The following is a 115343-nucleotide window of genomic DNA, read 5'->3' as shown; positions in this document are numbered from 1 at the left end:
GGCGGACGCCGCCACGTACCGCTTCAACCCGTTCGACCTCACCAAGGTGTGGCCGCACGCGGACTACCCGCCGGTCGAGATCGGCAGGCTGGAGCTGAACCGCAACCCGGAGAACGTCTTCGCCGAGGTCGAGCAGTCGGTCTTCAGCCCCGCGCACTTCGTGCCCGGCATCGGCCCGTCCCCGGACAAGATGCTCCAGGGCCGCCTGTTCGCGTACGGCGACGCGCACCGCTACCGGGTCGGCGTCAACGCCGACCACCTGCCGGTCAACCGCCCGCACGCCACCGAGGCGCGGACGCACAGCAGGGACGGCGCCCTCTACGACGGCCGCCACCAGGGTGCCAAGAACTACGAGCCGAACAGCTTCGGCGGCCCGGCCGAGACCGGCCGCCCGCTGTGGGAGCCCGTCGAGGTGTCCGGCGCGACCCGGTACTCCGCCGCGCCCGCGCACGCCGAGGACGACGACTTCGGGCAGGCGGGCACCCTGTACCGGCTCATGTCCGAGGACGAGAAGACCCGGCTGATCGACAACCTGGCGGGCTTCATCGCCAAGGTCTCCCGCGAGGACGTCGTCGAGCGCGCCGTCGACAACTTCCGCCGCGCGGACCCCGACTACGGCAAGCGACTGGAGGCAGCGGTCCAGGCCCTCCGCACCTGACCCGTCGCTCGCCGTTGGCCGAAGAGGCCGGACGCCACAGGGCTCCGGCCTCTTCTGCGCGTCCGCGTGCGGAACCGAAGGCGCGTGTGTGCCGTTCCGAAGCCGGGCGTGCCGGCCGTTCCGAAAAGCGGTTACGCGCTGGTCAGGGCGGTCGCGGTCGGTGTCGTGGCCGGTGACGCGGACGGTGTCGTGGCCGGTGTCGCGGGCCGCTGCGCGGACCAGCAGCGGATGATGTCGCGGACGGAGACCACGCCGATCGGATCGCGGCCCTCAAGGACGACCAGGTGACGGAAACCGCCGTGCAGCATGGCGGCGGCGGCCTCGTCGAGGGTCCACTGCGGGGCGGCGAAGACGACATCGGTCGTGGTGTGGGCGTGGGCGAGTTCGCGGTCGGGGCTGAGGCCGTCCCCGATCGCGTCGAGGACGTCGCGCTCGGTGAGGATGCCGAGACCGCAGGTGTCGGTGTCGAGGACTATGGCCGCGCCGACTCGGCGGGCGGACATCAACTGGGCGGCCTGGCGGAGGGTGTGGGCGGGGCCGATGGTGAGTACCACCGTGCTCATCGCGTCGCGGACCAGCATGGGACGGGCACCTCCTTGTGTGAAGCCCTCACACGGGACCGCCGTCCGGCGAGCCGGGAGACGCTCGCGTGAACGGTTTCACAAGTTCACAAGCGGGGGCACCTTCATAGTCACACGCCCCCGGAGGACCGGCAAGGGGGCGCGCGAAGCTCCCGCCGCGAGGTGACCCGCCGCCGCGCGCGGCTCGCGCCGCGCCGCTCCGACCTGCTAGGCGACGCCGTCCGAACCGCCCACGTACCCCAGCAGCTCCTCGTGCAGCAGGCCGTTGGAGGCCGCCGCGTTCCCGCCGAAGGGGCCCGGCTCGCCGTCGAGCGAGGTGAAGCGGCCACCGGCCTCGCGCACGATCACGTCGTTGGCCGCCATGTCCCACGTGCTCAGCTCGGGCTCCGCGCAGATGTCCACCGAACCCTCGGCGACCATCATGTACGGCCAGAAGTCGCCGTAGCCGCGGGTGCGCCAGACGTCGCGCGACAGGCGCAGGAAGCCGTCGAGCCGCCCCCGCTCCTCCCAGCCGCTCAGCGAGGAGTACGCGAAGGACGCGTCCTCCAGCCGGCTCACGCCCGAGACGTGCAGCCGGGTCGCCGACGACAGGCTGCGGCCGGTGTACGCGCCGTCGCCCTTCGCCGCCCACCAGCGGCGGCCGAGCGCGGGCGCGGAGACCACGCCGACCACGCTCTCGTCGCCCTGCTCGCCGCGGACCATCAGCGCGATCAGGGTCGCCCACACCGGAACGCCGCGCACATAGTTCTTGGTGCCGTCGATCGGGTCGATCACCCAGCGGCGCGGCCCCGCGCCCTGGCTGCCGTACTCCTCGCCGAGCACCGCGTCCCGCGGGCGCGCCCGTGCCAACTGGCCCCGGATCAGCTCCTCGGCCGCCTTGTCCGCCTCGCTCACCGGCGTCAGGTCGGGCTTGGTCTCGACCTTGAGGTCGAGCGCCTTGAAGCGGGCCATGGTCGCGGCGTCGGCGGCATCGGCCAGCACGTGGGCCAGGCGCAGATCGTCGTTGAATTCGGGCATAAGCCGAACAGTAGCGATCTCGCCTGGTCCCGGTCATCTCCGCCCTGCTCGCAACCTTGACAGACCAGGACAGCGCGTCAATTCTTTCCGCACGGCCGCTGTCCGCGCCATCGCGCGGACACCTCGTGGCGCCTTGGAGGCAATGATGCCTACAGCGCGGGAATCGCTCCTGGACGCGGCGTTCGCCGCGCTCGGCGACCGGCCCTGGGAAGCCGTACGGATGGTCGAGGTCGCGGCGGCGGCCGGGGTGTCGCGGCAGACCCTCTACAACGAGTTCAGCAGCAAGGAAGGGCTCGCGCGCGCCCTCGCCCGGCGCGAGACCGAGGGCTATCTGGGCGGTGTCGACCGCGAGTTGGCCGCCGCGGGCCGGGTCGGCGCCGACGCGGGGGAGTGCTTCGCGGGCGCCGCGGGCTGGACCCTGCGGTCCGCCCGGCGCAGTCCGGTGGTCGCCGCCGCCCTCACCGGCGCCGACGGCGGCCTGGTCGAATCCCTCAAGGCCCGTACGGTCGACGCGCTCGTCCGCGGCTACCCGCGGCTGCGGCCCCAGGACATCGGATGGGCCTGCGAGGCGGCGATCCGGCTCACCCTGTCGTACGTGATCGCGCCCGCCGCCAGTGACGAGGAGGCGTGTCTGCGGGTGGCGCAGCTCGTCCGCAGCCTGCTGTCGTGGCCCGCGACGGGGGAGGAGCCGTAGCGGCGCACGGTCCGCGCGGGCGCCGCCCGTGAACCGTCAGTGCGCCGAGCCGGAGATCTGGAGGCCGATGACGCCCGCGATCACCAACGAGATGGACACGATCTTCAGCGTGGAGACGACGTCGCCGAGGAAGATCATGCCGTAGATCGCGGTGCCCGCCGCGCCGATGCCGGTCCAGACGGCGTACGCCGGGCCGACGTCCAGCTTCTTCAGCGACAGCGTCAGCAGACCGAAGGAGCCCAGCGCGAACAGGGCGAAGGCGATGGTCGGCCAGATACGGGTGAAGCCGTGCGACAGCTTGAGGCAGACCGCGAACCCCGTCTCAAGGATGCCTGCGACCACCACGAGCAGCCAGGCCATCGGGTGCCTCCCGTTCCCACTCCGTCTCCGAAACCTGTGTGCGCTGTCGATCATCACACAGCCTGCCCGGAAACCGCCCCTCCGGTCGCCGAAAGCGCGTCAGTCTCCCTCGCGCCGCTCGCGGGTGGCCAGCAGCCGCCGCAGCGAGTCCAGCCGGGCGGGCTCGGCGTGCCCCGCCGCGACCCACGCGTCCAGCGCGCACTCCGGCTCGTCGTGCGAGCAGCCGCGCGGGCACTCCTCGGTGCCCGGCTCCAGGTCGGGGAAGGCGTGGATGACCCGCGACGGATCGATGTGGTGCAGGCCGAACGACCGTACGCCCGGAGTGTCGATCACCCATCCCGTGTCGCCCGGCAGCGGCAGCGCGAGCGCCGAGGTGGTGGTGTGCCGGCCGCGCCCGGTCACCGCGTTCACCGAGCCGGTGGTGCGCTGACGCTCCACCAGCGCGTTGACCAGCGTGGTCTTTCCGACGCCGCTGTGGCCGACGAAGGCCGTCACATGCCCGGCCAGCCGCTCGCGGATCTGGTCGACCCCGCCGGTCAGGAAGTCGTCCCTGTTGGTCACCACATACGCCAGGTCCAGCGCGCCGTACGTCTCCAACAGCGGCGCGGCCGGGGCCAGATCGGACTTGGTGAGCACCAGCAGCGGCTTCAGGCCCGCGTCGAAGGCCGCGACCAGGCAGCGGTCGATCATCCGGGGGCGCGGCTCGGGGTCGGCCAGCGCCGTGACGATCGCGAGCTGGTCGGCGTTGGCGACCACCACCCGCTCGAACGGGTCGTCGTCGTCGGCCGTCCGCCGCAGCACCGACTTGCGCGGCTCGATCCGTACGATCCGGGCCAGGGTGTCCTTCGCGCCCGACAGGTCGCCGACGACCGCGACCCGGTCGCCGACCACCATCGACTTGCGGCCCAGTTCGCGGGCCTTCATCGCGACCACCTCGCGGTCGTCGACCAGCACGGTCAGCCGCCCGCGGTCCACGGTCAGCACCATGCCCTCGGCGGCGTCCTCGTGCTTGGGCCTGATCGTGCTGCGCGGCCGGTTGCCCTTGGCGTTGGGGCGGACTCTGACGTCGTCCTCGTCGGGGTTCTTTCCGTAGCGGCGCACGGCGGTCCTCAGCCCCGGCCCGGTGCGGTGGTGTCCGCTGTGTCTGCCGTGTCCGTCGCGTCCGCCGTATCCGTCGGGTCCGCCGTGCCGGTTGTCTCCGCTGTCTCCGCTGTCTCCGGTGCGGCGGCGCCCGGGGTGACGGCGCCCGGCGTGGAGATCCCCGGCGCGGGCGCGCGGCCCGCGAGCATCGCCGTCCACAGCTCGGGGAATTCGGGCAGGGTCTTCGCGGTCGTCGCCACGTTCTCCACCTGGACGCCGTCCACGGTCAGGCCCAGGACGGCCGCGGCGGTCGCCAGCCGGTGGTCCTCGTAGGTGTGGAAGACCCCGCCGTGCAGGGTGGTCGGCCGGATGCGCAGGCCGTCCTCGGTCTCGGTGACGTCACCGCCCAGCTCGTTGATCTCCTTGGCCAGCGCGGCCAGCCGGTCGGTCTCGTGCAGCCGCAGATGCGCGATGCCGGTCAGCACGCTCTCGCCCTCGGCCAGCGCCGCGACCGCCGCGATCACCGGGGTCAGCTCGCCGACCTCGTGCAGATCGGCGGTGATGCCGAGCACCCGGCCGGTGCCGCTGAGCGTCAGCCCCTGCTCGGTCAGCTCGTACGAGCCGCCCATCGCGGTGAACAGCGTGCGCAGCGCGTCACCCGGCTGGGTGGTGCGGCGCGGCCAGTCCGGGATGGTCACCCGGCCGCCGGTGATCAGCGCGGCGGCCAGGAACGGCGCCGCGTTGGACAGGTCGGGCTCCACCGTCAGGTCCCGGCCGAGCAGCGCGCTCGGCGCCACTCGCCACACATTGCGCGCGCCGCCGTCCTGCGGGGCGTCCACCTTGGCGCCGGCCTTCCGCAGCATGTCCACGGTCATCCGGATGTGCGGCTGGGACGGCAGGGTGCGGCCGGTGTGCCGCAGTTCGAGGCCCCGGTTGAAGCGCGGCGCGGACAGCAGCAGCGCGCTGACGAACTGCGAGGACGACGACGCGTCCACGGACACGCTCCCGCCGGACAGCGAGCCCGCGCCGTTCACGGTCAGCGGCAGGGAGCCGCGGCCCTCGTCGTCGATCCTGGCCCCCAGCGCGCGCAGCGCGTCGATCACGCCGTGCAGCGGACGCTCGTACGCCCGCGCGTCGCCCTCGAAGCGGACCGGGCCGTCGGCGAGCGCGGCGACCGGCGGCAGGAAGCGCATCACGGTGCCCGCGTTGCCGACGTCGATCCGGGCGGGGCCGTGCAGCCCGGCCGGGATGATCCGCCACGCCTCGCCGCCGGACGGGTTGACCGTCTCGTCGATCTGCACGCCCATGGCGCGCAGCGCGTCGGCCATCAGGACCGTGTCGCGGCTGCGCAGCGGACGGCGCACCCATCCGGGTTCCGTGGAGTGCGCGGCGAGCACCAGAGCGCGGTTGGTCACCGACTTCGAGCCGGGCACCGTGACGGTCGCGTCCACGGCGCGGGGCGCGGTCGGGGCCGGCCAGAGGGCGGTCTGCGCGGTGCTGTCGCTCATGAGGCCCAAGCGTAGTGGCTCAGGCACAGGGAGATAGGACGGCGAATGCGGCGAAATCTGCCGGAAACAGGTGCTGTCACTGTCGGCCACATGCGCCGGGGTCGTGCGCCGGGCTCATGCGCGGGGCCAGTGCCGTGGGTCTGTGCGCCGGTCTGCCCCCGTTGCCCCGGCCGTTCTCTCCGCCGGGGCCGTCACGGCCGTCACGGTGGGTGTTCCCCGTCACTCCCGTCACCGCGGTCACCGCGTTATTGGAGGAGCAGCCACCGGGCGCCGCCCACCAGCGAGCAGATCGCGACCGCGTAGAACAGGAGCAGCCACAGGGCCGCCGGAGTGTGCGTGAGCCGGGCGAGCTGGTCCGCGTCCGAGGTGCCGGAGCGCTCACGGCGCCGCGTACGTTGCAGCTCGGCGACCGGCCGCGCGCCGCCGACCAGCAGGAACCACACCACCAGATACGCGAACGCCGCCTGTACCTGCGCCTTGGTCAGCCAGGACACCAACAGGAAGATCGCCCCGGTGACCACCACGGTCAGCGCCCCGTACGCGTTGCGGATCATCACGAGCATGACCAGCAGCAGCGCCGTCGCGCCCCACAGCAGCGCGGTGATGTGGCCGGATGCCAGCAGCCCCGCGCCCGCAAGGCCCAGCAGCGGCGGCGCGGTGTACCCGGCGGCGGCCGTCAGCACCATGCCCACGCCGTGCGGCTTGCCGCGCGAGACGGTCAGGCCCGAGGTGTCCGAGTGCAGGCGTATGCCCTCCAGGCGCCGCCCGGTCAGCAGCGCGAGCAGCCCGTGACCGCCCTCGTGCGCGATCGTCACCGCGTTGCGCGTGACGTGCCACACCCGCCGCAGCAGTACGGCCGCCAGCGCGAGCAGCGCCGTCGCGCCGATCAGCCAGCGCGAGGGATCGGGCTGTGTCCCCGTCAGCCGGTCCCACATCTCGGTGACGCTCGCGACGTTCATGACGTGGCCAGTCCTTGCTACTAGGGGGCTGCGGAGGGGAGTGCCGGGGGCTTGCGAAAGGGCGGACTGTGGGCCGTTCGGGTCCACGGTCGTGGCAGTCTGGCACCTATGTGCGGTCGATATGCGGCGAGCCGGAAACCAGAGGATCTCGCAGGACTCTTCGAAGTCCGTAAGTGGGACCCCACCGAGACCATCGCCCCCGATTGGAACGTCGCGCCGACGAAGGACGTCTACGCGGTGCTTGACCGTCCTGTGCGCGACTCCGGTTCCCCGGAACCGGTCAGACAGTTGCGCGTGCTGCGCTGGGGCCTGGTCCCGTCGTGGGCCAAGTCGCCGGAAGGAGCGGCCAAGCTGATCAACGCGCGGGCCGAGACGGTGCACGAGAAGCCGTCCTTCCGCCGCGCGCTCACCGCCCGGCGCTGCCTGATACCCGCCGACGGCTATTACGAGTGGGTGACGGCGCCCGAGGAGCGCGCGCTGGAGGAGCAGGGCAGGAAGAAGCGGTCCCGCAAACAGCCGTATTTCGTGACGCCCGCCGACGGCTCGGTGATGGCGATGGCCGGGCTGTACGAGTTCTGGCGCGACCGGACGCTGCCCGACGACCACCCGATGGCCTGGTGGGCCACCTGCACGGTGATCACCACGGCGGCCGAGACCGACACCCTGGCCGGATACGCGGGCGAGGGTCCGCGCTCGCTCACCGACATCCACCCCCGGATGCCGCTGATGATGACCCCCGACCGCTGGAACGCCTGGCTCGACCCGGCCACCACCGACCCCGACGCGCTTGGCGCCCTGCTCGCCCCGCCGCCCGGCGGCCTGATGCGCGCCTATCCGGTCGGCACCGGTGTGAGCAGTGTGAAGAACAACGGACCGGAGCTGCTGACGGAGCTGGAGGCACCCGAGGAGGAGACGCTGTTCTGATGACAGCACGCGCAGCACACACAGCGTCCCCGTCCCCCGAGCGGTCGGTGGAAACGGTCGGCACCCCCGCGGGCGAGGCCCGCGTCACCTGGCACCGCGCCCGCGCCGCCCGCGCGGTCCTCGCGCTCGGCCACGGCGCGGGCGGCGGCATCGAGGCCCGCGACCTGGCCGCGCTCGCGGCGGCGCTGCCCGCGCACGGCGTGACCGTGGCACTGGTCGAGCAGCCCTGGCGGGTGGCGGGCAAGAAGCTGGCGCCCGCGCCCAAGACGCTGGACACCGGGTGGACGGCGGTGTGGCCCGCGCTGGCGGAGCCGGGGCTGCCGGTGGTCGCGGGCGGACGCAGCGCCGGCGCCCGGGTGGCCTGCCGTACGGCGAAGGAGCTGGGCGCCGCGGCCGTCCTCGCGCTGTCCTTCCCGCTGCACCCGCCGGGGAAGCCGGAGAAGTCCCGCGCGGCCGAGCTGGACCTGGGCGCCGCGGCCGGGCCGCTGCTGATCGTGCAGGGCGGCAACGACACCTTCGGGCGGCCCGCGGAGTTCCCCGCCGGGTACGAACCGGTCGAGGTGCCGTACGGCGATCACTCGTTCGCCGTACCCAAGCGCGCGGAGTTGACGCAGGACGCGGCGCTGGCCGTGCTGACCGGGGCCGTCAGCGACTGGCTGGCCGGGCTCGGACATGCATCCGCTCGCCCTGGCGGCCGAAAAGGCTGAGCACCTCGACGGTCTCGTCCCCCGCGGGCCCGAACCAGTGCGGCAGCCGGGTGTCGAACTCGGCTGCCTCGCCCGCCCGCAGCTCCAGATCCTTGTCGGCGAGCAGCAGCCGCAGCCGCCCGGAGAGCACGTAGATCCACTCGTAGCCCTCGTGGGTGCGCTGCTCACAGGGCTTGTTCGGCTCGATGATCATCTTGTACGCCTGGAGCGCGCCCGGGTGCCGGGTCAGCGGCAGCACCGTCATGTGGTCCATCTTGCGCGGCACCGTGCGCACCCGCGGGTCGCCGACCTCGGGCGCGCCCACCAGTTCGTCCAGCGGCATCTGGTGCGCGCGGGCCAACGGCAGCAGCAGTTCGAGGGTGGCGCGCCGCTGCCCCGACTCCAGCCGCGACAAGGTGCTCACCGAGATCCCGGTCGCCTCCGCCAGCGCGGCCAGCGTCACCCCGCGCTCCAGCCGCGCCGCCCGCAACCGCGGCCCGACCTCGGCCAGAGTGCGCTCGACGCCGTCGTCCGTGCCTTTGGGTGCTTTCTCCGCCATGCGCCGATTTTGCCATACCGGCAAGCACGTTTGCCGTACGACCCCGGCGCGCACTCCGGACCACCGCCGTGCGACTTCCGCGCGATCCGCCCGCGCGCCCCCTGTGCCACCGGGAATGAGCCGCGCGATACCGGTGTTGTGCGAATCGGCAGAACGATTCGATCCCGCATTGACGAAGCAATCCGTGAGATCTGTGAGAGAGGCAGCCGCATGGTTTCAGCCGCTTGCCGGTCCCGCGCAGAGGCCGCACAGGCCACCGCGCGACCGGACGCAGCCGCGCCCTACCTGAACTGGGCCGAATGGCCGGTCAAGGACGACGGCAAGGGCGCATCCGGCACGTCGATCTCCAGCGGGATATCCTCCGGAACAGGCGTGGCCGCTTTTGGGCGCGCTGACGTTTCTGAGGAGGTGGGTGCGGTCACCGGCACCGACGACAGCACGGCGGAAAACGCGAGTGCGTCCGGTGAGGCAGCACAGGAGAGCAGCGCGGAGCGCACCGAGCGCTTCGAGCGGGACGCCCTTGGCTTCCTCGACCAGATGTACTCGGCCGCGCTGCGGATGACCCGCAATCCGGCCGACGCGGAAGACCTCGTCCAGGAGACGTACGCGAAGGCGTACGCCTCCTTCCACCAGTTCCGTGAGGGCACCAACCTCAAGGCGTGGCTCTACCGCATTCTCACCAACAGCTTCATCAACTCCTACCGCAAGAAGCAGCGCGAACCGCTGCGCAGCGGTTCGGAGGAGATCGAGGACTGGCAGCTCGCACGAGCCGAATCCCATATGTCGACCGGCCTGCGCTCCGCGGAGTCCCAGGCGCTCGACCACCTGCCCGACTCCGACGTGAAGGCGGCGTTGCAGACGATCCCCGAGGAGTTCCGCATCGCGGTCTACCTCGCGGACGTCGAGGGCTTTGCCTACAAGGAGATCGCGGACATCATGGGAACACCCATCGGCACAGTGATGTCCCGGCTGCACCGCGGGCGTCGCCAGTTGCGTGAGCTGCTGGAGGACTATGCGCGGGACCGCGGTCTTGTACCCGCGGGCGCGGCGGATGAGAAGGGCGCGGATTCATGAGTTGCGGCGACGCACATGAGACGGACTGCTCGGAGGTGCTCGGCCACCTCTACGAGTACCTCGACAACGAGATGCCCGACGAGAGCTGCGCCAAGTTCAAGGAGCACTTCGACGAGTGCCACCCGTGCCTGGAGAAGTACGGCCTCGAACAGGCCGTCAAGAAGCTCGTCAAGCGGTGCTGCGGCTCCGACGACGTGCCGACCGACCTCCGTTCGAAGGTCATGATGCGGATCGAGCTGATCCGCTCCGGTGAGGTCGCCCCGGTCCCGGACCAGGCGCCCGACATCCTCGCCACCCCGACCGAGGCCGAGGCCCGCTAGCTCCTCCCCACCGCCGGGCGCGCCAGGGCTTCCCCGCCGCCGTCGGCCACCGCCGGGACATCCCCCGGCACCCCTTCGTCCCGGCTCGTACCCCGTTGCGCTTGTGGACGGGGTTCGGGCGTTCGGACGAGGGCGCATACGCCTCACGTCACCCGTGCGGGTGAGCGTCGGGTCCCACGGACGGCCCAACCCCGGCAAACGCCTCTTCCACGACGGGCGCGGCCCTATCCTCCTGACTCTCAACGGGCCGGGAGCCGATCGGGCCGCGCCCGCCGCGCGTTCGCGCACGTTCGCGTACGGAGGAGGCCGCCTCTCGTGTCCGCCATGCCGACACCCGCACGGGTCACCGTGGCCGCCGTGTGCGCCGCCGGGACGCTGTGCGCCGCGCCCGCCCTGCGGCCCGCCACCGCGTGGGGGACCGTCGCCGTACTCGCCGCCCTGTACGCGCTGTGCGAGCCCGGCGTGCTCCCCGACCGCGCCGCGGGCCGCCACCCGCCCGCCGCCGTCGGCCCGTTCCTGCCCGTCCTGCTGGCCGCCGCCCTGCTGCTGCCCCCGGCCGCCGCCGCGCTGGTGGCCGTCCCCGGCTCGCTCGCGGGCCGCGTGGAGCAGGAGCCGCGCCGCGTACGGCGGCTGTGGCGCGCCGCCCACCTGGCCGTCGCCGTCTGGGCCGCCGCGCTCGCCGCCCGGCTGCTCGACGGCCCCCGCGCGCTGGCCGCCGCCGACCTGCCGTACGCGCTGCTGCCCGCGACCGTCGCCGCGCTCGTCCTCTGCGTCACCGCCACCGCGCTCACCGGCGCCGTCCTGGTCACCGCCGAGGGCCGCACACCGCGCGCGGCCTGGGGCGCCCCGCTGCTCGGCGCCCTCGCCCCGCACCTGACCTACGGCCTCGTCGCCCTCATGACCGCCGTCCTGTGGCAGGCCCGCTACGGCGCCTTCGCCGCGGTGCTCGTACCGCTGCCGATGTACGCGGCCTGCTGGGGATTCGCCCGCGCCCGCCGGGAACGCGACGCCCACCGGGCGACCGTGCGCGCGCTCGTCCAGGCCGTCGAGATCAAGGACCACTACACGCGCGGGCACAGTGAACGCGTGGGCCGCGCCTCGGTGTTCATCGCCCGCGAACTGGGCATGCCCGAACCCCGCGTCGACGCCCTGCGGTTCGCCGGAATCCTGCACGACATCGGCAAACTCGGCGTCCCCACCCGCCTGTTGCGCAAGAACGGGCCGCTGACCCCGGCCGAGCGGCGGGTGGTCGAGCTGCACCCGGAGTACGGGCACGAGATGGTCCGCGGCATCGCCTTCCTCGGCGAGGCGCGGGACGCGATCCTGCACCACCACGAACGCCTCGACGGCAGCGGCTACCCGCACGGGCTCGCGGGCGACCAGATCCCGGAATTCGCCCGCGTGGTCGCCGTCGCGGACGCCTTCGACGCCATGACGTCCACCCGCTCCTACCGGCGCGCCCGGCCGGTTCGCGCCGCGCTCGACGAACTCCACGCCTGCGCCGGTACGCACTTCGACCCGGCGATGGTCGCCGCCCTGACGCGTGCGCTGGCGCACCACTCCTGGCCGGTGGCCGCCTCGGGGCCGGTCGGCGCCACCACCGCCGGGCGGGGCCCGCTGCTTCTTCCGGCCGCCGTCTCCGCGCCGGTGCCGCGATGAGGGCCCGGCTCGTCCGGGGCGTGTACGGCGCCGCCCTCACCCTGACGGCCGCCGCCGTCGCCCGTACCGCCCTCACCGGCCTCTCCGCGCCCGGCACCGCCCTCGCCTTCGCCGCCGTCATTGCCGTGGGCGTCACCTTCCGCCTTCCCGCCCCCCTCGCCCCTCTCGCCTTCGGCGTCGACCGCGACACCGCGCCTCTCGCCACGGCGACGGCTCTCGCCTACGCCCTCCTGGCGCCGGGCCGCCACGGCCTCGCCCAAACCGTGGCCGTCTCCGCCCTCGCGGCCGCCGTCCCGCTGACCCTGAGCCGCCCCCGCCACGCAGCCGCCCCCGCCCCGCCCCCCTCACCCAGGTGGGCACCCCCCAGGACCGCGGCGAACGCGGGTCCCTTGCGCAGGTGGCTGCCCCCCAGGGCCGCGGCGGGTGAGGGCCCCTTGCGCAGGTGGGTGCCCCGTAGGGGCGTGGGGCTGCATCTGATGTGCGGCTGCCGCCGCGTGGGCGCGGCCGGCCGCGATGGGGCTGTGCCCTCCAGGGGTGCGGCGGGCGCGGGTCCTTTGCGCAGGTGGGTGCCCCGAAGGGGCGCGGGGAACTGCGCGCTCAGCCACGACGCTCCCGCAGGTCACCACCCGCCCCGGCGGGGCAATTCGGTGGTCTCCGGACCACCGGCCGGTGGGGGCGGGCCGCGCAGTTCCCCGCGCCCCTTCGGGGCGCACCCTCCTGGGGAGGCGGACCCTCCTGGGGAGGGGCGCCCGGGTTCGGGGCGGCATGGGGGGTCGGGGGCCAAGGGGGACGGTGAGGTGCGGCGGGTCGCGGCAGCGACCTTCGCCGGGGTGTGCGCCCAACCCTTCGCGGGAGGCGAAGGCCCCGCGTACGCCGCCGCACTCCTGGCGGTCCTCGGCCTGACGGCGCTGTGCGACGCGGCGCTGGCGGCGGCCCTGGGCGCGGCCAGGACCGGCCACCCGTACGCCCCGGCGCTGCGCGACGAGGTGCGGGCACTGGCGGGGATGGCCAGCGCGGTGTGCGCGGGCGGTGTGGTGATGGCGCTGGCGGTCGCGACCGCCGGGCTGTGGGCGTTGCCCATGGCCGCGGCGCCGCTGCTGCTGGCGCAGATGTCGCTGCGGGGCCAGGCGGCGGTGCGGGCCACGTACCGGCAGACGATCGGGTCGCTGGCGCGGGCCACCGAGGTGGCCGGGTACACACCGGAGGGGCACGCGCGGCGGGTGAGCGAGCTGGCGACCGCGGTCGGCAGGGAGCTGGGCCTGCCCGCCCGCCACCTGATGCTGCTGGAGTACGCGGCGCTGATGCACGACATCGGCCAGCTCTCGCTGGTCGACCCGGTGCCGCGCGGGGCGACGGAGCCGCTGGACGGCGAGCGGCAGCGCGCCATCGCCGCGCTCGGCGGCGAGGTGGTGCGGCAGACCGGCGCCCCGGCCGAGGTGGCGCTGATCGTGGAGCGGCAGGCGCACCCGTACCGGGAACAGCCGTTGGCGGGCCGGATCGTCCGGGCCGTCAACGCCTACGAGGACCTGACGGGGGAGCCGGGCGCGGCCCTCGGCCACCGGCTCGCGGCGGTCGAGCGGCTGCGGTTGGCGACCGCACGTGAGTACGATCCGCAGGTGGTGGCGGCACTCACCAGGGTGCTCGCACGGCGCCCCACCTGGGCATGGTTGGATGCCCACGGGAGTGGCAAGGGTGTCGAGTGAGGAAGCGCGCTCACCGGGGAGCCGCGGACCGCACGGACCGGGTCGCCGGCCCCGGGGGACGGGGGCGACGGCCGGGCTGAGACAACGGCCAAAATGTGCAAGGTTGGAGTCGTACGGGGGGACGCGATCGTAGTGGTGCGGGAAGGCGACGTCCTGGCAGTGATCGGCTGAGCGGGCAGGCGGGTAACGACGTTGAACATCTTCGGAAGAGTGCGGCACCGGCCGTCGCCCACGTGGCGGCAGGCCACTGACCGGGCGTTCTCGCTGATCGGCGACGGCCGTTACGAGGACGCCGGAGCGCTGCTGACCCGAGCCGCCGATCTGGAGCCGTGGCTGTCGGAGTCCTGGTACAACCTCGCGCTGCTGCACAAGTTCCGGCACGACTGGGCGCAGGCCCGGATCGCCGGGCTGCGCGCGGTGGCGCTGCTCGACCGCCCGGTCGGCTCCCCCGACTGGTGGAACCTGGGCATCGCCGCCACCGCCGTGCAGGACTGGCCGCTGGCCCGCCGCGCCTGGCAGGCGTACGGCCTGCGGATGCCCGCGGGCACCGCGAGTCACAACGGCGAGGAGTCGGTACGGCTGCCGCTGGGCAGCGCCGCCGTACGGCTGTCGCCCGAGGGCGAGGCCGAGGTCGTGTGGGGCCGCAGGCTCGACCCGGCGCGGGTCGAGGTGCTCTCCATCCCGCTGCCGTCGTCCGGGCGCCGCTGGGGCGAGGTCGTGCTGCACGACGGCGTCCCGCACGGCGAGCGCGCCACCGCCGACACCGCGGGCGGCGCGGTCTACCCCGTCTTCGACGAGATCGAGCTGTGGGCGCCGTCCCCGGTGCCGACCTGGCTGGTGCTCCTCGAAGCGGACACGGCCGCCGACCGCGACGCGCTGGAGCGGCTGGCGGCGGAGGCCGGATACGCGGCCGAGGACTGGTCGTCGTCCGTCCGGCTGCTGTGCCGCACCTGTTCGGAGAGCCGGATGCCCACCGACGACGGCTCGATGGCCACGCGCGACCCGCACGACCACGGTGAGCCCGGTCACCCCGGCCACCTCAGCCACCACAGCGCGGGTGTGCGCTGGTCGCCGGAGCGCGAGTGCGGGATCGCCGCCCCCGCGTCCCTGGTCCGCGGCCTGCTCGACGGCTGGGTCGCCGACAGCCCGGACACCCGGGACTGGCGGGACCTCGAAGAGGTCTGCTGAACCGCACGCCCTGAACCCCGTGCCCCGAACGGCGAGGTGCGACGAACCACGAGGTGTGGGGAACACCGTCGTGCGCGGGCCCGTACCCTAGGGGGGTTCGTTTACGGGTTCGCGGAAGGCGTACGGCGCAGATGTCCCAGCAGCACACCGAGCACGGCCACGGTCACCAGCACCACCACGGGCATGACCACGACCACGCGCACAGCCACGACGCGGCCACCGAAGGCTTCCTCGACGACGTGACCGACGCGCAGGCGCGCGAACTGGCGTACCGCGAGCGCGGCACCGTCCGCCCGATCACCGTGGTCGGCAACCCGGTGCTGCACCGGGAGTGCAAGGACGTCACGTCCTTCGACGACGACCTGGACGCGCTGATCGCCGACATGTTCGCCAGCCAGCGCGCCGCCGAGGGCGTGGGCCTGGCCGCCAACCAGATCGGCGTCGACCTCAAGGTCTTCGTCTACGACTGCCCGGACGACGACGACAACCGGCACGTCGGCGTCGTCTGCAACCCCGCACTGGACGAACTGCCCGCCGACCGGCGCCGCCTGGACGACTCCAACGAGGGCTGCCTGTCCGTCCCCGGCGCCTACATGGAACTGGCCCGCCCCGACTACGCGGTGGTGCGCGGCCAGAACGCCAAGGGCGAGCCGATCGTCGTCCACGGCAGCGGCTACTTCGCCCGCTGCCTCCAGCACGAGACCGATCACCTCTACGGCCGCCTCTACATCGACCGTCTCTCCAAGCGCGACCGCAAAGACGTCATGAAGCAAATGGCCGAGGCCACCCCGAAGTTCGAGACGGTCCCCAACGACTGACCCGCCCCGCGCGCCCGCCCGACGGGAAAGGGGCGGCGGAAGGCTCATCGCCTTCCGCCGCCCCTTTCGCCGTTGACCGTTCCAACCCGGGGTCTAGAAGTCCTCGTCCAGGGCGAAGCTGCCCTCGACCGCGACCTGGTAGGCGGACGGGCGGCGCTCGAAGAAGTTCGTCAGCTCCTGGACGCCCTGCAACTCCATGAAGGAGAAGGGGTTCTCCGAGCCGTAGACCGGGGGGAAGCCGAGGCGGGCGAGGCGCTGGTCGGCGACGCACTCCAGGTAGGCGCGCATGGACTCGGTGTTCATGCCGGGCAGGCCGTCGCCGCACAGGTCGCGGCCGAACTGGAGCTCGGCCTCGACGGCTTCGCGCAGCATGTCGGTGACCTGCTGCCGCAACTGCTCGTCGAAGAGGTCCGGCTCCTCCTTGCGGACGGTGTCGACCACGTCGAAGGCGAAGCTCATGTGCATGGTCTCGTCGCGGAACACCCAGTTGGTGCCGGTCGCGAGCCCGTGCAGCAGGCCGCGCGAGCGGAACCAGTAGACGTACGCGAAGGCGCCGTAGAAGAACAGGCCCTCGATGCACGCGGCGAAGCAGATCAGGTTGAGCAGGAAGCGGCGGCGGTCGGCCTTGGACTCCAGGCGGTCGATCTTCTCGACCGAGTCCATCCAGCGGAAGCAGAACTGCGCCTTCTCGCGGATCGAGGGGATCTCCTCGACCGCGTCGAAGGCCGCCGCGCGGTCCTCGGGATCGGGCAGGTAGGTGTCGAGCAGCGTCAGATAGAACTGGACGTGCACGGCCTCCTCGAAGAGCTGGCGGGACAGGTACAGCCGCGCCTCGGGGGAGTTGATGTGCTTGTAGAGCGTGAGCACCAGGTTGTTGGAGACGATCGAGTCACCGGTCGCGAAGAACGCGACCAGGCGGCCGATCATGTGCTGCTCGGCGGGGCTGAGCTTGGCGAGGTCGGACACGTCGGAGTGGAGGTCGACCTCCTCCACGGTCCAGGTGTTCTTGATCGCGTCGCGGTAGCGCTCGTAGAAGTCCGGGTAGCGCATCGGACGCAGGGTCAGCTCGAAGCCCGGGTCGAGCAGATTCTTGTCGGTGGACGTCATTACTGGCAGGCCTCGCAGGACTCGGGGTTCTCAAGGGAGCAGGCGATCGCGTCGGCGTCGGCGATCACCGGTACGGGGACGGGGGTGGCGGCCGTCTGCTGCTGGGCGCGGGCCGCGCGGGCGATCCGGGTCGCGGGCCGGGACCGCAGGTAGTACGTCGTCTTCAGGCCCTGCTTCCAGGCGTACGCGTACATCGAGCTGAGCTTGCCGATGGTGGGCGTCTCCAGGAACAGGTTCAGCGACTGGCTCTGGTCGAGGAACGGCGTACGCGCCGCCGCCATGTCGATCAGGCCGCGCTGCGGGATCTCCCACGCCGTGCGGTACAGCTCACGGATCTCGGCCGGAATCCAACTGAAGCCGTTCACCGAGCCGTTGGCCTCGCGCAGCGCCTCGCGGGACTGCGCGTCCCACACGCCGAGCCGCTTGAGGTCGGCGACCAGGTACGAGTTGACCTGGAGGAACTCACCCGACAGCGTCTCGCGCTTGAAGAGGTTGGAGACCTGCGGCTCGATGCACTCGTAGACACCGGCGATGGACGCGATGGTCGCGGTCGGCGCGATGGCCAGCAGCAGCGAATTGCGCATGCCGGTGGCCGCGATCCGGGCGCGCAGCGCCGTCCAGCGCTCCGGCCAGTTCAGCTCGGTCGCGTAGTGGTCGGGGTGCAGCACACCGCGGGCGGTACGGGTCTTGTCCCAGGCGGGCAGCGGGCCCTGCCGCTCGGCGAGGTCGCAGGACGCCTCGTACGCGGCGAGCATGATCCGCTCGGCGATCCGGGTGGACAGCTCGCGCGCCGCGGCCGAGTCGAAGGGCAGCCGCAGCTTGAAGAAGACGTCCTGAAGACCCATCACGCCCAGGCCCACCGGGCGCCACTTGGCGTTGGAGCGGCCCGCCTGCTCGGTCGGGTAGAAGTTGATGTCCACGACCCGGTCGAGGAAGGTCACCGCGGTCCTGACGGTCTCGTCGAGCCGCTCCCAGTCCATCTCGCCGCCCGCGCCGCCCCCCGGGGTGGCGAAGGCGCCCAGGTTCACCGAACCCAGGTTGCAGACCGCGGTCTCGCCGTCGTCGGTGACCTCAAGGATCTCGGTGCACAGATTCGAGGAGTGCACGGTACGGCCGGGCTCCGCCGTCTGGTTGGCCGTACGGTTCGAGGCGTCCTTGAAGGTGATCCAGCCGTTGCCGGTCTGCGCGAGGGTCCGCATCATCCGGCCGTACAGCTCGCGCGCCGGGATCGTGCGCTGCGCCAGGCCCTTGGCCTCGGCCCTGCGGTACGCGGCGTCGAAGTCGTCGCCCCACAGGTCGACCAGCTCCGGCACGTCGGACGGCGAGAACAGCGACCAGTCGGCGTCGGTCTCCACGCGGCGCATGAACTCGTCCGGGATCCAGTGCGCCAGGTTCAGATTGTGGGTGCGGCGCGCGTCCTCACCGGTGTTGTCGCGCAGTTCGAGGAACTCCTCGATGTCGGAGTGCCAGGTCTCCAGGTAGACCGCCGCGGCGCCCTTGCGACGGCCGCCCTGGTTGACCGCGGCCACCGACGCGTCCAGCGTCTTCAGGAACGGCACGATGCCGTTGGAGTGGCCGTTGGTGCCGCGGATCAGCGAACCGCGCGAGCGGATCCGGGAGTAGGACAGGCCGATCCCGCCCGCGTGCTTCGACAGCCGCGCCACCTGGTGGTAGCGGTCGTAGATCGAGTCCAGCTCGTCCAGCGGCGAGTCCAGCAGGTAGCAGGAGGACATCTGCGGGTGCCGGGTGCCGGAGTTGAACAGGGTGGGGGAGCTGGGCAGGTAGTCCAGCGCGCTCATCAGCCGGTAGAGCGAGGCGACTTCCTCGGCGGCGCGCACCGAGTCGTCCTCGGCGAGACCGCAGGCCACGCGGAGCATGAAGTGCTGCGGGGTCTCGATCACCTGACGGGTGATGGGGTGCCGCAGCAGGTAGCGGCTGTGCAGGGTGCGCAGGCCGAAGTAGCCGAAGCGGTCGTCCGCGCCGGCTGCCAGCGCCTCGTCCACCAGCGCGTCGAGCCGGGGCTTGTGCAGGGCCACGAAGGCGGCCGTGCGGTCGGCGATCAGGCCCTCGCGGTGCCCGACCGAGACGGACGCGGAGAACGACACCGCGCCCTGGCCCGCGGCCTCTTCGGCGATGGTCGAGGTCAGCAGCCGGGCGGCCAGCCGCGAGTACGCCGGGTCCTCGGAGATCAGGCCGGCCGCCGCCTCGGTGGCCAGGCTGTGCATCTCGGCCGCGTCGGAGGCGGCGTTACGGCCGCGCAGCGCGGCGGCGGCGACCCGGCCGGGGTCGGTGTCGGTCAGGTCGGCGGTGAGCCGCACCAGCGTACGCAGCAGGTCCGCGCCCGGGCCCTCGTCGGGACCGGCGGGAGGTCCGGGGAGAGGTCCGGAGGGGGGAGCCGAGGGAATCCGGGGGGCGACGGTGCGGAGTTCGGCTGAAGCGGGGTCTGCGGGCGCGATGGTCACGGTGGTGCTCTCTCCCTCGAACGCGGCGACGGCCAGGCGGGAGGAGCGGGTACGCGTGCGGAGGCGCACCCCTGCTCAGGCATGGGCGTGCCGCGACGCGTCCGCCGGCCCAATCCGCGAGGCCCGGACACAACTGCGCCCGTCGCTTGTGGGCGCTACGGGCGCGCTGGCGGCAGGTCCTCGGGCTGTGCGGGCGTACGCCCGCTCACCGTTGCGGGGCAGCGCCGGATTCGCACCGGCTTCCCCTGCTCGACAGCGAAGTTGAGCATACATGTAGTGCCGCGGTTCGCGTGGAAGCCCAGATGTTGTGTCGTGAGGGCGGGTCGCCGAGGTCGGCGCGCAAGCGCCGGAGGGGATTTTATTCCCTCCGGCGCCCTCAGATCCGCGGGGCCGCGACCGCTGTGAGGGCCGGTTCGCGGCCTGGTTCGCGGTCCGGTTCGCGGTCCGCGCGCGCGGCGCGTCTCGCGTGCGCCCGGCGTGTCGCCTCGGCCTCGCGGGCGGCGTCGGCCGCGCGGATCTGGCGGGTGATCCTGGCCTCGGCGCGCAGGCCCAGGACGGGGACGAAGGAGAGGATGAGGAGGAGGGCGGAGAGGGCTGCGATGTCCAGGAGAACGGTCATGGGTCAATCGTGCTCGCGCCGCTTACCCGCGAACAGTGGCAGGACCGCCGTACTACCGCGACATCCTGCCAAGTGGCATCCTCGGGAGCATGCTGAAGAACGTGGCCGCGGTACTGCTCGACGGTGTCCACCCCTTCGAACTCGGGGTGATCTGCGAGGTGTTCGGCCTCGACCGCAGCGAGGACGGGCTGCCCGTGTACGACTTCGCGGTGATCTCCGGCGAGGGCCCGACGCTGCGCACGCACGCCGGGTTCGAGCTGTCGGCCTCCTGCGACATGGACCGGCTGGACGAGGCGGACCTGATCGCCGTACCGGCCGGGGACTCGTACATCGACCGGGACTTCCCGCCGCAGGTGCTCACGGCGCTCAACCGGGCCGTGGAGCGCGGCGCGACGGTGCTCAGCGTGTGCTCGGGCGTCTTCGTGCTGGCCGCCTCCGGCATGCTCGACGACCGGCGCTGCGCCACGCACTGGCGGCACGCGGAACGCCTCGCGAGCCGGTACCCGCAGATCAAGGTCGAGTCGGACGTGCTGTACGTGGACGACGCGGGGGTGATCACCTCGGCCGGTACGGCCTCCGGCATCGACGCCTGCCTGCACCTGGTGCGCAAGGAGCAGGGCAGCGCCGTCGCCAACGGCATCGCCCGCCGCATGGTGGTGCCGCCGCACCGCGAGGGCGGCCAGGCGCAGTACGTGGACCGGCCGCTGCCGCGCGGGCAGAGCGACACCGTGGCCGGGGTGCTGTCCTGGATGGAACGGCACCTGGACCGCGAGGTGACCGTCGAGGAGCTGGCCGCCCGCGCCCACATGTCGCCGCGCACCTTCGCCCGCCGCTTCCAGCAGGAGACCGGCACCACCCCGTACCGCTGGCTGCTGGGTCAACGGGTGCTGCTGGCACGGGAGTTGCTGGAGGCCACCGACCACACCATGGACGCCGTCGCGCTCCGCGCGGGGTTCGGGAACGCGGCGACCATGCGGCATCACTTCGCCCGCTGGACGGGGACCACGCCACAGGGGTACCGGCGCACTTTCGCCTCGCGCTGAGGCGCGGGTCCCCAAGGCGCGGGCCGCACACCACAACGCGGCCTCGCGCCCCGGGACCCGCCCCCTCGCGCTCTACGCCGGTGCGGGAACCGCCTCCTTCGCCGCCTCCTCCGCCTCCACCACGTAGTCGCCCTTCGCCGTCTCGTCCACGCCGTCGGGGGCCTTGAAGGCGCGCAGGACCAGGGTGAGGACGACCGCGACCGCCGCGTTCAGGACGAACGCGGTGAGGCCGATGTAGCCGAGCTCGCCGATGCCGGGGATCTTCGCGGAGTTGCCGCCGAAGTGCGACTGGCTGGCGCTGGTCTGCTCGTACGCCTTCCACGTGCCGTACGCCATGCCCGCCGCCCAGCCGGCCAGCAGCGCCCAGCGGTGGAACCAGCGGGTGAACAGGCCGCCGACGATGGCCGGGACGGTCTGGAGAATCCAGATGCCGCCCAGGAGCTGGAAGTTGATCGCGACCGTCTTGTCCATCGACAGCACGAAGACGAGCGCGCCGACCTTGACCACCAGGGACGCGGCCTTGGAGACCTTGGTCTCCTGCGCGGGGGTGGCGTCCGGTTTGAACAGGTCCTTGTAGATGTTGCGGGTGAACAGGTTGGCCGCCGCGATCGACATGATCGCCGCCGGGACCAGCGCGCCGATGGCGATGGCGGCGAAGGCCACCCCGGCGAACCAGGAGGGGAACATGTCCTCGAAGAGCTGGGGGATGGCCAGTTGGGCGTTGTAGCCCTTGACGCCCTTTCCGACGCCCGCCGCCAGCGCCATGAAGCCGAGCATCGCCAGCAGGCCGAGCATCAGCGAATACAGCGGCAGGATCGTGGTGTTGCGGCGGATGGTGTTGCGGCTCTTGCCGGAGAGCACGGCCGTCACCGAGTGCGGGTACAGGAAGAGCGCCATCGCCGAGCCCATCGCGAGCGTGGCGTACGCCCATTGGGCCTGCGGCGCCGACACCAGTGAGCCGCGCGGCTTGCCGGTGGCGGGATTGGTCACCTTGTAGGCTGCGTCCGCCTTGTCGAAGATGTCGCCGAACCCGCCCAGTTTGTACGGGATGTAGATGATCGCGACCACGATGACGATGTAGATCAGCGCGTCCTTGACGAAGGCGATCAGCGCGGGCGCGCGCAGCCCCGAGGAGTACGTGTACGCGGCCAGCACACCGAAGGCGATCAGCAGCGGCAGGTCCTTGACGAACCAGTTGGTGGAGTCGCCGCCGCCCACGCCCATCACGTCCAGCACGGCCTGGATGCCGACGAGTTGGAGCGCGATGTACGGCATGGTCGCGACGATCCCGGTGAGCGCCATCGCGACCGACAGGCTCTTCGACCCGAACCGGCCGCGGATGAAGTCCGACGAGGTCACGTACCCGTGCTTGTGCGAGACCGACCACAGCCGCGGCAGGAAGAGGAACACCAGCGGGTAGGTGATGATCGTGTACGGGACCGCGAAGAACCCGGCGGCGCCCGCGGAGTAGATCGCGGCGGGCACGGCGACGAAGGTGTACGCGGTGTAGAGGTCGCCGCCGAGCAGGAACCAGGTCACCCAGGTGCCGAAACTCCGGCCGCCCAGGCCCCATTCGTCCAGGTGCAGGGCGTTCTCCGCGCGTCGCCAGCGGGCGGCGAGGAAGCCCATCACCGTGACCAGGAGGAAGAAGAAGACGCAGACGCCGAGCGCCACGCCGTTCACGTCGTTCGTCACTTGGCCGCACCCCCCTTGCGCGCCCGCTCCTCGCGGCGCACCAGGACGTACGCGGTGTACGTCAGCAGCGCCGCCGCCGGCACCCACGCCATCTGGTACCAGTAGAAGAACGGGATGCCGATGAACCTCGGGGTGAGCCGCGAGTACGAGCTGACCCAGAGCAGCGCCACGAAGGGCGCGACCAGGCATATCCCGGCGATCACGCGCGACGCGGTGACCACCGGCCGCCGCGGCGGTGCGGGGTGTTCCTCAAGTGATAGGTCGTCGGGCATACGTGCGGCTCCCGTCCCCTAGAGCTACGAGTGTGACTCGCGGGAATCTAGGGGAGGGGAGTAGCGCACGTCACCATGTGTGCGGCGATCTCACTCGTGAGAAGTCAAACCGGCGGTCTCAGTCGGTGGGGCGGCTCAGTCGTGCCACGAACTTGTAGCGGTCGCCGCGGTAGACCGAGCGCACCCACTCGACCGGTTCGCCGACGGTGTCGATCGAGTGCCGGGAGAGCATCAGCATCGGCAGGCCGACGTCGGTGCCGAGCAGTCCGGCCTCGCGCGGGGTGGCCAGCGAGGTCTCGATGGTCTCCTCCGCCTCGGCCAGCCGCACGTCGTAGACCTCGGCCAACGCCGTGTACAGGGACGTGTACTTGGCGAGGCTGCGGCGCAGCGCGGGGAAGCGCTTGGCCGACAGGTGCGTCGTCTCGATCGCCATCGGCTCGCTGTTGGCCAGCCGCAGCCGCTCGATCCGCAGCACCCGGCCGCCGGCCTTCATGTCGAGCAGCCCGGCGAGCCGGTCGTCGGCGGTGATGTAGCCGATGTCCAGGAGCTGGGACGTGGGTTCGAGACCCTGGGCGCGCATGTCCTCGGTGTACGAGGTCAGTTGGAGCGCCTGGGAGACCTTCGGCTTGGCGACGAAGGTGCCTTTGCCCTGGATGCGTTCGAGCCGGCCCTCGACCACGAGTTCCTGGAGCGCCTGGCGGACCGTGGTGCGCGAGGTGTCGAACTCGGTGGCCAGCGTGCGCTCCGGCGGTACGGGCGTGCCGGGGGGCATGGTCTGGGTGATGTCCAGAAGATGCCGCTTGAGCCGGTAGTACTTGGGCACACGTGCGGTACGGCCCGCGGTGCTCGCGGTCCCCGCCGTACTCTCCGCGCCACTGCCCGCGTCGCTGTCCATGACGTCTACTCCCGACTGCTGTCGTGCTGCCGTCACCGGCTCCTCCGTTATATGCGGCTCACATCGTGGCACGGCCTGACCTGGAGCGGGGAGGCGGTAGTGGTCGCTTCCCGCTCAGGTGTCGGTCCGATAACAGAGCCGACATGGGTTCTTATACACCCTTGACACCCCCAAAGGTCTAGGCCAAGCTCCGGGTACTGGTCTAAACCATTAACGACCAAATCCCAGACCCACGAGCAGGACGCGGCTGCACACGTGTCTCGCGGTAGCCGACATTTCGGGTGGTGGGGGGAGTTTCGGGCATCCTGAGGAGGGTGGCGTGAAGCGCAAGCTCATCGCGGCGATCGGCGTCGCGACCATGATTGCTGGTATTGCGGCCTGTGGGTCGGACAAGAAGGACGACAAGGCCGCTGAGAAGCCGGCCGACCAGACCGGCACGGTGACCGTCTGGCTGATGGCCGAGGCGCAGACCGCCTGGCCCGAGCTGGTACAGAACACCACCGCCCAGTTCAAGGCGAAGTACCCGAAGGTCAACGTCAAGATCCAGTACCAGCAGTGGAGCGACAAGGTCCAGAAGCTGGACGCCGCGCTCTCCGGTTCCAGCGCCCCCGACGTGGTCGAGCTGGGCAACACCGAGACCCAGACGTACATCCTCAACGGCGCTCTCGCCGAGCTGGACAAGAAGACCTTCCAGAACTCGGACACCTGGATCAAGGGCCTCGAGGACACCTGCACCTACCAGGGCAAGCTCTACTGCGCGCCCTACTACGCCGGTGCCCGCGTCGCGATCTACAACACCGCCGACTTCAAGGCCGGTACGGGCTCCGACGCCTTCCCCGCCACCGAGGACGAGCTGACCGCCGCCCTGGACAAGATCGAGGCGAAGAAGGGCGGCGACAAGACGTACTCGCCGCTCTACCTCCCCGGCCAGTACTGGTACGCGGCCATGTCGTACGTGAAGGCGTACGGCGGCCAGATCGCCAAGACCGACGGCAGCAAGTGGACCGCCGACCTGGAGAGCCCGCAGGCGCAGCAGGGCATCCAGCACTTCATCGACCTGGTGAAGAAGTACAACCACGGCGACCAGACCAAGGACGAGGCGGACCACGCCAACGTCATGGCCCACGAGAAGGCCGGCGTCATCTACGGCAACGGCTGGGAGTCCGGCTCGGTCATCACGCCGCCGAACGGCAACGCCAAGCTCAAGGACGTCATCAAGACGGCCACGATGCCCGGCCCGAACGGCAAGGCGCTGCCCTCCTTCATCGGCGGCTCCGACCTCGCCGTGGTCAACAAGTCCAAGGTGAAGGACCTCGCCAAGGAGTGGATCGCGGACTTCACCGACGAGAAGAACGAAGCCGCGCTGGTCACCAAGGCGACGCTGCCGAACAACACCAAGCAGCTCGAGCCGATGAAGGCCGACCCGGCCACCGCCGCCGCGGCCAACGCCGTGCCGGACGCCTGGTTCACGCCGATCGCACCGGGCTGGGCCGCGATCGAGAAGCAGGGCATCCTCAAGTCGATGCTGCTCGACATCCTCAAGGGCAAGTCCGTCGCCGACGCCACCAAGGCCGCCGACGACAAGATCAACTCGCTGATCAACACCGCCTCCTGACACGGCGGTCGTCACCAGGGGAGGGCGGTCCGCGGTCGCGGGCCGCCCGCCCCGGTATCCCGGCATGGACACCGAAGAAAGGTCAGAGCGGATGAGTGCCGCCGACACGCATGCCACCGAGCCGGTGACGGGGGGCCGCCCGCAGATCCCGCCGCCGCGCTCGACCGGTCCGGTCGCCACGACAGCGGGCCGCGCCGCCGGGCGCAACCGGCAGAGCAGATCGCTGCCGTATCTGCTGATCGCTCCGGCGCTGCTGATCATGATCGGCGTGCTGGGCTACCCGCTCGTCGACACCATCGTGCTGTCCTTCCAGGACGAGCGCCGCAACAACCTCTGGAACGGCGTCGCGGCGCCCTGGGTCGGCTTCGACCAGTACAGCTCGATCCTCGGCGACAGCGAGTTCTGGGCCGTGGTGCTGCGCACCGTGGTCTTCGTCGTCGTCTGCGTCGTCGCCACCATGTCGCTCGGCCTGCTGATCGCGCTGCTGATGCAGCGGGTCTCCAACTGGGTCCGGGTCACCATGAGCAGCGTGATGATCGCCGTGTGGGCGATGCCGCTGCTGGTCGCCACCTCGGTCTTCAAGTTCATGTTCGACTCCGACTACGGCCTGGTGAACCAGCTCCTCACCCGGCTGCCCGGCGTCGACTACACCCGGCACAACTGGTTCCTCAACCCGACCACCGGCATGGCGATCATCGCCGTCCTGGTCGTCTGGGGCGCCATCCCCTTCATCGCCATCAGCCTGCACGCGGCGCTCACCCAGGTCCCCAAGGAACTGGAGGAGGCCGCGCGGATCGACGGCGCCAAGGGCTTCGGCATCTTCCGCTACGTCACCTTCCCGATCATCAAGCCGGTCTTCGTGATGACCAGCACCCTGTCGGTGATCTGGGACTTCGGCGTGCTCGGCCAGATCCTGCTGATGCGCGGCGGCCAGCCCGAGCAGGACTACCAGACGCTCGGCCTGTACGCGTACACCCAGGCGTTCATCTCCAACTCCTTCAGCCGGGGCGCGGCCATCTCCGTGGTCTCCGTCCTGCTGCTGTCGGGTGTCGCCGTCTACTACCTGCGCCAGCTTCTGAAGATCGGAGAGGTCGAGTGAGCACCGCTGTCAAGAGCGGCCCCGCGACCCAGGGCCCCACGGCCGGAGTCGTCTACCGCACTCCGAAGAAGAAGCGCAACGGCTGGAACGTGCTCGGCCTGATCGTCACCGTGATCATGGGCTTCCCGGTGTACTGGATGGTCATCACCGCGCTCCGCCCGAGCCAGGAGATCCTCAGCTACCACCAGAAGCTCTATCCCAGCTCCGTCACGTTCAACCAGTTCAAGCGCGCGATGGACATGCCCAACTTCTGGGACAACGTCAAGAGCAGCGTGATCATCTCGGCGTGCAGTGTCGTGATCGCCATCGGCATCGGCCTGCTCGCGGCGTACGCCATCGGCCGGTTCAAGTTCTGGGGCCGCCGCGGCCTGGTCATCGCGCTGCTGGTGATCCAGCTCATCCCGGCCACCTCGATGCTGATCCCGATCTACATCCAGCTCAACAAGATGGGCGGCCTCAACCAGTACTGGGGCGTCATCGTCGTCTACGCGGCGAGCACCCTGCCCTTCGCCGTATGGATGCTGCGCGGCTTCATCGTCAACATCCCCAAGGAACTCGAGGAGTCGGCGATGGTCGACGGGTGCAGCCAGATGGAGGCGTTCCGCCGCGTCGTCCTCCCGCTGCTCGCGCCCGGCCTGGTCGCCGCGTCGATCTACGCGCTGATGACCGCCTGGAACGAGTACCTGTTCGCCTACGTACTTCTCCAGGACAATGACAAGTACACGTTGAGCATCTGGCTGCTGAAGTTCACCGGACAGCGCGGTACGGACTACGGAGCCCTCATGGCGGGCTCGATCCTGATCGCCCTGCCCGTCGTGATCTTCTTCCTGTTCGTCCAGCGCAAGGTGGCCTCCGGCCTGACCGCAGGCGCGGTGAAGGGATGACCGTCATTACCGTCGACACGCCCGCGGACGTCCTGGCCCGCGACGCCCTCACCGTCCTCCAGCCCGGCTTCCGCGGCACCGAGGCCCCCGACTGGGTGCTGCGGCTGCTCGCCGAAGGGCTCGGCGCGGTCGCGCTGTTCTCCCGCAACATCGAGTCGCCCGAGCAAGTCGCCCGGCTCACCGCCCAGTTGCGCGCGGTACGGCCCGACGTGCTCGTGGCCGCCGACGAGGAGGGCGGCGACGTCACCCGCCTCGAAGCGCGCGGCGGCTCCTCCTTCCCCGGCAACCTCGCGCTCGGCGCCGTCGACGACGTCAAGCTCACCCGGGCCGTCGCCGCCGAACTCGGCCGCAGGCTCGCCGCGTGCGGCGTCAACCTCAACTGGGCGCCGTCCGCCGACGTCAACTCCGACCCCGGCAACCCGGTCATCGGCGTCCGCTCCTTCGGCGCCGAGCCCGAACTGGTCGCGCGCAACACCGCCGCCTACGTGGAGGGAATGCAGTCGGCGGGGGTCGCGACCAGCGTCAAGCACTTCCCCGGCCACGGCGACACCGGCGTCGACTCGCACCACGCGATGCCGCGCATCGACGTCGACCTCGACACCCTGCGCGACCGCGAACTCGTGCCGTTCAAGGCGGCCGTCGCCGCCGGCACCAAGGCCGTGATGAGCGCTCACATCCTCGTCCCGGCCCTCGACCCCGACCTGCCGGGCACGCTCAGCTCCGCCGTCCTCACCGGCCTGCTGCGCGCCCCGCGCGAGCAGGGCGGCCTCGGCTACGACGGCCTCATCGTCACCGACGGCATCGAGATGCAGGCCATCTCCGCCGCGTACGGCATCGAACGCGGCACCGTCATGGCGCTGGCCGCCGGGGCCGACGCGATCTGCGTCGGCGGCGGCCTGTCCGACGAGCAGACCGTGCTCGGCCTCCGCGACGCCATCGTGCGCGCGGTGCGCGAGGGCGACCTCCCCGCCGAGCGGCTGGCCGACGCCGCCGCCCGGGTGCGCGACCTCCAGGTGTGGGCCGCCGAGCGGGCGGCCGCAGCGGAGGGGACCGCGTCCGCCGCCCCGGCAGGGGAGTCCGACATCGGCCTGGAGGCGGCCCGCCGCGCCCTGCGGATCACCCGCCGCGCCGAGTTCACCCCGCTCACCGAGGCGCCCTACGTCGCCGCCCTCACGCCGGTCGCCAACATCGCGGTCGGTGACGTGACCCCCTGGGGCATCGCCGCCGACCTCGCCAGGCTCCTGCCGGGCACGGTCACGGGCACCTACCCCGGCCGCGAGGTGGAGGAGCTGGGCGCCGAGGCGTTCGCCGCCGGACTCCTCGACGAGGCCGGCGACCGTACGATCGTCGTCGTCGTCCGCGACGCCCACCGGCACCGCTGGATGTCCGAGGCGCTCGCGGCGGTCGTCTCCCGCCGCCCAAGCACGGTCGTCGTGGAGATGGGCGTGCCCCAGGCGCCCGCCACCGGCGCCCTCCACATCGCCACCCACGGCGCGGCGCGCGTCTGCGGCACGGCCGCCGCCGAGGCCATCGTGGGCTCCGTCTGACGCGGGCTCCGTCTGACACGACAGAGCGCCGGACGGACTGCGATCAGTCCGTCCGGCGCTCTGTCGCGTTCCGCCGGGCAGGCCCTAGACGCCCTGCCAGGCGGGCTTGGCCGCGAAGGTGGCGCGGAAGTACGGGGCCAGCTTCAGCTTGGAGGCGGCGGCCTCGTCCACGACCACGGTGGCGTGCGGGTGGAGCTGGAGCGCCGAGGCGGGAACGACGGCGGCGACGGGCCCCTCGACGGTCTGCGCGACGGCCTCCGCCTTGCCCTCGCCGGTGGCGAGCAGCACCAGGTGCCGGGCCTCCAGGATGGTGCCGATGCCCTGCGTGATCACGTGGTGCGGCACCTGCTCGATGTCGCCGTCGAAGAAGCGGGCGTTGTCGACCCTGGTCTGCTCGGTGAGCGTCTTGATCCGGGTCCTGGAGGCGAGCGACGAGCAGGGCTCGTTGAAGCCGATGTGCCCGTCGGTGCCGATCCCCAGGAGCTGGAGGTCGACGCCGCCGGCCGCGGCCAGCGCCGCGTCGTACGCCTCGCAGGCGGCCTGCACGTCGTCGGCGGCCCCGTCGGGCCCCATGAAGGACTCCTCCGACAGCCCCAGCGGCTCCACGACCTCCCGCAGCACGACCGAGCGGTACGACTCCGGGTGGCCGGTGGGCAGGCCGACGTACTCGTCGAGCTGGCAGACGCGGGCACGGGCCGCGTCGACGGCGCCCGAGCGGACCTTCGCCGCCAGCGCCTCGTAGATGGGCAGCGGGGTGGATCCGGTGGCCACGCCGAGCAGAGCGTCCGGCTTGCGGCGCAGCAGCGCGGCCATGGCCTCCGCGATCAGCTCGCCGCCTGCCGCGGCGTCCGGGACGATGACAACTTCCACGCTGGGCCTGCCGTTCTGGAGGGGACTTGTGTGGTATAGACCAATCTAGCAGAGCGGGGCCCCGTCGGCGCTGCGCCGGGGCACCTCTGCCCGCCACCGCTCGGGTGCGGCTGCGCGTGGCGCTGAGCCCCTGGGCCACGTGTGCGCGAGGTGGGTGCGCCGGTAGCCAGCGAGCCGAAGGGCGCGCCGGTGTTGAAAGGGAGAACGCGCACAGAGAGCGAGGAACGAGCGAACGAGCACGATCGACTGTCGACACCGGGCTTAAGCGCCCGGAGGCGAGAAGGCGGCAATAAAAAGGGAATTACGGCGCCCCCACAAAAGACGGCTCCCACCCCACGGCGCCCCCACAAAAGAGCCCCCCCGCCCACAAAAGAGCCCCCGAAAAAACCCACGGGCCGCGGTGCGCAGCGGGGACCCTCAACCCCGCCGGCACCGCAGCCCGGAGCAGCCGTCGGCGCCTGGCCGGCGGGGTGTGCGGTTCCCCCCGGCGCGATGGGCCGACCTTGAGGTCAGGGCGTAGTCAGGGCAGAGAACGCCTTGCCTCGGTCCGTCCTCCTGTGCGGGGAGGACGGAGGTCTGATGCCACGCGTGTACGCGACACACGAGGTGTCACGTTCGACGCGCGGTACGCGCCACGCGTGGTGTCACGCTTCATTGTGGACTAGACCATTCGGCCTTGTCTACGGTTCCCGGCGACGCTTCCTCGCCAGGCCCCCGGCGGGTCGATGCACCCTCCAGCGAAATCATCTCCGAAAACGGCTCGTCCCGCACCCCCCTCCCCGGCCGGTACGCTCACAGGCGTGCCCTCCATGAACGACCTCGTACGCGAGCACACGGCCCTCGACGACTCCGACCTCGAATGGCTTCATCTGCTCGTCTCGGAGTGGCAGCTGCTCTCCGACCTGTCCTTCGCCGACCTCGTGCTGTGGGTCCCCACCCGCGACGGCACCCGGTATGTGTCCGTCGCGCAGATGCGGCCGAACACCGGGCCGACCTCGTACCAGGACGACATGGTCGGCCACCTGGTGCCGCGCGGGCGGCGTCCGCTGCTGGACATGGCGCTCGACGAGGGCCGTATCGTCCGCGAGGGCGACCCGGAGTGGCGCGAGGAGGTGCCCGTACGGGTCGAGTCGATCCCGGTGCGCCGCGACGGCCGGGTCCTCGGGGTGATCGCGCGCAACACCAACCTGCTGACCGTACGCACCCCCAGCCGTCTCGAACTCACCTACTTGCAGAGCGCCAGCGACCTGGCCCAGATGATCGCCCAGGGCGCCTTCCCGTTCCCGGCCGAGCAGGTCGACATGGACGCCTCACCGCGCGCCGGTGACGGCCTGATCAGGCTGGACGCGGACGGGCTCGTGCAGTACGCCAGCCCCAACGCGCTTTCGGCGTACCACCGGCTGGGCCTGGCGGCCGACCTGGTCGGCCACCACCTGGGCAAGGCCACCGCGGAACTGGCCCCGGCCCGCGGCCCGGTGGACGAGGCGCTGGTGAAGCTGGCCAGCGGCTGGGCGCCGCGCGAATTCGAGGTCGAGGGCGGCGACGGCGTCATCCAGCTGCGCGCGATCCCGCTCAAGCCCAAGGGCGTCCACACCGGTTCGCTGGTGCTGCTGCGGGACGTGACGGAACTGCGCCGCCGCGAGCGCGAGTTGATGACCAAGGACGCCACCATCCGGGAGATCCACCACCGGGTGAAGAACAACCTCCAGACGGTCGCCGCGCTGCTGCGCCTCCAGGCCCGCCGGATGGACTCCGACAACGCCCGTGAGGCGCTGGAGGAGGCGGTCCGCCGGGTCGGGTCGATCGCCATCGTGCACGAGACGCTCTCCCAGACCCTGGACGAGCGGGTCGAGTTCGACGAGATCGCCGACCGCGTGCTGTCGATGGTCGCGGAGATCTCACCCGGCCGGGTCACCCCGCGTCGCACCGGCCGGTTCGGCATCCTGACCGCCGAGATCGCCACTCCGCTGTCTATGGTCCTGACCGAACTGCTCCAGAACGCGCTCGAACACGGCTTCGGGCCGGGGGAGTCGGGCACGGTGGACGTCACCGCCACCCGCGGCCGGGAGCGGATCACCATCTCGGTGCAGGACGACGGCCGGGGCCTGCCCGACGGCTTCGACGCCCAGGAAGCGGGCAACCTCGGCCTCCAGATCGTCCGCACCCTCGTGGTCGGCGAACTGGGCGGCACCTTCGACATGGTCCCCGCCGAGCCGCGCGGCACCCGCGTCGTTCTCGAACTGCCCCTGGAGAGCTGAGAGTTCGCCCTTCCTGCGCGAGGGCACAGCAAAGGACCCCGACCTGGAAGGTCGGGGTCCTTCATGATGCTGTGTGCTGCGCGTGTTGGTGGGTGCTGCGCGCTGCGGCTCGGGGGGAAGCGGTAAGTGCGCGTCAGGCGCTGGCGTTGCGGGCCCGGTTGCGAGCGGCGCGGCGCTTCATCGCGCGGCGCTCGTCCTCGCTGAGGCCACCCCAGACACCGGCGTCCTGGCCACTCTCCAGCGCCCACTGCAGGCACTGCTCCATGACGGGGCAGCGGCGGCAGACGGCCTTGGCTTCCTCGATCTGCAGCAGCGCAGGACCGGTGTTGCCGATGGGGAAGAAGAGCTCGGGGTCTTCCTCGCGGCAAACGGCGCGGTGACGCCAGTCCATGGCTGCTCCAACTCCTTGTGTGACAAGCACGTTGCTTGTGAATGTGAACGCTTTCACGAATCCCTACGCAGGCAACGGGACGCCGCCCAGTCTTCACTGGTGCTGGTCCCGCTGAGTGAGGTAGAAGATTCGGGCTCTCAAGGGGGTCGTTGTCAGACCGTCCCGAGCGCCACCTAGAGACTCGCAAACCTCGGCTGGAGATACAACCCCTTCAGAGAAGTTTTTTTGGATTCCTCGGTGTCGCCTCGGTCACAGCCGTACTTCCATGGGGTGCAGGGCAGTCTAAACGTTCGAGTAAAAGGACTTTAGGCTCTTCGACTTACACAATCACACGCAGTGCACGGCGTACGCCTGTGAAGGTCGCGCTCGTTCGCAGCCCCAGGTGGTCACCGTCCACCTGGAAGGGCAATGCCGCCTGCGATTGCAAGGTGAAGTCGGTCAGGTCGTGGAGCGCCAGCGCGTTCTTCCCGCGCGGTCCCCGCTCCGGAGTGGAACGGAGCAATTGCGCCGAGTAACGCGTGGCAGAGGCCATGGACATCTTTGTCACGCCCAGCAGATCGAGGGCGGTGTCGAAGGACGCGCCGGGGGAGGCGTACACCGGTCTGTTCCCGAGATAGGTCCACGGCGAGGTGTTGCAGATTATCGCCATCGCGAGCCCCGACACCGGTTCGCCGTCCGGGCGTTGCAACGAGATCGTGCCGTGCCTGCGGTGCGGATCGGCCAGAAACTGACGTGCGACCTGGCGCAAATACAGCGCGTGCGTGGAGCGCTTGCCCAACTCCCGCTGCTGTTCGACCCGTCCGACCACCCCGGCGTCGAACCCCAGACCCGCGCAGAAGGTGAACCAGCGCGGCGGCACCCCTTCGTCCTCGGTGCCCGGCGTCCCGCTCACCAGACCGAGCCCCACCGTCCGCGAGGACCCCTCGCGCATCGCGTCCAGCAGCGCGCCGGTCGCCTCCACGGCGTCGTTGGGCAGCCCGAGCGCCCGCGCGAAGACATTGGTGGACCCGCCGGGCACCACCGCGAGCTGCGGCAGCGCCTCCGGGTCGGGGCCGTGGTGCAGCAGCCCGTTCACCACCTCGTTGACCGTGCCGTCGCCGCCGAGGGCGACCACCAGGCCCACCTCGCCGCCTTCCGCGGCCCGCCGCGCGAGGTCCCGCGCGTGCCCGCGGTACTCGGTCGTCGCGACGTCCAGCTTGAGGTCGCTCGCCAGTGCGGTACTGATCACATCACGCACCCGCGCGCTGGTGGTGGTGGCGGCAGGGTTGACCACGAGGAGAGCGCGCATGGTCGACAGCGTACCTACCGTCTGGTACAGCGGGCTACGCTGGCCGGTGTGAGCCAGCCCTCGAAGAAGACGCGGAAGCCGCCTCAGCGGGTGGCGGAGAAGATGCAGAAGTTCGTGCCGCCGATGCGCGAACAGCCCACCGAGCGCGAGCGGGAGGCAGCCGCCGCCGCGAAGGCCGCCGCCGACGCGGGACCGCCGCCGCTGCGGCTGACCGCCGCTGCCGCCGTCGCCGCCGTGGAGGGCCTGGCCGTGGTCGCCTGGGGCGTCACGATGTTCTTCGGCGGCTCGGGCAAGGCCGTGCTCGCCGGGCTGCTCGTCCTCGTCCTCGCGGGCTTTCCGCTCGGCGCCGCGTACGGGCTGCGCAAGGCCCGCCGGTGGAGCCGCGGGCCCGCGCTGATCATCCAGCTCCTGTCGCTGCCGATTGCCTGGACGCTGCTGCACAGCGACGGCGGCGGCTTCGTCGCGGGCGGCGCGGTCCTGGGCGCCCTCGCCCTGACCTGCCTCGTCCTCCTGGCCCACCCGGCCACCACGGACGCCCTGGGAATGAGCCGGACGTCGTCCTGACAGCCGGAGACGTCGTCCTGACGGACCGCGCGTCCTGACGGACCGCGCGCCCCGGCGGTCCGCGGCCGGTCTCTCGCGGGCGTGCGGGTCACCGGTCGCCCGGGCGGGCCTGGTCGTCGGCCGCCCGCCCGGCGAGGGCTACTCCTCGATCAGCAGCTTGTCCCGGAGCTGGGCCAGCGTGCGGGCCAGCAGACGCGAGACGTGCATCTGCGAGATGCCGACCTCCTGGGCGATCTGCGACTGGGTCATGTTGCCGAAGAACCGCAGCAGCAGAATCGTCTTCTCACGCGGCGGGAGCTGTTCCAGCAGCGGCTTGAGGGACTCGCGGTACTCCACGCCCTCCAGCGCCTCGTCCTCGGAGCCGAGGGTGTCGGCGACGGCCGGCGACTCGTCGTCGGTGTCCGGGACGTCCAGGGAGAGCGTGCTGTAGGCGTTGGCGGACTCCAGGCCCTCCAGCACCTCCTCCTCGGAGATCTTCAGGTGCTCGGCCAGCTCGTGCACCGTCGGCGCCCGCCCGTGCCGCTGGGACAGCTCACCGGTCGCGGTCGTCAGCGCCAGCCGCAGCTCCTGGAGGCGGCGCGGCACCCGTACCGCCCAGCCCTTGTCCCTGAAGTGACGTTTGATCTCGCCGACCACGGTGGGGGTCGCGTACGTCGAGAACTCCACGCCGCGGTCCACGTCGAACCGGTCGACGGACTTGATCAGCCCGATCGTGGCCACCTGCGTCAGGTCGTCCAGCGGCTCACCGCGGTTGCGGAACCGCCGGGCCAGGTGCTCGACCAGCGGCAGATGCATCCGTACGAGCTGATTGCGCAGCTCCGCACGCTCGTTGGAGCCCTCGGGCAGCTTGCTCAGCTCGACGAAGAGGGCGCGGGCGCCCGCCCGGTCGTGCGGGTCGTGCGCCTCCCGCTGCTCCTCGCGGTCGGATTCCCGGTCGGAGCCCCGGTCGGGCTCCTGGTCGGCTTCCCCGTCGGACCGGGGCTCCGCCTCCTGGCGCGCGGACGGGGGCCCGGCCGGCTCCGCCTGCTGCTCCGGCGGCGCGTCCCGTCGCTCGGGCGGCTCGGGCTGTCCGGGCCGCTCCGGCTGCTCGCGCTGGTCCTGCTGCTCCATGGGGTCCGCCTGCTCCGCCTGCTGCGCCGCGTCCATTCCGTCCATACGGTCGTCCGTGCGGGTCTCCCCGCCGGGTTCGGGGTGCTGCCTGGCCGTGTGCCGCCGCCCGGCCGGCCCCGCGGGATCGGGTTGGGCCGGTACGGAGGCGCGGCCGTGCACCGCGGGCGACTGACGCGCGTCGTGCGCGTCGTCGTGGCCCGCGGGCGTGCCGGGGTCTTCACCCCGGGATAGCTCAGCGCTCATGGCGATTCCCCGTCTTCCCGCACGCGAGAGTCACGACAGCCCTGGACCGGCGCCGCGCTTCTTGTGGAGGCTGATGCTGACGGTCTTGTCCTCGGCGACGGTGGAGTCCACCTCGCCGGCCAGTGCCGACAGCACCGTCCACGCGAAGGTGTCCCGCTCCGGCGCCCTGCCGTCGGTGGTGGGCGCGGAGACGGTCACCCACAACGAGTCCCCGACGAGCCGGAAGACACAGCTCAGGACGGACCCGGGGACGGCTTGCTGCAACAGGATCGCGCACGCCTCGTCCACGGCGATCCGCAGATCCTCGATCTCGTCGAGGGTGAAGTCCAGCCGTGCCGCGAGTCCGGCCGTGGCCGTGCGCAGCACTGACAGATAGGCTCCCGCCGCGGGCAGCCGGACCTCGACGAAGTCCTTCGACCCGGGCTCGCCTGCGATCTGGGACACCCTCACCTCCACGGTGGCACACAGTGATTGCTCTGGTTCGCAGCGACGCTATCGCGATCCGTACCCCGCTGTCGCCCGGACGGCGCACGGTAGGGGAACGGTACGGTATCCGTATCTCTGTCACCCATGGTAAGCGCACGAGCACGGACCGTGGGTAGTGGTCTGCCGACTCAATTCGCATGAGAATCCGCTCGGTTCACCGAGCGTGCGCCAGCGCGGCCAGTTCGGCCAGCGGCGGGCCGGAAAGCCGCTGTACGGTCCACTCGTCCTGCGGGCGGGCGCCGATGGAGCGGTAGACGCCCAGCGCCTTCTCGTTCCAGTCGAGGACCGCCCACTCGAAGCGCTCGTAGCCGCGCTCCACGCAGACCGCCGCGAGCGCGGCCAGCAGCGCCTTGCCGTGCCCGCCGCCGCGCGCCTGCGGGCGTACGTACAGATCCTCCAGGTAGAGGCCGGGGGTGCCGGTCCAGGTGGAGAAGTTCCGGAACCACAGCGCGAAGCCGACCACGGTGCCCGCGCCCGAGTCCGCGCCCTCGCCCTCGCTCGGGCCCTCGCCCTCGCTTGAGCCGTCGCCCGCACCGTCCGCTGCGGGTTTCGCGGGCTCCTCGGCGATCAGCGCGTGCGCCACCGCGTCGGGGCCGAACAGGGCCGCGTGCAACTGCTCCTCCGTGGCCCGCGCCTCCTCCAGCGCCCGCTCGTACTCGGCGAGTTCGCGGATCAGCGCGTGGATCACGGGGACGTCGTCCGGGGTCGCGGTGCGGATCATGCCACCAGGTTACGGCTCGATGATGTGACGCAGGTAAGCGCGGGGGTCGGCCAGATAGCGACGCCAGTGGTCGACGATCGCCAGGTCCTCCCAGGCCGTCTCGCGCACACCGCGCTCGCCCACCTCCAGGATGGCCGCGTCGGGGGTCGCGGTGAGCAGCGGGGAGTGGGTGGCGCAGATGATCTGCGCGCCGGAGCGGCCCAGCTCGTGCATGAGGCCCACCAGGTGCAGACAGGCCGTGAACGACAGCGCGGACTCCGGCTCGTCCAGCACGTACAGGCCCACCGGGTGGCTGAAGCGCTCCCGGAAGGCGAGCAGGAAGCCCTCGCCGTGGCTCATGGACTCCACCGGCAGGAATTCGCGGCCGAGCGCGTCCATCGCGGTCTCGGCGCGCAGGAAGAAGCCGCGGCGGCCGGTACGCGGCCCGCCGAGCATCCGGCCGCCCGCCGCCGTGGTGTCGAAGCGGATGCGCTCGCCGAGCGGGGAGCGGGGGCGGTCCGAGACGTAGCGGTAGCCCGCCCGGCCGCCGTGCGGGTCCAGGCCGAAGCCCTCGGCGATGGCCTCGACCAGCGTGGACTTGCCCGAGCCGTTCTCACCGACCAGGAAGGTGACGGGCGCGGTGAAGCGCAGCCCGTCGCGCAGCAGCCCGGCGACGGCCGGGACCGACCACGGCCAGCGGTCCCTGCGGAACTCGTCGTCGCCCTCGGCGGCGGGGAGGTGGGCGTACGCCCTCTCGATGATCATCCGGTCCCTCCGGGGTCGGTGCCCGTGATCACCGCGGCCACCCGGGTGCCCGGCGGGAAGACGCCCTCCTCGGCCAGGGAGTGGACGCCGTGCAGCATCTTCGCCACGTAGACCGGCTCGGGGCGCAGTCCGTGCCGGGCGGCGAAGTCGGCGGCGAAGGCGTCGAGTTCGGGGGTGGTACGGGCGTAGCCGCCGTGGTGGAAGCGGTCGTCGAGGCGCCACCGGCCGCGTCGGCCGCCGAACGCCTCCTCCTGGAGCCGCAGCACCTCGGCGGCCAGGAAGCCGCCGCCGCGCAGGACGGGGAAGCCGATCGCCTCCGCCCGGCCGAGCCCGGCCGCGAGCCCGGCCGCGAGCCCGGCCGCGAGCCCGGCCAGGGTGCCGCCGGTGCCGACGGCGACCGCCACCACGTCGGCCTCGCCGTCCAGCTCGCGCCCCAGCTCGGCGGCGCCGACGGCCGCCAGCGCGTTGCTGCCGCCCTCGGGCAGCACATAGGCGGGCCCGAACCGGTCGGTGAGCGCGGCCAGCGTCTCGGGCTCGGCCTTGCGGCGGTACGTGGCCCGGTCGACGAATTCCAGCCGCATCCCGTCGGCCGCGGCCCGTGCCAGCGAGGGGTTGAGCGGCCGGTCGGCCAGTTCGTCGCCGCGCACGACGCCGACGGTGCGGAAACCGAGCAGGCGACCGGCCGCCGCCGTCGCCCGCAGGTGGTTGGAGTAGGCGCCGCCGAAGGTGAGCAGCGTGGTGTGCCCGGCCTCGGCCGCCGCGGCCAGATTCAGCCGCAGCTTGCGGTATTTGTTGCCCGGCAGGTCGGGGTGGATCAGGTCGTCCCGCTTGAGCGCGAGCCGCACCCCGAGGGCGGCCAGGCGCTCGTCCGCCACCTCGACGAGCGGCGACGGCAGCCGGGCGTCCAGCGGGTCGGCGGCACCGGAGCCGGCGGATTCCGGGGCGGCGGGCGGCGGAAGGGTCACGCCGACATTGTCACCCGGACGTGTGACATTCGCCGGGGGCGGCCGGGTGCCGCGACGATCCCCTGGCGGCACAAGAGAATCCTCCCGGCAGGTCCCACGCGGAGGATTCACGGTGCATTCTTTCCCCGTGCACGAAAAAGTCCCGGGACGACCGGCCACCAGAGCAGCCAGCGTCACTGCGGCCAGTGACGCCGGTGACGCGCTCACCGCCACGGTGCGGGGGCTGCTGCCCTCGCTCACCCCGGCCGCCGCCAGGATCGCCTCGCTGATCGTGGAGGATCCGGCGCAGGTCGCGCGCAGCACGATCTCCGAGCTGAGCGCCCTGGCGGGCACCAGTGAGTCGTCGATCGTCCGCACCGCGCGGGCGCTGGGCTTCGCCGGGTACCCCGAGCTGCGGCTGGCGCTGGCCGCGTCCGCCGCCCGGCAGGCGCCGCGTTCCACGCTGACCTCCGGGATCACCGAGGACGACTCGCCCGCCGAAGTGATCGCCAAGCTCGTGCACACCGAGTCGCAGGCGGTGCTGGAGACCGCCACGCAGCTCGATCCCGAGCAGCTCGCGGGCGCCGTCAAGGCCGTCTGCGGCGGCGGGCAACTGCACATAGCCGGGGTCGGGGCGTCCGGTCTCGTCGCCCAGGACCTCCAGCAGAAGCTCGCGCGTATCGGGCGGCCCTGTCACGCCCACGGCGACTCCCAGTCGGCGCTCACCAGCGCCGTGCTCCTGGGGGCGGGGGACGTCTTCCTCGCCGTCTCGCACTCCGGCGAGAGCCGTGACGTCCTCGCGCCGCTGCGGCGCGCCGCCGCCGAGGGCGCCACGACCGTGGTGATCACCAACCACCCGCTGTCCACCGCCGCCCGGCTCGCCGATTTCATTCTCGTCTCGGCGGGCCGGGAGACGACGTTCCGTCCCGGCGCCATGGCCAGCCGCATCAGCCAACTGGTCGTCGTCGACTGCTTCTTCGTCTGTGTCGCCCAGCGCACCTTCGACACATCCAGCCGCGCCCTGCGCGTCACACACGCCGCCCTGGAGGGCGACCGCACCGGCTGACGCCGGTGGTGCCACCCGCCCCGCCGGGCCAGTCCGGTTGTCCCCGGACCACCCGCCGGTGGTGGGTTGCCCGCGCAGTTCCCCGCGCCCCTGACGGGGCGCACTGTCTTTCGTCCGGGGGGCGAGCCGATCCTTTGAGGGGCGCGGGGAACTGCGCGACAAGCCACGGCGCTTCCGCAGGTCACCGCCCGCCCCGGCGGGGCAGTTCGGTTGTCCCCGGACCACCGGCCGGTGGGGGCTGGCCGCGCAGTTCCCCGCGCCCCTGGCGGGGCGCACTGTCTTTCGTCCGGGGGGCGAGCCGATCTTTTGAGGGGCGCGGGGAACTGCGCGACAGGCCACGGCGCTTCCGCAGGTCACCGCCCGCCCCGGCGGGGCAGTTCGGTGGTGGCCGGGCCACCGGCCGGTGGGGGCTGGTGGCGCAGTTCTCCGCGCGCCGGAAGAAGCCGGCCTGCCCGGGCGGGGAACGGCGCGCTCGGACATGGCGGGCTGCAAGCCAAGCTAGTGGGCCGGGATGACGTCGACGTCGGCCGCGTTCACGAAGGCGACGCGGTGGTTGTAGACGATCTCGTACACCTTGGTCGTGCCGACGAAATCGTGCTGGTCGTAGGGGGCGGAGCCGTCGTAGTAGATGGCGAAGTAGGAGTCGGTGTACTCGGCGGGGCCGGCGGAGACGTAGGACTGGCCTGCCGGGATGGTGTATTTGGCGCGGGCGAGCTGGGCGCGGGGGGCGACGCCGCCCTCGAAGGCCACGAAGTCCGCCGGGTAGACGGAGGCTTCGGGGTAGGCCGTGGTGTAGACGGGGATCGAGGTCTTCCCGGCCTTGGGGACGATGCGGGACGCCTTCACCGGGACGGTGGCCGGGTGTTGCGCGGAGTCCTGGAGCCACGCCTCGGTGCCGCCCCACCAGATCGCGGTCCAGCCGGGCCTGCGCTCGGCGACGACGTACTGCTCACCGGCCGGTGCCTTGTCGCCCCAGTCGTTCATCGCGGTGGTGCCCGCGCTGCCGTCCGGGTGCAGATACGGGTCGGCGACCAGCGGCGCGCTCGTGCTGGGCGCGGTGTGGAGCGGTACGAAGCTCGACGGCACGTCGGTGGATGTCACCGGGCAGTCGAAGGCGCGGTACGGGCCGGGGAACTGCTTGTAGCCCTGCACGTCGTCGCAGTACGTGGTGGTCTGCTTGTTGCGCGCGTAGCCCGGCTTGATGGCGACGACGGCGCTGCCCGGCTTGGCGGTCGCGCGGATCGGCGCGCCGAGCAGGTCGAAGAAGTGCTCCCAGTCCCAGCCGGGTCCGGGGTCCCAGTGCTGGGTGGCGACGCCGCTCTCGGTGCCGCCGGGGATGTTGTCGTGGCCGAGGATGTGCGCGCGGTCCAGCGGGATGTCGTACTTCGCCGCGAGGTAGCGCACGAGCCGGGCGGTGGAGCGGTACAGGTTCTCGCTGTACCAGCTCGCGCCGTGCGTCGCCCAGCCCTCCTGCTCGATGCCGATCGAGTGCTGGTAGAAGGAGCGGTTCGCGCTGTCCCACGCGATGTCCTTGGTGGGGATCATCTGCGTGACGTGGCCGTCCTGCGAGCGGACGACGTAGTGCGCGCCCGCCGCGTAGGTCGGGTCGCGGAAGAGGTCGAGCGTGCCGTCGTACGTCTCGTCGGTGCTGTGCAGCGTGATGTAGCGGACGTCGAGGTTGCCGTGGGGACGGTCGGCGAGGTCGTGGCTGCCGTAGTCCGCCAGGTCCGACGGGTCGAGCAGGGTGTACGCGCCGGGTATGAAGTCGCAGTTCAGCGACGTGGGGCACTCCGGCTTCCGAGAGCTCTTGGGCGGAGTGACCTCCTTCAGGCCCAGCTTGCGCACGTCGTCGCGGTTCGGGCGCAGGTGCCCGGTCGGCGCGAGGGTGATGTGCTGGCCGTCCTGCGTGGTGCGGGTCGCGCCGGCGCGCATCGTGTCCCACACGCCGTCGGCGAAGGTCTGCGCGACCTTGTTCTCGGTCGACTGGCTGTAGCGGGCGGCGGCGGCGTACCAGCCGTCGATGTCGCGCGGCAGCCTGCCGTGGCCGTAGCCCTTGGCGTACGAGGCGAGGAGCGCGGCGCCGCCGCGGATGTTCAGCGTCTCGTCGCTCTGCACGGCGGCGGTGTCGGTGCCGAGGAGTCCGGCCGCGACGGCGGCGGTGTGCTCGGCAGGGGCCTTCAACAGGTCGGCGTAGCGCGGCGACTGGGTGGTCAGGCCGTCCGCGTCGAGTTCCCCGGCGGTGAGGTTCGTCAGGTTCATCGGGCCGTATCCGGCCTCGGCGTTGGACTGCCCGGCGTGTGCCTCCCACCGGGTCTCGTAGAACGACACGGCTTCCAGTACGGGCAGCGGTACGCCGAACTCGTGGGCCGCCGCGGTGAATTCCGCCTGCCGGGCGGTCCGCGGGTCGTCCGCCGTGGCGGAGGTCGTGGTGACGGCGGTCACCGAGAGGCCGGCCAGCAGGGAGAGCGCGGCGGCCACGGTGAGGGTTCTGCGGCTGCGCGGTTGTCTGAGCGGGCGGTGCATCCGTGCTCCTCGCGTGTGCGTGGGTCTGCGTGGTGGGGCTGTCGTCCGGGGGTGTTCGGGGGCGTGTGCGGGGGTGTGCGGGACAAAACTGTCGGGGGTATGTCAAGAAACTGCTCCGCGCAGCCTGTCGAGACCGACTGGCAGTAAGCAACCACCTGGACGTAAATCTTGGAACTTTTTGCCAGCGCGGCCGGAAATCGTCCTGGCCTTGACGCGTACGTCAAGGTCTAACGTCGTCCGTATGCGCATCGGCGAACTCGCGGAACGGGCGGGCACCACCACCCGGACCCTCCGCTACTACGAGTCCCTGGGCCTGCTGCCGCCGGCCGACCGGTCGGGCAACGGGTACCGGTCGTACGACGAGGAGCATCTGCGGCTGCTGGAGCAGATCCGGGTGCTCCAGGACTTCGGCTTCGGCCTGGAGGAGACCCGGCCGTTCGTGGACTGCCTGCGCGCCGGGCACCCGGCGGGGGACACCTGCGCCGCCTCGCTGGAGGTCTACCGGCGCAAGCTCGCCGAGCTGGACGCGGTCGTCGACCGGCTCCAGGGGGTACGGGCCCAGGTCGCCGCCCAGCTCGCGCGCGCGGAGCTGGAGGCGGGGCCGGGCGGGGTGGGGAACGCCGCCGAGCCGATGTGCGAACTGTCCGTCAGTGAAAGGGATTCACCATGACCAGTACCGCCACATCCGTCCCCGCCGTCACCGACGCGACCTTCGCCGCCGAGGTGCTCGGCTCCGACCTGCCCGTCCTGGTCGACTTCACCGCCGACTGGTGCCCGCCGTGCCGGATGATCGCCCCGGTGCTGGCCGAGATCGCCGCCGAGGAGTCGCACCGGCTGCGGATCGTCCAGCTCGACGTCGACACCAACCCGGCGACCCAGGCCGCGTACGGCGTGATGTCGATGCCCACGCTGCTGCTGTTCCGCGCGGGCGAGCCGGTCAAGGTGCTGGTCGGCGCGCGCCCCAAGCGGCGGCTGCTCCAGGAGCTGGCCGACGTCCTGTGAGCGGGCGCCCCGAGACAAAAAGCCCCCGTCCGCCGGTACGGGGGACCTGACGGACGGGGACGTTCTGTGATCGTGCCGGTTTCCTCCGGCGCTACATAAGAGTGCGCCGGACGGCACGATGTGACAGCACATCGCTGTGGCGCACGCCACATTCTTGAATGATGACGGGGACTAGAAAAACGCCCGCGCTCGGCCGTATGGGTGACGGCCGGGCGCGGGCGGTTGACGCTCCGGGGTGAACCGGGGGGTCAGGCCTGCTTGGTCTCCCAGAAGATCTTGTCGATCTGGGCGATGTAGTCCAGGGCCTTCTGTCCGGTCGCCGGGTCGTTCGACGCCTTCGCCGCGCTGAGCGCCTTGAGGGTGTCGTTGACGAGCTGGTGCAGCTCCGGGTACTTCTCGAAGTGCGGGGGCTTGAAGTAGTCGCTCCAGAGCACCGAGACGTGGTGCTTGGCCAGCTCCGCGCGCTGCTCCTTGATCAGAACGGCACGGGTGCGGAAGTCCGCGTCCTCGTTGGCCTGGTACTTCTCCTGGACCGCCTTGACGGACTCGGCCTCGATGCGGGCCTGGGCAGGGTCGTATACGCCGCAGGGCAGGTCGCAGTGGGCGCTGACCTTGACCTTGGGCGCGAACAGGCGAGTGAACATGGCTGTCCTTCCTCGTGATCGTCTTTCCACGTGGGAGATTACTCCCTGGGAGAGTCGTTTTCTCGGGTGCCCCAGGTGGCTTAGGACAAAAGTCTGGTGCCACTCTGGGGTCGGTGGAGGAACGAACCAGGAGGCGCAGGATGCGGGAGCAGGGGGCCAGGCTGTCGTGGCAGTTGGTCGAGGTCACTGGTCCGTCGATGGCACCCACGCTGCTGCACGGGGACTGGCTGCTGATCCAGCGGATCGCCAGTGGCGCCGAGCAGGTGCGTGAGGGCGACGTGGTGGTGCTGCGGCACCCGTTGCAGCAGGACCTGCTGATCGTCAAGCGTGCCGTGGAGCGGCGCGAGGGCGGCTGGTGGGTGCTGGGCGACAACACGTTCGTCGAGAACGACAGCCGGGAGTTCGGCGCGGTGCCCGACGAGCTGGTCATGGCGCGTGCGCGGGGCCGGTTCCGGCCACCGGGCGAGGTTCAGCGGTCGGTGGCGGGGGCGGCCTCCTGGGCGGCGTCCTGCGTGCGGCTGCTGCGGCCCGACCGGTCGTTCTCCAGGCGCTTGCGAGCCCGGTAGGCCGCGACGTTGGCGCGGGTGGCGCACCGGTCGGAGCAGTAGCGCCGGGAGCGGTTGGTCGACGTGTCCACGTACGCGTTGCGGCACGGCGCGGCCTCGCAGATGCCGAGCCGGTCGACGCCGAGCGTGGTGAGCTGGACGGCCAGGCCCATGCAGGCGGTGGCCGAGTACGACGCGCCGGCGTTCGCCGCGTGGTCGGCGAGGTGCATGTGCCAGTCGGGGCGTCCCGTGGCGTCGTCCGGATAGTCGTGCCCGGAGATCTGCGGGCTGACCGGGAACTCCAGCATCAGCGCGTTGAGCAGGTCCACCGCCCGGACCTCGTCGCCCTCGTCGGCGGCCTCGAAGATCCCGCGCAGCCGGACGCGTACCGCCCGCAGCCGGGCCACATCGGCGTCGACCGCCCGCGCGGCGGCCTGCGTACCGGCGCCGATCAACTCCCGTACGGCCTCGACCGAGGTCAGCGCGTCCGTGCCGCGCTTGGGCTCCTCGGTGTTCACGAGGCGCACGGCGTATTCCGAGTAATAAGCCAGTTCCACTTGTGGTCCTTACTGGGGGCGGTCTAGTCTCGGTAATGGCTGAACGGGCTATCAGGGTATTACGAAACGGAGGCTGGTGTGGCTGTGGCGACGGAGGGTGTCTGGCAGGACTGGCAGCGGAGCTGGGACCGCCAGCAGGAGTGGTACATGCCCGACCGCGAGGAACGCTTTCGGGTGATGCTGGACATGGTCGAGGCACTGGTCGGCACCGCGCCCAGGGTGCTGGACCTCGCGTGCGGTACCGGAAGTATCACGGACCGGCTGCTCCGGAGGTTCCCGGCGGCCAGGAGCACCGGCGTCGACCTGGACCCCGCGCTGCTCGCCATCGCGGCCGGTTCCTTCGCCGGGGACGACAGGGTCACCCTCGTGACCGCCGACCTCAAGGACCCGCGCTGGACCGAGAAGCTGCCGCACGACTCGTACGACGCCGTGCTCACCGCGACCGCGCTGCACTGGCTGCACAGCGACGCGCTCCGGACGCTGTACGGGCAGCTCGCCGGACTCGTGCGCGAGGGCGGGGTCTTCCTCAACGCCGACCACATGCCGGACCCGGCGACCCCCGTCCTCAACGCGGCCGACCGCGCGCAGCGGCACGCCCGGATGGACCGGGCCAAGGCCGAGGGCGCCCTGGACTGGAGCCAGTGGTGGCAGCTCGCCGCCGCCGACCCGGTGCTCGCCGAGCCCACCGCCAGGCGGTTCGAGATCTACGGCGAGCACGCCGACGGCGACACCCCGCCGCTCGAATGGCACGCGCGCACACTGCGCGAGGCGGGCTTCTCCGAGGCCCGGGGCGTGTGGAGTTCGCCCAGCGACGCCCTCGTGCTCGGCCTCAAGTAGCCCTGATCGCGCGGGAGTTGACGCCGGGCGTACGACGGAGGGGGTACGGGCCCGAGGCCCGTACCCCCTTGTGGTCCCGCGTCGCGTCACAGTACCTTTGATAGAAAGGCCCTCGTGCGCTCGTGCTGCGGATTGCCCAGCACCTCCCGGGGATGACCCGACTCGACGACGACACCGTCGTCCATGAAGACCAGAGCGTCGCCCACCTCACGGGCGAACCCCATCTCGTGCGTGACCACGATCATCGTCATGCCGTCCTCGGCCAGCCCCCGCATCACGTCGAGGACGTCGCCGACCAGCTCCGGGTCGAGCGCCGACGTCGGCTCGTCGAACAGCATCAGCTTCGGCTCCATGGCCAGCGCCCGCGCGATGGCCACCCGCTGCTGCTGCCCGCCGGAGAGCTGCGACGGGTAGTTCGCCGCCTTGTCGCCGAGGCCGACCCGGTCGAGCAGCCGTACGGCGCGCTCCCGCGCCACCGCCTTGGGCTCGCGCTTGACCTGGACCGGACCCTCCATGACGTTCTCGATCGCCGTCATGTGCGGGAAGAGATTGAACCGCTGGAAGACCATCCCGATGTCCCGGCGCTTGGCCGCGACCTCGCGGTCCCGCAACTCGTGCAGCCGGTCGCCCTGCTGCCGGTAGCCGACCAGCTCGCCGTCGACCCACAGCCGCCCGGCGTTGATCTGTTCCAGGTGGTTGATGCACCGCAGGAAGGTGGACTTGCCGGAACCGGAGGGACCGATCAGACAGAACACCTCGCGGGGCGCGACCTCCAGGTCGATGCCCTTGAGAATGTGCGCGGCGCCGAACGACTTGTGGACGGCCTCCGACTTCACCATCGGCTGGACGCTCATCAGGCCACCTTCGGTCGGCGCAGGGTGGACAGGTTGGACATGACCTTCTGCCACGGTGTGAGCGGCAGACTCCGCAGCGAGCCACGCGCGTAACGCCGTTCCAGATAGAACTGGCCGACGCTGAACACGCTGGTCAGCACCAGGTACCAGACGGAGGCCACGAACAGCATCTCCATCACGGCGCCGGAGTCGGACCCGATGTCGGAGGTGGCGCGCAGCACTTCGGTGTACTGCACCACCGACACCAGCGAGGAGGTCTTCAGCATGTTGATGAACTCGTTGCCGGTCGGCGGGATGATCACGCGCATCGCCTGCGGCAGCACGATCCGCCGCATGGTCCTGCCGCCGGTCATGCCGAGCGCGTGCGCCGCCTCGGTCTGGCCCTCGTCCACCGACTGGATGCCGGCCCGCACGATCTCCGCCATGTACGCGCCCTCGTTGAGGCCGAGGCCCAGCAGGGCGGCCACGAAGGGGGTCATGACGGCGACGGTGTCGTTCTTGTAGATCGGCCCGAGGTTGATCACCGGGAAGATCAGCGACAGGTTGAACCACATCAGGAGCTGCACGTACACCGGGGTGCCCCGGAAGAACCAGATGTACAGCCAGGACACCGCCCCCGTCACCGGGTTCTTCGACAGCCGCATGACCGCGAAGAGCACGCCCAGCACCAGGCCGAGCGCCATCGAGCACACACTGATCAGGACGGTGTGCCACAGACCCTTGAGCACCTGCTGGTCGAAGACCTTGTCCCCGACCGTGCCCCAGATGACATCACCCTGCGAGAACGCGTAGACCAGCCACCCCAGCAGCACGACCACCACGACGGCGCTGACCCAGCGCCCGTAGTGCCGTACCGGGACCGCGCGGATGGCCTCGTACGGCGTGGCCGGCCGTGTGTCCTTCCGCAGCGGGTCCCGCGGCGCCCCGTTCCGGGGCGGGGCGTCCTGCGGCGGGGTGTCGCCCGACGGTTTCTCGAAGGGGGTCGGTGTGCCCGATGCCACGTCAGGAACCGCCGTTGATCGCGGCCGACGCGATGGCGCCGCTGCTCGCGTTCCACTTCTGCAGCACCTGCGCGTAGGTGCCGTCCGCGATGATCGCGTCCATGGCCGCCTTCAGCGCGTCCCTGAGCTGCGTGTTGTCCTTGCTGACCGCGATGCCGAACGGACCGGCGTCGGCGGGGGAGCCCGCGACCTCGAAGTCGTTGCCGTTGCCGGACTTCTGCGCGATGTACGCGGCCACCGGCGTGTCGTTGAGGTCGGCGACCGCGCCGCCCGCCTTCACCCGGGTCTGCGCCTCGGAGTCGGTGTCGAACTTCTGGATCGTCAGACCCTTGGAGCCGCACTCCTTCTTCTGGGCCTCGAACGCGTCGTCGTAGATCGTGCCGCGCTGGACGGCCACGGTCTGCCCGCACACGTCGGCCAGGGACTTGACGCCCTTCGGGTTGCCCTTCTTCACCAGCAGGGAGGAACCGGAGGTGTAGTAGTCGACGAAGTCGACGCCCTTGCCGATCTTCTTGCCCTTGTCGTCCAGACCGCCCTGGCGGGCCTTCGTGTCGCTCATAGCGGACATCACGATGTCCGAGCGGCCGGTGTAGATGGAGGTGATCAGGCCGTCGAACTTGCCGTTGGTGAACGTGAAGGTGACGCCGAGCTGCTTGGCCAGCGCGTCCGCGATGTCCGGGTCGATGCCGACGATCTTGCCGTTCTCGGTCTGCTCCATCGGCGCGTAGGAGGCGTCCGTGCCGACCTTGATCGTCTTGGAGTCCTGGTACTTCTGGGGGAGCTTCGAGAAGAGCGGGGCGACCGCCGAGGTCGCCGAGGACCCCGTCCCACTAGGGGTGACGGTGTTCGCGGGCTTGTCCTTCTTGGTCTGGTCGCCGCATCCGGTCAGTACCAGAGTGCCGGCGACCGCTATGGCGGCGACCGCGGTGAGACGAGTGAGAGCGGCCGAACGCCGGGTCGTACATGCGGTCATCGCTGTGTCCTCCTGCGGAAGTGAGGGGGTCGTGCAGTGGACATGGCACACGCCATCGAGTACCGCCACCGTGTGTGATCTGTGCATCTTGCCATCCGGACACCCCCGGGCAGGGTTCCCGTTGTGTCAAAATCGGATAACGGGCGATCCCCGGGCCTCCACCAGGCCGGCACACCAAGGCCGGACCACGCGGAGGCCATGCCGATCAATTCCCACTCGTCGCCGGAACCGACTTCCGGTAGAACGGGTCCTCACCCCTCATCCGGGGCCCATGGCGTGCGTGCGGCGCGCCTGGCGTCGGCCGTCACCTTGCTCACTCGTACCTGGTGACGCGGACGCCGAGCCCACCTCCACCCCCTTCGGGCGGAGTACCCTCATTCATCATTCAGACAAAGGGGTCAAAAAGTGGCAGCGGAGATCGTCAATCCCCGGACCGATGCGGACAGTACGGACAGCGCCGACAGTGCGGACGGCGCCGACCGTGCGGACGGCATGAGCGGTACGGACGACGCGTTCCCCATCGATCCGGTCTTCGCCCTGCACCGCGGCGGCAAGATGGAGGTCACCTCGACCGTGCCGGTCCGCGACGCCGACGACTTGTCGCTCGCGTACACACCCGGTGTCGCCGAGGTCTGCACCGCCATCGCGAACAAGCCGGAGCTGGTGCACGACTACACCTGGAAGTCCCAGGTCGTCGCGGTCGTCACCGACGGCACCGCGGTGCTGGGCCTGGGCGACATCGGCCCCGAGGCGTCCCTGCCGGTCATGGAGGGCAAGGCCATCCTCTTCAAGCAGTTCGGCGGCGTCGACGCCGTGCCGATCGCGCTGGCCTGCACCGGCGTGGACGAGATCGTGGAGACCGTGGTCCGGCTCGCCCCGTCCTTCGGCGGCGTCAACCTGGAGGACATCTCCGCCCCCCGCTGCTTCGAGATCGAGCGCAAGCTCCAGGAGCGGCTGGACATCCCGGTCTTCCACGACGACCAGCACGGCACCGCCGTCGTCACCCTCGCCGCGCTGCGCAACTCCTGCACGCTCACCGGCCGTACCCTCGGCGACCTGCGCGCGGTCATCTCCGGCGCGGGCGCGGCCGGGGTCGCCATCGCCAAGATCCTCGTCGAGGCGGGCATCGGCGACGTCGCCGTCACCGACCGCAAGGGCATCGTGCACGCCGGACGCGACGACCTGAACCCGGTCAAGCGCGAGCTGGCCTCGTATACGAACAAGGCGGGTCTCACCGGGCCGTTGGAGGCCGCGCTGGACGGCGCCGACGTCTTCATCGGGGTCTCCGGCGGTACGGTCCCGGAGTCCGCGGTCGCCACGATGGCCCGTGGCGCGTTCGTCTTCGCGATGGCCAACCCCACGCCGGAGATCCACCCGGACGTCGCGCACAAGTACGCGGCGGTCGTGGCGACCGGGCGCAGCGACTTCCCGAACCAGATCAACAATGTGCTCGCCTTCCCCGGGATCTTCGCGGGCGCCCTCCAGGTGCGCGCCTCGGCCATCACCGAGGGGATGAAGATCGCCGCCGCCGAGGCGCTGGCCGCCGTCGTCGCCGACGAACTCTCGCCGCAGTGCGTCATCCCGTCGCCCTTCGACCCGCGGGTCGCCCCCGCCGTGACCGCGGCCGTCGCCGCCGCCGCGCGGGCGGAAGGGGTGGCGCGCCGCTGACCGCGGCCCGGGGTGCGCGGAGCGTCACATGCCGTGGCGGTTCCTCGGGCGCCGGGACCGACCGTAGGGTCGACGGCATGTATGCCGCATACGCCGCACGTATTGACGCCGACAAGCCGTTGAGCGGGTTGGAGTTGGGGGAGCGGCCGGAGCCGTCGGAGCGCCCCGGCTGGACCACCGTCACGGTCAAGGCCGCCTCGCTCAACCACCACGACCTGTGGTCGCTGCGCGGGGTGGGCCTCGGCCGGGAGAGCCTGCCGATGATCCTCGGCTGCGACGCCGCCGGGATCGACGAGGACGGCAACGAGGTGGTGCTGCACTCCGTGATCGGCCAGACCGGTCACGGGGTCGGCCCCACCGAGCGCCGCTCCATCCTCACCGAGCACTACCAGGGCACCTTCGCCGAACGGGTCTCCGTACCGGCCTGGAATGTGCTGCCCAAGCCGAAGGAACTCTCCTTCGAGGAGGCGGCCTGCCTGCCGACCGCGTGGCTGACCGCGTACCGCATGCTCTTCACCAACGCCGGGGTACGGCCGGGCGACGCGGTCCTCGTGCAGGGCGCGGGCGGCGGTGTCGCCACCGCCGCGATCGTGCTGGCCCGCGCCGCCGGGCTGCGGGTGCACGCCACCAGCCGGGACGCGGCCAAGCGGGAACGCGCGCTCGAACTGGGCGCGCACGCGGTGTACGAATCGGGCGCGCGGCTGCCGGAGCGGGTGGACGCCGTCATCGAGACCGTCGGGGCGGCGACCTGGTCGCACTCGGTCAAGTCGCTGCGGCCCGGCGGCACGCTCGTCATCTCCGGCGCCACCAGCGGGCAGAATCCGCCCGCCGCCGAGCTGAACCGGATCTTCTTCCTGGAGCTGAAGGTGGTCGGTTCGACCATGGGCTCCAAGGAGGAGCTGCGGGACCTGCTGGCCTTCTGCGCGGCCAGCGGCGTACGGCCGGTGATCGACTCCGTACTGCCGCTGGACCGCGCCCGCGAGGGCTTCGAACGGCTCGCCGCCGGGGAGCTGTTCGGGAAGGTCGTGCTGACCGTGTAAGCGGCCCGCGTTACGTGGGCGGGAGGTGCAGGGCCGCCGCGATGTGCGCCGCCGCGGCGGACAAGTGGCGCCTCACCTCGCGCAGTTGGGTGTCGTTGACGCCCAGGTCGCGGGCCGAGTCGCGGATGTCGTCGCGGAAGCGGTCCAGCAGGCGTTCGAGGTCGCGGAAGGGGTCGGCGGACGGCGGGGTGTCGTCGTCCGCGGGCTCGGGCGCTTCCGTGTCCGCGTCCGACGTCGCCGACGTGTCCCCTTCCCTCTCCGTCTCCTCCTCCGTCTCCTTCTCCGTCTCCTGGGCGGGCTCGGCCGTGGCGTCGGCCCAGACCGGGGGCGTACCGGGCGCGCCCCAGGGCGTGGTCGGTACGTCCATGCCCTTGCCGAACCGGCCCAGCTCCTTGGTGAGTTCGGCGAGACCGTCGCGCAGCCCCGCCTGCCAGTCGCCGGAGCGTACGTGCGACTGCACCTGCTCCTGGACCTGGCGGGCGATCCGCTCGACCTCCTCGCGCGCGGCCTTGGCCTGGCGGCGGGCGTCGCGCGCCTCCTCCTTGGCCCGGCGGCTCTCCTCCTTGGCGCGCGCGGCCTGCTCGCGCCACTCGTGCTTGGGCGACGGGGGCGTACGCGCCTCCTGCGCGGCGGCGCGCACCTCGCGGCGCAGATCACCGGCGGCGCCCCGGACGTCCTCGCGGATCTCGGCGGCCAGCGTGGAGACGGACTCGCGGATCTCCGCCTCCAGGCCCGCGATCTCGTCGGCGCGGTCGGACAGCTCGCCGCGGCCCGCGTCGGTGAGGGCGTAGACCTTGCGGCCGCCCTCGGTGGAGTGCGTGACCAGGCCCTCCTTCTCCAGTTTCGCCAGCCGCGGGTAGACGGTGCCCGCGGAGGGCGCGTACAGCCCCTGGAAACGCTCTTCCAGCAGCCGGATCACCTCGTAGCCGTGCCGGGGCGACTCGTCCAGCAGCTTGAGCAGGTAGAGCCGGAGTCGGCCGTGGGCGAAGACGGGCGCCATGTCAGATGTCCTTCCGGAACGAGGGCGCGTCCTCCAGCGGCGGCCTGCGCAGCAGGGCGATGGCGCCGGAGACGGTGGTGGCTCTCAGGCGCGCCCCGCCGGAACCGATCCGGCCGGTGATGCGCTTGGCCCCCCACTGCCCGGTGACGCGCAATTCGTCGAAGGCGCAGGAGACATGGCCGCTGGTGGTGTTGGCGTCGACCTCCGCGTCGCCCGGTTCCGGGATACGGATGGCGATCTCGCCGGAGACGCTGGTGAGCCGGACGTCCGCCCCCGCGGACGGATCGAGGTCGAGCACCATGTTGCCGCTCACGGAGTCCGCTTTGACCTCGGCGCCGCTGCCCTCGACCACGGTGAGGTCACCGGAGACGGTGTTGATCCGCAGGCTGCCGGAGACGGACTGGGCCTCGACGCTGCCCGCGACGGTGTTGGCCCGCACCGGGCCGCTGAGGCCGACGAGGGTCGTGTCCCCGTTGACCCCCTGGACGCTGGTCTCCCCGGCGATCCCGGAGATCACGGCGCCGGCGCCGACGACTCCCACTTCGACCTTGGTGTGCTGCGGGACGGCGAGCGTCACGACCGCGTGACGCTGCCAGCCCTTGGGGTCGAGCCACTTCAGGAAGCCCTTCCACGGCAGGTCGTCGTAGGTCACGGTGAGGGTGCCGCCGCGGTGGTACACCTTCAGCGGCGGGCCGTCGATCTCGGTGACCTCGACCCGTGCGGGGCCGTCGTCGGTGCCGACGACGTTCACGGCGCCGTTGACGATGCGCACGCAGAGGGTGTCGACGGGCTCCTCGAACACGAACTTTTCCGGCTCCGCCACGGTCCGGTCCGACGACATGCCGCTCATCGTGCCCCTCCTCGGGTGCGCCTTGGGACGCAACATATCGCGTCTCGTGCATTCACGATATATCGCGTGGCTCACAAGTCAAGTGGTGTCTTTTTTGCCCGCCCGCCCACCCGTGCGGGTGCTTTTTCGTCTGCGGGTGCCGCTTGTGCCTGGGTCGGTGCCGGTCCGGGGCACCTCCTCGAAATGCGGCTACCTGCTCCCGCGCATACGGCACCCTCCCTGTCACCGCATTTCTGCGGGGGCACCCCGGCCCGTCCCCTCCTCGCTCGTCGGCGTCCGCCTGCCGGTGGGGGTTGTGGAGGGGGGTGGGTGGGGCCGGGTACGTCGGCGACTGACGGTCCGCTGTGGTGGTGGTGGAGGGGGTGGGTGGGAGCCCGGCCCCTGCGCCTCCGACCTCCCGGCGGGGTGGGCGAAGGGGGGTGGGTGGGAGTCTGGGCCCTGCGCGCCCCGACCTTTCGGCGGGGTGGGCAGGGGCTTCGTTGGGCGCTTGGAGGAAGGGCCCGAGCATTCCGACTCACCGGGAGGGGCACCGGCGCAGGGCGGCACGCCGAAAAGAACCCCCTCCCCCGGCCACCCCCACCGGACCGTCGGACGCCGACGGACCGGGAGGGGACGGGGCGGGGTGCCCCCGCAGAAATGCGGTGACAAGAAGGGCACCGGATACAGGAGACCAGGTAGCCGCATTTCGAGGAGGTGCCCCGGACCGGCACCGACCCACGAACAGGCGGCACCCGCAGACGACCAAGCACCCGCACGGGTGGGCGGGCGGGCAAAGACAAAGACCAAGGACCGAGCCGGAGGCTAGTCCTCGTCGTCGAGCCGCGCCAGCCACGTCGCCAACCGCTCGGTCGGAATCTCGAACTCAGGGTTGAGGTCCACGAATTCGCGCAAGCGCTCGGCCAGCCAGTCGAAAGACACTTCCTCCTCGCCGCGCCGGGTGGCGAGCTCCTCGATGCCGCGGTCGGTGAAGTACAAGATCTGCTCCGGAACGGGGTGGGACGGTGGTGGACGGGGAAGAACGGGAGGGACGAGACGGGACGTACACCGCAAGGATAGGGAGTATGTCCGAAGGTCCTCGCGCCGGTCCTGGCCGCGGGCTAGCCTTCGGAGACGATCAGTCACTGGGGGTGGGATGGGGGCGCAGACGGCTGCCGCCGCGGCACCGCGATTAGGGCGGGGCGCGCGATGACGGCGTTCGGCGGTCCCGGCGGGCTCGACGAGCCCGCCGACCCCGCCGAGATCCTGACCCCGCTGGTCAGCGAGGCGACCGTACGCGTTCACGGCCGGGAACCCGGCTACCCGCTGCGGGGCAGCGGCTTCTTCGTGGCACCGAACTGGGTGCTCACCTGCGCGCACGTCGCGCTCGCCCAGAGCGGCGAGGGCGGCGGCAATGACGGCGGCGGCGGTGACGGCGGCGGCCCGGCCGGCCGCAAGGTCTCCGTCGGATACGGCGACCGCATGCTCAGCGGCGTCGTGGAGTGGGCGGAACCGGCGGGCCACACCGGCACCGGCCGCTGGCCGTCCCCCGACCTCGCGCTGATCCGGCTGCTGGACAGCGTCGACCACCCCTGCGTCTGGCTCACCGAGCGCACCGCCAAGGGCTACACCACCAACCAGGTCGCGTACTTCGGCCACATCCCGATGGACGGCGAGGTCGTCGCGTACAACGGCCGCTGCTCCATCAGCGGCCAGCTCGGCAGCGGCGGACTGCTCAAGCTCGGCAATGAGGACGAGATGCCCAACGGCGTCTCGGGCGGCCCGGTCGTGGACCTCGTGCGCGGCGAGGTGATCGGGGTGCTGAAGGCGCGCCGTACCGGCCAGGACGGCGGACTCGCCATCGGCGTACAGGAGTTGCGCAGGCTGCCCGCCACCGGCACCGCCGCCGACCTGTACCACCGCGTGATGACGGCGCACGACCTCTACCACGCCGACCGTTACGCCTTCGTCGGCGGCCAGGAGGTCACCTGGACCGACGCGCACGGCGAGATCGGCGCCGCCGCGGGCCGCGCCCTGACCCCGGGCCAGCGCACCGCACTGCTCGGGATGCTCGCCCAACTCCCGCCGCCCGCCAGCGCGAAGAGCCTCCAGGACATCGTCGGAGCGGTCCGCGGCAGCCCCGCGCAGGGCCTGCCGACCGCGCCGCGCGCCTGGCGGGACGGTCTGGGCCTGCTGTACGACCTGCGGCGCGGCACCAGCGAGTTGGAGGCGGTGCTGCGGTTCGCGGTGCAGGCCGCGACCGCCGACAGGACCCGCGCCGCGGACGAGGCGGCCGAACGCGTGCTGTGGCACTGGGCGCAGGACACCGCCGCCGACGCGATCGGTCTGACCCGGCTGTTCCGCAACACCCTGGTCACCGAGCGCAAGGCCCGGCTGCGCGCCCGCGGCACCCTGGTCAGCGGCCTGACCGGCGACCTCGGCGCCGGACTCGGCGCGGACCCGGACGTCGGCCTCGGCGCCGACCTCGGCACCGGCTTCGGCGGCCCGGGCACGGACCTCGACGATCAGGGACCGGACAGCGGTACGACCGCGGACGCGGCCACCGCGACCGCGGCCGACGCGGGCCCCGGCGGCCGGCCGGACCGCCGTATCCGCCCCGAGGCCCTGCTGGAGATCATCCCGCGCGGCTGGGAGCCGGGCCGCCTCGACTGGCGGGTCTGCGTCGTGCCGGAGAACGGCGAAGTGGAGTGCGTCGAGGAGGACTTCCGCGGCACCGCGCTCGACGACCTGCCGGTCCGGCTGCGCGAGCCGCTGGACGAGGTGTTCCGCCGCTGCGACCAGCCCGGCTACCCGGCGCCGCTGCAACTGGCCGTCCCCGGCGCCCTGGTGGGCTTCCCCGTCGAGACCTGGCCGCTCGGCCCCGGCGGGCGCGCGCTCGGCGCCGTACGCCCGGTCGTGGTGCGCCGCACCGACGCGCCGCCCGACGACGACCCGGCGGTGACCGAGGCCAGGCACGGCCGTTGGCACACCCTGCACCAACAGCGGCCGCGCGCTGACCTGTTCGACTGCGACGACGGTACGCCGGGCCCGCTCCCGGCCGACGACGAGCTGCGCGACCGCGCGCGCGACACGCTGCCGGCGCTCTGCCGCAGCGCCGCGACCGCCCCCGAGGAGCTGCACCGCCTGGTGACCTCCGGCTACCCGGTCGCGGTGTGGCGCAGGGAACCGGTCGCCCCCGAGACGGCCTGCGGCGACTTCCACCGCGGCGTGAACCGTACGGTGCGCGCCGCGCGCACGGCCGCACGGCTGCCCCGCGCCCTCGCCGTCCTGCGCGCGGCGGTGGACGCGGGCGTGCCCGAGGCGTTCTGGTCGGTGGGAATCACCCTGCTCTACGACGATCCGACTCGCCCCCTACCGGGGACCGACGAGCTGTTGGAGACTCCATGAGGACGAGGTATCGAGGTGAGTGAGATGACCGACGCCAGCCCCGCCGGCGAGTGGCTCATCTACCGGGGCACGGGAGAACCGCACACCGGCATCGACGGACTGCCAGAGCCGCCGCCCTGGCGGGACTTCGACGGCGGCCCACTGGTCCAGCAGGGCCCCGGGCCCGACAGTTCCTCCGCCCGCAGGCTCGGCGCGTACCGGCACATGGCCGAGATGCACCGGCCCAGCCCGGAGGAGCTGGAAATGGTCAACGCGGCGCTGTACCTGCGCCGTCCGCTGCTGGTCACCGGCAGCCCCGGCACCGGCAAGAGCACCCTCGCGCACGCGGTGGCGTACGAACTGGGCCTCGGCCGCGTGCTGCACTGGCCGATCGTCAGCCGCAGCGCGCTCCAGGACGGGCTGTACCGCTACGACGCGATCGCCCGCCTCCAGGACACCCAGATCGCGGCGAATTCCGGCACCGCCCCGCCCGGCGGCATCGGCAGCTACATCCGGCTCGGCCCGCTGGGCACCGCCCTGCTGCCGACCGCCAAGCCGCGGGTGCTGCTCATCGACGAGCTGGACAAGAGCGACATCGACCTGCCCAACGACCTGCTGAACGTGATGGAGGAGGGCGAGTTCGGCATCCCCGAGCTGGAGCGGCTGGCCGAACGCGAGCCGCAGGTCGAGGTGTTGACCGACGACGGCGCCAAGGTCTCGCTCCGTGAGGGCCGCATCCGCTGCCGGGCCTTCCCGTTCGTCATCCTCACCAGCAACGGCGAGCGCGACTTCCCGCCGCCGCTGCTGCGCCGCTGCATCCACCTGGAGCTGGGCCGCCCCGACCACAAGCGGCTGTCCACCGTGGTCCGCGCCCATCTCGGCGACGAGGCGGCGACCGTCGGCGACGACCTGGTGACCCGCTTCCTGGAACGGTCGCGCAGCGAACTCCTCGCCACCGACCAGTTGTTGAACGCGATCTTCCTCACCCATCACGCCGCGCCCCCCACCCGCAGCCGGTTGGCGGACATGCTCATCCAACGGCTCGACCGGCCCAGGTGAACCGGCCATGGCCACCCGGAGACCCGACCCGCAGGCCCCCGACCCGAGGACGCCCGACCCGAGGACACCACCCTCCGCAGACACCGACACCGACACCGCCACCGAGCGGCCCGATCCGCTCGCGTCCGTCGTCGGCGCCCTGACCGAGGCCGGACTCGACCCGGGACCCACCGAGTTGGCCGACGCGCTGTGGCTGGCCCGCTGGTCCCGCCCGACCTCCCCCGCGAGCGCCGCGGGGGAGGCCCGCGACCCCGGCGGCGCCGGTACGGGCAGCGGCGCGCACCACCCGGGACTGTCCGGCGTCACCGACCCCACCCCGCCCGGCGGCACCGTACTGCCGCGCAGCCTCACCGACCCGGACGACGACCGCCTCGTCCAGCTCTATCCGGGCGTCAGCGCCCCCGGCCGGGCGCGTACGGGACCGGCCGCCGCCGCGCTGTCGGTCGCCGTGCCCGAGGCGGCGACGCTGCCCCGGCTGCTCGAACTCCAGTCGGCGCTGCGGCCGTTGCAGCGCTACCGCAGCCCCGCGCGGCCGTTGCGCGAAGTGCTCGACGAGTCGGCCACCGCGGAGAACAGCGCGCGCGCCGCCGGACTGCTGCTGCCGGTCTTCCGGCCGGTGCTGCGCGGCGACGCCTCGATGCAACTGCTCATGGACGCCTCGTCCTCGATGTACGTCTGGGAGCGGATGCTCCGCGAGCTGAGCCAGGTCTTCGAACGGCTCGGCGCCTTCCACGAGGTGCAGGTCCGCTATCTGCACGCCACCCCGGACGGCGACCCCGCGGTCAGCGGACGCTTCGACCCCGAGGCGGTCGGGATGCGCTCCGCCGAGCAGTTGAGCGACCCCACGGGCCGCCGGGTGACCCTGCTGGTCAGCGACTGCGCGGGGCCGCTGTGGCGGTCGGGGCAGGCGCACCGGCTGCTGCACCGGCTGGCCAGACACGGCCCGGTCGCCGTACTCCAGCCGCTCCCGGCCCGGTTGTGGGCCCGGACCCGGCTGCCCGTCTCGTACGGCGTGCTGCACCGCGGCGAAGGGCTGCTGCCCGCCTCGCCGCCGCGCTTCTCCTCGGGCACCGGCGGCTCCTCCCACTACGTGCCGGCCGCACCCGCGGGCGACGCGCTGCCTGTGCCCGTACTGCCGCCCACCGCCGAGGCGTTGGGCGCGTGGGCGCGGCTGCTGGCGGGCACTGGCGCGGCCCGCGTGCCCGCCGCCGTCGGCTGGGTGCGCTCCGACCAGCCCGCGACCCCGGCGCCCGTACGGCAGTCCCCGGTGCCGCCGGTCGCCCTGGTCGGCCGGTTCCGCTCGGCCGCCTCGCCCGCCGCCGCCCAGCTCGCCGTCTACCTCGCCGCCGCCCCGCTCTTCCTGCCCGTCATGCAGCTCGTCCAGCGCACGATGCTGCCCGACTCGGGGCCCGCCGAACTGTCGGAGGTGCTGCTCAGCGGCCTGCTCAAGCGCATATCGGGCGACGACGCGCGCGACCACCGCTGGTACGAATTCGCCGACGGCGTACGGGACGTGCTGCTCGGCCCGCTCGGCAGGGACGAGGCGCTGCTGGTGCTCAAGCACTGCTCGGAGTACGTCGAGCAGCGTTTCGGCAAGAGCGGCCCCAACTTCCCCGCGCTGGCCATCACGCAGCTCACCGAGGGGCCGGGGGACCGGCTCGCGGACGCCGCCGTCGCCACCGCGGCCCGCGCCACCGCGCTCGCCGAGCAGGCGTCGACCGTCGTCGCCGAGTCCCCGCAGCCCTTCGCGGAGGTCGCCGCCCGGGTGCTGGAGCGCTTCATGCCGCTGCCGGGGAACACCGGCCACGACCGGCTGGCCGTGGGAGCCGGTACGGGACAGCCGTCGTCCGCGGTGCAGCGGGCCCGGCAGTTGGTCGCGCGCTTCACCGAGGAGGGCATGGTCCAGAATCTGCTGGACGCGGTGCAGTTGCTGCGCCGCGCGGCGGACGAGGAGCGGGTGCGCGGCTCGGACCCCGACCTGTGGAGCGAGCTGGCGCAGAATCTCATCACGCTGTGGCGGCTGCGCGGCGGGGCCGCGCTGCTGCGCGAGGCCCAGGACGCGGCGGCGACGGCCGCGGCGCACCCGGGCTCGGTACCGGCCCGCGCGGTGCGCGCCCGCGTGTTCCAGGCCGCCGCGGACGAGCGGGCGGCGAACGGGGACACGCGGGGCGCGTTGGAGCTTCTGCGGCGCGCGGACCGGGAGTTCAGCGCGGTCTGCGCCGCCCCGGGACTCGACCCGCAGGACGTGCTCGGCGCCACCCTGGAGCGGGTCAGGGTGCTGGAGGACCAGTGGCAGCTCAGCGGCGACGCCGGGCTGCTCCAGGAGACCGTGGGGATGCTGGAGGCGTTCGCGGACTCCTGGCCGCTGTCCGACGGCCGCCCCAGTGCGCTGTCGCTCGCCCACGGCCGCGCCCTGCTGCGGCTGGCGGGCACGGCGGGGGAGCGGGAGCGGGAGCAGGTCTACGCGCTCCAGGCCGCCGAGTACTTCGCGGCGGGACTGGACGCGCTGGAGCGCGAGGAGGCGGCCCTCGAAGCGCGGACCGCCGCGCTGCTGTCGCTGGTCGACGCCCATCTGCTGGTCGGCGGACGGCTGCCGGAGGCGCAGCGGCTGGTCGACCGGGCGCTCGGCGAGACCCGCGACCGGCTGGCGCGGGCCTCGATCCTGCTGCGTGCGGGCCGGATCCGGGTCGCCCGGCACACCGAGGGCGGCCCGGCCGGTGAACTGGAGGCGGCGGCGGGGCGGTTCGCCGAGGCGTGCCGTCTGACCCCGCGCGACCGCCCCGAGTACAGCGAGATCGTCGCCGAATGGGGCGACGCGCTGCTCGGCCGCTCCGCGCTCCCCGGCGGCGAACTCTTCGTCAACCGGGCCGTGCAGGTCCTGCGGGACTGCCGGATGGAGACCCCGGAGAGCGATCCGCGGCTGTCCGGCAGGCTGCTGATGCTCGGCCGGGCCCTGGTGCTGCGCTACCGGGCGGAACAGGACCTGGTGGACCTGCGCGAGGCCGAGCACGTCCTGGGCCTGGCCGTGCAGCCCGCCGTGGACCCGGCGCAAGTGGCGCGGATCTGGTACGAGTTGGGAGAGTCGCACCGGCTGGGCTACGCGCACACCCAGCGCGGTGAGCGCCTCGACCAGGCGGCCGACGCCTACCGCCGCGCCGCGGAGGCCGCGGGCACGGCGGCCGACCGGTCGGCGGAACCCGGCCCCATGGTGCGGCTGTCGGCGCTGGCGCATCATTGGCGTGGTGTGGTCTACGAATTCGCCCGGCGCCCGCGGGCCGCTGCCGACGCCTACCGGGCCGCGCAGGCCGAATGGCGGCGGCTGCCGGACGACGGAGGGGACGGCGCCGCGGACGAGGAGGCACGGCAGCGGACCGCCGAACGGCTGGCGGCGCTGACACGGACGAACTGAGCCCGGGGCGACCGGCCCCGGTCCGGCCGCCTCGGACCGACCGGCCAGGACCCCGCGCGAATCCGGGCCGCGACAACTGCATCCCCCCACGAGCCACCACGGGACGAGAGCTGAGGCCGACGATGGACGACCGAGCGTACGGCGGGGCCGAGCGGCCCCCGGACGAACCCGCTCACCACGACGAGGCGTTACCCGAACGCGCCGTTCACGAAAGGGCTGTTGACGAAAGAGCGGTCGCCGAGCGGCCAGCCCCCGAGCGCGCGGTCCCCGAACGGCCAGCCCCCGAGCGGGCGGTCCCCGAGCGGGCACCTTCCGACCGGGACCTTCCCGAGGCGGCGTCGCCCGAGCACGCCCCCGCCTACCGGATTCCGGCGGACGCCGACATCGACCTGCTCGGCCTCGACCTGGAATCGCTGCGCACCGTCGAACACCCGGTGCTGTCCGCCCTGGTGAGCGATCTGCGGGCGCGCGCGGCCGGTCCCGGCGGCGAGGCGCTGTGGGGCTTCGAGAGCGACCCCAGCGCGCCGGAGGCCACCGGCTGACGCCGCCCGGCGCACCGGGCACCGGCGCGCGCGACCACCGCCCACGTACCCCCGTATCGCGTGAACTCCTGACGGAACGCCGCTTTTGGCCGTGCTCCAGGGCGAATACGGCCAATTCCTTGCCCGGGTGTTTACTTCCGGCCGCCCAGCGGGAACAACCGCTGGGGCCGACGGGGCGGCCTGAGGTACACGGGGGAGGTGATGTGGTGCGTCATCCGGCCGACGACAGGCCGCGGACCGGCAGTACGGCGGCCGAAGGGGCCTTCCCCCTGCGGCAGTTCATCCTCAAGACGCACAGCCGCTGCAATCTGGCCTGCACCTACTGCTACCTCTACGCGGGCCCCGACCACGGCTGGCGGGACCGCCCCCGCGCCGCCCCCGACGCGGTGACCCGGCGCACCGCAGAACGCATCGCGGAACACGCCGCGACCCACCGCCTGCGCGATGTCGCCGTGGTGCTGCACGGCGGCGAACCGCTGCTCAACGGCGCCGACGCGCTCGCCGCCGACGTCGACCTGATCCGCCGCACCGTCCCCGCCGACTGCGCCGTGCACGCCAGTGTGCAGACCAACGGCACCCTGCTCACCGCCGACCGGCTGCGCGTCCTGCGTGACGCGCGTATACGCGTCGGCGTCAGCCTCGACGGCGGCCTGCCCGCCCACAACGCCGCGCGCGTCGACCACGCCGGCCGCCCGTCCTGGGCCGCCGCCTCCGCCGGGGTGCGGCTGCTCGCCGAGACCGCGCCCGAGGCGTACGGCGGACTGCTGTGCGTCGTCGACCTCGCCCACGACCCGGTCGAGGTGTACGAGTCGCTGCTGGCCTTCCGGCCGCCGCGGATGGACCTGCTGCTGCCGCACGGCAACTGGACCGCGCCGCCGCCGGGACTGCCCGCGTCCGCCGACGACCCCGCGCCGTACGGGAGTTGGCTCTCCGCCGTCTTCGACCGCTGGTGGGGCGCGGAGCGCCGGGAGACCAGGATTCGGCTGTTCGAGGAGTGCGTGGCGCTGCTGCTCGGCCTCCGGTCGCCCGTAGAACGGCTCGGGCTCCAGCCCTTCACCGCCGTCGTGATCGAGACCGACGGCAGCATCGAGCAGGTCGACTCGCTCAAGTCCGCGTACGAGGGGGCCGCCGCCACCGGGCTCGACGTCTTCCGCAACAGCTTCGACGACGCGCTCGCCCACCCCGGCGTCGCCGCCCGCCAGGCCGGACTCGCCGCCCTCGCCGCCACCTGCCGCGCCTGCCCGCTGGTCACCGTCTGCGGCGGCGGCCACTACGTCCACCGCTACCGGGAGGGCTCCGGCTTCCGCAACCCCTCGGTCTACTGCGCCGACATGGCGCTGCTCATCCGGCACATCGCGCGCCGCCTCGCCGAGGCGGCGGCCCCGGCGCCCGCCGCGTCCCGCGTACGGCGGGAGACGCCGTGACCACCGCCGCTGCGCCCGTGCTCGACGCGGTGCTGCCGGTGCTCGGCAGCACCGGCAGCGGGCCGGACTCGCTGGAGCTGCTGGTCAGCCACCAGCGCGGGCGGCGGCTGCTGGTGCTGCGCGCGCTGCTCGACGCCGTGCGGACCGCGCCCGCCGGGTCGCTGCCCGAGGGGACCGCCGAGCGCGTGCTGGGCGACTGGCGGCTGCTGGAGCGGGCCGAGCGCGCGGACCCGGCCGCCGCCCGGCGCGTCGTGCATTACCCGCTGACCGGCGCGTGGGCCGAGCGCAGCCTGCGGGCGCTCACCGTGGCGGGCCAGGCGCCGCGGGCCGCGGAGGCGCTGCCGCACCTGGGCGCGCTCGCCGCGTCCGCCGCCGCCCGCGCGGGCCTGCGCTTCAGCGCCGACGTACCGGTACGCGACGGCCTGTTGACGCTGCCGACGCTCGGCGGCTACCGGCTGCCGGCCGCGGGCCCCCCGCGCAAGCCCGGCGCCGCCGCGCCCCGGATGCGGGTGGACGGCGACGGCAACCGGCTCTGGCTGCGCCCCGAGGAGCGCACCCGCCACGCGGTCGAGGTGCGCAGGGGAACCGACGGCGTGTGGCGCTCCGCCGCCCCCGGCTGGCGCCCGATCCAGGCGCTGTGGCCGCAGGAGGACCGCCCCGACGGTCACCCGGTGCTGATCGACGACGCCGACCCGTATCGCGCGGAGGGCCGCCGCGCCAACCCGTACGGGCTGTCCGCCGCCGACCGGCTCGCCGACGAGGACCGGGCCAGATGGCGTACCGCCTGGCGCGAGGCCCAGCCCTGGCTGCGGCTCGGCGACGGCACCCGGGCCCGCGAAGTGGCCGCGCTGCTCGACTGCTTCGTGCCGCTGGACGGCGCCGCGTCCGCCCAGTACAGCGCCACCCTGGGCGACGCCTTCGGTGCGCTGCTCAGCAGTACGCCGATGGGCGGCCTGAAGATGGCCGCCGCGCTCGTCCACGAGTTGCAGCACACCAAGCTCCTCGCCCTGGCCGGCGTCACCGCGCTGCACACCGCGGACGACACCGCCCGCTACTGGGCCCCCTGGCGGCAGGACCCGCGCCCCTTCGACGGCGTCTTCCAGGGCGCGTACGCCCACCTCGCGCTCGCCGACTTCCACCTCGGCGTCGCGCTGGCCGCCGCGGACCCCGCACAGCGCGACGCCGCGTGGGCCGCGCACTGCCGCTGCCGCCTCCAGGTCGAGGCCGTCCTGCCGCAGCTGCTCGGCTCCAACCGGCTGACCCCGCAGGGCCGCACCCTGGTCAACTCCATGGCGGCGTACCACACTCGGCTGGGACGGCACACGCCGCCGGAAGGCCACCTGGCGCGCGCCACGGCGTACGTCGAGACGGCCCGGGTCATCTGGCGGCGAAAGCGGGTCTGAACGGGCGTCTTTGGGCGCGCGAAACGGCATGACCGTACGTCAACGGGGGAGTAAAGCAGTGTAGTTTCTGGCGAAAGTCACCTGTGCCGTCGGGCGCACCTGGCTCACTGTCGATCCACTGACCCGCCAGAGCACTACGCGCGTATCACGAGGGAGTCGCACGCATGGCCGGAGGGCGTAACGCCGCCTCAGCAGCACGGGGGCCGGGAATCGTCACGATCAGTTACGCGGGCTACAACAGGGCCTGGGCGGCGTGGATCGCGAGCAGACTCGAACGGCACGGCCAGCAGGTGGCGCTGCAACGCTGGGACGCCGACCCCACGGACTCCATCGAGCGGATGTTACGTGACCTGCTGCTGTCCGAGGGCCGCGTGCTGATCGTGCTCAGCGAGTGGTACTTCCGGCTCGGCCCGCGCACCCACGAGGAGTGGAACGTGGCGCTGCGCGCGGTCGTCCCCGACCACAGCGAGCGCTTCGCCGCGGTCTCCGTCACCCCGGCCGCGCTGCCCACCGCCGTCGCCTCCCTCGGCGCCGCCGACCTGTGGGGCCTGGGCGCGGCCGAGGCCGAGCGGCGACTGCTCGGCAGGCTCGGCATCACCCCCTCCCGCGCCTCCTCCAGCGACACCCTCGGCGGCTCCGGCGGCCCGCGCTTCCCGCTGGAACAGCCCGACGTCTGGGGCGGTGTCCCGCGCCGCAACACCCGCTTCACCGGTCGCGAGGAGCTCCTCGGCGACCTGCACAACCACTTCACCCAGGCCGAGCCCGGCGCGGGCGTCGCCACCCTGCACGGCCTGTCCGGGGTCGGCAAGACCCACATCGCGACCGAGTACGTCTACCGCTTCGGCCCGGAGTACGACGTCGTGTGGTGGGTGCGCGCCAGCGAGCGCGGCACCCTGCGCGAGAAGCTGGCGGGCCTGGCGCCCGCGCTCGGCCTGGTCACCGGCCGCGAGTACGGCGAACGGCTGCGCGCGGTACGCGACGCGCTGCGCCGGGGCGAGCCCTACTTCCGCTGGCTGGTGGTCCTCGACGGCGCCGACCAGCCCGAGGACATCCACGACCTGGTGCCCACCGGGCCCGGCCACGTACTGATCACCTCGCAGAACCGCGAGTGGGCCGAGCACAACAGCGCCCTGATCGAAGTGCCCGTCTACAGCAGGGCGGAGAGCGTCGCCTTCGTACGGCGGCGCGCGCCGCGGCTGGACGACGCCGACGCCGACAAGCTGGCCGACGCCCTCGGCGACCTCGCGCTGGCCCTGGACCAGAACGCGGGCGCGCTCAACGACTCGTCCATGCCGGTGGACGACTACATCGAGCTGCTGCGGCACGGCGCGGACGTCGAACCCGGCCTCAAGGTCGCCGCCGACTTCCAGATGACGTACTACACCGCCTTCTCGATACTGCTCAACCGGCTCCGCGAGGACAAGCCGGAGGCCGTCGACCTGCTGCGGCTGTGCGTCTTCTTCGCGCCGGGGCCGATCCCGGTCCGGCTGCTGCGTGACCTGCCCGTGCGCGACCTGCCGGAACAGCTCACCGGGCTGATGGAAGACCCGCTGCTGTGGAACTCGGCGATCAGCAAGCTCGCCCAGTGGGCCGTCGTGCAGTCCGACCCGCCGGAGGCCGAGGACGACGAGGCCGCAGGCAGCGCCGAGGTCGTCCAGATGCACCGGCTGGTCTACCAGGCGGTGCGGGCCGACATGCCCGCCGCCGAGCAGAACCTGTACTCCCAGGTGGTCCGCAAGATCCTGGCCGCCGCCGACCCCGGCCGCCCCACCGACACCCGGCTGTGGCCGCGCTACGCCGAGATCGTCCCGCACCTGGAGGCGTCCGGCGCGCTGCGCAGCACCAACCCCGACATCCAGCTCATGATCGTCAACTGCCTGCGCTACCTGCACCTGTCGGGCGAGTACCGGGCCGGACTGCGGCTCGCCGAGGCCACGGCCAAGCACTGGCCCGAGCTGCTGGAGCCCGGTCACCCGCGGCTGTGGGACCTGGTGAACAACCGGGCCAACATGATGCGCGCCATGGGCGACTACGTCGCCACCGAGGCCCTGGACCGCGACGCCTTCGAGACCCTGCGCGCCGACCGCGGCGAACAGGACCTGCTGACCCTGCGCGCCGCCAACGGTCTCGCCGCGGACCTGCGCAACCTCGGCCGCTACGACGAGGGCCTGGAGACGGCCCGGTTCGTCGAGCGCGGCTACGCCCGACTCGTCGGGGAGCAGGACCCCCGCACCCTGCTCGCCAAGAACAACCTGGCCGTCACCTACCGGCTGCTCGGCCGCTACCAGGAAGCCCTCGACCTCGACGGCGAGATCCTGGAGGCGCGCCGCGAACTGCTGCGCGCCCGCAACATCGTCACGCTCTCCTCGGAGAACTCCTACGCGTACGACCTGCGGCTGCTCGGCCGCTACGACCAGGCCACCTCGGTGCAGGAGCGCAACGCCGAGACCCACCGCACCGTGCTGGGCGCCGACAACCCCCAGACGCTGCGCGCCGAGCACAATCTGGCGCAGTGCTACTACCGGGCGGGCGACCGGCCGCGTGCCGCCCATCTGATGGGCCGGCTGCTGGAGCGCTGCGAGCGGGTGCTGGGCAGCACCGACCCGCTGTCGCTGCGGGTCGCGGTCACGTACTCCAGTTTCGAGCGGGAGCACGGCGACCTCGACCGGGCCAGGGAGCTGTCGGAGTTCGTACTGCGGCACTACCGCTGGCAGTTCAACGCCCGGCACGCGTTCGTCGCCGGCGCGCTCGCCAACCACGGCCTGCTGCTGCGGGCGGCCGGAGAGCGGCAGCAGTCGCAGATCGAGATCGAGGACGCGCTGACCGGCATGTCCCGCGCGGTCGGCGACGACCACCCGTGGACCCTGGGCTGCGCGCTCAACGCCAGCGGCGCCCGCAACTTCGCGGGCGACCCGGAGAGCGCGGCCGAACTCTCCCGCGCCACCGCCGAGCGGGCCACCGCCCGGCTCGGCAAGGACCACCCGCTGACGCTGTCCTGCCGGATCGCGCTCGCCACCGACCTGCGCAACATGCGCAAGCGGCAGGAGGCCGACAAGATCGAGGAGGAGGCGCTGGCCGCGCTCTCGGCCACCCTCGGCCCGCAGCACCCGCACACGGTGACCGCCCGCTCCCGCACCCGCCCCTACTGGGACTTCGAGCCCATCAGCTCCTAGGACGTGTCCGGAAAGTCTCGTCTGGCTGGCGGCGCCTGGCACGCGCCCCGCGCGAACGGCCGCCGGCCCCGTACCCCTTGAGAGGGTGCGGGGCCGGCGGCCGTTCGCGACGGGCGGGAGGTCAGATCGAGAAGACCTCTTCGATCAACTGCTGCTGCTGCTCCTGGTGCCGCTTGGCGGAGCCCACCGCGGGCGAGGACGACGCCGGGCGGGACACCCGGCGGAGCCGGTCCGCGTTGTCCGGGGCCGCGCCGAGCAGCAGGTCCAGGTGGTCGATCAGATTGAGCGCGATGAACGGCCACGCGCCCTGGTTCGCGGGCTCGTCCTGCGCCCACACGAACTTCTGCGCCTTGGTGTACGGCGCGATGGCCGCCTGGATCTCCACACCCGGCAGCGGGTACAGCCGCTCGATGCGGATGAAGGCCACGTCGGTCGCCCCGCGCCGCTCCCGCTCGGCGATCAGGTCGTAGTAGACCTTGCCGGAGCAGAAGACGACCTTGCGGACCGCCTCGGGCTGCACCGAGGTGTCGCCCATCACCGGCTGGAACTGCCCGGTGGTGAAGTCCTCGGCCTTCGACGCCGCCGCCTTCAGCCGGAGCATCGACTTCGGGGTGAAGACGATCAGCGGCTTGTGGTGCGGGTTGTGCACCTGCCAGCGCAGCAGGTGGAAGTAGTTGGCCGGGGTGGTCGGGGTGGCGACCGTCATGTTGTTCTGCGCGCAGAGCTGGAGGAAGCGCTCGATCCGGGCCGAGGAGTGGTCCGGGCCCTGGCCCTCGTAGCCGTGCGGCAGCAGCAGGGTGACGCCGGACGTCTGGCCCCACTTCTGCTCGGCCGCGGTGATGTACTCGTCCACCACGGTCTGGGCGCCGTTGACGAAGTCGCCGAACTGCGCCTCCCACAGCACCAGCGCCTCGGGCCTGGCCAGCGAGTAGCCGTACTCGAAGCCCATCGCCGCGTACTCGCTGAGCAGCGAGTCGTAGACGTTGTAACGGGCCTGGTCCTCGGACAGGTACAGCAGCGGGGTGAAGTCCTCGCCGGTCTCCCGGTCGATCAGCACCGCGTGCCGCTGGCCGAAGGTGCCGCGCCGCGAGTCCTGGCCCGCGAGCCGGACCGGCGTGCCCTCCAGGAGCAGCGAACCGATCGCCAGCGTCTCGCCCATGCCCCAGTCGATCGTGCCGTCCTCGACCATCGCCGCGCGGCGCTGGAGCTGCGGCAGCAGCCGCGGGTGGACGGTGACGTGCTCGGGGATGTTGACCTGCGACTCGGCGATCCGCTTGACGACCTCGGCGGAGACCGCCGTGGGCATCGCGACCGGGAACTCCGGCTGCACGGGCGTCTCGTGGCTCGCGGGCGGCGCGGACGCCGCCTCGCGGACCTCGGTGAAGACCTTCTCCAACTGCCCCTGGTAGTCCTGGAGCGCCTGCTCCGCCTCTTCCAGGGTGATGTCGCCGCGGCCGATCAGCGACTCGGTGTAGAGCTTGCGCACCGAGCGCTTCTTGTCGATCAGGTCGTACATCAGCGGCTGGGTGAACGCCGGGTTGTCCGACTCGTTGTGCCCGCGGCGGCGGTAGCAGATCAGGTCGATCACGACGTCCTTGTTGAACGCCTGCCGGAACTCGAAGGCCAGCCGCGCCACGCGGACCACGGCCTCCGGGTCGTCGCCGTTGACGTGGAAGATCGGCGCCTCGATCATCCGGGCCACGTCAGTGCAGTACATCGACGAGCGCGCGGACTCCGGGGCGGCGGTGAAGCCGACCTGGTTGTTGATCACCACGTGCACGGTGCCGCCGGTGCGGTAGCCGCGCAGTTGCGACATGTTGAGTGTCTCCGCGACGACGCCCTGGCCCGCGAAGGCCGCGTCGCCGTGCAGCGCGATCGGCAGCACCGTGAAGTCGGTGCCCGCCTTGTTGATGATGTCCTGCTTGGCGCGGGCGATGCCCTCGATGACCGGGTCGACCGTCTCCAGGTGCGAGGGGTTCGCGGCCAGCGAGACGGTGATCTGCTCGCCGTCGAGACCGGTGAAGGTGCCCTCGGCGCCCAGGTGGTACTTCACGTCGCCGGAGCCGTGCATCGACTTCGGGTCGAGGTTGCCCTCGAACTCGCGGAAGATCTGCGCGTACGACTTGCCGACGATGTTCGCCAGCACATTGAGCCGCCCGCGGTGGGCCATGCCGATCACGGCCTCGTCCAGCCGCGACTCGGCCGCCGCGTCGATGACCGCGTCGAGCAGCGGGATGACGGACTCGCCGCCCTCCAGCGAGAAGCGCTTCTGGCCGACGTACTTCGTCTGGAGGAAGGTCTCGAACGCCTCGGCCGCGTTGAGCCTGCGCAGGATGCGGAGCTGCTCCTCGCGCTCGGGCTTGGCGTGCGGGCGTTCGATCCGGTCCTGGATCCACTTGCGCTGCTTGGGGTCCTGGATGTGCATGAACTCGACGCCGACGGTGCGGCAGTACGAGTCGCGCAGCACTCCGAGGATGTCGCGCAGCTTCATCAGCGACTTCCCCGCGAAGCCACCGACCGCGAACTCGCGCTCCAGGTCCCACAGGGTCAGTCCGTGCTCCAGCACGTCCAGGTCGGGGTGCTTGCGCTGGCGGTACTCCAGCGGGTCGGTGTCGGCCATGACGTGGCCGCGGACCCGGTAGGAGTGGATCAGCTCGAAGACCCGCGCGGCCTTGGTGACGTCGTCGTCGTGCGCGGTGTCGATGTCGGTGCGCCAGCGGACCGGCTCGTACGGGATGCGCAGCGCGGCGAAGATGTCGTCGAAGAAGTCGTTCTCGCCGAGCAGGAGCTGGTTCATGATCCGCAGGAACTCGCCGGAGGCGGCGCCCTGGATCACCCGGTGGTCGTACGTGCTGGTCAGCGTCATGACCTTGGAGATGCCCAGCTTGTTCAGGGTGTCCTGCGAGGTGCCCTGGAACTCGGCCGGGTAGTCCATCGAGCCGACGCCGAGGATCATGCTCTGGCCGGGCATCAGCCGCGGCACGGAGTGCACGGTGCCCAGGCCGCCGGGGTTGGTCAGCGAGGCGGTGACGCCGGTGAAGTCGTCCATCGTCAGCTTGCCGTTGCGGGCGCGGCGGACGATGTCCTCGTAGGCCTGCCAGAACTCGAAGAAGTTCAGCGTCTCGGCCTTCTTGATGGCCGCGACGACGAGCTGGCGGTCGCCGTTGGGCTTCACCAGGTCGATGGCCAGACCCAGGTTGACGTGGTCGGGCTTGACCAGCGTCGGCTTGCCGTCCTTCTCCGCGAAGGAGTGGTTCATCGCCGGCATCGCCTTGAGCGCCTGCACCATCGCGTACCCGATCAGGTGCGTGAAGGAGACCTTGCCGCCGCGGGCGCGCTTGAGGTGGTTGTTGATGACGATGCGGTTGTCGAACAGCAGCTTCACCGGGATGGCGCGGACCGAGGTGGCGGTCGGCAGCTCCAGCGAGGCGTTCATGTTCTTGGCGACCGCGGCGGCCGGGCCGCGCAGCGTCACGTACTCGGTGCCCTGGGGCTCCGGCGCGGGGGCGGCCTGCCGGGGCGCCGCCTGCTTCGGGGCGGGCGCGGGCGCGGGAGCGGCCGGAGCCGCCGGTGCCTGGGCCGCGGGCGCCGGGACGGGCGCGGGGGCCGCCGCGGGGGCGGCAGGCGCGGCGGGGGAGGCCACGGGGGTGCCGTTGGCGACCGGCTGCGCGGGAGCGGGAGGGGCGGCGGGCGCCGGGGCGTCCGTCGCGCCCGCGGGGACCGGCTGCGCGGCGCCTACGGCGCTGCCCTCGTCGGGGGACGTCGCGCGAGCGGCGGCGCCGGAGGCGCCGCCCTGGCCGGGGGCGGCCGCCGAATCGGCGGAGCCGTCCGGCTTGTAGTCGGCGAAGAAGTCCCACCAGGCTCGGTCTACCGAGTCCCGATCCTGGAGGTACTGCTGGTAGATCTCGTCGACCAGCCACTCATTGGGGCCGAAGCCCGCTGCGGGGCCTTCGCCCTGCGCTTCGTGGTCGGTCGAGACACTAGAGCTATTGGGGGACTGTGACGACACGGCGGCAACCGCCCTCTTCCGCTTCACAAGATGGTGGACAGCGGAAATAAAGGCTACGCCTACTGGAGGGGTCGATGCAGGCCCGGGGCCCTTACGTCGCGCATGTCACACCCGAAGACTGGTTTCAGTGCTGTTCCTGGCGGGAAATTGATCCCTCTTGGGGGTCGTTCGATCAGCCGCGCTCGCACGGCGTCGGTGCGGCGGAGGGCGGCTGGGGGGCGGCCGGGAGCGGCTCGCCCCAACTTTAGGTCAAGGTTGCGCCGTGGAGACACCCGGAAGGGTGACGTGGATGCGGCAGCCGCGAGGGGATTCGGCCACTTCTATCCGCCCGCCGTGCAGGTCCACCGCCCAGCGCGCGATGGCCAGACCGAGCCCCGTCCCGCCGTCGCCGCCCGGATGCGCGCCGCGGTGGAAGCGGTCGAAGACGCGGGTGCGGTCGGCCTCGGGGATGCCGGGCCCCTCGTCGCGCACGTCCAGGTCGAGGCTGCCGGGTGCGCCGCCGCGCCTGGCCCGTACCGTCACCCGGCCGCCCGGCGGGCTGTGCTTGACCGCGTTGTCGACCAGGTTGGCCACCACCTGGTGCAGCCGCTCGCCGTCGGCGTAGGCCGTCAGTTCCGGGGGTGACACGTCCAGGTGCAGGTGGACGTCGGCGCGCGGCCGGGAGCGGGAGCCGGTCGCGGAGGAGCCCTCCATCCCCAGGCTCGCGGTGCGCAGCACCGCCGACAGGTACGGCCACACCTCGAAGCGCTTGGCCTCCAGCCGGACCGCGCCGCTGTCCAGCCGCGAGAGGTCCAGCAGCTGGGTGACCAGCTTGCCGAGCCGTTCGGTCTGCTGGAGCGCCAGCCGCATCGTCTCGGGGTCGGCGGCCGACACCCCGTCCACCACGTTCTCCAGCACGGCCCGCAGCGCGGCGATGGGGGTGCGCAGTTCGTGCGAGACATTCGCCACGAGTTCCTTGCGGTGCCGGTCGACGGCGGCCAGGTCGGCCGCCATCTGGTTGAAGGTCTCGGCCAGCTCGCCGACCTCGTCCCTGCGCACCCGCGCCACCCGGCGGCTGTAGTCGCCGCCCGCCATCGCCTTGGCGACGGCCGTCATCTCGCGCAGCGGCGCGGTCAGGCCGTTGGCGACGATCTGGGTCAGCAGCAGCGAGGCGATGATCGAGAAGATCGTGATGACCCGCAGCTCGGTCGCCGAGTGGATGGCGACGATCACCAGCAGGGTGGTGATCAGCACCGAGATGATCACCAGGAGCTGGAGCGCGGCCTTGATGGAGCGGTACGGGTCCCAGGGCCGCAGCGCGTCCCACACGCGCCGCCACAGCCGGCGCCACCACCGGGTCATGGCGCCGGGGTCTCCAGCGCGTACCCGACGCCGTGCACGGTACGGATGCGCTCGGCGCCGATCTTGCGGCGCAGCGCCTTGACGTGGCTGTCGACGGTCCTGGTGCCCGACGCGTCGGCCCAGTCCCACACCTCGGCGAGCAACTGCTCGCGGGAGAGCACCGCGCGCGGCTGCTGCGCCAGGCAGACCAGCAGCTCGAACTCGGTCGGGGTCAGGTGCACGTCGGCGCCCCTGACCCGGACCCGGCGCTGCGCGTGGTCGATCTCCAGGTCGCCGAGCTGCATGCTGGCGCCGCGCGGGTCGTGCGCGGCGATCGAGGCCCGCTCGACCCGGCGCAGCAGGACGTGCACGCGGGCGGCCAGCTCGCGCATCGAGAACGGCTTGGTCATGTAGTCGTCGGCGCCGACGCCGAGCCCGACCAGCATGTCCGTCTCGTCGTCGCGCGCGGTGAGCATCAGCACCGGCACCGGCCGGTCGGCCTGCACCCGGCGGCAGACCTCGAGGCCGTCGTAGCCGGGCAGCATGACATCGAGAACCAGCAGGTCGGGCTGCCAGGTGTGCGCGGACTCCACCGCGGAGGGACCGTCCCCCGCCGTCCGCACCTGGAATCCCTCGGCCTGCAGCCTGGCCGCGATGGCCTCCGTGATGGTCTGGTCGTCCTCGACCACCAGCACCCGGCGCTGCGTGCCCGTCGTCTGCGCGCTGTCCAATTCCGCCCCACAAGGTCGTCCTGGTTACGGGGGAGCCTACGGGGCAGGTGGGCGCCCTGACTACGCGGCGTTGATCGCCAGGTGCACGACATCCGGAACCCCACGCGTCACTTCCACCTCCAGAGTGCGTACTCCGGAGAAGCCCGCGGCCCGCAGCGCGTCCTCGAAACCGGCCGACGGGCTCGCCGACCACACGGCAAGGACGCCGCCGGCCGTCAGCCGGTTCCGGCAGGCCGCGAGGCCCGCGGGGCCGTACAGACCGCCGTTGTCGTCGGTGACCGTCCAGTCCGGGCCGTTGTCGATGTCCAGGCAGAGCGCGTCGTACCGCTCGCCGGGCTCCGCCACGTACGCCACCAGGTCCCGCTCGACCACCGTCACCCGCGGGTCGTCCAGCGCGCCCGCGGAGAACGGCGCGAGCCGCCCGTCGCGGTGCCAGCCGACGACCGCGGACTCGCGTTCGACGACGGTGATCCGGGACCAGCCCGGCCGCGCGGCGGCGCGCGCGAGGGAGAAGCCGACGCCGAGACCGCCGATGAGCACCGAGCGGCCGGGCCGGTCCGCGCTGTCCGCCGGTTCTTCGTCCAGGTATTCCAGTGCCGCGTCGACAAGAAGGCGTTCGGACCGCCCGTCGGAGGTGTCCATGAGGAAACACCCGTTCGCGATGATCTGGAGCAGGTCGCCGTGCCGTCGCAGCACCACCTCCCCGTACGGGCCTTCCTGCCGGTCGAGCACCACGGGAGCGGTGTGGTCGAAGGCGCGGGTTCCGCTGTAGGAGGATGGGTGTTGGAGGGTCATACGGCCAGTTTGGCGTATGCCGCACGAGGTCATGACCTTATGTCGGCCACCTTTCCATCGGGCGTTAACTGCTCGGTCGTGAGAACTTCATTTCCTCTGCATCGGGGCATGACCTGGGCGGCGAACCGGCGGCGTAAATTCCGCGCATGTCCTCCCTACTGAAGAATCGACTGACCAGGCGGGTGCTCGCCCCCGCTGCCGCACTGGTCGACCGTCGCGTGCAGAGCTCCGCCTCCAAGCTCCGCAAGGAGATCGAGAGCGACCGCAGGTCCCGGGTCGCCGATCTCGACTCGATGCGCAAGAAGGTCGCGGAGCTGGGCGACCAGCAGTTCGCGATCGGTCTGCTCTTCGACAAGACCGGGCGCAGCGGTCCCCGGCTGCCCACCCCGGACCGGATCGACACCCTGGTGCGGGAGATGGTCGCCGTCTCGGGCCGCGACGAGGCCGACGCGCGGCGCAATGTGACGATCGCCTTCCGCAATGTGATCGCGCTCGAAGCCCTGGCCGTCGGCCGCCTGGCCGGTTCCACCTACAACATCTGCGGGAAGCTGGCCACGGTCCCGCTGCTCGACCCGCCCAACGAGGACGTGCTGGAGATCGGCACGCTGCACGGCCTGTTCTCCGCCGCGCTGATGCGGATGCTGCACCGGGCCGGTGTCGAGGCGCGGCTGACCATCGTCGACCCGCTGGCCGGGACGCAGCTCCAGCCGGGCGCCCGGCCGGTCGGCGAGCCCACCGGCACGCCGGTGCGGATGGACGTGGTGCGCGCGAATCTGGCGCTCGGCGGCAAGGCAGGGGAGCGGGCCAGGATCGAGCAGGGCTTCTCCGGCGACCCGGACACCCGGGCCGCGGTCTCCGACCGGAAGTACGGCGTGATCATCGTCGACGGCGACCACTCGGCCGAGGGCGTCATGGCCGACCTGGAGTGGGCAGAGAAGATCGCGGCGCCCGGCGGCATCGTGGTGCTCGACGACTACGGGGACGCCGCATGGACCGGTGTCCAGGAGGCGGCGGACAAGTACCTGGAGACCGGGGAGTCCCGGTTCGAGATGCTGGGCCGGGTCTCCACCTCGGCCTTCCTGCGCGCCAGGAGCTGACCGGGGGAGCTGCGGGGGACCGCCGGGAGCGGGGATCGCCGGGAGTTGGATCGCGCAGGTCAGGACCGCCGAGGCCGGGGATCGCTGAGAGCGAACGCACCCCGGGGAACATTCGAAGTGCCCCACGCATTGAGTCGACATAGCTCAACTTGATTGCCGAAGGGGAGATCATGGCTTCGACGCCCACAACGCTCACTCTGCCCGTGCTGCCCCTGTCCGACGAGGTCGTCCTGCCCGGCATGGTCGTGCCGGTCGACCTGTCGGACACGGAGGCGCGGGCCGCGGTGGAAGCCGCGCACGCCGCCGCCGGATCCGGCGGCCTCGCCGGTGACAGCGGCGACAACAAGCCGAAGGTGCTGCTCGTTCCCCGCGTGGACGGGACCTACGCGGGGATCGGGGTGCTCGGCACCGTCGAGCAGGTCGGCCGGCTGTCCGACGGCGACCCCGGCGCCGTGATCAGGGGCCGCTCACGCGTGCGGATCGGGGCCGGTACGACCGGGCCCGGCGCCGCTTTGTGGGTGGAGGGCACGCCGGTGGAGGAACCGGCGCCCGCGGAGTCGCCCGGCACGGTCGCCGAGCTGATGAAGGAGTACAAGGCGCTGGCCACGAGCTGGCTGCGCAAGCGCGGCGCCTGGCAGGTGGTGGACCGGGTCCAGCAGATCGACGACCTGTCCCAGCTCGCCGACAATTCCGGCTACTCCCCTTACCTCACCACCGAGCAGCGCGTGGAGCTGCTGGAGACCCTCGACCCGATGGCCCGGCTCAAGCTGGCCGTCCAGTGGCTGCGCGACCACCTCGCCGAGCAGGACGTGGCCGAGAGCCTGCGCAAGGACGTGCAGGAGGGCATGGAGAAGCAGCAGCGCGAGTTCCTGCTGCGCCAGCAGCTCGAAGCGGTCCGCAAGGAACTGGCGGAGCTGAACGGCGACCCGGAGAACGAGAGCGAGGACTACCGCGCCCGCGTCGAGGCCGCCGAACTGCCGGAGAAGGTCCGCGAGGCCGCCCTGAAGGAGGTCGAGAAGCTGGAGCGCTCCTCGGACGCCTCCCCCGAGGGCTCCTGGATCCGCACCTGGCTGGACACCGTCCTGGAACTGCCGTGGAACACCACGACCGAGGACACCTACGACGTCCCGGGCGCCCGCGCGGTACTGGACGCCGACCACTCGGGCCTGGACGACGTCAAGGAACGCATCACCGAGTACCTGGCGGTGCGCAAGCGGCGCGCGGACCGCGGCCTCGGTGTCGTCGGCGGCCAGGCGGACGGCGCTTCCGGCAAGAGCGGCGGCGGGCGGCGGGCGGGCGGCGCGGTGCTGGCCCTGGTCGGGCCGCCCGGAGTCGGCAAGACCTCGCTCGGCGAATCCGTCGCGCGCGCCATGGGCCGTACCTTCGTCCGGGTTTCGCTGGGCGGCGTCCGCGACGAGGCGGAGATCCGCGGCCACCGCCGTACGTACGTCGGCGCGCTGCCCGGCCGGATCGTGCGGGCCATCAAGGAGGCCGGGTCGATGAACCCGGTGGTGCTGCTCGACGAGATCGACAAGGTCGGCTCCGACTACCGGGGCGACCCGGCGGCGGCGCTGCTCGAAGTCCTCGACCCGGCGCAGAACCACACGTTCAGGGACCACTACCTGGAGGTCGAACTCGACCTGTCCGACGTGGTGTTCCTGGCCACCGCCAACGTCCTGGAGACCATCCCCGAGCCGCTGCTCGACCGGATGGAGCTGGTCAGGCTCGACGGCTACACCGAGGACGAGAAGGTCGTCATCGCCCGAGACCACCTGCTCCCGCGCCAGTTGGAGCGGGCGGGCCTGGCCGAGGACGAGGTGGCGCTGGAGGAGGAGACGCTGCGCAGGCTGGCGGGCGAGTACACCCGCGAGGCGGGCGTCCGCAATCTGGAGCGCACCGTCGCCCGGATATTGCGCAAGATCGCCGCGCGGCACGAACTGGGCGACCAGGAACTGCCGTTCACCGTCGGCCCCGACGACCTGCGGGCGCTGATCGGACGGCCGCACCACGTACCGGAGTCCGCGCAGGACCCGGAGGAGCGGCGCACGGCGGTGCCGGGCGTGGCCACCGGGCTCGCGGTGACCGGCGCGGGCGGTGACGTCCTCTACATCGAGGCGTCGCTGGCCGACCCGGAGACCGGCGGATCGGGACTCCAGCTCACCGGCCAACTGGGCGACGTCATGAAGGAGTCGGCGCAGATCGCGCTGTCCTTCCTGCGGTCGCACGGCGCGGAGCTGGAACTGCCGGTCGGCGACCTCAAGGAGCGCGGCGTCCACCTGCACGTGCCCGCGGGCGCGGTGCCGAAGGACGGGCCGAGCGCCGGTGTCACCATGACCACCGCGCTGGCGTCGCTGCTCAGCGGGCGCCGGGTCCGTACCGACGTCGCCATGACCGGCGAGGTGTCCCTGACCGGACGGGTGCTGCCGATCGGCGGCGTCAAGCAGAAGCTGCTCGCCGCGCACCGCGCCGGGATCACGACCATCGTCATCCCGAAGCGGAACGAGGCGGACCTGGACGACGTCCCGGCCGAGATCCTGTCGGCCCTCGACGTCCACCCGGTCAGCGACGTCCGCCAAGTCCTGGCGCTGGCGCTGGAGTCGGCCTCCGCCGAGGCCGCCGAGGCGGAGGTGCCGCTGGCCGCCTGACGGCCTCCGGCCGCGGGTCCGGTCGAAGGCCGCGGTCCGGTCGAAGACCGTGGTCCGGCCGTGAAGGCCGTGGTCCGGCCCTGAACACGCGAGTTCCCCGCACCCTTGGGACGAGGGTGCGGGGAACTCGTGCGTGCGGGAGCCGCCGCGAGGTGACTAGCCCAGGGCGAGGGCCTGGAGACGGGACAGGTCTCCGTTGAAGCGGTCCTGGTCACCGGGGAAGGTGCCGGCGTCGCCGTACTGCCAGAAGGTGTAGAAGCCGTAGCCCGCGGGCAGGGTGCCGACCGTGCTGGTGTACTTCGCGATCCAGATCGGGCTGGTGGTGGCGAAGCCGCTGTTGTTCCCGGTGCAGGTGTTCCACCAGTCGAAGGTGGTGTAGATGACCGGGTAGACACCCTCACGCGCGTGGTACTGGTTGGCGAAGGCGTGGATCCAGCTCACCATGCTGGCCTGGCTCAGGCCGTAGCAGGTCGCGCCGTAGGGGTTGTACTCGATGTCCAGCGCGCCCGGCAGCGTCTTGCCGTCGCCGGACCAGCCGCCGCCGTGGGCGATGAAGTAGTCGGCCTGCGCGGCGCCGCCGGAGGTGTCGGGGGTGGCGAAGTGGTACGAGCCGCGGATCATGCCCACGTTGTACGACCCGTTGTACTGCTGCGTGAAGTACGGGTTGGTGTACGACGTGCTCTCGGTCGCCTTGACGTAGGCGAACTTGCCGCCGTTCGCCCACGCGGTGGCCCAGTTGACGTTCCCCTGGTAGCCGGAGACGTCCATGCCGAGCGTCTGCGTCGCCATCGGGGTGACGGTCCCGGCGGACGACGACGAGGAGGCGCTGGAGCCCTCGTGCGCCTTGATGGTGGAGCCCATCCAGTCGAGTTCGGGGTGCGTGAGGTGCCCCGTGCCGCTCGCCGCGCTGGCGGAGCCGGGCAGGACGAACACCATCGCGAGCATGGTGACGAACAGACCGGCCAGCAGGCCGAGCCTCTTCCGGACCGAGCCGGGGCCGTGCACGACGGAGAGATCTCCGTGGGACATTCGTGCCTCCATGGTGGGGACTCGGCATGGCCTTGCAGTGGCCATGACAGATTTGAAGGTAGAGGCGCGACTCCGGGCGTGAAAGGGGGTCAGGAAACCGCCGATGGTCTACTCCTGCGAAATACTTGACGTGCTGCGGAAACAACCGTGAGTGAAGGAAACTTTCAGGCGTTGAAAGCGGGAACGGTGTGAACGAGGCGAGACAGGCGGCGGAAGCGGCCGGATCCGACGACAGCGACATGGACGCGCTGGAGCGCGAACTGACCGTGCTGTTCCGGCGCGCCCGCGCCACCTCGGGCGACCTCGCCCGCGCCGTCCACCCGGAACTGGAACCCGCCGCGTACGGCCTGCTGGTCCGGCTGGAGGAGACGGAACCCGAGCGCGCCACCGAACTCGCGGCGTACTTCGGGGTCGGAAAGGCCACCATGAGCCGCCAGTTGCGGGCCATGGAGGAACTGGGCCTGGTCACCCGCGAGCCCGACCCCGCCGACGGCCGCGCCTTCCTGATGCGCCTGACCGCCGAGGGCCGCGAGCGCTTCTCGCGCGTCCGCACCGCCCGCCGCGAGCGCTACCTGCGCCAGCTCATGGCCTGGGACCGCACGGACGTCGCGGAGCTGGCCCGCCTGCTCCAGCGCCTGAACAACGAGGAGTAGCGCGCGCCCCGCGCGGCTACAGCTCCACCAGGACCGCTGTCGCGTCGTCGTGGCGCTTTCCGCCGGGGGACTCCTCGGCGGCCTCGCGGGCGCGCACGCGGGCGATCAGGGCTTCGGGGCCCGCCTTGCGGAGCAGGGTGAGGACATCGGACCAGGCGTCGTCGCCGAAGACCTCGACGGTACGGGCGGCGCCGTCGGTGAGCGCGGCCAGCGCGCGGACCCGGGAGCGCGGGGTGCGGCCGGTGACGGCCCGCGAGACGACCGCGGGATCGGCGGCGGCGGTGAAGAAACCGCCCTCCAGATTGCGCAGCGGCCCGACCCGTACACCCGCGGCGCGCAGCCGGTCGATCCGGTCGTCCAGCACCGCGGTCACCTCGCCGTCCGGCGACTCCAGCAGCAGCGCCGAGTCCGACAGCACCAGGTGCTCGACGTACTCCTCGTCCCAGCGGACGGCGACCACCGTGGCCTGCGGGGTGAGCGGGTGAGAAAGATCACAGGTGTCACGGTGTGCCGCGGCCGTCCTGCCGATCGCGGCGGACAGAGCGTCGGGAAGCGTCATCTCCGGCCGGGAAACGGACAGTTCGAGCAGCGCGCCGCCGAGCCGGGCGGTGAACCACGGCACCGAGTGCACGCAATCTCCGTTGTCCGGCGGCGGCGTCACCCCGTCCAGCAGGACCACGGCGCCGCCCTGCCCGGAAGCGGGCAGGGCCACGGAGACGAAGTCCTCGTTCGGACGGTCGGGGGTGCCGGGCGCGGTGGCCGTCTCGATGCGCATGGGACCAGTGTGCGGGACCCGCGGGTACGGACGGCGGCCCGCGGGTGTCCCGGCGGTGGCCGGACGGCGGCTCCCCGGCACCCCGCGCGGCGGCCCGGCGTTCGAAACCGCGCCCCCCGCGGACGGCCCCATTGGTACGGACCGGGGCGCGCGGGCCTATGCGCGCGGGCATCCTGCCAAAGGTCGCAGCACCGCGCCAGTGCCGTCCACGCCGGGCGAAGTGTCCCCGCGCACGCCGGACTTGTCGGTCAACTCCTCGTTGCGATTCACTCGTTCGAGTGTCCGGGGGAGCGACGCGTGGCACCTCTCCGGGCGGGGCTGCAAGGGTCGGAGGGACTTCTGCATATTCCCCGGGGACACTCCCGGGCCCGCCGGCGATACGTGATTGCGAGCACCGAAGTTGCGTGAACGACGTCAACCGCGAGAGCGGAGGGTCCGGCAGCCTCTGCTCGCCGCCCTGCTCGTCTGCGCCGTGACCGTCCTGGCCGCCGCCGCTCCAGGCGTCGCCCTCGCGGTCCGCGACCTGTCGCGGGCCCAGGACCGGGCGGACGCGGCCCAGCTCACCACCCGCGCCACCGTGCTCGCCCACTCCCTCGCCGACGAGCGCGACGACCTCGCCGCCTTCGCCGCCGACGGCCGTGACGCGGCCAGCGGCGACGGCCTGCCGGAGGACAGCCGCTCCCGCGTCGACCGCCAGGTCCAGGACGTCGCCGCCGACGCCCCCGCCGGCCTGCGGACCGCGCTCGCCGCGCTGCCCCGCGTCCGGCAGGGCGCCCTCGGCGGCGACGGCGGCCCGCAGAGCGTCATCAGCGCCTACCAGCCGCTGCTCGACGCCCTCGGCAGGACCGCGGGCCCGGTCACCGCGCCGCTGACCCGCGCCGTCACCGCCGCCGCCGTCCAGCGCGGCCTGCTGGTCGCCGCGCTCACCGCGGGCGGCACCCAGCCGGAGCTGACCGCCGCGGCCCAGGTCGCCCACGTCCAGGAACAGGCCGCGCTCGCCGAATTCCGCGCCACGGCCCCCGCCGACCTGCGCGGCCAGTACGACCAGACCGTCACCGGCGCCGACACCGCGCAGGCTGACCGCGACCTCGCCCAGCTCCTCGACGGCGGGCAACTCACTCGCTCCGACCGGGCGCTGGGCGCGAAGCCGGTCAACGCGGCGCTGACCGCCAGGATCGGCCTGATGCGTACGGTCGAGGCGTCCGCCGCCACCGACGAGGCCCGCGCCGCCGCCCACGACCGCGACGACGACGTCACCGCGCTGGAGCTGCGGGCCGCGCTCGCCGCGCTCTGCCTGCTGCTCGTGGTGGGCGTCCTCGTCACCGTCTTCCGCAGCCTCACCCGCCCGCTGGCCGCGCTGCACCGCTGGTCCCGCGCCGACGCCGAGAGCGGCCAGGGCGCCGAGGTGACCGGCACCGACGAATTCGCCGCCGTCGCCCGCCGGGCCAACGCGCTGACGCAGGAGGCCCAGGCGCTGCGCTCGCGCTCCGCCGACCTGGCCGCCGACCGCATCCGCGCGCTCGGCGTGCACGGCGCGCTCTCCGCCGAGCGGGACACGCTGCTGCGCCGCCAGGACGAGCTGACCCGGCAGCTCGCCGCCGCCACCACGCAGGGCGCCGCGCAGCTCACCTACGTCAACCTCAGCCTGCGCACCCTCGGCCTGGTGGAGCGTCAACTCACCCTGATCGAGGGCCTGGAGGACCAGGAGCAGGAGCCGGACCGGTTGGAGACCCTGTTCAAGCTGGACCACCTCGCCACCCGCATGCGGCGCAACAGCGAGAATCTGCTGGTCCTCACCGGCACCGAGCACAGCCACGGCGCCGCCGCCCGCCCGGTCCCGCTGGTCGACGTGGCACGCGCCGCGATCTCCGAGATCGAGCGGTACGACCGGGTACGCATCCAGGTGCTCGCCGTCGCCCGGATCGCGGGCCGCGCCGCCGACGACATCAGCCACCTGCTGGCCGAACTCCTCGACAACGCAACCTCCTTCTCCGCCCCGCACGCCGAAGTGCACCTGTCCGGCTGGCTGCTGGAGAGCGGCGAGGTCATGCTGTCGGTCGAGGACGCGGGCATCGGCGTACCGCCGGAACGCCTCGGCGAGCTCAACGCGGTACTCGCCGACCCCGACCCGGCCCCGCCCGGCACGGTCTCCGGCATGGGCCTGTACGTGGTCTCCCGGCTCGCCCACCGGCACGGCGTCCGGGTGCAGTTGCGCCCGCAGAAGCTCGGCGGCACCGCCGCCGTCGTCGTGCTGCCGCGGGTCCTGCTCCCGGCCGCGCAGCCCGACGAGCAGCCCGCCACGCCGGTGGAGGCCGCGCTGGCGGGCGAGCCGATGCCCGCGGCCACGACGCCGGCCGGCGCAGGGGCCGACGCCCCGTCAGCCACGGAACCGGCCGCCGAACCCGCCGCCGCCGCACCGGAGTTCGGCCGGGCGCCCGCGCCCGCCGCCGACCCGGCCGTACCGCGCCAGACCGAGCACACCCGCCCGGCTCCCGACGGCGGGACCGCGCCAGGACAGGGCGCCTCCCGGCCCAGGCACCGTAGGGTGTCCGCAGCCGACACGCCTGCCGCGCCCGTCGGCGGCAGCCTCACCGGCAAGGGGCTGCCGCAGCGGACCCCGCGCAGCACCGGTCTGACCGGAGAGCCCGCGACGCGCGAGCCGCAGCGCGGGGGACCGGTCGACGCCGAGGCGCTGCGGCGCAAACTGGGCGGTCTGCAAAGGGGATTGCAGGCCGGACGGCGGGACGTCGAGGAGGAGATCACCAGCGGATCAGGACCGGTCGCCGGGGCAGGAGTGGTGATACCGGAGCAGGGAGCCGGAGCGGGACCGGGAGCGGTGGAGGGCACCGCGGTCACGACCACGGACGTGCGAGGGGACGACCAGGGGGACGCAGGCCCAGCCGAAACCGTTGAGGAGGCGACCCGTTGAACGCGGTCGGCACGCAAACGAAGGACTTGAGTCATGAGGCGCGCAATCTCCAGTGGCTGTTGCAGAGCTTCGTCGAGGAGGTGCACGGCGTCCGCTCGGTCGCCGTGGTCTCCTCCGACGGCCTGCTGCTGATCACCTCGCACGCCGAGGCCGACGCGTCGCCGCCCCCCGCGCCGCCGGCCGACGAGGACCCGGCGGTCCCCGCCCCGCGGAAGAACCCCGCGGGGGACCGCGGCGACCTCGCCGCCGTCGTGTCGGGCCTGGCCTCCCTCACCGTCGGCGCGGCGAAGCTGATGGACGGCGGCAAGGTCCGGCAGACCACCGTCGCGATGAGCGACGGCGCGTTGTTCGTCATGTCGATCAGCGACGGCTCGCTGCTGGGCGTGCACGCGGGCGCCGACTGCGACATGAGCGTCATCGCCTACCACATGGCCCTGTTCGTCGGACGGGCCGGACACGTCCTGACCCCCGCACTGCGCAGTGAGCTGCGCCACGCCCTGGAGAGTGCCCGCTGATGCCGTCGCTGCCCCAACGCGGAGCCGACCGGCGCACCGCGCGCGTACGCCCGTACGCTTTGACCGGCGGTCGCACGCGGTTCGGCCATGTGCTCATGGTCGAGACGTTCGTGGCCACCGTTGACGGTCCGGGCGAACAACTCGCCCTCACCAGGGGCGACTGGGCCGAGCGCGTGATGCCCGAGCTGCGGGCGATCGTCGAACTGTGCCGCAGAATGCGGTCGGTGGCCGAGATCTCCGCACTCCTGCGGATGCCGCTCGGCGTCGTCCGTGTCCTGATCAGTGACCTGGCGGACCAGGGAAGGATCCGCGTGTACGGAACCGGGCACGGGCCCGGCAGCCCCGACCGCGCGCTGCTCGAAAGGGTGCTCAGTGGACTTCGCAGGCTCTGACCAGCAGGACGGCCTGCAAGAGTGGCAGAAGGAACGCGGCAGGGCGCCGGTCTCCACGAAGATCGTGGTGGCGGGCGGCTTCGGCGTGGGCAAGACCACCTTCGTCGGCGCCGTCTCCGAGATCGCACCGCTCACCACCGAGGCGGTGATGACCCAGGCCAGCGAGGCCGTCGACGACCTCGCCGCCACTCCCGACAAGACCACCACCACGGTGGCCATGGACTTCGGCCGGATCACCCTGGACCAGGACCTGGTGCTGTACGTCTTCGGCACGCCGGGACAGCAGCGCTTCTGGTTCATGTGGGACGACCTCGTGCGCGGCGCGATAGGCGCGGTCGTGCTCGCCGACACCCGCCGACTGGCCGACTGCTTCCCGGCGTTGGACTACTTCGAGGGCACCGGTCTGCCCTACACGGTCGCCGTCAACCAGTTCGAGGGCACGGCGCAGTACACCCCGGACGACGTCCGTGAGGCACTGGCCGTACCCGCCCACATCCCCGTATTGGTGATCGACGCTCGCAAGCGGTATTCAGTGGTGGAGGCGCTGCTGGCGCTGGTCGGGCACGCGCTGTCCGAACAGCCCATGTAGTGGCCGCGGTTGACGCCGCCTTACGAAGTCCATCGACCTGAAGCGAGCCGTTGTGCGCAAGATACTCATCGTCGGAGCCGGGCAGGCCGGGCTCCAACTCGCCCTGGGCCTCCAGTCCCAGGGCTATGACGTCACCGTGATGTCCAACCGGACCGCCGACGAGATACGCGGCGGCCGGGTGATGTCCACCCAGTGCATGTTCGCCACCGCGCTCCAGCACGAACGCGACCTCGGGCTGAACTTCTGGGAGGACCAGGCGCCGCGCATCGAGGGAGTGGGTGTCTCCGTCTCCGCGCCCGACGCCTCACGGCCGATCGACTGGGTGGGCAGGCTGCGCGGTCACGCGCAGTCCGTCGACCAGCGGGTGAAGATGGCCGGCTGGATGGAGACCTTCGCCGAGCGCGGCGGCAAGCTCGTCATCCACGGTGTGGCCGTATCGGATCTGGACTACTTCTCCCGCGCCTACGACCTGGTGCTGGTGGCCGCGGGGAAGGGCGAGATCGTCTCCATGTTCCGCCGGGACGCCGCCCGTTCGCCCTACGACGCCCCCCAGCGGGCGCTCGCGGTGTCGTATGTGCACGGACTCGGGCCGCGCCCCGAGCACCCCGACTTCTTCGCGGTGCGCTGCAATCTGGTGCCGGGCGTCGGCGAGTTGTTCGTGATGCCGACGCTGACCACCTCGGGCCCGGCCGACATACTCTTCTGGGAGGGCGTGCCCGGCGGCCCGGTCGACGTCTTCCAGGGCGTCAAGGACCCCGCGGAGCAGCTCCGCCTCACACTTGACCTGATGCGCCGCTTCACGCCGTGGGAGTACGACCGGGCGGGCTCGGTCGAGCTGACCGACGCGGGCGGCACGCTCGCCGGGCGGTACGCGCCGACCGTGCGCGAGCCGGTCGGTGAACTGCCCTCGGGCGGGCTGGTTCTGGGCGTCGCGGACGTGGTGGTGGCCAACGACCCGATCACCGGCCAGGGTTCCAACAACGCCGCCAAGTGTGCGGCCTCGTACCTGGCGAGCATCGTCGAGCGCGGCGAGCTGCCCTTCGACCGCGCGTGGATGCAGAGCGCCTTCGACCGCTACTGGAACCACGCGGCGCCGGTCACCAAGTGGACCAACGCGATGCTCGCGCCGCCGCCGGAGCACGTCCTCGGCCTGATCGGCGCGGCGGGCGGGCTCCAGCCGGTCGCCGACCGCTTCGCCAACGGCTTCGACGACCCGGCCGACTACGAGGAGTGGTTCTTCGACCCGGAGCGCGCCGGGGCATATCTTGCCGAGGCGCAGGCCGCGGCGGGCGCCGGGCCCTCCGCCTAGGCGTCGGACCCGGCTCCCACGATCCGCCGGACAGGCCCTAGCTCGCGCCCCCGCTCTCGGTGGCGGAGGGCGTGGGCGTCGGGCCGCCGGACGGGGTGTCCGAGGGCGTCGGCGTCGGGGTGATCCTCGGCGGCGGCGTGCTCTCGCCCGGGGTCGGCCGGGTGACGGGACCCGTGGAGTGCGGCGGCGGCGTGGCCGGCGCGGTGCCGGTCGACCCGCCGGAGGTCCTGGGCTTGGGCGCCGGGGGCGTCACCTGCGGGCTGAACGGCGTCGGCTGCTCGGCCTGCTTGGGGATCTTCGGCAGGGTGTAGTCCCCGGCCGGGGCGCTGCCGAGGTCCGGGCGGACGGCGCCCAGTATCGGGTTGGCGGCGATCGGCGAGACCTTCACCACCGAGCCGGGGCGCGGCGCCTGGACCACCAGGCCGTCGCCGATGTAGATCGCCACATGGGTGGCGCCGGAGAAGTAGATCACCAGGTCGCCGGGGCGCAGCAGTTCGAGCGGCACGTGCGGGAGCCGCGCCCACTGCTCCTGGCTGGTGCGCGGGATGGTCACCCCGGCGTGCGACCACGCCTGCGAGGTCAGCCCCGAGCAGTCGAAGGAGTCCGGACCCTGCGCGCCCCACACATACGGCTTGCCGAGCTGCATGAAGGCGTAGCTGATGGCCCGCTTCCCCGCGTCGGACGGCAGGCGCCTGTCGGCGTCGGAACCCAGCGCCTTGGAGTCGAGGAACTCCTGCTGCGCCTTGTTGACGCCCTTTTCCTCCAGCGACTGCAATTCGCTGATCTGCACGCCGGTGAGCCCGGCCAGTATCGACTCGACCTCCTGGAGGCGCTTTTCCACCGTGTTCTTCTGCGCCTGCTGGACGGCCAGCGCGGACTGCGCCTTGTCCAGCGCCTGCTGCGCCTGGGTGTTCAGCTCGTTCAGCCGCTGCTCGCCGCTGGTCAGCTCGGCCAGCACGTCCTGCTGGTGGTCGGCGGCCCGGTCCAGGACGTGCCGCTGCCCGAAGAAGTCCTGCGGGGTCTGGCCGGTCAGCATCGACAGGTACGGCGACACGCTGCCGTCCTTGTACATCTGGCGGGCCATCAGACCCACCTCGTCGCGCTTGTCCGCGACCGAGACCCGCTGGTCGGCGAGTTGTGCGTCGACCTGGTCGGCCTGGGCGCGCTGCCGGTCGGCGGTCTCCTTGGCCTTGTTGAACGACTCGGTCGCCGTCTCCGTCTGCGCGTAGAGGGTCTGGAGCCTGGTCAGCAGATCGGGCAGCGAGACCTCCGCCGCGGGCGGTGGGTCGTAGGGTCGCGCCGCCGCCTGCTGGGCCGGCAGGGCGAGTGCCGCGGCGGCGAGCAGAGTGCCGCAGACCGCGGCCGAACGCAGCCACCTCCTGGTACCTCGGGCCACTGACTACCCCTCATCTCCCGTAACCGGTCGGTAACACGCTACGCGATCCGCATCCTGCCACGAATTGTCATATGTTCGACAGAGGGAATAGGCGATTCCGCGCAACCCGGTCACTCTCACAGGTGATCTTCGCCGTGCGATCACCTTCCGGACATAAAAAGCGTACGGCCCGGTCACCGCCCTCGGCGGCCGGGCCGTACGCGTTTCAGGAGCCGTCACCGGCTCGGTCGAAGGCCGCCGACGGATCGGCGGGGGATCTGCGGGCGGTTCAGCCGAAGTAGCTGGTGAAGTTCTTCTGGAACTCCCAGTTGCTGAACTTGTCCCAGTTCACCGACCACGTCATCAGGCCGCGCAGCGCGGGCCAGGTGCCGTGGGTGGTGTAGCCGCCGCAGTTGGTCTTCTTGGTCAGGCAGTCGAGCGCCTGGTCGACGGCGGCCGGGGCGGTGTAGCCGTTGCCCGCGTTGACCGAGGCGGGCAGGCCGATCGCGACCTGCGAGGGGGCGAGCGCCGGGAACATGTTGGCGGTGTTGCCCGCCACCGGGAAGCCGGTGAGGAGCATGTCGGTCATCGCGATGTGGAAGTCCGCGCCGCCCATGGAGTGGTACTGGTTGTCCAGGCCCATGATCGAGCCGGAGTTGTAGTCCTGGACGTGCAGCAGCGTCAGGTCGTTGCGCATCGCGTAGATCACCGGCAGGTACGCGCCGCAGCGCGGGTCCTGGCCGCCCCACGGGCCCGAGCCGTAGTACTGGTAGCCCATCTGGACGAAGAACGTCTCGGGCGCCATCGTCAGCACGAAGCCGCTGCCGTACTTGGCCTTGAGGGTCTTCAGCGCCGAGATCAGGTTGACGATCACCGGGGTGGTCGGGTTCTTGAAGTCGGTGTCACCGGTGTTCAGGGACAGCGAGTGGCCCTCGAAGTCGATGTCGATGCCGTTCAGGCCCCAGGTGTCGATGATGCCGCTCACCGAGGAGACGAAGGCGTCGCGGGCGGCCGTCGTGGTGAGCTGCACCTCGCCGTTCGCGCCGCCGATGGACAGCAGCACCTTCTTGCCCTTGGCCTGCTTGGCCTTGATCGCGGCCTTGAAGTCCGCGTCGGACTCCACTCCCGGGCACTCGCTGGCCGAGCAGCGGGTGAAGTGGATGCTGCCCGAGGTCGGCGAGCTGGTCTCGCCGAACGCCAGGTCGATGATGTTCCAACTGTCCGGCACGTCCGCCAGCTTGGTGTAGCCGGAGCCGTTGGCGAACGTCTCGTGCAGATAGCCGACCAGCGCGTGGGTGGGCAGTCCGCCGGAGGGCGGGGGCGAGGTCGGGGGAGTGGTCGGCGGCGTCGTGGGAGGCGTCGTCGGCGGGGTGGTGGGGGGAGTGGTCGGGGGCGTCGTCGGCGGGGTCGTGGGCGGCGTGGTCGGGGGCGTCGTCGGCGGCGTGGTCGTGCCGCTGCCGGGGCCCTGGAGCGAGACGTCGTCGGCGAGGTACGCGGGCTGGCCGTACCAGCCGTGCACGTAGACCGCCGCGCTGGTCTGGCTCGCGCCGGTGGTGAAGGACACGCTCAGCGCCGCGTAGCCGCTGCCCGTGCCGGGCGTCCACGTACTGGTGCCGCCGTCCACGCCGAGGTAGACGTACGCGCCCTTGACCTGGGCGGTCAGGGTGTACGTGGTGTTCGGCGCGACGGACACGTTCTGCTTGCACTGCGCGGTGCCGCTCGCGCTCGGGGTGCCCTGGAGGGCGTAAGTGCCGCTGTGCGCCTGGCCGCTGACGACGGCGGCGGTGCCCGCGTCGCAGCTCCAGCCGGACAGGCCGCCGGTCTCGAAGCCGCCGTTGGTCAGGAACTCGCCCGCGCTGGCGGACGGGGCGAGCGCCACGAGCCCGCCGAGCGCGACGGCGCCCGCGAGGGTGGCGGAGGCGGCGATGAAGGTTCTGCGTCTGTTGCGCGGTGCGGTGGAGAGCATGGGGGGATGCTCCTTCGGTGAGGACGGCGCATGTCACCGCGCAGCAAACAGGTCCAGACCAATGCGTGTCAATGGTCCGGACCAATACCCGGCCCTTTGACCTGTGGAACCGTCCGGTTCGGCCGCCTTTGCGCCGCACGCCGCGCGGCCCGGTCCGACGCGATGTCCCGCGTGGCCGCGCGGGCCCGTCCGGCGGGGCGTCAGGCGCCTTTGCGCCAGGGCCACTTGGGGCCGTCCGGGCGGTTGCCCTCCGGGTCGTACACGAAGACCCAGCGGGTACGGCGGGAGCCGCGCGGGCCGGGGCTGGGCTCGCGGTGGTAGACGTGCACCACCGGCGGACCGCCCTCGGGCGTGGGTACGGGCACGGTGTAGACGCGCGGCGGCTGCCCGGTCATCCCGGCGAGCACGCCGAGCACCCGCCCGTCCAGCGGGCCCCCGACGAATTCCGTGTCCTCGTGTCTCACCCGCTCAGGATGGCACGGCGGGCGGCGCGGGGTTCCCCGGTCGGGGTCAGGAGGGGTCGGGGAGCAGATGTGCGACCGCGTCCGCGATCGGCGCGAGCCGCCGCGCCAGCCCGCCGGCCGGGCTGCTCGGGGTCTCCAGCGCCAGCGCGCGGGCGGCGGCCTCCGCGGCCTCCGGGTCGGTCGTCGCGGTCACCAGCAGCAGCCCGATGAAGTGGTCCACCAGCCACGCCCGCAGCTCCGCGACCGGCGGCTGCTTGCCCTCGTCCAGCCAGATCAGCGATATCGCCTCCACACAGGCGATCCACGACCTGACCATCATCGCCAGCCGCGGCCCCGGCGCCGTCACCCCGAGGTGGTGCAGCACCTGCTCCGCGGCCCGGCGCCGTACGTCGTCCACGATCGCGTCCGTACGGCTGGTCTCGGCGACGCTGCCGCCGCGCAGCAGCGCCCCGTACGCCGCGTCGTGCTCGTCCACATACGCCAGGTAGCGGTCCAGCGCGTCCGCGAGCCGTTCGGTCGGCGGCCCCTGCGAGGGGACGCCGAAGCGGCCGATCAGCTCCTGCGCCGCGTCGTGCACCGCGGCCTCGTACAACTGCTGCTTGCCGCCGGGGAAGTAGCGGTAGACCAGCGGCCGGGAGACCCCGGCCGCCGCCGCGACGTCGTCGACCGACACGTCCTCCGGCCGCCGGTGGCCGAACAGGTCGACGGCGGCGGCCAGCAACTGCGTACGGCGCTGCTCGACGCTCATCCGGCGGTATGCGGGCGCCGCGCTGCTGGTCATGTCCAGCAGACTATCCGCCCGCACACGTGAACGGGTCGGCCCGGGCGCGGGGCTTCGCACGGGTGTCCGGTTCCGCGGGCGCGGCCGGGTCAGCCGAGCAGTCCGGAAGAGCGCCACAGCTTGCGGCTCGGGCCCTTGATCAGCCCGATCTCGTCCAGGAAGTCCATCAGCCGCTTCGCCGACTGCCGCATCACCTCGCGGCGGTGCGGGCTGGTGCGGGCCGCCTCGGCCGCCTGGACGGGGTCGAGGCCCACCGACGCGTAGACCTGCGGGCTGATCAGCGAACGGGCGATGGTCCTGGCGGCCTGCGCGGAGGTCAGCCGGGTGAATTCGACCTCCCAGCGCGGCGCCGTCACCATCTGGCGGCGCAGCTCCTCGCGGGCGTAGCGGATGTGCCGGGCCTCCTCGACCACGTGAATCCGGGTCACACCCTGGACGAAGGGCTGCACGCGGTCGTCGGGGAAGGTCAGCCGCTGCATCCAGTCCAGGATCTCCTCGGCCAGCAGCGTGCCGGTGAAGGCGCCGGGCGTGGTGGACACCGTCTTGATCAGCCGGCCGAGATTGTGGTCGAGCCTGCTGGGGCGGTAGGTGGGCGTGCCCATCTTCGTCACGGCCCGCGCGAACATCTTCGAGTGCCGGCACTCGTCGGCGATCTCCGTCAGCGCGTACCGCACATGGTTGCTGGTCGGGTCCAGGTCGTAGGTGTGCCGCAGCAGGAGCTGCATGAGGATCGTCTCGAACCAGACGCCGATCGAGCACAGCGACGCCGCCTCGTGGCGGCTCAGTTCGACGCGCTGCTCCTGCGACATCCGCTTCCACAGCGGGGTGTCGTACAGCGACACCAGCTCCGGCGGCCAGAACCACTTGCCTTCCTCGAAGGGCGCGTCCCAGTCCAGCTCGGTGTCCGGGTCGAACGAGTGCTTGGCGGACGCGGCCAGCAGCCGCTCCGCGGTCTTCTCGCGGTCGATCAGGCTGGTGTCCATCGTGAAGTGGCCTCCGGCGCATGAGGGTTACCTGCGGTACGACTCTTATGAGACTCTGTGTCAACAAGCCCGTCAAGACCCCGCGCACGTGGAATGGAGCCGCCGATGTCGACGGAAGCCCTGTACACGCAACCGCCCACCGAGTGGATCTGGCAGGTCCCGGCCCAGGGCGCCGCCCGCTTCTCCTGGGAGTACGGCGACGGCCGCGAACGCCTGCTCGCCCTCTACCAGAAGGGCAAGGACAAGCAGTGGGACGCGGCCAAGCGCATCGCCTGGGACCTGGAGGTCGACCCGTACGACCCGCTCGGCACCCCCGACGAGGCCATGTCCATCTACGGCAGCCGCTACTGGGACGCGATGAACGCCCGCGACCGCGGGCTGCTGCGGCAGCACTACACCTCCTGGCAGTTCAGCCAGTTCCTCCACGGCGAGCAGGGCGCGATGATCTGCGCCGCCCGGATCGTGGAGTCCGTCCCCGACCTCGACGCGAAGTTCTACTCCGCCACCCAGACCATGGACGAGGCCCGGCACGCCGAGATCTACGGCCGCTTCCTCCAGGACAAGGTCGGGATGGTCTACCCGATCAACGACAACCTCCAGGCGCTGCTCGGCGACACCCTGCGCGACGCGCGCTGGGACATGCCCTACCTCGGCATGCAGGTGCTCATCGAGGGCCTGGCGCTCGCCGCCTTCGGCATGATCCGCGACACCACCACCAAGCCGCTGCCCAAGCAGATCCTGGCCTACGTCATGCAGGACGAGGCCCGGCACGTCGCCTTCGGACGGATGGCGCTGCGCGACTACTACAAGCAGCTCACCGACGCCGAACTGCGCGAGCGCGAGGACTTCGTCATCGAGGGCTGCTACCTGATGCGCGACCGGCTGCGCGGCCTCGAAGTCCTGGAGAACTTCGGCATCCCCACCGCCGAGGCCGCCGAGATGACCGAACGCTCCGAATTCCTGCACCTGTTCCGCAAGCTGCTCTTCAGCCGCATCGTGCCGTGCGTGAAGGACATCGGCCTGTGGGGACCCCGGCTCCAGAAGGCGTACCTCGACATGGGCGTCTTCGACCTCGGTGACTCCAACCTCGACCAGCTCATGGACGAGGACGAGGAGATCGCGGAGAAACTCGACGCGGAACGCTTCGCCGCCGAGGAGCAGGCCCGCGTGGCCGAGGTCACCGACGCCATCGCGCAGGGGGCGGCCCCGCACTGACCTACGGCGAGCGGATCGTACGCTTGTCCGATGAACGAGGGAGCCGGACCGGAATCGCGGCGCGAGACCCGCCGGGCCAGAGCACGCCGCCGACGCAGAAACACCGTCGTCGGCGGTACGGCGCTGCTGCTCGTCGCCGCCGGTTCCCTGTACGTGGCCTACGGCCGCGGCGGCTCCACCGAGGCCGGACCCGCACCGGACTCGCGCACCGCCACGACCGGCGGCGCCGCGCCCTCCTCGACGCCGACGGCGGCCGCCGCCGCGCGTCCGGCCGAGCCCGTCGGCACCGTGACCCTCGCCTTCGCCGGGGACGTGCACTTCACCGAGCGGACGGCGAACCGGCTCGGCATCGACCCGGCGCTCGGGCCGATGTCGACGGCGCTGGCCGCCGCCGACTTCTCGATGGTCAACCTGGAGTCCGCGATCACCACGCGCGGCACCCCGCAGCCGAAGAAGTACCACTTCAGGACCGGCCCCGACGCGCTCGCCGCGCTCCAGCGGTCCGGCGTCGACGCCGTCACCATGGCCAACAACCACGCCGTGGACTACGGCGCCCAGGGCCTGGCCGACAGCCTCGCGGCCAAGCGCGTGGCGCCGGTCCCCGTGGTCGGCATCGGCGCCGACGCGGCGGAGGCGTACCGCCCGTACACCGAGACGGTCAACGGCGTACGCCTCGCGGTCGTCGCCGCCAGCCAGGTCTACGACATCACCAACGAGAACTTCCGGGCCACCGCCACCGCCCCCGGCATCGCCTCCGCGCTCGACCGCCCCCGGCTGCTGAAGGCGGTCAGGGACGCCAAGGCGCACGCCGACGTCGTGGTGGTCTATCTGCACTGGGGCACCGAGGGCCAGAGCTGCCCGGGGCCGGAGCAGAAGTCGATCGCGGCCGACCTGTCGGCGGCCGGGGCCACCGCGGTGGTCGGCACCCACGCCCATGTGATGCTCGGCTCCGGCATGCTGGGCCCGACCTATGTGGCCTACGGGTTCGGCAACTTCCTCTGGTACGGCTCCTCGCCGTACCCGCACTCCGACGAGACCGGCGTCACCACACTGACCGTCCGCCGCGGCAAGGTCACCCGCGCCGTCTTCGCGCCCGCCCTCGTCGACGGCGCGGGCGTACCGCAGCCGCGGACCGGCGCGGCGGGGCAGCGGATCACCGACCGGTACGAGCAGTTGCGCCGGTGCGCCGGGCTGACGTCGCCACCAGGGAGTTAGCCGGACGTCCGGGTTCTGTAACGGCAGTGTCGCCGACGTGCCCATGGCGGAACCGACGCGGAGGCAGCAGCATCTATTCGGTCGCGGAGCCGGGGGGACGGCCGGCCGTGCGGACAGCGCGTGGAACACGGCGCGGACCGGGTCGATGGAATCAACGAGGCGGGCGGGTACAGACGATGACCGGAGGGCGATTCTCGGTGGGGCGACTGAGGACGATGCCGCAGGCGGCGGCCATCACGATGGCGGTCCTGGTGGTGGTGATCGCGTCGGTGGCCACCGCGGTCCTGGCACACGGGCACGGCAAGGCGTCGGCGAACAACGGCACCGGCGTCATCGGCGGGGTGAACGGCGGCGGCAAGGGCGGCGGCAACGGGAGCGACGGCGGCGGTACGGGCGCGGGTTCGACCGGCCCGTCCGGCACGCCCACCAGCCACATACCCACCGTGGCCGCGGTGCCCGACACGATCGTGCACGCGCCGGAAGCCGCGGGCAAGGCCGTCAACATCACCATCGACGACGGCCCCGACCCGGTCTGGACGCCCAAGGTGCTCGACGTCCTCAAGCAGCACGGCGTCCACGCCACCTTCTGCATGATCGGCCCGCAGGCCAAGGCCCACCCCGATCTCGTACGCGCCGTCGTCGCCGCGGGACACCGGCTGTGCGACCACACCGTGACCCACGACGAGTCGATGGACCACAAGCCCTTCGCGTACCAGCAGAAGGAGATCATGGACGCCTACGCCATGATCGAGGAAGCCTCGGGCGGCGCGCCCGTGCAGTACTACCGCGCCCCCGGCGGCGCCTTCACCCCGGCCAGCCGCGCGCTCGCCGCCCAGCACGGCATGCGCCCGCTCGGCTGGAACGTCGACACCAAGGACTACACCAAGCCCGGCGTCGGCACGATCGTGCAGACCATCAAGTACGAGCTGAGCAACGGCCCGACGATCCTCTTCCACGACGGCGGCGGCGACCGCGAGCAGACCGTGGACGCGCTGGAGCAGATCCTGCCCTGGCTCAAGGGGCAGGGCTACGCCTTCAGCTTCCCCAAGGTGAAGTGACCGCCGTCGCACGGCACTTGTCCCCGACGGCACGTCAGCGCGCGTTCAGCACCGCCTGCATGACCGCCCGCGCGACGGGCGCCGCGTTCCCGCCGCCGGAGATGTCCGCCCGCACCGCCTCCGCGTCCTCGACGACCACCGCCACCGCCACCGACGCCTGCGTACCGCCCGGCGGCTTCGCGTAGGAGATGAACCAGGCGTACGGCGTCCCGGTGTTGTCCACACCGTGCTGCGCGGTGCCGGTCTTGCCGCCGACGACGACACCGGGGATCGCCGCGTTGGTGCCGGTGCCGTCGGTGACCACCGCCTCCATCAGCTGCTGGAGCTGCCGCGCGGTGCCCTCGCTCATCGCCCGGTGCAGCGTCCGCGGCCCGTCGGCGGAGACCGTCGCCCCGCTGTGGTTGGTCACCGAGTCCACCAGGTACGGCGCCATCAGCACCCCGCCGTTGCCGACCGCCGCCGCCACCATCGCCATCTGCAACGGCGTCGCGGTCGTGTCGAACTGCCCGATCGAGGAGAGCGCCACCTGGTCGGGGCTCATCCGCGTGTCGAAGTTGCTCTTCGCGACGGACGGCGGAATCCGCAGCCGCGTGTCGTTGAAGCCGAACGCCTGTGCCTGCGCCCGCATCCCGGCCAGCCCCACGTCGGCGCCCAGCTTGGCGAAGACGGTGTTGCACGACACCCGGAAGGCGTCGTACATGCTGGCGTCGGCGCAGCCGCCGCCCTCGTTGGTGAGCGTGGCCGTCGAACCCGGCAGCCGGTACGGATCGGGGGAGCGCGTCGGCGCCAGCAGATCGGTGACCTTGCCGCTCTGGAGCGCGGCGGCGGCTGTGACGACCTTGAACGTCGAACCCGGCGGATACGTCTGCCGGATCGCCCGGTCCAGCATCGGCTGACTTGTGTCCGTGTTCATCCGCGTCCACGCGTCGTTCACCGCCGCGCCGGTGCCCGACAGCGCCGCCGGGTCGTAGGACGGCGACGACACCAGCGCCAGAATCCGCCCGGTCGCCGGATCCACCGCGGCCACCGCGCCCCTGCGGCCCGCGAGGCCGCTGTACGCCGCCCGCTGCGCCGCCGCGTCGATCGTGGTGTGCACATCGCCGCCGCGCTGCCGCGCCCGGGTGATCTCGTTCCACAGCGGCACCGACGCCAACTGCGAGGCCGTGCCCGACAGCACGCCGTCCTCGGTGCCCTCCAGCAGCGTCGTGCCGTACGTCTGCGAGGCGAAGCCGGTCACCGGCGCGTACAGCGGCCCGTCGGCGTACGTCCGCTGGTACCTCAACTGGCCGCCCGCGTCGCGTGATCCGGTCACCGGGGAGCCGCCGACGAGGATGTCGCCGCGCGGCTGGTGGTAACGGGTGATCGCGATCCGCCGGTTGGCCGGGTTGCCGTCGTACGCGGACGCCTTGACGACCTGCACCCGCGCCGCGTTGAGCAGCAGCGCGACCAGCAGCAGGAAGCAGAAGGCGGCGGCGTGCCGCACACAGCGGATCACCGGGTCCGCTCCAGCGGCGCGAGCTGGTCCGGCGGCCCCTCGGGCAGATCGGGCGCCGGGCGGCGGGCGCTGTCGCTGAGCCGGATCAGCAGCGCCACGATGATCCAGTTGGTCACGACGGACGAGCCGCCCTGCGCGAGGAACGGCATCGCCATGCCCGTCATCGGGATCAGGTCCATCACCCCGCCGGTGATCACGAAGACCTGGAGCGCCAGGATCGAGGCCAGACCGACCGCGAGCAGCCGCCCGAAGGGGTCGCGCAGCGCGAGCCCGGCCCGGAAGCCGCGCGCCACCAGCAGCGCGTACAGCAGGAGCAGCGCGGTCAGTCCGAACAGGCCCAGCTCCTCGCCCGCGGTGGCCAGGATGAAGTCCGACTTCGCGGCGAAGCCGATCAGCGCGGAGTGGCCCTGGCCGAGCCCGGTGCCGAGCACCCCGCCGTTGGCGAAGGCGAACAGCGACTGCGAGATCTGGTTGGGGCCGATGCCCGCGTCGATGGTCGCGAAGGGGTGCAGCCAGTCCTGCACCCTGCTGTGCACGTGCGGCTCCAGCGCGCCGACCGCGCACGCGCCCACCCCGGCGAGCAGCAGCCCCACGGCGATCCAGCCGGTCCGCCCGGTCGCCACGTACAGCATGATCACGAACAGGCCGAAGAAGAGCAGCGAGGTGCCCAGGTCGCGCTCGACCACCAGGACGCCGACGCTGAGCAGCCAGATCGCCACCACCGGGCCCAGCACGCGGCCGGTGGGCAGTTGCAGCCGCCACACCCGGCGGCCCGCGTACGCCAGCGCCGCGCGGTTGGCCGACAGGTAGGCGGCGAAGAAGACCGCGAGCAGCACCTTGGCGAACTCGCCCGGCTGGAAGGAGAATCCGGCGACCCTGATCCAGATCTTCGCGCCGTTGATCGCGGGGAAGAAGATCGGCAGCACCATGAGCAGCAGCGCGGCGGTCACGCTGATGTACGCGTAGCGGGCCGGTGTCCTGTGGTCGCGCAGCGCCAGCACCACCGCGATGAACAGCGCCACCCCGAGCGTGGACCAGATCAGCTGGGTGGGCGCCGCCCGGCCGCCGAGCACCGGCTCCAGGTCGAGGCGGTAGATCAGCACCAGGCCGAAGCCGTTGAGCAGCACGGCGATCGGCAACAGCAGCGGATCGGCGTAGGGGGCGCGGGCCCGGACCGCGAGGTGGGCCAGGAGCGCGAGCACGCCCAGGCCCGCGCCGTAGGCCGCGGCGTCGGGCGGCACCGCGCCGTTCCTGGCCAGGCCGACCTCGGCGTAGCCGTACACCGAGATCAGTACCGCGGCGACGATCAGCGACAGCTCCACACCGCGGCGGCGGGGCATCCGCAGGGCGGCCGGGGGAGCGTCCGCCGCCGCGGCGCTGGTTGCGCTCATGGGCTGCAACCTAGCAAGGGGTGGGGTGTATGTCCCTTAAGTCGGCTTCCCGGTGGGCCGCCGATGCCTCACGGGGCGCTGTCGGAGGTGCCGCGTACGCTGGCCGAGTGACACCCCCGGACGAACTCGCCGACCTTCCGTACGCCGATCTGCTGCGTCCTCACACCGGCCCGCTGGCCGTCGAAGGGGACTACGACACGGTCCACTTCGACCGCCTCGCCTTCGAGGACGAGGCGGCCAACGGCTCCCGCTTCCTGGAGTGCGCGGTCACCGACTGCACCTTCACGGACACCACCCTGCGCCGGTCCCGGATCAACGACCTGTGGGCCACCGGCAGCCGCTTCACGGGCGTCTCGCTCGCCGAGAGCGACTGGCTGGACTCCTCGCTCACCGCCTGCTCGCTGGCCGGCGTGGAGGCGTTCGGAGCCGTGCTGCGCCGGGTCACCTTCCGGCGCTGCAAACTGGACTCCGTGAATCTGCGCGCCACCGCCCTGCACGACGTGGCCTTCGAGGACTGCGTCCTGCGCGACGTCGACTTCGGCGAGGCCAAGCTGAACGGGGTGACCTTCCCCGGCAGCAGCATCGAGCGCGCCCGGCTCGGCCGCGCGACGCTGAAGAAGGCCGACCTGCGCGGCGCGGTCACCATCGACCTCGCCGACGGATACGAGTCGCTGCGCGGCGCCGTCATCAGCTCCTCGCAGCTTCTCGACCTCGCCCCCGCGCTCGCCCAGACCCTGGGCATCACGGTCACGGACCGATAGGAGAATTCACTCATGAGCAACCCCGTAAGCCTCTACGACATCCCCCTGAACACCATCGACGGCGACCCCACCACCCTCGGCGCCCACGCGGGCAAGGCCGTCCTGGTGGTCAACGTCGCCTCCAAGTGCGGCCTGACCCCGCAGTACGAGGGCCTGGAGAGGTTGCAGAAGCGCTACGCCGACCGCGGCTTCACCGTCCTCGGCGTGCCGTGCAACCAGTTCGGCGGACAGGAGCCCGGCACCGCCGAGGAGATCCAGACCTTCTGCTCCACGACCTACGGCGTCAGCTTCCCGCTGCTGGAGAAGGCGGATGTCAATGGCGCGAACCGGCATCCGCTCTACGCCAGGCTGACCGATGTGCCCGACGCGGCCGGAGAAGCCGGTGACATCACCTGGAACTTCGAGAAGTTCCTGGTCAGCGCCTCGGGAGAAATCGTCGGGCGTTTTCGGCCGCGGACCGAGCCCGAGGCTGCGGAGGTCGTTGGGGCGATTGAGGCACAGCTTCCGTCGTGACCTTGCCACGTGCTTAGATGCGCGATTGCGCCATGGCAGAATCCGGCCGGTCCGTGGACATTGTCCGGATCACCCTGTTCCTGGTTCGCTCTTCTTACCGCCCCAAGCGAGGAAGGGACAGCGGCAGTGCAGGAGATTGATTTCCGTAGCGGACACCTTTGTGTCGAGACGGACCCTGCCCTGTGCGTTCCTTGCCAGGAGCGGTTGGATCGGCAACTCGCCTTGCTTCCCCGGGTATACGGCGAGTTGGAGGTGGCACTCGTACCGGCGCCGAACTCCGGCGACCGACTGACCGGCACTGCCCGGCCCGGCATCCCCCTGAACGGGCCGGCTGTCGAGGCGCGCGCCGCCATACGAGGCACACTCGCCTCCTGGGCCGATCTGATTGTCGAGGGCCGCACCGTCCGTCTCCCCCTACGGACGGTGCCGGCCCTCGCGGCCTTCCTGCGCCGCCACCTCGGCTGGCTCGCCGTACATCCGGCAGCCGAGGACGCGGCCACGGACATCGATGAACTGGTGCGGCGGTCCCTGCGGATCGCCCGCCCCTGTCAGGAAGTGACATCGGCTCCCTGAGCCCCCAGGATTCCCCCCACAATGCAGGAAACGCTGTACGGCCCGTGAATATCGCTCACGGGCCGTACAGCGCTGTGCGGGTCTTGGCGGGTCTTGCGGCGCCGGGGTCCGGCGGGGAAACCAGGACCTGGTGGCGCGGAGAGCTCGGGGAAATTAAACCGACAGTGATGACACGGTCACATCGGTCGGGGCGATATTCGGGAACCAGTTCCCGGCGGGGACGGCGTTCGGGAACCAGTTGTCGGGGGAGACGGCCACGGCGCTGGGGAACCAGTTCACGGGTACGGCACCCGGGAACCAGTTGTCGGGGGATACGGCGCTCGCGGTGGGGAACCAGTTCGCCGGTACGGCGTTCGGGAACCAGTTGTCCGGGCCGGTGTCCGCGCTGGCGCCGGGGAACCAGTTCGCGGGCTGAGCACCGGGGAACCAGTTGTCCGGGGCCACCGACGTGTCCGCGGGTGCACTGGGCGCCGGAGTGGAATCCGAACCGGCGTCGGCGAAGGCGACGGTTGTTCCGATAGCCGACGACAGAGCGAGCACCAGGGCGGCGACGGCGGAAATCTTGGTCGTGTGCCGGATGCGCGACATCGTGATCCTTCGTTGGGAGGGCAGGCGCTCAAGGGGGTGATAGGTACGCGTAGCCCTGCCGATGATGTCAAAATCGGACAGGGCCAGGCCAGATTCCGGTTGTGCGTAAGTGCGCAATGGCGCGAATGCGCAGGTCAAATTAGCCCATGGGCCGCAGCGAGGACTCCCGCCTGGAACCGGCTGTCCGCCTGGAGATATCGCATGATCTCTGATACCAGGCGACTCACAGTGCGCAGGGACACCCCTAGTTTGCGCGCGATCCGCTCATCTGTCAGCCCGTTGGCCAGAAGTCGCATCGTCGTGCGGTGCTGTTCGGTCAGCTCGCCCCCCGAGTCGAAGCTCCCCGCCGACTTCGCCGAGTACGGCACCGCGCGCAGCCAGCAGTCCTCGTAGAGCGCCACGTACGACCGGACCAGGGCCGCGCCGCGGACGATGACCGCGGGGCCCGAAGGGTTGTCGGGATTGGCCGAGACAAGCGCGCTGTGCGAATCCGCTATCAGGAGGTCGAAGGGGACCTGGGTCGCCAGCCTGACCTCGACTCCGACCGCCGAGAGTTCCGTCAGGTATTTACGTTGACGTGGCGCGGAATTAATGCTCTGCCCGTATACGGCGCGGACTTTCACGCCCCGCTCGATAAGCGCGCTGTCCGCGGCGATGGAATGCACGAGAACTTCGGCGGGCGGCAGCGGTCCCGGATGCATCGAACCGGTGGATTCCGTGATGCGCGCATTGAAATCGCCGATGGACTGCCGCTTACGGTTTTCCCCGATGAGGAGTTCCACCTCGATCTCCGCCGCGTCGCGCAACACCGCGGGGCGGTAGCGCTCCATCAGCGACTCGGCCGCCCGCACGATCGAGGACAACTCGTCGCGCTGGGCCTGGAGCGCCTCGCGCTGCCGGGCCAGCAGGCCGATCAGGGCGGTGTCGGGCTCCACCGAATCGACCTCCTCCGGCACCCGACCGGCGCGTATGAGCCCCAGCTCCCGCAGCTCCGACCAACCGGCCCTGGCCTCGGCGTCGGTCAGCCCGATGCCCGCGGCCGCCTTCTCCGGGGCTATGGATCCGTTGGTGCGCAGCGTCTGGTACAGAGCGAGACCGATGTCCTCGGCATCCGCCCCGCCACTGCGAACAACTCCCGCCACGGCTAGCCCCCTCTCGTCACCGCGGACCGGTCCCGTGGGTCGGCCCGCGGCGTGCCGACAGCACCCGAAGCGACTCTAGCAACGGTTCTGTCCTAAGCCGGCGGACGAGTGTTCGCCGCCGGTTCCATGAGTGCTTCCAGGAGTGAGGGGTATTACCGGCGCGGCCCGGCGACCGGAAGCCCGCAAGTGCGACTTTTCCGGTTGCACATCGCCTATTCGTCGCCCGCGTCGAATGGGTGCGGAGGCGCAGGGCGCCAACGTGGGAAACATCCTCTTGGGCACACGTCGGCATGTCAATACCTGTTTTTGACACTGGCCACCGCATCGTCGCACCTCCACGCATACATGGTCGGGCACCATCGGTCGCCACGCCAGTGACCCTCACCCCGGCGGGCGCGCGCCGCCCGCCGTGTGATGCGCTGGGAGAGAGACGGAAAAGGGGTGCGGACCGATGGGACAACCGGTTCCCGTGGCGTTGATCGGTGCGGGCAAGGTGGCGCACGCGGCGCATCTGCGCGAGATGCGGGACCTCCCGGAGCTGCTGCGCCCGGTCGCCGTCATCGACCCCGATCCGGCGCACACCGCGGCCGTACGGGCCTGGTTTCCCGGTACGCGGGCGGGTGCCGGGTCCTGTGCGGCGGACGGGGCCGGTGGGGTGACACCGGCCGGAACCGGGAGCCCGGTCGGTGGCGTGCGCCCGGCGGACGGTGTCGCCGTCTGCCGGACGCTGGACGAGGCGGTACGGGCCGGGGCGCGGGCCGCGCTGGTCTGCACGCCGTGGTGGACGCACCGGGACGTGGTCCTGGGCTGTCTGGAACGGGGCCTGCCGGTGCTCTGCGAGAAACCGGTCAGCCTCGACCTCGCGGAGATCGACGAGCTGGCGGCGGCGGAGCGGCGCTCGGGGGTGCCGGTGGCGGCGGGTTACATGAAGCGGCACGACCCGGTCGTGGCCCGCTTCCTCGACCACTGCCGGGAGCACCTGCCCGCCGTCCGCCGGATCACCGCCGACATCCACGACCCCAACGCGCCGCACCAGGTCGAGCACCTGCTGCCGTATCCGCCGCCGCCCTTCGGCCCGCAGCCGCCGCCGGCCGAGGCGGCGCTGGTCCGCGCGCTCGGCCCCGGAGTGACGGAGGCGGTGGCGGAAGCGACGGAGGCGACGGAGGCGACGGCGGTGGCGGCGCGGCGGCGTGAGGCGTACGCCCGCGGCCTCGGCGGCTCGCTGATCCACCAGGTCAATCTGGTGCACGCGATCCTGGCGGGCGGGGACCTGCGGCTGCACGGGCGGCTGCTCGACGCCACCGGCTGGGCGGGTACGAGCGCGGTGAGCGCGCGCTGGCGCCCGGCCGACGGCCTGCTGGTCGACCTCACCCATGTACGGCTGCCCGGGCACCGCCGCTACCGGGAGACGCTGGAGTGCGTGGCGGAGGACTCGGTGGCCACGCTCACCCTGCCCTCGCCGTACGCCCGCGACGAGGCGGCCACTTTGCACGTCGACACCTGGGACGCCGGGCCGGGCCTCGGGACGCGGCGCACGTACACCGCGGAGCCGGGGCGTACGGGTTTCCGTCGGCAGCTGGTGGCGTGGGCGGGGAGCCTGCGCGGGGACGGGAGCGGCGGGGGTGTCGGCGGGGCCGGGGTCGGGGTCGGTGCCGGGATCGGGGTCGGCGGGGGCGTCGGGGGTGGTGCCGCGCTGCCCGGTCTGCGCGAGGTCAGGCAGGACACGCTGGCCGTCCGCGAGGCGGCGCTGCGCCTCACCTGACCCACGAGGGCCATCCGTCGGCTGCTGTCACACATTGGCCTAGACCTATTGCTGCGGCCTGTAGTCAACGGCTAACGTTCGATCACGGCGCGCGGCCCGAACAGCTCTGATCTGGACGTCTGATCCGCACACGCAAGCCCCCTTCCCTCCCCCCGCAGGCGCTTCCGCCTGCCCGGAAAGGAGTTGTGCACATGACCAAGCGACTGATGGCCCGCACCGGAACACTGGTGGCCACCGCCCTGCTCGGCCTCGGCGTCTTCGCCGGCGCGGCCCAGGCTTCCCCGCCGCCCGGCAGCGGCTTCATGTTCATGGGCTACTTCCCGACCTACGCGTCGTGTGTCGCCCAGGCACAGGCCAACGCGCCCATCCACGGCCCGGTCTACATCTGTGAGTTGGGCACCAACAACTTCTACCTGCTCTGGATGCACTGACCTCGCGTCAGGCACAGGGCGAGGCGGGCCGGTCGTTCACGGGGGCGGCCGACTCGCTCGTACGAAGGGGTGTTCCGCCGACCGGGCGGGGCGCCCCTCGGCGTTCTCCCCCAAGTCCGCGGTTCCGTAAGGCCGTACGTCGGTACGTCGGTACCTCCGCACGTGGCGCGAGGCCGTGTCCGCGTCACGTACGCACGCTCGCCGTCAGACCTCGTGGCGGTCGGCGGCCGGGTGGTCGAGGGCGACCCTGGCCAGATCGACGCGGGAGCGGACGCTGAGCTTGCGGTAGGCGCGGGTGAGGGCGGCCTCGACGGTCTTGACGCTGATCACCAGGGTCGCGGCGATCTCCCGGTTGCTCGCGCCGCGCGCCGCCAGCGCGGCGACCCGGCGCTCGGCGTCGCTGAGCGCGGTGAGCGGCGCGGCTCGGTCGTGCGCACGGCCCGGCGGGTCGACGCGGTCGAACCCGTCGTACCCGCCGAGCCGGTCGAGCCGGTCATCGCGGTCGACGCGGTCGGCCTCGGCGTCGGTCAGCGCCAACCACGGGTGCGCGCGGGCCGCGCGGAAGACCCGCGCCGCCGCGTCGAGCGCGGCCCGCGCCGCCCGCGGATCGCCGCGCCTGGCGTGCAGCCGTCCCAGCGCCAGCCGCGCCCTGCCCTCCTCCAGCGGATACGGCAGCGCGGTCAACGTCGTGACGGCCGCCCCGAGTTGGGCCACCGCCGCGTCCGAGTCGCCGCGCGCCTCGGTGACCAGCGCGGCGGCCCTGTCGAGCACGGCGAGCAGCCCGCGGCGGCCGAGCCGGGCGGCCTGCGCGCGGGTCGCGGCGACCAGGTCGGCGGCCTCGTCGGTGGCGCCCGACCTGACCAGTGCTTCGGCGAGGTCCGCTTGCCAGCGGCGCATCGCCGGATCGCCCTGCCCCTGTCCCGTCTCCAGCAGCCTGGCCCGCTGGAGCGCGTGCACGGCCGCGGCCGTCTCGCCGCGCAGCAGCCGCACATGGCCCTCCGCGTGCAGCGCCCTGGGCAGGAAGAGTTGGTCGTCGTCGTCCTCGCTGTGCCGTCTGGCCCGGTCGGCGGCGGCCAGCGCCCGTTCCGTACCGCCGCCCGCCGCCTCCGCGAGCGCGACCGCGTACCAGGCGGGGCCCTGGCTCAGCCCGCCCTGTTCCGCGATCCGCAGGCTCTGGTGGGCCAGGTCGAGGGCGCGTTCGCAGCGGCCCCGCAGGATCTCCACCTGGGCGAGGCCCGACAGGCACTGGCACAGGCTCTCGGCCGAGCCGCGCCGCCGTACCGTGTAGACCAGCGCCCGCAGTTCGGTCCGCGCGTCGTCCAGCCGGTCGTGCAGCAGATGGCGGCGGTGCTTGAGGAAGACCGGGCCGTTGTGGTCGAAGAGCACGCGCGGGTCCTGCGGCCCCGCCAGCGCGGCGGCCAGGGTGTCCTCGGCCTCCGGGCGGCCGAGGTAGAACTCGACGGCCGCCTGCTGGCTGAGCGCCGACAGTTCGGTGCGGCGGTCGCCCGCGCTCCTGGCCAGTACGGCCGAACGCGCCGCGTGCGTATGGGCCTTGACCGCCGTGCCCTCCACCATCCAGGCCCGCCAGCTCATCCGGTGGTGCAACTGGGCCAGCAGCCGCGGGTCGTCCCGCGCGTCCTCGAGCGCCTGCGGGAAGACGTCCGCCACTTCGGCCATCGCCTGGCCGCACGAGTCCACGATGACCATCCACGCCCTGACCCGGTCCGCGGGCCTGCCCGGTTCGGCCGGCGGTTCGTGCAGCACCTCGTGCGCGATACGGCGGGCCAGCGGGTAGTCGCCCGCCGCGACCGCGTCCTCCGCCGCCGTCAGCAGCCGGTCGGTCTCGGCCGCCGCGTCCCCCGGCGGAGTGCGGTCGGCCGCGAGCCGCCCGAGTCTCGCCGCGGTCGCGGGGGAGCCCCGGCGGCGCGCCGCGGTCGCCGCCGCCGACAGCGCGGCGGCCACCTCCGCGTCCCAGCCGGGCGTCAACGACGCCAGGTGGTGGGCCCGTTCGACCGGATCACCGGCCGCCGCCGCGAGCGCCGTGTGCACCCGCCGCCGCTCGTCGGGCTCCGCGTCCTCGTACACCACCCGCGCCAGCAGCGGCGGTACGAAGCGCACCGCCCCGCCGTCCGGCACCGGCTCCACGACCCCCTGCCGTACCGCCTCGGCCAGTTCGGCCACCGCGTTCTCCCGCCCCGCCCGGCGCAACAGCCGTACGGTCGGCCGCTCGGCGGCGCTCGCGGCGAGCACCGTGGTCCGCGCCCCGGCCGTGAGACCTGACACCCGGCCGAGCAGCGACTCGCGCAGCGAACGGGGTACGGGGAGCGGCCCCGCCGTCTCGCCCTCGCCGAGCGCGCGGGTCAACTCCAGCGCCACGTAAGGGTTTCCGCCGCTCTCGGCGTGCACGCGGGCCGCCACCGCGCGCCCGCCGAGCAGTTCGGCCACCTCCCGCTCGGTCATCGGCGGCACGTCCAGCACCGCGGCCCCTTCGGCTCCCGTCCACGCGGCGCCGTCCGCGCGGAGGGCGACGGCGGTGGTCAGCGGCAGGCGGGCGGCGCGGCGGGTGGCGAAGGCGAGGAGGGCGGCGGTCGGTGCGTCGAGCCACTGGACGTCGTCCACGGCCAGCAGGACGGGGGAGCGGGCGCAGAGCGCGGTGAGCAGGCGGAGCAGGGCCAGGCGCAGGGTGAGCGGGTCGGGGGGAGCGGCCCCGGCCGCTGCGGGCGGGCGGCGCAGGGCGGCGCGCAGCGCGTCGCGTTCCGGCGGCGGGAGGTCGGCGAAGGCGGTGTCCCCGACGTCGGACAGCAGGTCGATGAGGCCGACGTACGGCAGGTGCCGCTCGGCGGGGGAGGGCGCGCAGCGCAGGACGCGGTGGTCGGCCGCGGCGTGTTCGTCGGCCAGCGCCGTCAGCAGGGTGCTGCGGCCGATTCCGGCGGGGCCGGTGAGCAGGACACCGGCGCCGCCGCCGAGCGCGGCCCGCGCGGCGGTCATCAGCGCGGCGCGGCTGCGGACCGCAGCCCGCCTCGTGGGGGTGGGGCGGGCGGCGGTCCTGCCTGCGGAACGCGTCGCTTCTGTCATGCCCGGGGCCCTCCCGACACGGCGTGGGCCCCGATCATCAGCTTCGATCGTGCACCTGTCAAGAAGGCGTGACGGTCGTCGGAGGCGTCGCGTGTGGGGCACCCCGTCCGGGAACCGCCGCGGCTCCCGGACGGGGGCGAGAAGTGAGGGGCCGGGTCCCGGCCGGGCCTGGACCCGGACCCGGCCCCTCGGCCTTGAGGGCCGGCGGCCCGGGGCCGGTGGCGCGGCCCCGGCCGTCGATCCGCCGGACAGGCCCTAGCCGTCGATCCGGTGCTGCGTCCAGAAGGACGTCAGGTCGACCGTGGTCGCCGCCTGGGCCGCGGCCTTGAACTCCGCGGTGGTGGAGACGCCGTACCAGTGCGACTGCGCGTAGCCGCGCAGGAGTTGGGTCATCGCGGTGTCACCGATGAGGCGCCGCAGGTCGTGCAGGGCGCACTTGCCGTAGTTGTAGACGACCGTGCCGTAGCGCGAGGAGTGCGCGTCCCAGTACGCCATCGAGTTGGTGATCTTCTCGGCGGAGGACGCCCAGGAGACGCTGTTCCAGCAGCTCGCGCCGGTCTTGCCGAGCGCCAGGTCGGTGGAGTAGTCCGCGAACGACTCGTCCAGCCACGGGCTGTTGTACTCGTCGTCGCCGACGATCCCGTACCACCACTGGTGCCCGATCTCGTGGGTCAGCGCGGTGGTGTCGACCAGGTCGAGCACGAAGCCCGGGTACTCCATCCCGCCGAACCAGAAGTTGTTGTCCAGCACCGCGTCGATCTCGCTGTACGGGTAGGCGCCGAAGCGGCCCGCGTGCGCGTCCACCGCGTTCTCCGAAACGGTCAGCATGGAGTTGGAGTTGGCGGTGCTGATGCCGCTCACCGCGTACACGTTCACCTTCACGCCGCCCGGCGACGTACCGGAGACCTTGCTGAACGGGCCCGCGGCCCAGGCGAAGTCGCGGACCTTGCTCGCCGTCGCCTTGGTGACGGTGCGGCCGGAGGCGCCGGGGGTGTCCACCGAGGTGCCGGTCGCCGGGACGGAGATGCCCGTCGGGTGGTCGAGCGTCACCGAGAAGTCGGCGGCCAGCGAGTAGAACGCCTCACCGTTGTTGGTGTACGGGTCGAGGTGCCAGCCCGCCGCGTCCCGGATCGCCAGCACCGGCAGCGCGTTGCCGATGAAGCTGAAGGAGCCGTCCTTGCCGAACCGGTCGGCCCCGCTGGGCACCACGATCTTCAGGTCGAACCCGACCGTGCCGCTCTGCCCCTGGGCCAGCGCCGCGGGCAACGTCACCTTCAGCGCGGTGCAGTTGACCGTCAGGGCGGACGCGGTGCCGCCGGTCACGTTGGTGACGGTGATCGGCGTCGTCGGGCAACTGCCGTGGTAGTTGTCCCACAGCCGCAGGTACACCTCGGTGAGCGGCGTGGCCGAGGCGTTGGTGAAGTTCACGCTCTCGTGGCCGTTCCAGGTGCCGCCGGTCGTGTCGCTGGTCAGGCTGACGGTGTACGCGGGCGCCGCGGGCGTACGGGTCGCGTCGGCCGCCGGGGGCGGTGTGGTGTCGCCCGAGGTGTTCAGCGCGATGTCGTCCAGGACGAAGCTGGTCTGGAGGCCGGAGTCCTCGGTGCCGGTGAAGGCCAGGGTGACGCTCTGCCCGACGAACGCGGACACGTCGACGGTCCGCTGCACATAGCCGGTGGCCGCGTCGAGGTTGGAGTACGTCGCCACCGTGGTGCTGCCGATCTTCGCGGTCAGCTTGTCGTAGGCGGTGGTGGTCGTGGTCTCCGCGGTGTCGATGTGCAGCCAGAAGGTCAGGCTGGCGGCCGAGCACCCGGCGGGGATCGTGACGGCCTGCGACAGGCTCTCGGTGTGCGTGGAGCCGTACCCGTTCAACCAGGCGAACTGGGTGCCCGCGTGCGCGCTCTGCCCGCCGCCGGTGGTGATCACTCCGGTGGAGCTCGTCCAGGGTGAACTGCCGGACTCGAAACCGCCGTTGGCGATCACCTGGGTGGGGGTGCAGGCGGCCGGGGCGGCGTGGGGGGCGGTCCGTGGGGGTGGTGCGGCCTGCGCGGGCGCCGCGGCGACCGCGCCGCCCGCGACGAGGACGCCCGCGGCGGCGACCAGGGACAGAAGTCTGTTTCTCATCGGATCCTCTTGTGGGGTAGGCGGATGAGCCGACGGCGGAGGGTCGGAAGGCGGGTGGCGTGGGTGGCACCCCGGGTGGGAGTCTGCACAGTGCGCTCACAGGAAGTAAGGCCCGCCGGAAATCCGTAGGGATATCCCTATGCGCGCGGCTTCGAAGCGACATCGAAGCGGGCTCGAAGCGGCTTCGGTGCCACGCGCAATCGTATGAGCGCGCGCGGCGCCGATTCGCGGGTGCCGAATGCCCGCGTGTCGAATGACCGGACATGTGCCGCCGGCACGCGCCTCCACCGGGCTGACGGAGCGTCAATGAGAAGCGGGAGCGCTCCCGCGCGAATTGCGACCGGCTTTCAACCATGTCATACAACTGCCCCTCTGGCCTGGGGAGTTGACGCATCGCCGCTGCTAAACCTGGATCGAGGTGTCACGTATGTGGCGTAGGTCACGTGATTGCCTCGCCTGAACCGGGCGGCGGACAGCCCCCGTTGTTTACTGTCGGGGAGTGGGCGGAGCGTCAATATCCGGCCGATCACCGCGAGCTCATGAAGCCCGGCGAAGGGAGTGACGATATGAACGGTCAAATTCGGTCGGGCGATTGGCGTGTTCAGCCCATTCGGCACCTTCTGCGTTGAAGGTCTTCATTGGGAGTTGGGGAGTAGCGTGTACGGGGACAAGCTTCTTACTGACCGTCAAGGATTGAGTCGGTTCGACAGGGGACGGGGTGGCGGCGCGGGTCTCGCGCCACTGGAGCGCTCGGCGCTCAGCACCCTCACCCCCCGCGAGCGCGAGGTACTGAGCGTCATGGGCTTCGGCGAGGGCAACAGGGCACTCGCCTCCCGGCTCGGTATCGCCGAGCGCACCGTGAAGGCGCATCTGACGAGCATCACCCGGAAGCTGGGGCTGCGCTCCAGGGTCGAGACGGTGCTCGTGTCACTGGAGTGGGCCGAGGATCTACGCCGCGTGGAGTGACATCCGCACGGACCCTGTGAAGCGCCCCGCGGCAAGGCCCGCCGCCCGGCACGGCACAGGGGCCGTCGTGCGGTACGCGGCGTGACCGCGTTCCCCCGCGCTCACCCGCGCGAGGTGATCACGCCGCCGACGCGACGGCGGCGAAGCGCAACGCCACCTGACGCCATACGTCGGCCGCGGCCGCGTCGTCCCGCACGGCGGCGCGGTGCAGCTCGTCGCGGTCCACGCCGTGCCGCCGCAGGCGTTCGACGTTCCACCCGCGGATGCGGTCCGCCGTGGTCTCCGGGTGGAACTGGACGCCCCAGGCGTTCTCGCCGACCCGGAACGCCTGGTACGGGCAGCGCTCGCTCTCGGCCAGCCACCGCGCGCCGTCGGGGAGTTCGACGATGGCGTCCACATGGTTCTCGATCGCGGTGGGATGCTCGGGCAGCCCGGTGAACAGCGGGTCGTCCGCCGCCTCCTGACGCAGCGTCAAGGTCGTGCTGCCGAATTCGGGCCGCCCGTGCTCGCCGCGCACCGCGCCGCCCGCGACCTGCGCCAGCATCTGGCCGCCGAGGCAGATCCCGAACACCGGTGTGCCGGCCTCCAGCGCCTGCCGCACCAGCTCGCGCGTGGCCGCCAGCCACGGGGCCCGCTCGTCGTCGTCGGGCAGATAGCCGCCGCCGAGCACGATCAGGGGGCGCCGCCCCAGCCGCTCGGGCACCTTCTCGCCGTCGTACGCGGCGACCACGTCCACGCCGACGCCGCCCTCGCCGAGCCAGCCCTCCCATCGGCCGGGCCCTCCGGATGCCCCGTGCTGCACCACCAACGCCGCCGTCACGCCCGTACCTCCGCTCGCCCGCCCGTCGTCCGCACCCATGATCCCCCGCGCCCCGCTCCGGAGCCACCCTGCCCCCTGTGACCCCCGCCACCGCGGAAGACCGTGCCGCCGCGGAAGGCCCTGCCCCAAGGAAGGCCCTGCCCCAAGGAAGGCCCTGCCCCCAGGGAAGGCCCCGCCACCGCCCCGCCCCCGCCCCCGTCCCGGCCGCCGGAACCGGGACGGACGCCGGGACCCGAAGGGTCGGCGCGTTCAGAACAGCGTGTCGTGTTCATGTTCTTGACGCTCTTCCTGGGTGAGCGCAGACTTCGAGGCGTTTGCGTTCACCTCCTGAATTCGCCGGCAATGACGCCCCTTTGGAGAACGTATGCGCATGGCTCGTCTCGCGGTCGCAGCAGCCGCTGTCACCGCCCTCGCCGTACCGCTGGCGCTGGCAGGACCCGCGTCCGGCAGCACCGGGCCCGCCGGAGCCGGGCAGCGACCCTGGCTCAACTCCCGGCTCCCGCTGGAGAAACGGATCGATCTGCTGCTCGGGCAGATGACCAACACCGAGAAGGCCACGCTCATGACGGCGGTGGGCGTGCCGAGCGGGTCGCACGCCACCGGCTACATACCGGGCATCGACCGCCTCGGCATCCCCGGCACGCAGTTCACCGACGGCCCCGGCGGCGTACGCGACGGGCAGCCCGCCACCGCGCTGCCGTCCCCGGTCTCGCTGGCGGCGTCCTTCGACACCGAACTCGCCAGGCGGTACGGCACGGTGATGGGCTCGGAGGCCAAGTCCCGCGGCTACCAGGTCATCTACGGCCCCATGGTGAACATCGTGCGCACCCCGCTCGGCGGGCGCGACTTCGAGACCTTCGGCGAGGACCCGGCGCTGGCCGGTGACATCGGCGCGTCCGAGATCGACGGCATCCAGAAGCAGGGCGTCGCCGCGCAGGTCAAGCACTACGCGGGCAACAACCAGGAGAACGGCCGCACGACGACCAGCTCGAACATCGACGAGCGCACGCTGCACGAGATCTACCTGCCCGCCTTCGAGAAGGCCGTCAAGGACGCCCACGTCTGGTCCCTGATGTGCGCCTACAACAAGGTCAACGGCACCTACGCCTGCGAGAACGCGCAGATCCTGCGCGACATCCTGATCGACACCTGGAAGTACGACGGCGTCGTCGACACCGACTACCCGGCCAACCACAGCACCGTGGCCTCCGCGCTGGCCGGTCTCGACCAGGAGTTCAGCGGCACCACCTACTTCCAGCAGCTCCCGGCGGCCGTCGCGGCCGGCCAGGTGCCGCAGTCCGTCCTGGACGACGCGGCCCGCCGCATCCTGCGACTGGAGTTCCGCACCGGGCAGTTCGAGGCCAAGACCCCCACCACCGTCGACTACGAGGCCGACAGCGCCTTCGCGCGCAAGGCGGCCGAGGACGGCAGCGTCCTGCTGAAGAACAGCGGCAGCACCCTGCCGCTGGACACCAGGAAGCTGAAGTCCCTGGCCGTCATCGGCCCGAACGCCGAGACCGCGGTCACCGGCGGCGGAGGCAGCTCCGCGGTCACCCCGTACAAGAAGGTCGACCCGGTCTCGGGGCTGAAGGCCAGGCTGGGCAGCGGAGTCGACGTCACCTCGGTGAAGGCGGGCGGTGCCGGCGGCTTCCCGGCGATCCCGGCCTCCGCGCTCACCGGCCTCAAGGGCGAGTACTTCGCGAACAAGACGCTCTCCGGGACGCCCGCGGTCACCCGCGACGACCCGGACATCGACTTCGACTGGGTCCTCGGCTCCCCGGCCGACGGCATCCCCGTCGACGACTTCTCCGCCCGCTGGACCGGCACGGTCACCGCGCCCGCCACGGCCGCGTACACCTTCTCCGCGACCAGCGACGACGGCAGCCGGATCTACCTCGACGGACAGCTCATCGTCGACAACTGGTCCGATCACGCGGCCAGTACGGTCAAGAGCGCGCCCGTCCAGCTCACCGCGGGCGAGCCGCACAGCCTGCGCGTGGAGTACTACGACAGCGCCCAGAACGCCTCGGTGACCGTCGGCTGGTCCGGGGCAGGACTGCCCGACCCGACCATCCAGGCCGCGGCCGACGCCGCCGCCAAGGCCGACGCGGCCGTCGTCGTGGTCGGCGACTCCTCCAGCGAGGGCTCCGACCGTACGACGCTGGCGCTCCCCGGCAACGAGGACGACCTGATCCGCGCGGTCGCCGCCGCCAACCCCCGTACCGTCGTGGTCGTCAGGGCCGGGGCGCCGGTGCTCATGCCGTGGCTCGCCGACGTCCCCGCCGTGCTCGACATGTGGTACCCGGGCCAGGAGGACGGCAACGCGCTGGCCGCGCTGCTCACCGGCGACGCCGAGCCCGGCGGCCGGCTGCCCGTCAGCTTCCCGAAGTCCGACACGCAGACCGCCGTCGCCGCCGCGCCAGGCCGCTACCCCGCGGTCAACGGCGTGTACGACTACAGCGAACGCCTGGACGTCGGCTACCGCTGGTACGACCAGCAGGGCCAGACCCCGCTCTTCCCGTTCGGATACGGCCTGTCGTACACCACCTTCAAGCAGTCCCGCCTCACGGTCGACCACGACCGGGTCGAGGCCACCGCCCGCGGCACCCAGCCGGTCCGGGTCTCGGTGGACGTCACCAACACCGGCCGCCGCACCGGCACCGACGTGGTGCAGCTCTACATCGGCTACCCGGCCGGGTCCGGCGAGCCGCCGAAAGCCCTGAAGACCTTCGCCAAGGTCCAGCTCAAGCCGGGCCGGACGAAGACCGTACGGCTGACCCTGTCCGCCGACGCGTTCCGGACGTGGGACGCCGACGCGCACGACTGGACGGTCCTCAAGGGCCGTTACCCGCTGTACGTCGGCCAGTCGTCCGCCGACACCCCGCTGACGTCCGCGGTGACGGTGAGCAGGACGGTCGGCGCGCAGTACACCGCGCTCTCCGTGCCCGCCACCGCCGACGCCGGTGCCTCGTACCCGGTGAAGCAGACCTTCACCAACGCCGGCGACTCGACCGTGCGCGACCTCGCGCTGAGCCTGAAGGTCCCGGCCGGCTGGACGGCGACGCCCGCACCCGGCAAGGCCGTCGGCCGTACGGTCGCGCCGCACTCCTCGGTGAGCGCCACCTGGGTCGTCACGGCGCCCGCGAACGCGGTGCCGGGCGCGGCCACACTGACGGGGAAGGCGACGTACGACCTCAGCGGCAGGCAGAGCAGGACCGCGGACGCCGCGACCACCGTCCCGTACGCGACGACGGCCGCCGCGTACAACAACAAGGGGATCAGCGCCGACAGCGATCCGAGTACCGGCACCCTCGACCCCGCCGGTTACAGCTTCTCCGCCACCCAACTGGCGGCGGTCGGCTACACGCCGGGCGCCACGGTGACCGCGGGCGGACTGCCGTACACCTGGCCGGACACGCAGCCGGGCCAGCCCGACAACGTGGCGGCGGCCGGGCAGGTGATCCGGTTGCGGGGCCAGGGCACCCGCCTGGGCCTGCTCGGCACGGGCATCAGCTCCACGCACGCCGGGACGGTCAAGGTGACCTACACCGACGGCACGAGCGCGGACCTCGCGGTCGTCCTGCCCGACTGGTACAGCAACGCGGCCAGCGGCAACAGCCAGTTGGCGGTCACCACGGCCAACTGGAACCGCCCGCCCGGTGACACGCTCGGCGACCACGCCGTCAGCCTGTACACCACGGGCGGCGCGCTCGACCCGGCCAAGACGGTCGCCACGGTGACGCTGCCGAACGACAGCGGCTTCCACGTGTTCGCCCTGTCGGTCGGCTGAGGCCGATACCGAGGCCGAGGCCGAGGCCGAATCCGAGGCCGAATCCGAGGCCGCGCCCGCGCACAGAGAGCCGCCGCCCGTCCCGGACTCCGGGGCGGGCGGCGGCGTGTGACGCTCACGGCGGAGACGTCAGCTCGCCTCGGACGCGTTCAGCGCGTCCAGCGCGCTCTGCTGGCAGCCGTAACCGGTCCCGGCCAGCGGCCCGTTCCAGTGCGGCCCGTACACGTCCAGCGCGTTGCGGTCGTTGGCGTGCGCCGCGTTCGCCTGCGTGCGCAGATACCCGCTGTACGGACGGTCGGAGAGCTGCTTGTTGAGGTCGCGCAGCCCCCGGACGTACGCGCCCTTGAACGACGCGCCGTCGTTGTCGCACGAGTCGCCCTCGCCCGGCTCGCGCAGCACCCCGCCGGAGTTGACCGCGGTGGACGTGGTCGAGGCGTTGCCGAGGGTGCGCGCGGTGGTCAGCAGCCCGCTGTCGCCGGTCGCCTTGTACAG

General features: G+C 72.1%; 97 protein-coding genes, 1 pseudogene and 1 riboswitch (2 of these 99 running past the window's edge). Of the genes and pseudogenes, 49 read left to right on the top strand and 49 right to left on the bottom strand.

Annotated features, from left to right (window positions below):
* Positions 1–658, top strand: the end of a protein-coding gene (locus tag ACFY9V_RS15865) for a catalase (RefSeq protein ID WP_391044803.1). Its footprint begins 794 nt before the window's first position; the window shows 658 of its 1452 coding nt (coding positions 795–1452); the start codon falls outside the window, past its left edge; its stop codon occupies positions 656–658.
* A 131-nt stretch (positions 659–789) separates the two neighbouring features.
* Here ACFY9V_RS15865 and ACFY9V_RS15860 read toward each other — a convergent pair whose 3' ends face one another.
* Together ACFY9V_RS15860 and hisN are read right to left on the bottom strand one after the other, a co-directional pair.
* Positions 790–1239 (bottom strand): CBS domain-containing protein, encoded by a 450-nt coding sequence (locus ACFY9V_RS15860; protein ID WP_391161618.1) that lies wholly within the window; start codon positions 1237–1239, stop codon positions 790–792.
* Positions 1240–1446: 207 nt separating this feature from the next.
* Positions 1447–2256, bottom strand: coding sequence for a histidinol-phosphatase (hisN, locus tag ACFY9V_RS15855; RefSeq protein ID WP_355347365.1), 810 nt, complete (start codon positions 2254–2256; stop codon positions 1447–1449).
* 145 nt (positions 2257–2401) lie between these two features.
* Here hisN and ACFY9V_RS15850 point away from each other — a divergent pair, with 145 nt between their 5' ends.
* On the top strand, positions 2402–2950 hold the full coding sequence (locus tag ACFY9V_RS15850) for a TetR family transcriptional regulator (protein ID WP_391161617.1): 549 nt from the start codon (positions 2402–2404) through the stop codon (positions 2948–2950).
* Between the two features lie 36 nt (positions 2951–2986).
* Here the strand turns inward: ACFY9V_RS15850 and ACFY9V_RS15845 are convergent, their stop codons facing one another.
* The 4 genes from ACFY9V_RS15845 to ACFY9V_RS15830 form a co-directional block, all read right to left on the bottom strand.
* A complete protein-coding gene (locus ACFY9V_RS15845) occupies positions 2987–3310 on the bottom strand; it encodes a multidrug efflux SMR transporter (RefSeq protein ID WP_355347359.1) in 324 nt (107 codons plus the stop codon).
* Between the two features lie 99 nt (positions 3311–3409).
* Positions 3410–4411 (bottom strand): ribosome small subunit-dependent GTPase A, encoded by a 1002-nt coding sequence (gene rsgA / locus ACFY9V_RS15840; protein ID WP_355347356.1) that lies wholly within the window; start codon positions 4409–4411, stop codon positions 3410–3412.
* Positions 4412–4419: 8 nt separating this feature from the next.
* Positions 4420–5898: a 3-phosphoshikimate 1-carboxyvinyltransferase gene (gene aroA, locus ACFY9V_RS15835; protein ID WP_391161616.1), complete on the bottom strand. Its 1479-nt coding sequence runs from the start codon at positions 5896–5898 to the stop codon at positions 4420–4422.
* 245 nt (positions 5899–6143) lie between these two features.
* Positions 6144–6857, bottom strand: a complete 714-nt coding sequence (locus tag ACFY9V_RS15830) for a M50 family metallopeptidase (RefSeq protein ID WP_355347350.1) — start codon at positions 6855–6857, stop codon at positions 6144–6146.
* 108 nt (positions 6858–6965) lie between these two features.
* Here ACFY9V_RS15830 and ACFY9V_RS15825 point away from each other — a divergent pair, with 108 nt between their 5' ends.
* Positions 6966–7781 (top strand): SOS response-associated peptidase, encoded by an 816-nt coding sequence (locus ACFY9V_RS15825; protein ID WP_355347347.1) that lies wholly within the window; start codon positions 6966–6968, stop codon positions 7779–7781.
* The gene (locus tag ACFY9V_RS15820) at positions 7781–8488 is read left to right on the top strand and encodes an alpha/beta family hydrolase (protein ID WP_355347344.1); all 708 of its coding nucleotides are present in this window, start codon (positions 7781–7783) and stop codon (positions 8486–8488) included. Before ACFY9V_RS15825 ends, ACFY9V_RS15820 begins: the two co-directional genes overlap by 1 nt.
* On the opposite strand, the gene ACFY9V_RS15815 is transcribed toward ACFY9V_RS15820, so the two are convergent.
* A complete protein-coding gene (locus ACFY9V_RS15815) occupies positions 8427–9026 on the bottom strand; it encodes a helix-turn-helix domain-containing protein (RefSeq protein WP_391044359.1) in 600 nt (199 codons plus the stop codon). The genes ACFY9V_RS15820 and ACFY9V_RS15815 overlap by 62 nt on opposite strands.
* A 408-nt stretch (positions 9027–9434) precedes the next feature.
* On the opposite strand from ACFY9V_RS15815, the gene ACFY9V_RS15810 reads away from it, so the two are divergent.
* From ACFY9V_RS15810 to def, 6 genes and pseudogenes are all read left to right on the top strand, one after another.
* A complete protein-coding gene (locus ACFY9V_RS15810; protein ID WP_391044361.1) occupies positions 9435–10100 on the top strand; it encodes a sigma-70 family RNA polymerase sigma factor in 666 nt (221 codons plus the stop codon).
* The gene (gene rsrA / locus ACFY9V_RS15805) at positions 10097–10420 is read left to right on the top strand and encodes a mycothiol system anti-sigma-R factor (protein WP_355347335.1); all 324 of its coding nucleotides are present in this window, start codon (positions 10097–10099) and stop codon (positions 10418–10420) included. Before ACFY9V_RS15810 ends, rsrA begins: the two co-directional genes overlap by 4 nt.
* A 315-nt stretch (positions 10421–10735) precedes the next feature.
* Positions 10736–12079, top strand: a complete 1344-nt coding sequence (locus ACFY9V_RS15800; protein ID WP_391044364.1) for an HD domain-containing phosphohydrolase — start codon at positions 10736–10738, stop codon at positions 12077–12079.
* A 770-nt stretch (positions 12080–12849) separates the two neighbouring features.
* Positions 12850–13782, top strand: a pseudogene (locus tag ACFY9V_RS15795) (HD-GYP domain-containing protein); the annotation flags it as partial.
* Between the two features lie 192 nt (positions 13783–13974).
* A complete protein-coding gene (locus tag ACFY9V_RS15790; RefSeq protein WP_188283420.1) occupies positions 13975–14970 on the top strand; it encodes a hypothetical protein in 996 nt (331 codons plus the stop codon).
* A 131-nt stretch (positions 14971–15101) separates the two neighbouring features.
* Positions 15102–15788 carry a peptide deformylase gene (def, locus tag ACFY9V_RS15785; RefSeq protein ID WP_391161615.1) on the top strand — a complete coding sequence of 229 codons (687 nt, stop codon included), beginning with the start codon at positions 15102–15104 and terminating at the stop codon, positions 15786–15788.
* Between the two features lie 93 nt (positions 15789–15881).
* On the opposite strand, the gene ACFY9V_RS15780 is transcribed toward def, so the two are convergent.
* The 3 genes from ACFY9V_RS15780 to ACFY9V_RS15770 form a co-directional block, all read right to left on the bottom strand.
* The gene (locus ACFY9V_RS15780) at positions 15882–16895 is read right to left on the bottom strand and encodes a ribonucleotide-diphosphate reductase subunit beta (protein WP_355347326.1); all 1014 of its coding nucleotides are present in this window, start codon (positions 16893–16895) and stop codon (positions 15882–15884) included.
* Entirely contained in the window at positions 16895–19300 is a 2406-nt protein-coding gene (locus ACFY9V_RS15775; RefSeq protein WP_391044805.1) for a ribonucleoside-diphosphate reductase subunit alpha, read from the bottom strand. The genes ACFY9V_RS15780 and ACFY9V_RS15775 overlap by 1 nt, the downstream gene beginning before the upstream one ends.
* 210 nt (positions 19301–19510) lie before the next feature.
* Positions 19511–19656, bottom strand: a riboswitch (cobalamin riboswitch).
* A gap of 77 nt (positions 19657–19733) precedes the next feature.
* The gene (locus tag ACFY9V_RS15770) at positions 19734–19976 is read right to left on the bottom strand and encodes a hypothetical protein (protein WP_391161614.1); all 243 of its coding nucleotides are present in this window, start codon (positions 19974–19976) and stop codon (positions 19734–19736) included.
* Between the two features lie 89 nt (positions 19977–20065).
* On the opposite strand from ACFY9V_RS15770, the gene ACFY9V_RS15765 reads away from it, so the two are divergent.
* A complete protein-coding gene (locus ACFY9V_RS15765) occupies positions 20066–21019 on the top strand; it encodes a helix-turn-helix domain-containing protein (RefSeq protein ID WP_355347320.1) in 954 nt (317 codons plus the stop codon).
* A 72-nt stretch (positions 21020–21091) separates the two neighbouring features.
* Here the strand turns inward: ACFY9V_RS15765 and mctP are convergent, their stop codons facing one another.
* The 3 genes from mctP to ACFY9V_RS15750 form a co-directional block, all read right to left on the bottom strand.
* Entirely contained in the window at positions 21092–22714 is a 1623-nt protein-coding gene (mctP, locus tag ACFY9V_RS15760; protein WP_391161613.1) for a monocarboxylate uptake permease MctP, read from the bottom strand.
* A complete protein-coding gene (locus ACFY9V_RS15755) occupies positions 22711–22986 on the bottom strand; it encodes a DUF3311 domain-containing protein (protein WP_391161612.1) in 276 nt (91 codons plus the stop codon). The genes mctP and ACFY9V_RS15755 overlap by 4 nt, the downstream gene beginning before the upstream one ends.
* A gap of 118 nt (positions 22987–23104) precedes the next feature.
* Positions 23105–23881, bottom strand: a complete 777-nt coding sequence (locus tag ACFY9V_RS15750; protein ID WP_355347422.1) for a GntR family transcriptional regulator — start codon at positions 23879–23881, stop codon at positions 23105–23107.
* A 319-nt stretch (positions 23882–24200) separates the two neighbouring features.
* On the opposite strand from ACFY9V_RS15750, the gene ACFY9V_RS15745 reads away from it, so the two are divergent.
* From ACFY9V_RS15745 to ACFY9V_RS15730, 4 genes are all read left to right on the top strand, one after another.
* Positions 24201–25496, top strand: coding sequence for an extracellular solute-binding protein (locus ACFY9V_RS15745; protein WP_355347311.1), 1296 nt, complete (start codon positions 24201–24203; stop codon positions 25494–25496).
* Positions 25497–25587: 91 nt separating this feature from the next.
* Positions 25588–26595: a sugar ABC transporter permease gene (locus ACFY9V_RS15740; protein ID WP_355347308.1), complete on the top strand. Its 1008-nt coding sequence runs from the start codon at positions 25588–25590 to the stop codon at positions 26593–26595.
* Positions 26592–27479 (top strand): ABC transporter permease subunit, encoded by an 888-nt coding sequence (locus tag ACFY9V_RS15735; RefSeq protein ID WP_391044377.1) that lies wholly within the window; start codon positions 26592–26594, stop codon positions 27477–27479. Before ACFY9V_RS15740 ends, ACFY9V_RS15735 begins: the two co-directional genes overlap by 4 nt.
* Complete coding sequence (locus tag ACFY9V_RS15730; protein ID WP_355347305.1) at positions 27476–29026, top strand: glycoside hydrolase family 3 protein; 1551 nt, start codon at positions 27476–27478, stop codon at positions 29024–29026. Before ACFY9V_RS15735 ends, ACFY9V_RS15730 begins: the two co-directional genes overlap by 4 nt.
* Before the next feature lie 84 nt (positions 29027–29110).
* Here ACFY9V_RS15730 and nagB read toward each other — a convergent pair whose 3' ends face one another.
* Positions 29111–29896 (bottom strand): glucosamine-6-phosphate deaminase, encoded by a 786-nt coding sequence (gene nagB, locus ACFY9V_RS15725; protein ID WP_391161610.1) that lies wholly within the window; start codon positions 29894–29896, stop codon positions 29111–29113.
* Positions 29897–30705: 809 nt separating this feature from the next.
* Between nagB and ACFY9V_RS15720 the strand changes: the two genes are divergently transcribed.
* Entirely contained in the window at positions 30706–32154 is a 1449-nt protein-coding gene (locus ACFY9V_RS15720) for a histidine kinase N-terminal domain-containing protein (protein WP_355347416.1), read from the top strand.
* 133 nt (positions 32155–32287) lie between these two features.
* On the opposite strand, the gene ACFY9V_RS15715 is transcribed toward ACFY9V_RS15720, so the two are convergent.
* Positions 32288–32545, bottom strand: coding sequence for a WhiB family transcriptional regulator (locus ACFY9V_RS15715; RefSeq protein WP_031520293.1), 258 nt, complete (start codon positions 32543–32545; stop codon positions 32288–32290).
* Positions 32546–32864: 319 nt separating this feature from the next.
* Entirely contained in the window at positions 32865–33833 is a 969-nt protein-coding gene (locus tag ACFY9V_RS15710; protein ID WP_355347298.1) for a diacylglycerol kinase family protein, read from the bottom strand.
* A 48-nt stretch (positions 33834–33881) separates the two neighbouring features.
* Here ACFY9V_RS15710 and ACFY9V_RS15705 point away from each other — a divergent pair, with 48 nt between their 5' ends.
* Positions 33882–34397: a hypothetical protein gene (locus tag ACFY9V_RS15705; RefSeq protein ID WP_391161609.1), complete on the top strand. Its 516-nt coding sequence runs from the start codon at positions 33882–33884 to the stop codon at positions 34395–34397.
* 138 nt (positions 34398–34535) lie between these two features.
* Here ACFY9V_RS15705 and ACFY9V_RS15700 read toward each other — a convergent pair whose 3' ends face one another.
* The 5 genes from ACFY9V_RS15700 to ACFY9V_RS15680 all read right to left on the bottom strand — a co-directional run bounded on the left by ACFY9V_RS15700 (position 34536) and on the right by ACFY9V_RS15680 (position 38666).
* The gene (locus ACFY9V_RS15700; protein ID WP_391161608.1) at positions 34536–35750 is read right to left on the bottom strand and encodes a SigB/SigF/SigG family RNA polymerase sigma factor; all 1215 of its coding nucleotides are present in this window, start codon (positions 35748–35750) and stop codon (positions 34536–34538) included.
* 30 nt (positions 35751–35780) lie between these two features.
* A complete protein-coding gene (locus tag ACFY9V_RS15695) occupies positions 35781–36194 on the bottom strand; it encodes an anti-sigma regulatory factor (protein WP_188283433.1) in 414 nt (137 codons plus the stop codon).
* 196 nt (positions 36195–36390) lie between these two features.
* On the bottom strand, positions 36391–36957 hold the full coding sequence (locus ACFY9V_RS15690) for a GNAT family N-acetyltransferase (RefSeq protein WP_391161607.1): 567 nt from the start codon (positions 36955–36957) through the stop codon (positions 36391–36393).
* Positions 36958–36966: 9 nt separating this feature from the next.
* Positions 36967–37701 carry an AAA family ATPase gene (locus tag ACFY9V_RS15685; protein WP_391161606.1) on the bottom strand — a complete coding sequence of 245 codons (735 nt, stop codon included), beginning with the start codon at positions 37699–37701 and terminating at the stop codon, positions 36967–36969.
* Positions 37698–38666: a pyridoxal-phosphate dependent enzyme gene (locus ACFY9V_RS15680; protein ID WP_391161604.1), complete on the bottom strand. Its 969-nt coding sequence runs from the start codon at positions 38664–38666 to the stop codon at positions 37698–37700. Before ACFY9V_RS15680 ends, ACFY9V_RS15685 begins: the two co-directional genes overlap by 4 nt.
* 127 nt (positions 38667–38793) lie before the next feature.
* Here ACFY9V_RS15680 and ACFY9V_RS15675 point away from each other — a divergent pair, with 127 nt between their 5' ends.
* Positions 38794–39711, top strand: a complete 918-nt coding sequence (locus ACFY9V_RS15675) for a MurR/RpiR family transcriptional regulator (protein WP_355347285.1) — start codon at positions 38794–38796, stop codon at positions 39709–39711.
* 498 nt (positions 39712–40209) lie between these two features.
* On the opposite strand, the gene ACFY9V_RS15670 is transcribed toward ACFY9V_RS15675, so the two are convergent.
* Positions 40210–42234, bottom strand: a complete 2025-nt coding sequence (locus ACFY9V_RS15670; RefSeq protein ID WP_391161602.1) for an N-acetylmuramoyl-L-alanine amidase — start codon at positions 42232–42234, stop codon at positions 40210–40212.
* 241 nt (positions 42235–42475) lie between these two features.
* On the opposite strand from ACFY9V_RS15670, the gene ACFY9V_RS15665 reads away from it, so the two are divergent.
* Complete coding sequence (locus ACFY9V_RS15665) at positions 42476–42904, top strand: MerR family transcriptional regulator (RefSeq protein WP_391161600.1); 429 nt, start codon at positions 42476–42478, stop codon at positions 42902–42904.
* Complete coding sequence (trxA, locus tag ACFY9V_RS15660; protein ID WP_355347276.1) at positions 42901–43236, top strand: thioredoxin; 336 nt, start codon at positions 42901–42903, stop codon at positions 43234–43236. Before ACFY9V_RS15665 ends, trxA begins: the two co-directional genes overlap by 4 nt.
* A 248-nt stretch (positions 43237–43484) precedes the next feature.
* On the opposite strand, the gene sodN is transcribed toward trxA, so the two are convergent.
* Positions 43485–43880, bottom strand: a complete 396-nt coding sequence (gene sodN, locus ACFY9V_RS15655) for a superoxide dismutase, Ni (RefSeq protein ID WP_355347273.1) — start codon at positions 43878–43880, stop codon at positions 43485–43487.
* Between the two features lie 140 nt (positions 43881–44020).
* On the opposite strand from sodN, the gene sodX reads away from it, so the two are divergent.
* Positions 44021–44446, top strand: a complete 426-nt coding sequence (gene sodX, locus ACFY9V_RS15650; protein WP_355347270.1) for a nickel-type superoxide dismutase maturation protease — start codon at positions 44021–44023, stop codon at positions 44444–44446.
* Here the strand turns inward: sodX and ACFY9V_RS15645 are convergent.
* Complete coding sequence (locus ACFY9V_RS15645) at positions 44350–44982, bottom strand: CGNR zinc finger domain-containing protein (RefSeq protein WP_355347268.1); 633 nt, start codon at positions 44980–44982, stop codon at positions 44350–44352. The genes sodX and ACFY9V_RS15645 overlap by 97 nt on opposite strands.
* Positions 44983–45060: 78 nt before the next feature.
* Here ACFY9V_RS15645 and ACFY9V_RS15640 point away from each other — a divergent pair, with 78 nt between their 5' ends.
* The gene (locus tag ACFY9V_RS15640) at positions 45061–45819 is read left to right on the top strand and encodes a methyltransferase domain-containing protein (RefSeq protein WP_391161598.1); all 759 of its coding nucleotides are present in this window, start codon (positions 45061–45063) and stop codon (positions 45817–45819) included.
* A gap of 86 nt (positions 45820–45905) precedes the next feature.
* Here the strand turns inward: ACFY9V_RS15640 and ACFY9V_RS15635 are convergent, their stop codons facing one another.
* The 3 genes from ACFY9V_RS15635 to ACFY9V_RS15625 form a co-directional block, all read right to left on the bottom strand.
* Positions 45906–46673 (bottom strand): amino acid ABC transporter ATP-binding protein, encoded by a 768-nt coding sequence (locus ACFY9V_RS15635; RefSeq protein ID WP_355347265.1) that lies wholly within the window; start codon positions 46671–46673, stop codon positions 45906–45908.
* On the bottom strand, positions 46673–47581 hold the full coding sequence (locus tag ACFY9V_RS15630; RefSeq protein WP_355347404.1) for an amino acid ABC transporter permease: 909 nt from the start codon (positions 47579–47581) through the stop codon (positions 46673–46675). The genes ACFY9V_RS15635 and ACFY9V_RS15630 overlap by 1 nt, the downstream gene beginning before the upstream one ends.
* Positions 47582–47675: 94 nt before the next feature.
* Positions 47676–48647: an ABC transporter substrate-binding protein gene (locus ACFY9V_RS15625; protein ID WP_355347262.1), complete on the bottom strand. Its 972-nt coding sequence runs from the start codon at positions 48645–48647 to the stop codon at positions 47676–47678.
* Positions 48648–49139: 492 nt separating this feature from the next.
* Between ACFY9V_RS15625 and ACFY9V_RS15620 the strand changes: the two genes are divergently transcribed.
* Both ACFY9V_RS15620 and ACFY9V_RS15615 read left to right on the top strand, forming a co-directional pair.
* Positions 49140–50315 (top strand): malic enzyme-like NAD(P)-binding protein, encoded by a 1176-nt coding sequence (locus tag ACFY9V_RS15620; protein WP_391044811.1) that lies wholly within the window; start codon positions 49140–49142, stop codon positions 50313–50315.
* A 77-nt stretch (positions 50316–50392) separates the two neighbouring features.
* Positions 50393–51355, top strand: a complete 963-nt coding sequence (locus tag ACFY9V_RS15615; RefSeq protein ID WP_391122423.1) for a zinc-binding dehydrogenase — start codon at positions 50393–50395, stop codon at positions 51353–51355.
* Between the two features lie 10 nt (positions 51356–51365).
* Here ACFY9V_RS15615 and ACFY9V_RS15610 read toward each other — a convergent pair whose 3' ends face one another.
* From ACFY9V_RS15610 to ACFY9V_RS15600, 3 genes are all read right to left on the bottom strand, one after another.
* The gene (locus tag ACFY9V_RS15610) at positions 51366–52355 is read right to left on the bottom strand and encodes a helix-turn-helix transcriptional regulator (RefSeq protein ID WP_391161596.1); all 990 of its coding nucleotides are present in this window, start codon (positions 52353–52355) and stop codon (positions 51366–51368) included.
* Between the two features lies 1 nt (position 52356).
* Positions 52357–53205 (bottom strand): DUF4097 family beta strand repeat-containing protein, encoded by an 849-nt coding sequence (locus ACFY9V_RS15605; RefSeq protein ID WP_391161595.1) that lies wholly within the window; start codon positions 53203–53205, stop codon positions 52357–52359.
* 801 nt (positions 53206–54006) lie between these two features.
* The gene (locus tag ACFY9V_RS15600) at positions 54007–54180 is read right to left on the bottom strand and encodes a DUF6104 family protein (RefSeq protein ID WP_355347247.1); all 174 of its coding nucleotides are present in this window, start codon (positions 54178–54180) and stop codon (positions 54007–54009) included.
* 210 nt (positions 54181–54390) lie between these two features.
* Between ACFY9V_RS15600 and ACFY9V_RS15595 the strand changes: the two genes are divergently transcribed.
* From ACFY9V_RS15595 to fxsT, 7 genes are all read left to right on the top strand, one after another.
* On the top strand, positions 54391–56589 hold the full coding sequence (locus ACFY9V_RS15595) for a serine protease (RefSeq protein ID WP_391161594.1): 2199 nt from the start codon (positions 54391–54393) through the stop codon (positions 56587–56589).
* A 24-nt stretch (positions 56590–56613) separates the two neighbouring features.
* A complete protein-coding gene (locus tag ACFY9V_RS15590; protein ID WP_188283451.1) occupies positions 56614–57627 on the top strand; it encodes a MoxR family ATPase in 1014 nt (337 codons plus the stop codon).
* 7 nt (positions 57628–57634) lie between these two features.
* Entirely contained in the window at positions 57635–61036 is a 3402-nt protein-coding gene (locus tag ACFY9V_RS15585) for an SAV_2336 N-terminal domain-related protein (protein WP_391161593.1), read from the top strand.
* A 122-nt stretch (positions 61037–61158) separates the two neighbouring features.
* Positions 61159–61578, top strand: a complete 420-nt coding sequence (gene fxsA / locus ACFY9V_RS15580) for an FxSxx-COOH cyclophane-containing RiPP peptide (protein WP_391161592.1) — start codon at positions 61159–61161, stop codon at positions 61576–61578.
* A gap of 206 nt (positions 61579–61784) precedes the next feature.
* On the top strand, positions 61785–63002 hold the full coding sequence (locus ACFY9V_RS15575; RefSeq protein WP_391044813.1) for an FxsB family cyclophane-forming radical SAM/SPASM peptide maturase: 1218 nt from the start codon (positions 61785–61787) through the stop codon (positions 63000–63002).
* Positions 62999–64405, top strand: a complete 1407-nt coding sequence (locus tag ACFY9V_RS15570) for an aKG-HExxH-type peptide beta-hydroxylase (protein WP_355347235.1) — start codon at positions 62999–63001, stop codon at positions 64403–64405. The genes ACFY9V_RS15575 and ACFY9V_RS15570 overlap by 4 nt, the downstream gene beginning before the upstream one ends.
* Positions 64406–64569: 164 nt before the next feature.
* On the top strand, positions 64570–67578 hold the full coding sequence (fxsT, locus tag ACFY9V_RS15565; protein ID WP_391161590.1) for an FxSxx-COOH system tetratricopeptide repeat protein: 3009 nt from the start codon (positions 64570–64572) through the stop codon (positions 67576–67578).
* Between the two features lie 121 nt (positions 67579–67699).
* Here fxsT and ACFY9V_RS15560 read toward each other — a convergent pair whose 3' ends face one another.
* The 4 genes from ACFY9V_RS15560 to ACFY9V_RS15545 form a co-directional block, all read right to left on the bottom strand.
* Complete coding sequence (locus ACFY9V_RS15560; RefSeq protein ID WP_391161589.1) at positions 67700–71587, bottom strand: multifunctional oxoglutarate decarboxylase/oxoglutarate dehydrogenase thiamine pyrophosphate-binding subunit/dihydrolipoyllysine-residue succinyltransferase subunit; 3888 nt, start codon at positions 71585–71587, stop codon at positions 67700–67702.
* Positions 71588–71836: 249 nt separating this feature from the next.
* Positions 71837–72928, bottom strand: coding sequence for an ATP-binding protein (locus tag ACFY9V_RS15555; RefSeq protein WP_355344450.1), 1092 nt, complete (start codon positions 72926–72928; stop codon positions 71837–71839).
* Positions 72925–73638 carry a response regulator transcription factor gene (locus tag ACFY9V_RS15550; protein ID WP_188281597.1) on the bottom strand — a complete coding sequence of 238 codons (714 nt, stop codon included), beginning with the start codon at positions 73636–73638 and terminating at the stop codon, positions 72925–72927. The genes ACFY9V_RS15555 and ACFY9V_RS15550 overlap by 4 nt, the downstream gene beginning before the upstream one ends.
* A 60-nt stretch (positions 73639–73698) precedes the next feature.
* Entirely contained in the window at positions 73699–74433 is a 735-nt protein-coding gene (locus ACFY9V_RS15545) for a spermidine synthase (protein WP_355344446.1), read from the bottom strand.
* Positions 74434–74579: 146 nt separating this feature from the next.
* On the opposite strand from ACFY9V_RS15545, the gene ACFY9V_RS15540 reads away from it, so the two are divergent.
* Entirely contained in the window at positions 74580–75530 is a 951-nt protein-coding gene (locus tag ACFY9V_RS15540) for a class I SAM-dependent methyltransferase (RefSeq protein ID WP_391161588.1), read from the top strand.
* Positions 75531–75700: 170 nt separating this feature from the next.
* Complete coding sequence (lon, locus tag ACFY9V_RS15535) at positions 75701–78175, top strand: endopeptidase La (protein ID WP_355344440.1); 2475 nt, start codon at positions 75701–75703, stop codon at positions 78173–78175.
* Positions 78176–78331: 156 nt separating this feature from the next.
* Here the strand turns inward: lon and ACFY9V_RS15530 are convergent, their stop codons facing one another.
* On the bottom strand, positions 78332–79204 hold the full coding sequence (locus ACFY9V_RS15530) for a lysozyme (protein ID WP_355344437.1): 873 nt from the start codon (positions 79202–79204) through the stop codon (positions 78332–78334).
* 239 nt (positions 79205–79443) lie between these two features.
* Between ACFY9V_RS15530 and ACFY9V_RS15525 the strand changes: the two genes are divergently transcribed.
* Entirely contained in the window at positions 79444–79857 is a 414-nt protein-coding gene (locus ACFY9V_RS15525; RefSeq protein ID WP_355344462.1) for a MarR family transcriptional regulator, read from the top strand.
* A gap of 16 nt (positions 79858–79873) precedes the next feature.
* On the opposite strand, the gene ACFY9V_RS15520 is transcribed toward ACFY9V_RS15525, so the two are convergent.
* Positions 79874–80632, bottom strand: coding sequence for a hypothetical protein (locus ACFY9V_RS15520; protein ID WP_391161587.1), 759 nt, complete (start codon positions 80630–80632; stop codon positions 79874–79876).
* A gap of 472 nt (positions 80633–81104) precedes the next feature.
* Between ACFY9V_RS15520 and ACFY9V_RS15515 the strand changes: the two genes are divergently transcribed.
* Genes ACFY9V_RS15515 through ACFY9V_RS15495 form a run of 5 tightly spaced genes read left to right on the top strand, consistent with a single transcriptional unit; the run spans position 81105 to position 86366 of the window.
* Positions 81105–83561 carry a nitrate- and nitrite sensing domain-containing protein gene (locus ACFY9V_RS15515; protein WP_391161585.1) on the top strand — a complete coding sequence of 819 codons (2457 nt, stop codon included), beginning with the start codon at positions 81105–81107 and terminating at the stop codon, positions 83559–83561.
* A gap of 26 nt (positions 83562–83587) precedes the next feature.
* A complete protein-coding gene (locus ACFY9V_RS15510) occupies positions 83588–84076 on the top strand; it encodes a roadblock/LC7 domain-containing protein (protein ID WP_355344428.1) in 489 nt (162 codons plus the stop codon).
* Positions 84076–84468 (top strand): DUF742 domain-containing protein, encoded by a 393-nt coding sequence (locus ACFY9V_RS15505; protein ID WP_188281760.1) that lies wholly within the window; start codon positions 84076–84078, stop codon positions 84466–84468. The genes ACFY9V_RS15510 and ACFY9V_RS15505 overlap by 1 nt, the downstream gene beginning before the upstream one ends.
* On the top strand, positions 84449–85057 hold the full coding sequence (locus ACFY9V_RS15500; protein ID WP_355344424.1) for an ATP/GTP-binding protein: 609 nt from the start codon (positions 84449–84451) through the stop codon (positions 85055–85057). Before ACFY9V_RS15505 ends, ACFY9V_RS15500 begins: the two co-directional genes overlap by 20 nt.
* Before the next feature lie 52 nt (positions 85058–85109).
* Complete coding sequence (locus tag ACFY9V_RS15495) at positions 85110–86366, top strand: styrene monooxygenase/indole monooxygenase family protein (RefSeq protein ID WP_355344421.1); 1257 nt, start codon at positions 85110–85112, stop codon at positions 86364–86366.
* A 37-nt stretch (positions 86367–86403) separates the two neighbouring features.
* On the opposite strand, the gene ACFY9V_RS15490 is transcribed toward ACFY9V_RS15495, so the two are convergent.
* The 5 genes from ACFY9V_RS15490 to ACFY9V_RS15470 form a co-directional block, all read right to left on the bottom strand.
* Positions 86404–87762, bottom strand: coding sequence for an NlpC/P60 family protein (locus tag ACFY9V_RS15490; protein WP_391161584.1), 1359 nt, complete (start codon positions 87760–87762; stop codon positions 86404–86406).
* Between the two features lie 268 nt (positions 87763–88030).
* The gene (locus ACFY9V_RS15485; protein WP_355344415.1) at positions 88031–89707 is read right to left on the bottom strand and encodes a carbohydrate binding domain-containing protein; all 1677 of its coding nucleotides are present in this window, start codon (positions 89705–89707) and stop codon (positions 88031–88033) included.
* Between the two features lie 200 nt (positions 89708–89907).
* Entirely contained in the window at positions 89908–90171 is a 264-nt protein-coding gene (locus ACFY9V_RS15480; protein ID WP_355344412.1) for a hypothetical protein, read from the bottom strand.
* Positions 90172–90217: 46 nt separating this feature from the next.
* On the bottom strand, positions 90218–90952 hold the full coding sequence (locus ACFY9V_RS15475; protein WP_355344409.1) for a TetR/AcrR family transcriptional regulator: 735 nt from the start codon (positions 90950–90952) through the stop codon (positions 90218–90220).
* A gap of 89 nt (positions 90953–91041) precedes the next feature.
* A complete protein-coding gene (locus ACFY9V_RS15470) occupies positions 91042–91935 on the bottom strand; it encodes a diiron oxygenase (RefSeq protein WP_391161583.1) in 894 nt (297 codons plus the stop codon).
* Between the two features lie 105 nt (positions 91936–92040).
* On the opposite strand from ACFY9V_RS15470, the gene ACFY9V_RS15465 reads away from it, so the two are divergent.
* From ACFY9V_RS15465 to ACFY9V_RS15455, 3 genes are all read left to right on the top strand, one after another.
* A complete protein-coding gene (locus ACFY9V_RS15465; protein WP_355344403.1) occupies positions 92041–93150 on the top strand; it encodes a ferritin-like domain-containing protein in 1110 nt (369 codons plus the stop codon).
* Positions 93151–93180: 30 nt separating this feature from the next.
* Positions 93181–94365: a CapA family protein gene (locus ACFY9V_RS15460; RefSeq protein ID WP_391161582.1), complete on the top strand. Its 1185-nt coding sequence runs from the start codon at positions 93181–93183 to the stop codon at positions 94363–94365.
* A 176-nt stretch (positions 94366–94541) separates the two neighbouring features.
* Positions 94542–95423 carry a polysaccharide deacetylase family protein gene (locus tag ACFY9V_RS15455; protein WP_391161581.1) on the top strand — a complete coding sequence of 294 codons (882 nt, stop codon included), beginning with the start codon at positions 94542–94544 and terminating at the stop codon, positions 95421–95423.
* A 34-nt stretch (positions 95424–95457) separates the two neighbouring features.
* Here the strand turns inward: ACFY9V_RS15455 and ACFY9V_RS15450 are convergent, their stop codons facing one another.
* Both ACFY9V_RS15450 and ACFY9V_RS15445 read right to left on the bottom strand, forming a co-directional pair.
* Positions 95458–96918: a penicillin-binding transpeptidase domain-containing protein gene (locus ACFY9V_RS15450; protein WP_391161580.1), complete on the bottom strand. Its 1461-nt coding sequence runs from the start codon at positions 96916–96918 to the stop codon at positions 95458–95460.
* Positions 96915–98309 (bottom strand): FtsW/RodA/SpoVE family cell cycle protein, encoded by a 1395-nt coding sequence (locus tag ACFY9V_RS15445; RefSeq protein WP_355344391.1) that lies wholly within the window; start codon positions 98307–98309, stop codon positions 96915–96917. Before ACFY9V_RS15445 ends, ACFY9V_RS15450 begins: the two co-directional genes overlap by 4 nt.
* Positions 98310–98416: 107 nt before the next feature.
* Between ACFY9V_RS15445 and ACFY9V_RS15440 the strand changes: the two genes are divergently transcribed.
* From ACFY9V_RS15440 to ACFY9V_RS15430, 3 genes are all read left to right on the top strand, one after another.
* Complete coding sequence (locus ACFY9V_RS15440; RefSeq protein WP_391044447.1) at positions 98417–99070, top strand: pentapeptide repeat-containing protein; 654 nt, start codon at positions 98417–98419, stop codon at positions 99068–99070.
* A gap of 12 nt (positions 99071–99082) precedes the next feature.
* The gene (locus ACFY9V_RS15435) at positions 99083–99583 is read left to right on the top strand and encodes a glutathione peroxidase (RefSeq protein WP_355344385.1); all 501 of its coding nucleotides are present in this window, start codon (positions 99083–99085) and stop codon (positions 99581–99583) included.
* A 126-nt stretch (positions 99584–99709) separates the two neighbouring features.
* Positions 99710–100156 carry a hypothetical protein gene (locus tag ACFY9V_RS15430; protein ID WP_188281773.1) on the top strand — a complete coding sequence of 149 codons (447 nt, stop codon included), beginning with the start codon at positions 99710–99712 and terminating at the stop codon, positions 100154–100156.
* Positions 100157–100309: 153 nt separating this feature from the next.
* Here the strand turns inward: ACFY9V_RS15430 and ACFY9V_RS15425 are convergent, their stop codons facing one another.
* Positions 100310–100744: a hypothetical protein gene (locus ACFY9V_RS15425; protein WP_355344381.1), complete on the bottom strand. Its 435-nt coding sequence runs from the start codon at positions 100742–100744 to the stop codon at positions 100310–100312.
* 134 nt (positions 100745–100878) lie between these two features.
* Positions 100879–101886: a LuxR C-terminal-related transcriptional regulator gene (locus ACFY9V_RS15420; protein ID WP_188281775.1), complete on the bottom strand. Its 1008-nt coding sequence runs from the start codon at positions 101884–101886 to the stop codon at positions 100879–100881.
* 451 nt (positions 101887–102337) lie between these two features.
* Here ACFY9V_RS15420 and ACFY9V_RS15415 point away from each other — a divergent pair, with 451 nt between their 5' ends.
* Together ACFY9V_RS15415 and ACFY9V_RS15410 are read left to right on the top strand one after the other, a co-directional pair.
* On the top strand, positions 102338–103648 hold the full coding sequence (locus ACFY9V_RS15415; RefSeq protein ID WP_391161578.1) for a Gfo/Idh/MocA family oxidoreductase: 1311 nt from the start codon (positions 102338–102340) through the stop codon (positions 103646–103648).
* Between the two features lie 191 nt (positions 103649–103839).
* The gene (locus tag ACFY9V_RS15410; protein WP_355344375.1) at positions 103840–104079 is read left to right on the top strand and encodes a hypothetical protein; all 240 of its coding nucleotides are present in this window, start codon (positions 103840–103842) and stop codon (positions 104077–104079) included.
* A 204-nt stretch (positions 104080–104283) separates the two neighbouring features.
* On the opposite strand, the gene ACFY9V_RS15405 is transcribed toward ACFY9V_RS15410, so the two are convergent.
* Both ACFY9V_RS15405 and ACFY9V_RS15400 read right to left on the bottom strand, forming a co-directional pair.
* Complete coding sequence (locus ACFY9V_RS15405) at positions 104284–107154, bottom strand: AAA family ATPase (protein WP_391161577.1); 2871 nt, start codon at positions 107152–107154, stop codon at positions 104284–104286.
* A 255-nt stretch (positions 107155–107409) separates the two neighbouring features.
* Positions 107410–109275 carry a M1 family aminopeptidase gene (locus ACFY9V_RS15400; RefSeq protein ID WP_391161576.1) on the bottom strand — a complete coding sequence of 622 codons (1866 nt, stop codon included), beginning with the start codon at positions 109273–109275 and terminating at the stop codon, positions 107410–107412.
* A 693-nt stretch (positions 109276–109968) separates the two neighbouring features.
* Between ACFY9V_RS15400 and ACFY9V_RS15395 the strand changes: the two genes are divergently transcribed.
* A complete protein-coding gene (locus ACFY9V_RS15395) occupies positions 109969–110241 on the top strand; it encodes a LuxR C-terminal-related transcriptional regulator (RefSeq protein ID WP_355344366.1) in 273 nt (90 codons plus the stop codon).
* 118 nt (positions 110242–110359) lie between these two features.
* Here the strand turns inward: ACFY9V_RS15395 and ACFY9V_RS15390 are convergent, their stop codons facing one another.
* Positions 110360–111100, bottom strand: a complete 741-nt coding sequence (locus tag ACFY9V_RS15390) for a gamma-glutamyl-gamma-aminobutyrate hydrolase family protein (RefSeq protein ID WP_391161574.1) — start codon at positions 111098–111100, stop codon at positions 110360–110362.
* 331 nt (positions 111101–111431) lie between these two features.
* Here ACFY9V_RS15390 and ACFY9V_RS15385 point away from each other — a divergent pair, with 331 nt between their 5' ends.
* Complete coding sequence (locus ACFY9V_RS15385; RefSeq protein WP_391161572.1) at positions 111432–114851, top strand: glycoside hydrolase family 3 C-terminal domain-containing protein; 3420 nt, start codon at positions 111432–111434, stop codon at positions 114849–114851.
* A 129-nt stretch (positions 114852–114980) separates the two neighbouring features.
* On the opposite strand, the gene ACFY9V_RS15380 is transcribed toward ACFY9V_RS15385, so the two are convergent.
* Positions 114981–115343, bottom strand: partial view of a glycoside hydrolase family 76 protein gene (locus ACFY9V_RS15380; protein ID WP_391161740.1) — the 3' portion only. Its footprint extends 1131 nt past the window's final position; 363 of the gene's 1494 nt are visible here — the last part of the coding sequence; its start codon lies beyond the right edge, outside the window; it ends in the stop codon at positions 114981–114983.

The sequence above is a fragment of the Streptomyces sp. NPDC008317 genome, from assembly GCF_042955955.1.
In the GTDB taxonomy this organism is placed as follows: Bacteria; Actinomycetota; Actinomycetes; order Streptomycetales; family Streptomycetaceae; genus Actinacidiphila.
The sequence above is the reverse complement of the archived record's forward strand: the minus strand, read 5'-3'. Positions and strand labels throughout refer to the sequence as shown.

Coding starts and splice junctions, on each gene's coding strand:
- ACFY9V_RS15585 (WP_391161593.1), top strand. CDS start 57,635: ATGGCCACCCGGAGACCCGACCCGCAGGCCCCCGACCCGAGGACGCCC.
- ACFY9V_RS15755 (WP_391161612.1), bottom strand. CDS start 22,986: ATGCCCGACGACCTATCACTTGAGGAACACCCCGCACCGCCGCGGCGG.
- ACFY9V_RS15740 (WP_355347308.1), top strand. CDS start 25,588: ATGAGTGCCGCCGACACGCATGCCACCGAGCCGGTGACGGGGGGCCGC.
- ACFY9V_RS15860 (WP_391161618.1), bottom strand. CDS start 1,239: ATGCTGGTCCGCGACGCGATGAGCACGGTGGTACTCACCATCGGCCCC.
- ACFY9V_RS15815 (WP_391044359.1), bottom strand. CDS start 9,026: ATGGCGGAGAAAGCACCCAAAGGCACGGACGACGGCGTCGAGCGCACT.
- ACFY9V_RS15780 (WP_355347326.1), bottom strand. CDS start 16,895: ATGACGTCCACCGACAAGAATCTGCTCGACCCGGGCTTCGAGCTGACC.
- ACFY9V_RS15750 (WP_355347422.1), bottom strand. CDS start 23,881: ATGGACAGCGACGCGGGCAGTGGCGCGGAGAGTACGGCGGGGACCGCG.
- hisN (WP_355347365.1), bottom strand. CDS start 2,256: ATGCCCGAATTCAACGACGATCTGCGCCTGGCCCACGTGCTGGCCGAT.
- ACFY9V_RS15700 (WP_391161608.1), bottom strand. CDS start 35,750: ATGAGCGCTGAGCTATCCCGGGGTGAAGACCCCGGCACGCCCGCGGGC.
- ACFY9V_RS15465 (WP_355344403.1), top strand. CDS start 92,041: ATGTCGACGGAAGCCCTGTACACGCAACCGCCCACCGAGTGGATCTGG.
- sodX (WP_355347270.1), top strand. CDS start 44,021: ATGCGGGAGCAGGGGGCCAGGCTGTCGTGGCAGTTGGTCGAGGTCACT.
- ACFY9V_RS15765 (WP_355347320.1), top strand. CDS start 20,066: ATGCTGAAGAACGTGGCCGCGGTACTGCTCGACGGTGTCCACCCCTTC.
- def (WP_391161615.1), top strand. CDS start 15,102: ATGTCCCAGCAGCACACCGAGCACGGCCACGGTCACCAGCACCACCAC.
- ACFY9V_RS15385 (WP_391161572.1), top strand. CDS start 111,432: ATGGCTCGTCTCGCGGTCGCAGCAGCCGCTGTCACCGCCCTCGCCGTA.
- ACFY9V_RS15710 (WP_355347298.1), bottom strand. CDS start 33,833: ATGCGCGCTCTCCTCGTGGTCAACCCTGCCGCCACCACCACCAGCGCG.
- sodN (WP_355347273.1), bottom strand. CDS start 43,880: ATGTTCACTCGCCTGTTCGCGCCCAAGGTCAAGGTCAGCGCCCACTGC.
- ACFY9V_RS15530 (WP_355344437.1), bottom strand. CDS start 79,204: ATGTCCCACGGAGATCTCTCCGTCGTGCACGGCCCCGGCTCGGTCCGG.
- ACFY9V_RS15615 (WP_391122423.1), top strand. CDS start 50,393: ATGTATGCCGCATACGCCGCACGTATTGACGCCGACAAGCCGTTGAGC.
- ACFY9V_RS15545 (WP_355344446.1), bottom strand. CDS start 74,433: ATGACCCTCCAACACCCATCCTCCTACAGCGGAACCCGCGCCTTCGAC.
- ACFY9V_RS15520 (WP_391161587.1), bottom strand. CDS start 80,632: ATGCGCATCGAGACGGCCACCGCGCCCGGCACCCCCGACCGTCCGAAC.
- ACFY9V_RS15690 (WP_391161607.1), bottom strand. CDS start 36,957: ATGATCCGCACCGCGACCCCGGACGACGTCCCCGTGATCCACGCGCTG.
- ACFY9V_RS15685 (WP_391161606.1), bottom strand. CDS start 37,701: ATGATCATCGAGAGGGCGTACGCCCACCTCCCCGCCGCCGAGGGCGAC.
- ACFY9V_RS15505 (WP_188281760.1), top strand. CDS start 84,076: ATGCCGTCGCTGCCCCAACGCGGAGCCGACCGGCGCACCGCGCGCGTA.
- ACFY9V_RS15605 (WP_391161595.1), bottom strand. CDS start 53,205: ATGAGCGGCATGTCGTCGGACCGGACCGTGGCGGAGCCGGAAAAGTTC.
- ACFY9V_RS15665 (WP_391161600.1), top strand. CDS start 42,476: ATGCGCATCGGCGAACTCGCGGAACGGGCGGGCACCACCACCCGGACC.
- ACFY9V_RS15410 (WP_355344375.1), top strand. CDS start 103,840: ATGACCAAGCGACTGATGGCCCGCACCGGAACACTGGTGGCCACCGCC.
- ACFY9V_RS15485 (WP_355344415.1), bottom strand. CDS start 89,707: ATGCTCTCCACCGCACCGCGCAACAGACGCAGAACCTTCATCGCCGCC.
- ACFY9V_RS15400 (WP_391161576.1), bottom strand. CDS start 109,275: ATGAGAAACAGACTTCTGTCCCTGGTCGCCGCCGCGGGCGTCCTCGTC.
- ACFY9V_RS15555 (WP_355344450.1), bottom strand. CDS start 72,928: ATGACCCGGTGGTGGCGCCGGCTGTGGCGGCGCGTGTGGGACGCGCTG.
- ACFY9V_RS15850 (WP_391161617.1), top strand. CDS start 2,402: ATGCCTACAGCGCGGGAATCGCTCCTGGACGCGGCGTTCGCCGCGCTC.
- ACFY9V_RS15595 (WP_391161594.1), top strand. CDS start 54,391: ATGACGGCGTTCGGCGGTCCCGGCGGGCTCGACGAGCCCGCCGACCCC.
- ACFY9V_RS15435 (WP_355344385.1), top strand. CDS start 99,083: ATGAGCAACCCCGTAAGCCTCTACGACATCCCCCTGAACACCATCGAC.
- ACFY9V_RS15525 (WP_355344462.1), top strand. CDS start 79,444: ATGGACGCGCTGGAGCGCGAACTGACCGTGCTGTTCCGGCGCGCCCGC.
- fxsT (WP_391161590.1), top strand. CDS start 64,570: ATGGCCGGAGGGCGTAACGCCGCCTCAGCAGCACGGGGGCCGGGAATC.
- ACFY9V_RS15670 (WP_391161602.1), bottom strand. CDS start 42,234: ATGCACCGCCCGCTCAGACAACCGCGCAGCCGCAGAACCCTCACCGTG.
- ACFY9V_RS15845 (WP_355347359.1), bottom strand. CDS start 3,310: ATGGCCTGGCTGCTCGTGGTGGTCGCAGGCATCCTTGAGACGGGGTTC.
- ACFY9V_RS15405 (WP_391161577.1), bottom strand. CDS start 107,154: ATGACAGAAGCGACGCGTTCCGCAGGCAGGACCGCCGCCCGCCCCACC.
- ACFY9V_RS15625 (WP_355347262.1), bottom strand. CDS start 48,647: ATGACCGCATGTACGACCCGGCGTTCGGCCGCTCTCACTCGTCTCACC.
- ACFY9V_RS15730 (WP_355347305.1), top strand. CDS start 27,476: ATGACCGTCATTACCGTCGACACGCCCGCGGACGTCCTGGCCCGCGAC.
- ACFY9V_RS15470 (WP_391161583.1), bottom strand. CDS start 91,935: ATGGACACCAGCCTGATCGACCGCGAGAAGACCGCGGAGCGGCTGCTG.
- ACFY9V_RS15770 (WP_391161614.1), bottom strand. CDS start 19,976: ATGACCGTTCTCCTGGACATCGCAGCCCTCTCCGCCCTCCTCCTCATC.
- ACFY9V_RS15715 (WP_031520293.1), bottom strand. CDS start 32,545: ATGGACTGGCGTCACCGCGCCGTTTGCCGCGAGGAAGACCCCGAGCTC.
- ACFY9V_RS15590 (WP_188283451.1), top strand. CDS start 56,614: ATGACCGACGCCAGCCCCGCCGGCGAGTGGCTCATCTACCGGGGCACG.
- ACFY9V_RS15460 (WP_391161582.1), top strand. CDS start 93,181: ATGAACGAGGGAGCCGGACCGGAATCGCGGCGCGAGACCCGCCGGGCC.
- ACFY9V_RS15425 (WP_355344381.1), bottom strand. CDS start 100,744: ATGTCGCGCATCCGGCACACGACCAAGATTTCCGCCGTCGCCGCCCTG.
- ACFY9V_RS15830 (WP_355347350.1), bottom strand. CDS start 6,857: ATGAACGTCGCGAGCGTCACCGAGATGTGGGACCGGCTGACGGGGACA.
- fxsA (WP_391161592.1), top strand. CDS start 61,159: ATGGACGACCGAGCGTACGGCGGGGCCGAGCGGCCCCCGGACGAACCC.
- ACFY9V_RS15720 (WP_355347416.1), top strand. CDS start 30,706: ATGAACGACCTCGTACGCGAGCACACGGCCCTCGACGACTCCGACCTC.
- ACFY9V_RS15825 (WP_355347347.1), top strand. CDS start 6,966: ATGTGCGGTCGATATGCGGCGAGCCGGAAACCAGAGGATCTCGCAGGA.
- aroA (WP_391161616.1), bottom strand. CDS start 5,898: ATGAGCGACAGCACCGCGCAGACCGCCCTCTGGCCGGCCCCGACCGCG.
- ACFY9V_RS15475 (WP_355344409.1), bottom strand. CDS start 90,952: ATGACCAGCAGCGCGGCGCCCGCATACCGCCGGATGAGCGTCGAGCAG.
- ACFY9V_RS15390 (WP_391161574.1), bottom strand. CDS start 111,100: ATGGGTGCGGACGACGGGCGGGCGAGCGGAGGTACGGGCGTGACGGCG.
- ACFY9V_RS15540 (WP_391161588.1), top strand. CDS start 74,580: ATGTCCTCCCTACTGAAGAATCGACTGACCAGGCGGGTGCTCGCCCCC.
- ACFY9V_RS15445 (WP_355344391.1), bottom strand. CDS start 98,309: ATGAGCGCAACCAGCGCCGCGGCGGCGGACGCTCCCCCGGCCGCCCTG.
- ACFY9V_RS15415 (WP_391161578.1), top strand. CDS start 102,338: ATGGGACAACCGGTTCCCGTGGCGTTGATCGGTGCGGGCAAGGTGGCG.
- ACFY9V_RS15610 (WP_391161596.1), bottom strand. CDS start 52,355: ATGGCGCCCGTCTTCGCCCACGGCCGACTCCGGCTCTACCTGCTCAAG.
- ACFY9V_RS15455 (WP_391161581.1), top strand. CDS start 94,542: ATGACCGGAGGGCGATTCTCGGTGGGGCGACTGAGGACGATGCCGCAG.
- ACFY9V_RS15820 (WP_355347344.1), top strand. CDS start 7,781: ATGACAGCACGCGCAGCACACACAGCGTCCCCGTCCCCCGAGCGGTCG.
- rsrA (WP_355347335.1), top strand. CDS start 10,097: ATGAGTTGCGGCGACGCACATGAGACGGACTGCTCGGAGGTGCTCGGC.
- trxA (WP_355347276.1), top strand. CDS start 42,901: ATGACCAGTACCGCCACATCCGTCCCCGCCGTCACCGACGCGACCTTC.
- lon (WP_355344440.1), top strand. CDS start 75,701: ATGGCTTCGACGCCCACAACGCTCACTCTGCCCGTGCTGCCCCTGTCC.
- ACFY9V_RS15635 (WP_355347265.1), bottom strand. CDS start 46,673: ATGAGCGTCCAGCCGATGGTGAAGTCGGAGGCCGTCCACAAGTCGTTC.
- ACFY9V_RS15620 (WP_391044811.1), top strand. CDS start 49,140: ATGAGCGGTACGGACGACGCGTTCCCCATCGATCCGGTCTTCGCCCTG.